Genomic DNA, 114,960 nt, shown 5'->3' with positions numbered 1-114,960 from the left:
TCTTGATTTAAGCAACAATCTCTTCTCCTCACTTCCCGAAGATATAAGCAGACTGACGAATCTGAAGATCGCTTTCTTCTCCAACAATCGCTTTACCACCGTCCCCTCGTTCAAAGGGTGCGAACACCTTTATATGGTAGGGTTTAAAAACAATCAGATCGAAACGTTTGACGAAGAGGTTCTCCCTGATACTATCAGCTGGCTCATCCTGACCGATAACAGACTCAAATCTCTCCCAAGCTCTATCGGCAAACTCCACAAACTGCAAAAATGCGCTTTGGCCGGAAACCGTCTCGAAACGCTTCCCGACGAGATGGCAATGTGCCGAAATCTCGAACTCCTCCGCCTCTCGGCAAACAATCTCCAAGCAATCCCCTCATGGCTGTGGAGTCTTCCGAAACTCTCTTGGCTCGCTTTTTCGGGGAATCCATGCAGTCCAAAGGCTCAGTTTGAGCTTCAAGAGATACCCTACGAATCGTTAGAGGTCAAAGAGAAATTGGGTTCAGGAGCTTCGGGGGATATTTACAAAGCCTATTCGAAATCTCACGAAGAGGAGGTGGCACTGAAACTTTTTAAAGGTGCCATCACGAGTGACGGATACGCACACGATGAGATGAACGCCACCATGAGTACGGGGGAACATCCTAACCTCATCAAAGTCCTCTCAAAATTAGCGGGTGACGAGCGTCTGGGGTTGGTACTCGAATACATCCCCGATATTTACCGCAATCTTGGGCTTCCTCCCGATTTTGAGACCTGTACGCGTGATACGTTCGAAGCAAAAGTAACCTTCACGCCTGAGAGCATCCTAGAAGTGGCAAAAGGGATCGCCTCTGCCGCTGCGCATCTGCACGCGCGAGGGCTAATGCACGGCGACCTCTACGCCCACAATATCCTCATCAACGACGATGACCACTGTTATCTGGGAGATTTCGGCGCGGCAAGTTTTTATGAACCCCACCGAAAAGAGTTCGAGAGGATCGAAGTGCGGGCGTTCGGATGTCTGCTGGAAGATATGCTCTCGCTCTGCCCTACCAAAGAGGGGACTGTCTATACTATGTTAGAAGAGCTAAAAGAGAAATGTATGAATGAAGCGGTGGAAGAGAGACCGCTGTTTAGTGAGATGGGGTTGTAATAAACACAACCTCAAATTCGAGATAGTTCAACGGATACATTTCCATCAACCGCTTCGTCTGAGAAAAATCGAGAACTCTTCGTCCACCGCTCACCCCGCTTCGTTTGATATAGCGAAACATCTCCCGTACCGAATCAAACTCTAATGTGGTATGAAGCACTTCAAACCGTGCATCCAAATGTTTCTCGGCGATAGCCATCACCTCATCACTGCTACGTAACAACGGTGTAACTCCCGCGCACTCATGCAAAGTTTTAAACGTCCCCGCGGTGAAGATCGCCAATGACATCGGGGTGTTGAGCGAGGCGAGAGACTCTATAACACTCTCCAAATCCTCCGCCCACTGCAACGCCGAAGCAGAGTAGATGCGATCAAATCGCTCCTTTTTCAAGCTCTCAAATAATAACGGATCGTTGAAATTTCCCCATACTAATTCGACATTGGAAGATTTGGGGTGGTGTTCCAACATTTGCTCTGAAAAATCGACACCGACGAAACGTTCAACCTCCCAATCGATCAACGAGAAAAGGGTTCCGTTTCCGCATCCCAAATCCACAATATGTTTCGGCTGATTAGGGGTAGAGGCAATCAGTTTTTGGGCAACGAGCCGCTGAATAACATTGCGACTGCCGTACTGTGCCGCATAGCGGGAAAACTCATGACACGCATTGCTCATCGGCGGTTAATGACCAATGCGATGATAAAGATAACCAACAGGCACAAGACGATCGCCGCACCGCTAGGGAGTGAAAAAAGATACGAAGCACTCAATCCGATCACCACCGAGATAAGGGCAATAGCGATAGAGAGGAGGGTTGTCGGATAAAAACCCATCCCGAATCGGATCGCGGCAACGGGAGGGATGACCATAAGGGCACCGATCAAGAGGGTTCCGACCACCCGAATGGAGAGGGCAATGATAACGGCGATAATGCTTACCAGCATAAAGTTGAGCATCGTTACACGAATACCCCCCGCTCGGGCAACATCCTCATCAAACGCGATAAAATAGAGCTCTTTGAAAAACGCGAGCAATAACGCCATCGCTAACGAGCCGAAAATTCCCATGACCCATAAATCCTGCGTGCTTACCGATAGGATCGAGCCAAAAAGATAGCTAAAGAGAGAGGCGTTAAACGATCCGGCCATAGAGACGATGACAATCGCCAGCGCGAGGGAGCCTGAGAGAAAAATGGCGAGTACCGAATCGGAATACATCCCGTGAACACTGCGCAAATACTCGATCATCCACGATGCGACTAAAGAGGCTAAGACCGCCATCCACAGAGGACTCATACCGAATAATAGTCCCACCGATACCCCGACAAGGGAGACATGCGCCAAAGTTTCACTCAGAAGTGAATAACGGCGAAGGACGATAAACGATCCGCTTAAAGAGGCTAAAATCGCAATCATTAACCCCGCGATAAAAGCGCGCTGCATAAAGGGATAATCAAGCATTTCCAGTAGCATCAACTATCCTTCTCAATGGTTATGGCTCACGACGTGCGCGGGTGTGCCGTAGAGTCGGCTCATCTCGTCACATCGGATCATCTCGGCAGGATTTTGGGAGACAAGGACTGTTTGGTTCACGAATAAAACACGGGTAATGTCCTCGGCAATGACCCCGATATCGTGGGTGATAAAGAGGATAGACATTTTTTTGGTCCGGTTGAGGGTTCGGAGGAGTTCATAAAAACGGTGTTGTGATTCGACATCAACCCCCGTGTTAGGTTCATCGACGATCAATACATCGGGGTTGGACGCCAATGCGCGAGCGATCATCACCCGTTGACGCTGACCGCCGGAGAGGTTTCCGATAAGACGATCCGATAAATCACTAACTCCCATCAGCTCCATCGCCTCCGAAATTGCCGTTTTATCTTCGGCTGATTCGAATCCAAGGATCCCCCGCACGGCATATCGTCCCATCCCGACCACTTCACGTACCGTAGCCGGAAACGTACTGTCCACAAGGGCGGAGCGTTGAGGAACATACCCGATACGGTTCCAATCTCGAAAGCGGTTTTGAGGGATGCCGAAGAGTTTGATATCACCTGAAGTCGGTTTTTCGAGTCCCAACAAGAGACGGATAAGGGTCGTTTTCCCCCCGCCGTTTGGACCGATGATGGCACAATATTCCCCCGCTAATATACGAAATGCAGCCCCTTTGAGGACAAGAGTACCTTGCCGCTCAAAATTGAGACCGTTAACTTCGAAAAGACTCGGGAAAAATTTCAACGGCACTCCATCGCTTCACGCAGTTTTTTCAGATTCTCACGCATTATAGTAAGATAGGTTTGATGTGATTTTAACTCATCTTGGCTAATATTTTCCAGCGGTTGAAGCGGTACCGCCTTGGCACCCGTCTCACGAGCAATGGTTTGGGAAACGTTATCGTTGATCATCTCTTCAAAAAAAATCGTTTTCACGCCGTGTTCTTTTACAACCGAAATAATATCGGCAATGTTTTTGGCACTTGGCTGCTCATCGCTTGAGAGACCGATCACCGAAACATTTTCAAGTTTATTCGAATGTGCCAAATATCCGAACGCGTCATGGTTGGAGACAAGTGTCCGATTTTTACACTCCGACAACCCCTTAGCATACTCTGCTTTGAGCTTTTGAAGTTCTCCGATGTAGGTAGCGGCATTGCCGTGAAATATCTCCGCTTTGCTCGGGAGACGTTTCGAGAACTCGCCGTCCAATGTTTGGGTCATTTTGATCATATTATCAATATCTAGCCAGTAATGAGGATCATAGGCACCATGTTGATGCTCTTCATTCTCATCGCTTTTTTGCATTGCAACATACTGACTCATATCAACAATTTGTGTCGTTTTAGGAAGGGTGTTTTTCAAACTTTCCGCCCAAGTCTCAAAACCTGCACCGTTAAAAATAAAAAATGCGCCGCTTGAAATTTCAGCGACCTGCGTAGGATTAGGGGAAAACATGTGGGCATCACTCCCCAGCGGAACGATAGAGCGAACATCCATCGCATCCCCCGCTACGGCAGTGGCAACTTCATAAAGGGAAAACGTACTCACGGAAACCACCGCTTTAGCCTCTGTCGTACCCTCTTTTTTTTGAGGTTTCGGCGAAAAAAAACTCATCCCTATAACGATTGCGACGATTACACCGCCAAAAACTATTAATCGTTTTGTATCCATCATTCACCCCTTTTTAAAGTACTGTAAATTCTTAATTAGTTTGTATTCCGAATCAAAACTCTATCACGAAAAAAGATAATAATAGGCGACCGATGAAACAACGATGGCAAAGATAAAAGCGACTTTTTTCTTTTGGGTACATTTTGAACACACATTCTCTCCCTTGTTTAAAAAGGGTATTTTAGTCCTACTCTTTTAAAAGGAAGCTTCATTCGAGACTTATGAACACTATGCTATAATCGCGAACTTTTTTAAAAATCAAGGATTAACATGACAGGTATACTGCTCATCGTGCAGATCGTTTTGGTCGTTATGATCACCATCGCGGTACTGCTCCAAAAAAGCTCAAGCATCGGTTTGGGAGCATACAGCGGTTCTAATGAATCGGTTTTCGGAGCTAAAGGACCGGGAAGCTTTTTGGCTAAAGTAACCTTTTTTCTCGGATTTGTTTTCGTAGTCAACACCATCGCATTGGGCTATTTTTACGCTCAACAAAAAAATGCTTCCGTTGTTGATTCTATGATCGATACTACAGAAGTTACGGCGCCGACGATCAATATCGTAAACGACACCAACACTACCAAATAAGACGAAGGGGAATTTCATGTTAAACGAAGTGTATCAATTTTGTGAAGAGAAGATGCAAGGGAGCTGTGAGCACTTGCTCAGCAACTTTCGCACACTCCGCACAGGTCGTGTCACCACTAAAATATTGGATAATGTTCGTGTCGATAACTACGGCTCACTCACTCCGATCGATCAAGCAGCGAGTGTTTTAGCCACCGACGCTACAACGATCACTATCTCTCCATGGGATAAATCAATGCTTAGCGTTATCGAAAAAGCGATTATGAAAGCCGATATCGGTGTTAATCCGAACAACAACGGAACCGAAATCAAACTTTTCTTCCCTGCAATGACGGTAGATCAGCGTCAAGAGACGGCAAAAAAAGCCAAAGGGATGGCGGAAGATGCAAAAGTAGCGGTACGCAATGACCGTAAAAAAGCAAACGACAAAATCAAAGTACTCGAAAAAGATAAACTCGTTACTGCTGATGAATCTAAATCAGGTCAAGATCAAGTTCAAAAAATCACCGATAAATTTATTGCCAAAATCGAAGAGTTGCTCAAAAGTAAAGAGCAAGATATCTTGACGGTATAACCATGGACGTTAAAGCTATTTATATGAACGCAAATGCCATGTTAGAAGGGCATTTTAAACTCAGTTCAGGCAACCATTCACAATACTATCTCCAATCGGCGAAAGTACTTGAAGAGCCTAAAACCGCGAAGCTCCTCGCCGATGCGTTGAGTGATACGATCAAAGCAAACGGAATCGAAATCGATACCGTATGTGCTCCTGCCCTCGGCGGCTTGATCGCAGGATTTGCCCTCGCGACAGCACTCGACAAACGCTCGATTTTTGCAGAGCGTGTCAACGGAGAAATGCAGATTCGTCGCGGCTTTGAGATCACTCCGGGCGAACGTGTCCTCATCTGTGAAGATATCATCACCACCGGCGGTTCAGCGATGGAAGCGGCAAAGGCGATCGAAGCCCTCGGCGGCGTAGTCGTCGGATTTGCCGCTCTTGCCAATCGCGGTTTTTGTAAACGCGACGGCAGTGCGTTGGAGCGTAAAGCTAATTGTGCACTTCCTAGCGACAAACCTCTTTTTGCTCTTGCTGATTTCGATTTCGAAATGTATGCACCCGATAAGTGTCCGTTGTGCGTAAACGGAAGCGAAGCAATTAAACCGGGTTCACGAGGAAACTGATGTCTGAGAATTTCAAACTCGATATGGCACACCTCCAAAGGGTCCAGCGTACCCTTCGCAAAGCGGGAAATATTTTCCCCAACGAAAAAGAGCTCGTCGCAACACTCGAAGATTTGATTATCAAAGCCCAAGACGATACGTCACTCAATACCTACTACCATATGGCACAGTATCTTAAACAGCGTCTTAAAGAGCTGAAAGCCAATCTTGATCAGCCGCTCGAAGCCGTTGATACCGCCATAGAAGATCTGGAGTGGTCAATCGGCTATCTTCAGTGGCTTGTAACCGAACAGCCTAAAAAATCATAATTCGCAGCTCAGCGCTTCGCTCACAAGGCGGGAAGCCACCTCTTTTTTCCCATCAATCGTAATCGTGATGGGAAGACCGCGTAACTCACGTTTCTCTTCCAAACTCACCACTTTGACAACCAATTTTACCTCCGGAGCATAGCGGATAATACTTTCGCAGATTAGCCGCTTTTTCTCAAGATTATCGAGGGTAATAATAACACTGACGGAATCTTTGGTGCAGAGTTTATCCAAAATAGCACTCTTTGACATATCCCCGAAATAGACCTCTTGATGGTCTCGAAGCGCCTCTTGGACGTGCTTATAGCTGTTATCGGCTACGACATAGTCGACTCCCGAAGCACGCAGCTCTTTTGCCACAAACTTTCCGACGATGCCGTATCCGCACACAATAATATGATTATGCCGCCCCGGAAGCATCGCAAAGGTTTCGGTTACGCTGACATCTTTGAAAAAATAGCCGCTGATAGTCGCTAGATAGGTCAGGATAAACGGGGTCAGGATAATCGAAAGAACCGCCACTAAAACCAAAAGCTGAGAGAGCTCCTCCGGAATCAATCTGTAATTTCCCGCCAACGCGAAAATAGCAAACGAAAATTCTCCCACTTGCGCGAGGGCAATAGCCGTTTTAAACGCTATTTTTGATTGTGAATGGATTCGAATCACACTGAAAATTACGACAGCTTTCACCGCTAAAACGGCACCGAGAATAGCCAATATTTCAAAAAAATGGCTCGTAAAGAGTGCCAAATCGATCTTCATCCCCACCGTGACAAAAAATGTCCCGAGGAGCAAATCTTTAAAGGGGGCAATGTCTGCTTCAACTTTATGATGGTAACGGGTTTCGGCAATGATCATCCCCGCGACAAATGCCCCCAGCGAATAGGTAAACCCTGCATAGGAAGCGAGCAGTGAGGACGCAACGACGATGACCAAAACAGAGCCCATAAACAACTCATCCACTTCACTGGAGGAGGAGAAATGGAGCAGCCATGACATGACCCGCTTACCGACGATAAAAAGCGATCCGACGATGACGACCGCACTGATTGCCGTTTGGAGTAAAACATCAGCGATGTCTTTACCATCTGAGCTCAAAAAACCAATCAAAATTAGGATCGGGATGACGGCAATATCTTGAAAAATCAAAATTCCTGTCGCTTTTTGACCGTAAGGTCGGGCAATCTCTTTGGTCGATTTTAGATAACTGAGGACGACCGCCGTTGATGAGAGTGAAAGAGCCATAGAGGTAATCAAAGCGCTCTCCAATGAAATACCAAAACCCCAGTAGGCAATCGCAAAAAAGATCACGGAGGAGAGAAGAACCTGCAGCGATCCGTTAAAAAAGACATCGGTTTTCATCGTGGAGAGGCGTTGGAGCGAAACTTCAAGCCCGATTGTAAACATCAGGAAAACAACACCGAATTCGGCGATCATCTCTAAGGTATGCGAATCACTCATATGGCGTAAATCGAAAGCATACGCTACCGTCACACCCGTTAGAATGTATCCGATAATTTGAGAAATCCCAAACCGTTTTAAAATAAGATTGACAATGATCGACATTCCCAACGCTATCGTGACGTAATATAAAGCCGATTCCATTAAATTCCATCTTTCAAACGTTTTTATAAGTCTTAAAAGTATATAATACGTTCCTTAAGAAGAGCGGCAATTTGTCGACGTTTTGGATCATCACGACCCATTTAACCCAATCGTAAAACGCTAAGAGCTAAGGAATGATTCAATGACCAAATATATTTTTGTAACCGGCGGAGTTCTGAGTTCACTCGGAAAAGGGATTACGGCAGCCAGCATCGGCGCACTCCTCAAACACTCCGGCAAACAAGTCGGTATGCTCAAAATCGATCCCTATATCAATGTCGATCCGGGAACTATGAGTCCACTGGAACACGGTGAAGTTTTCGTTACCAAAGACGGAGCGGAGACCGATCTCGACATCGGAAACTACGAGCGTTTTCTCGATGCCTCCTTTTTACGTACCAGTAACTTTACAACCGGTCAGGTTTACAGTTCGGTCATTGAACGTGAACGCAGCGGCGGATATTTAGGTCAAACGATTCAAGTCGTCCCTCATATCGTCGGAGAGATTGTCGATCGGATCAAAAAAGCGGGTGAGGGGCATGAGATTCTTGTCGTCGAGCTTGGCGGTACCGTCGGAGATATCGAAGGGCTTCCGTTTATGGAGGCAATTCGTACGATGAAACACGATGATGAGGTTGAGGGGACATTTTTCATCCACGTCACCCTCATCCCGTTCATCAAAGCAGCCGGTGAGCACAAAAGCAAACCGACCCAGCACTCGGTTCAGGAGCTTCGCCGTATCGGAATCACTCCGCAGATGATTATCGCCCGTAGTGAAGAAAAGCTCCCGAAAACCTTTAAAAAGAAACTCGCGTTAGCGTGTGATGTCAGTGGTGACAGTATCATCGAAGCGATGGATGAGCAAACCATTTACGCCGTGCCGCTCAGCTTTTTACAACAAAATATCCTTGCTCCGATCAGCAAAGAGTTGGGATTGGGCGAACTCAAACCCGATATGGAACAATGGGATTCATTGGTCAAAAAAATCGTCTCTCCAAAATACCATGTCACGATCGCTTTCGTCGGTAAATATTTGGAGCTCAAAGAGTCATACAAATCACTGATCGAAGCACTCATCCACTCGGGAGCGCATCTCGATACCCGCGTAGCAATCCACTGGGTTGACAGTGAAAAAATCGAAACACAGGGGGCCGAAGCTCTTTTACGTGATTGTGATTCGGTTCTCGTGGCGGGAGGATTCGGCAACCGAGGCGTCGAGGGAAAAATCGAAGCAATTCGTTATGCCCGTGAAAATAAAATCCCCTATTTGGGAATCTGTCTAGGGATGCAACTCTCGGTCGTCGAATATGCCCGTAACGTGTTAGGATATGAGGATGCCAACTCGATTGAGTTTAACCCAGCAACAACCCATCCGATGATCTACTTGATCGATAATTTCATCGACCAATCGGGCGAAACACAGCTCCGAACCCACCGCTCTCCGATGGGGGGGACGCTCCGTTTGGGTGAATATCCGTGTGAAACCAAAGAGGGTTCAAACCTCCGCGCCGCCTATAACAACGAAGCCCTTATCTATGAGCGTCATCGTCATCGATACGAAGCCAATCCAACCTATCGTGAGGCGCTTGAAGCCGCGGGAATGGTCGTAACCGGTGAGTCACACGGTCTTATCGAAGCGGTAGAGATTCCTGAGCATCCGTGGTTTTTAGGTGTACAGTTCCACCCTGAATTCACCTCACGTCTCCAAAGTCCGAATGCTTCGATCCTCGGATTTGTCAAGGCAACTTTCGCACATGCAAACCCTGCCTGAGGTTCCCCTACTCGATCATAGCGCTCTGGGGAGTTTTTTAGCGCGCCGATTTGAGGCGCAGAGTGAAAAACTCTCCGATATCCCCCACCCTAGCCTTCTCAAAGATGCCCAAAAAGGTGTCGAACGGCTCGCACGTGCTATCCGCAACGGTGAGCGTATCGCACTGGTGGGTGATTACGATGTCGACGGCGTCACCTCGACCGCGATCGTCAAACGTTTTTTCGACCTCATCCCCTACCCCCTCATTACCACGATACCCAACCGATTTACCGACGGATACGGTGTCTCTAAAAATGTACTGGAGCGACTCGATGCCGATGTCATTTTTACCGTCGATAACGGAATCAATGCCCTCGAAGCGGCAGAGGTGTGTAAAGCAAGAGGGATCGATCTGATCATCACCGATCACCACACCCCCGGAGACACGCTTCCCGATGCCTATGCCATCATCAACCCGAAACAGTATGATTGCCCCTATCCGTTCAAAGAGATATGCGGTGCACAGGTAGGATGGCTCCTGATGGGGCTTCTCAAACAAGAGCTGGGACTCACGAGCGATATGCGACAGTTTTTCCCTTTTCTCTCCCTCGCGATTATCGCCGATGTCATGCCCCTTGTGGGGATCAATCGTGCCATCGTCAAAACGGGTTTGGAGATGATGCAAACATCAACCCTCTCCCCTTTTGTGATGATCCGCGATTTTCTAAACCGTTCCGCCATCTCGGCGGAAGATATCGCTTTTCAAATCGCTCCGCGTATTAATTCGGCAGGAAGACTCGAAGATGCCTCCATCGCCCTCGATTTTCTGCTGGCCGATACCACCGAGAGGGCATACCATCAATTTGAGCTGCTCACCTCTCTCAATACACTGCGAAAAGAGACCGAAGCGCAAACGACATCACAGGCAATGATGCACGTTAGCCCCGATGATGCCATCCTTGTCGTTTCCGGAGAGCATTGGAACGAAGGGGTCGTCGGAATCGTCGCCTCGCGCCTCGTCAACCATTTTCAAAAGCCTGCCATTGTTCTGAGCCTCCATAACGGCATTGCAAAAGGGTCCGGTCGCAGTATCGGCAACGTCGATCTCTACACCCTTATCAAATCCCAAGAGCACCTCCTCGCCAAATTCGGCGGACACAAAATGGCGGCAGGACTATCCATGGAGGGTGACGCCGTAGAGTCGTTTCGACGCGGAATCAATGACGCGGCCAAACATGTTAATCCTGAAGACTTTATCCCCCATAACGATATTGTCGGGGAGTTGGAGCACGAGATGATCAATTTTCAACTCCTTGAACTTCTGGAGCGATTCGAGCCTTACGGTGAGGGGAACCCCCGCCCGCGATTTTTGATCCGTGAGGCCGATGTCGTTACGGTAAAACTCTTCGGAAGCGATCAGTCCCACAGCCGTGTTGAACTGCGTCCCTCACGGCTCAGCCCCAAGACACTTGAACTGATTGCGTTTCGGCGGACACTCGAATGCCCTGAGAGTAAAAAAATGTCGTGCAGTTATACGGTGAATAAAAACGAGTGGAACGGACGGGTCTCCCTTCAGCTTATGGTGGAGCGGATATTTTGATTCTCCGTATCCTCATCACCGCTCTCGTTCTTATCGGGTGCAGTACCCCAAGTGACACCCTCCCCTACCCGCTGCTCATCAGCGAAGAGGGGCTGGGTGCCATCCATCCCGATACCCCGTTTGAGCAAATTAGCACGTCACTAAGCGGCTTTGAATTTGAGAAATTAAGCCAAATCTCTCCGCAAGAGAGCGAAATACTATTTCAGATAAAACGGGGCAATACTGCAATGGCACACATCGCCTCCGATTCTTCCGGAAAAAAGATTGCCTCCATTCATATCCTCTCACCCCTCATTAAAAACAAGAATAACCAAGGGCTCGGAGATCTATTGCTGCAAACAAAAACCCTAAAGTGTAGTGATGATCTCTGTCACTACCCCGAGGAACCCTCTCTCCTCTATCGAATCGATTCAAAAAGCAGAACGATTCGCGAAATAACCTATCAAAAGCTATAATACGGGATGGACACATTTTTTATTGAATTTCGCGATCCCCTTTTCGGTATCGTCGTCTTTTTTATCCTCCTTTTCATCCTCTCCTTTCTAAGCTATTGGTGGGGGCGGTATAAAAGCGCGCGTGAGCACCATGACCTCGAATCGTTTTTAGGTAAATTCGAATCGATTGGCGAAGGGGAAAAACTTACCGAGCAGGTAGAGACCAACTCCCTCACCTCCGAATCGTGGCTGTTGTTGGCACAAAGTTTCGAGCATCAGGGAAATTATGAGAAAAGCGTGGAGATCTATCACGCCCTCCTCGCCAAGAATCGTGATCCCATTTTCCAAAAAGATGCCCTGTTACTGCTCGGGAAAAGTTTCTTTAAAGCGGGATTTTTAGAGCGTTCACGCCAAACGTTCTTGCAGATTCTTCATAATGCCCCACGAACCCCGCAGGCATTGCACTTTTTGGTACTCATTTATGAGCATCTCCAACAATACGACAAAGCCCTTGAAGTGATGGAATCGCTCCAAGAGCTCTCTCCCGATACCATTAATGAAAAACTTTATCTCGAATGTCGTATCCTCATAGGAGATCATAAAATCGACATGGATGAAAAAGCCGATAGATTAATAAAAATCTACCAAACCCATCGCCACCTTGGATATATGATTTATGAGTGGCTTTTTACCTATCGACCCCTACTGGCATGGGCGAATTATGACCAATCACTCAGCGTCCGCCTTAGTGATATTTTATGGCGACTCAGAGATGAAAATCTCGATTTGGATATAATTGCAAGCAACACCTATTTGCGTGAGCTCTTTAGTGCAAAAGGGTCGCTTGAGCTGGCAGAGGGGAGTTCGGTCTTCGAACTCGATACCCTTATCGCCCTGCGACGCTGCGGCGCGAATAAAGCCACATTACAATTTGAATACACGTGTGGTGAGTGTAATTCGATCTCATTTTTGCCGTTTCATCGCTGCCCTCAATGCCATGCGATTGATTCGGTTCACAGTATTATGAATCTTTCAAAGGAACGGTTTGAAGAAAATAACTCTCTTCAGTGACGGCTCGGCACTGGGAAATCCGGGACCGGGCGGATTTGGAGCCATTTTGCGTTACGGGGATAAAGAGCGGATTGTCCGTGGCGGTGAAGCACACACGACGAATAATCGGATGGAACTCCTCGGAGTCATCGAAGGACTTCGTGCGATCAAAGAACCGTGCGAAGTGACTGTCATTTCGGATTCGAGTTATGTCATCAAAGGGATCAATGAATGGCTCCAAGGGTGGATTAAACGTAACTTTGCCAAAGTCAAAAATCCCGATCTTTGGCAAGAGTACATCCGCGTCTCCGCGCAACACCGGATTGAAGGTGTATGGGTACGGGGGCATAACGGCCATATCGAAAACGAACAGTGCGACCAAATTGCCCGAGAAGAGGCAGAAAAATTTAAAAAAGGAATAACAGAGTAATGGATAACTTAACCACCCTGCAAGAACGTTTAGGGTACACCTTTAAAAACAAAGAGCTCCTTATTGAAGCGCTGACGCATAAAAGCTACAAACAGCCCTACAATAATGAGCGACTTGAGTTTTTGGGGGATGCGGTACTCGATTTGATCGTCGGTGAATACCTCTACAAAAAATTTCGCGCGTTCGATGAGGGAAAACTCTCCAAGATGCGCGCCTCTCTCGTTAACGAAGGGGGATTTACCTCTCTGGCTATCTATCTTAAATTGGGGGAGCATATTTTTCTCTCCAATGCCGAAGAGAACAACAGCGGACGAACCAAAAGTTCTCTCCTCTCCAATGCTTTTGAGGCACTTATGGGGGCTATCTACCTCGAAACGGGTCTCCAAAAAGTTCAAGAGATCACAATTGAGCTTCTTGAGCATGTCCATCCCGATATTTCACTCGACTCCCTCTTCAAAGATTATAAAACCTCTCTTCAAGAGCTAACCCAAGCTCATTTCGGCACAACACCCGAGTACCAGCTCATCGCCGCTCACGGCCCCGATCATAAAAAAGAGTTTGAAGTGGCCGTCATCATCGACGGCAAACGATACGCCTCCGCTCAGGGAAAAAGTAAAAAACAGGCGCAACAAGAAGCGGCACAAATCGCCCTTGAAATGCTGAGTAAGGAGCTCAAATGAACCGCTTTGGTGAGCGATTTACAATGACCACCTTCGGTGAGTCCCACGGAAAAGCGATAGGGTGTGTACTTGATGGTGTTCCTGCGGGATTAGCAATCGATGAAGCCTTTATCCAAAGCGAGTTAGACCGCCGCAAACCGGGACAAAACGAATTTGCCACCGCCCGCAAAGAGGAGGACAAAGTCGAAATCCTCAGCGGTATTTTCGAAGGGCTTAGCACCGGAACTCCGATTACGCTAGTCATTTACAACACCGATCAAAAAAGCGGTGATTACAGTAATGTCAAAGATATTTTCCGACCGGGTCACGCCGACTTTACCTATTTTCACAAATACGGCCTCCGTGACTATCGCGGCGGCGGACGCTCAAGTGCACGTGAAACAGCGGCACGCGTTGCAGGGGGTGCAGTGGCTAAATTAATGCTCAAATCTCTCGGGATAGAGTTTGCGAGCGGTATCAGTGCTATTCACGGTATCGAAGCTCAATCTCTCGATTTTAATTATCCGAAAAGTAGCCCCATCTATGCTCTCGATAAAAACGTTGAAGAGGCTCAAAAAGCGGCGATTTTAGACGCAAAAAACGCTCATGACTCTGTCGGCGGTGTGGCAACGATCAAAATTTCAAACCTCCCTATCGGATTGGGGCAAGGGCTTTATTACAAACTCGATGCCGTATTGGCAGAAGCGATGATGGGGATCAATGCCGTTAAAGCGGTGGAGATCGGGGAGGGGGTTCATAGCGGCTCACTTCTCGCCAGTCAGAATAATGACCCTATCACCCCTGAGGGATTTAAATCCAACCATGCAGGGGGGATTTTGGGCGGTATGAGTAACGGCGACGATGTAATCTTGCGTGTCCACTTCAAACCAACCCCCTCCATCTTTATCGATCAAGAGAGCACCAATACCTCCAATGAAAGCGTTAGTGTTTCCCTTAAAGGGAGACATGATCCCTGCGTCGCCGTGCGCGGTTCGGTTGTTGCCGAGTCAATGGCGGCACTCGTTGTTGCCGATATGATACTACTCAACATGGGGTCTACAATGAACGGCATCAAGAATTACTACGCTTAAGATTAATTTTGCTACCATAGAGAATTCCTATAAAAAGGGTTCTTTGTGATGAGTCCAACTCAAAACTGCTACCTCCTAGACACCTCCGTTATCTTAGATGATCCCACCAACATTTTACGAATCAGTGATGAAAATCACAACGGTATCGTTATTACTAACATTGTTTTGGCTGAACTCAACAGCAAAAAAGATGATATGCGCTCCGAAGCGGGGTTTCAGGCACGTGAGTTTTTCCGTCTTGCCGATGCGGCATGGGGAGAACCCATCAGCTTTATAGAGCTTCCCGAATGCGTCCGCAAGCACGTTGATATAGAAGAGTGTAAAAATGACCGCTATTATCGCTTAGCTCTCAATTATGATCGCTCACTGCACGGTGGAGAGGCGAATCTCATCGATCTCTTTATCGTCCACCGTGAACACTACCGTGTCGCTCACAACTTCTCCGAACCCAAAGGTATCAATGATGCCAAGATCGGTGAGATTGCCGACGATTATGATCTCACCCTCCTCAGCAATGACATGTCATTTCGTATTGCCGCCGAGATTCGCGGAATCCGTACCCAAAGTATCCGAAACAGCAGCGTAGAGGCACCGGAACAAATCGACTTTACCTACACCTACGAGTATGAAGAGACTCCCGCCCTCCCCGCAGATGCAGTACACCATAATTTTGACCAACTCACGTTTGTACAAAAAGCACGCAGTACGACGTCAGAGATGTACGAAACGGGGATTCAACGTCACGCTTTTAATTTCAACAACCAAATCGAATGGTGCGATTTTGACCGCCGCTTCGGAGAACATTTTAACGAAGAGCTTGTCCGCCCGCTCAATTTGGAGCAAAAATTCTACTATGCGATGATGACCCATCCGCAAAACTACGTTACCGTCGTTTCAGGTTCTACGGGTTCAGGAAAAACGCTTGTCGCCCTTCAAGCAGGGCTGGAACTGGTCGAAGAGGGGATTGTCGAGGGGATTGTTTATGCCCGTAACACCGTCACGTCAAACGATCAGCAAGCAGAACTCGGATTTCGAAAAGGGGATGAAGAACAAAAGCTCGGATACTTCATGTATCCTCTCTATGCGGCGGTCAATTTCACCATCGAGCACCAAAGCAAACGCTCGATCGATGCACGTGTCGAATATACGGGCACGACAAACTCCGTCAAACGGGAAAATGCAACCGAAGTGTTTATGAAAAAATACAACATCGAAGTGATGGACATCGCTCACTTGCGAGGGACGACAATATCACGTAAATTCGTCATCATCGATGAAGCCCAAAATATGACCAATGCGACCCTAAAACTCATCGGAACCCGTATGGGAGATGAGACACGCCTCGTTGTTATGGGTGACCCCGGACAGATCGATCATCCGTTCCTCTCCAAACGACGCAATGCCCTTGTCAGCTTGCTGAACAAAGCACAGCATAATAACTTTATTGCAGGGATTCAGTTGAGACATACGATTCGGTCTCAAGTAGCCGATTGGTTTGATAAGAATTTTTAACAAAGAGGTTCCCGCAGTAGCGGGAATGTAAAGAGAGTGTATTAAATCGGTAATACGCGGATTTTTTGTGAAAGTTTTTCTTTGAGTGTCGCTTCAATAGCGTACAATGTCCCCGTACTTGAACTTGCACAGCCGTTACATGCACCTAAATAGCGAATATAGACATCGATATAATCAGGAGAGTCCTTGATATCGATAACTTCCATATTTCCGCCGTCCATAATCAAAAACTGACGAATCGACTCATCCACAACACTGTCAATCGCTTTGATCTTTTGAACCAACGTCATCGCTTCGAAATCACCATGCGCTCCGGCATCGGCAGCATTACGCATTTTTTCCTGATCCATTTCAGCGCGTACATCGGCAAGGATATCCACAAGATAATACTCACGCGCTTCATGTCCGCCCGGTTTGATACACGATTTACAAAAACCGCCCGCTTTTGTATAATCGGTGATCTGCTCGATGGTTTTAAGGTCATTGAGCTTGATCACTTCACGAAGTGTCCCGAGGCTGACGCGGGCACATTCACAAACGATAATCTCATCTTCAAAGCTCGATTCGTCAACACCGAGGTATAACCCTGCCGCTTTTTTGATAACGTCATACGCCATAACGGAACAGTGCATTTTTTGCGGCGGAACGGCCGGCGTTTCCGGATTATCACGGAGTGACATTTCCACATCGATATTGGTGATTTTAACGGCTTCTTGTACCTTTTTACCGATACAAAGCTCCGCCATCATATCCGAACTTGCAATCGCCGTACCGCATCCGAAGCTTTTGAATTTTGAATTCACAATCGTGTCGGTTGCGGGATCCACTTCCCAATACAAACGGACTGCATCACCGCAACTCTCGGCTCCGAAATCGGCAACGATCAATTTATGTCCTGCCGCGTCACACTCCTCTTGAGTGATCTCCCCCTGATTGTTAGGGTTGTTCATCAATGTCGTTACTTTGTTGGAATACTGATCCCAAAGAGATCCGCCCAATAAATCATTTTTTGCCATAATAGAATCCTTTAGTGATGAATGTGACATTCTCCGGCTTCACCGCCGGGAGTGGGTTGTACAATTGCGTACGAACTTGAAATCGCGCGTAGACGTTTTACCGCCGTTGAAAACCGCTCAATCACGTAATCAATCTCCGCATCTGTCGTAAAGCGGCTCAAGCTCAAACGAATCCCCGTATGGGCTAACTCATTGTCGGCTCCGATCGCCAGCATAACGGTGTTAGCTTCAAGATCTTCCGAGGCGCAGGCCGAACCGGTAGAGGCACCGATGAGGGCATTGTTCAAATCCCACAACATCCCCTCACCCTCAACCCCGCGAATAGAGATCAAAATTGTATTCGGCGTACGGTTATCGCGGTTGCCGACGACCATGACGTCGCTAAGCTGTGAGAGAAGTGCATCTTCGAGACGATCCCGTTTGGTTCGGATTGAAGCCATTTTTTCGGCGATATTCTCCGTTGCTAACTCAATCGCTTTTCCCATCCCGACGATATAAGGGACATTGAGGGTGCCGGATCGGCGTCCCCCCATATGTTCTCCGCCGTGCAACAACGGTGTCAACGCTTCAGAATTACGAATATAAAGGGCACCGATCCCTTTGGGGCCGTGAAATTTATGGGCGGACATTGATAAAAAATCAACATGAACATCTTGCATATCAACCGGAATTTTACCGACCGCCTGAACCGCATCTGTATGGAAAAGAACCCCTTTCTCTTTACAGATGTCCCCCATCTCTTTGATCGGGAAAATCATCCCTGTTTCGTTGTTAGCCCACATGATGGATACAAGTGCCGTCTTATCGGTGATGAAACTGCGAAGCGTATGGGCTTCAACGATCCCTTGATCGTTTACCGGAAGATAGGTTACTTTGACCCCTTGTTCTTCGAGGAATCTACAGGTAGAGAGGACAGAGGGGTGTTCGATTTCACTGGTAACGATATGGTTTTTATCCCCGTTTACAATCTTATCAATCCAGACCGATTTGAGAACCCAGTTGTTTGATTCGGTAGCGCATGAGGTAAAAATAATATCATCTTTATCACTTGCATTAATCGCTTTATACATCTGATTAATCGCTTTTGTGATCGAAGGGTGCGAAGCGGTACCAAAACGGTGCAGTGAATTCGGATTACCGTAAATCTCACTAAAATAAGGGACCATCGCCTCCACGACGGTAGGATCGACCATCGTTGTCGCGTTGTTGTCCAAATAGACTTGCATTTAATGCTCCTATAATAGGGATTCTAATAAAAGACTAATTTAGTCTTCTTTAACTTTTGGGATAATAGTGCAAACGACGTTATAGTAACCTTAAGGGTTTTTTATATTTAGGAGTGTTTAAGGATTAGATCAATTACCCCATCAACTCGATCATCTGCTCGATCGACTCTTGATACCCTGAAATACTCATCGCCTCTTGCGAGAGAAAGGCTTCCATCTTCTCTTTTTTACTGATAGCCTCATCGAGTTCTTTGTCGGTCCCCCGAACATACGCACCGATTCGGATCAGCATCTCATTCTCTTTCAGCAGTGTATAAAGGCGACGAAATCGGCGCACAGCGGCAAGATGCTCAGGGGTGATGATATCGTTCATGACACGTGAAGCGGAGTTAAGAATATGGATAGGGGGATAAATCCCAAAATCGGTCAGCTCCCGTGATAGAACGATATGTCCGTCCAAAATCGAACGGGACTGATCGGCAATCGGATCGGACATATCATCCCCCTCCACAAGAACGGTAAAAAAGGCGGTAATCGAACCGTTCCCCTCCTCTTTCCCCGCACGCTCCATCAGCTGCGGCAACAGGGTCAACGAGGAGGGGGGATACCCTTTTGAGGTAGGAGGTTCACCCAGAGCCAACCCGATCTCCCTCTGAGCCATCGCAAAACGGGTCACGGAGTCCATCATAAACAAAACATCATGCCCTTGCGCTTTAAAATACTCCGCCACGCTCATCGCACTAAACGCACCGTATTTACGCATTAGAGGAGAATCATCACTGGTTGCCACGACCAATACAGTATTTTCGAGATTGCCTCCGAGTGATTTTTCGATAAATTCAGGAACCTCACGTCCCCGCTCACCGATAAGGGCGACCACTTTGATAGGGGCATCCGCACCTCGGACGATCATCCCCATCAGAGTCGACTTGCCGACACCGCTTCCTGCGAAAATTCCAAGTTTTTGCCCTTTACCGCACGTAAGTAATCCGTCAATCGTTTTCACCCCGACGCTAAAGGGTTCATCTATCATCCCCCGCTTCATCGCCGCAATAGGGGCTTTAATGATCGATTCGAGATGAGCGCCTGTGATCGGCCCTTTACCGTCGATAGGATTCATAAACGGATCAACGACCCGTCCGAGGAGTGCTTCACCCACTTCAATCATCATTCCGCTTTGATTCGGATAGACTTTATCTCCGGCACGAAACCCTTCCACAAAACGAAAAGGGGTGATAAAAAAACGGTTCCGTTCTACTTCGCTGACCATTCCCAATGCCTCTACACCGCTCATCTCCGAAACCATTAATACCGTATCACCGATACTGACATGCAGCCCCTCGGCGACAATGACGGTAGGACTGATTTTACTCACCGTGCCGAATACGGTGGTGAGCTTCTCAACCCCTAAACGGCTTCGCAATGCTTTGAGCGGCATCGGCTAGTAACGGTTACCGCTAGAGGAGTTGATAAGGCTGAAAAATTCCATACGGGTCTTCTCGTCACGTTTAAACAATCCGCGAAGGGCACTCGATGTTGTCGTTGAACTGATTTTTTGAACGCCTCGCATCTCCATACACATATGGCGTGCCTGAATCACCACGGCCACCCCTTTGGGGGAAACCGCTTCCATCAATGCATCGGCAATCTGTTCGGTAAGCTGCTCTTGGATTTGCATCCGACGGGCAAATACATCGACGACGCGGGGTATTTTAGAGAGGCCGACCACTTTGCCATCCGGAATATAGGCGACATGCGCCCGACCGATAATCGGGAGTAAATGATGCTCACAGGTAGAATAAAATTCGATATCTTTGATCAACACCATCTCATCGTTGCTGCTCGCAAACATTGCCGAATTTAGTATCTCCTGCGGGTCTTCCTGATACCCGCCGAACATAAATTCATACGCTTTTAAAACACGGCTTGGGGTCTTTTCAAGCCCTTCTCTGTTGACGTCTTCTCCGACATAGCGGATCATTGTTTTGACCGCTTCTTCAAAATTTTGCTGTTCTGTTGCTTTAGACATCGATTCTCTCATCAGGAATAATATTGTTGCCATGACTTTATCACGTCTTTGCTTTTATTTTAATTCAGCATAGCATTAACCCTTTTTGGATATTATTGCCACCATTTAGTCTAATAAGAGACGTTAACAAAGGGATTTAATGAAAATTACTACGAACAAAATTGACTCAGCCAACGCGAAAATCAATGCGGCTATCACACGCGGTACTATCGATGCCAACGTCGAAAAGATTGCCAATCAGCTCTCTAAAGAGGCAAAAATTGCCGGTTTCCGTAAAGGTAAAGTACCTCTCAGTGCCGTAAAAAAACAATACGGTGATCGTTTGGTTCAAGATGCGGAAGCGCAAGCGTTACGTGATCTTTTGAGCGCAGCTCTTAAAGAGATGGAAATCGCTGCCGATACACTGATCGGTGAACCTCAAATTGCTAAATTTGAGAAAAACGACAACGGTATTGACGTTGAAGTGATCATTGCTACCCGTCCTGCAATCGAACTCGGTGATTACGCGGCAATGGTTCCTGATGTTGTAAAACCTGCCATCGACGATGCGGCAGTCACTGCACGTATCGAAGAGCTTGCTTCAGCTCAAGCACCTTTAGTTAACGTTGAAGAAGACCGAGCATTAGTAAGCGGTGATTCAGCACTTCTCGATTTTGAAGGATTCGTAGACGGTGAAGCGTTTGAAGGTGGAAAAGCTGAAGGGTTCTCTCTTCGTCTCGGAAGCGGTCAATTTATCCCTGGATTTGAAGATCAAGTGATCGGAATGAAAAAAGGGGATGAAAAAACGATCAATGTTACGTTCCCTGAAAACTACGGCGGAGCAAAACTTGCCGGAAAACCTGCCGAATTCAAAGTAAAAATTCAAGCGATCCAAGCAAAAGAAGCGGTAACTATCGATGATGAACTTGCTAAAAAGATGCTTCCGGGATATGAAGACGCCAGTGTAGAAATGCTCAAAGAAAAAGTAAAAGAGCAACTTGAGAGCGAAGCAATGAGCGTTGCTTACAACGATGAACTTAAACCGAATCTTATGGAAACGTTTGTAAGTGCATTCACCATCGATCTCCCTGAGTTCATCGTGGAACAAGAGATGGATATGGCACTCAACAAAAAAGCACGCGACATGAGCGAAGCAGAACTCGAAGAGCTTAGAGGCGATGCTGAAAAAGTAAAAGCAATGCGCGAAACTTTCCGCGACGATGCATGCCGCGCCGTAAAAGCGACCTTTATTGTCGATGCGTTGGCAAAAGCGGAAAACATCATCGTTAACGAACAGGAGTTGATGCAAACCATCTACTACGAAGCGATGCAAATGGGTCAAGATCCTGCGGCAGTTTACAAACACTACCAAGAATCAGGATACCTTCCTGCGATCCAAATGGCGATGATCGAAGATCGCGTGTTAAGTAAATTACTTAACGATAAAATCAAGTAATCACGATGAGCTATATCCCTTACGTTATTGAAAAAACGGGGCGCGGAGAGAGATCGTATGATATCTATTCACGACTACTCAAAGATCGTATCATTATGCTTAGCGGCGAGGTAAACGATCCCGTTGCCTCTTCCATCGTAGCACAGCTCCTCTTTTTGGAAGCGGAAGATCCTGCGAAAGACATCTATTTCTACATTAACTCTCCCGGCGGTGTTATCACTTCGGGGATGGCGATTTACGATACGATGAACTATATCCGCCCCGATGTCTGCACGATCTGTATCGGTCAAGCGGCATCTATGGGTGCATTCTTGCTCAGTTCAGGGGCAAAAGGGAAACGTTACGCCCTTCCGCATGCACGTATCATGATCCATCAGCCTCTCGGTGGAGCGCAAGGCCAAGCAACCGATATCGAGATTCAGGCCAAAGAGATTTTGCGCATGAAAGCCGAGCTCAATGAGATTTTGGCAAAAAACTGCGGCCAAAGTGTCAAAAAACTCGAAAAAGATACGGATCGTGATAACTTTATGTCAGCCGCTGAAGCGGTAATTTATGGTATCATTGACGAAGTATTGGTTCAAAAAGAAAAAGAAGAGAAGTAAGGGGTAAACCATGGCGGCTCTCAGTGATCTAAAACGTGCCCAACGGCAAGCTACTCAAAAAGGTAGTGACGATAGTGCATTCATTACAGCGGGTTCACTCAGTGATCCCACTAGTGATCTTGAGATATTCGCCAAAGAGGTTCTTAATGCCCTTATTTCAGATAATCTTCCCCCTACCCCTAACAATTTTTCTCTTTACTTTGATCGCATTTTAGAAGACAAAAGTGAAAGTCTCCGACGTCAAATAGGTTCCATTTTAGAACTCGAAGAGGATAATCATGACGAATCAAGTATCGAGCTTGAAAAAACACTCAAACAAGGGTTCTCTTCGGTAAAAAGTATTTTGCAGCTAAGTGCGACTCTCTATAAAAATATCTCCTTGATGGAGAAAATTTTAGAAAAGCGCAAAGAAGAGATGAAAGAGATCCCTTCTTTAAACGGTGCAAATGAATTACTTGCCTCCCTCGGAAATGATGTCGGAAAACTCAGTTCCATCTTGAAAAAACAAGTCTCTCATATGAAAGTGATTTATGACGAGACCGCTACAATCGTCAAGCAAGTAGAAAATGAAACTATTTTTGACAATCAATACGGTGTCTATAACAAACGTTTCCTTATCAGTAAACTGGAACAAGAACATCATCTTATCGATGAGTTCAAACACAAAAGTTCCCTTATCACCGTTCGTCTCTCCAAATCTACCGGCGAAAGTATCCAAAGTGAAAAAGCGCAACAGCTCATGGTGCGTACAGTAGCTAGGCTTCTTCTCAAAACGTCCAGACGCAGTGACATCGTTGCCCATTACGGGGAAGGTGTTTTTGCCATGGTATTGAAACATACCGATATTGAAAGTGCTAAAAGAGCGTCTGAACGACTCTACGATCTGGTCTCTTCGAGCAATTTTTTCATTTCCGAAAAAGAGATTCAATTACGCATTGCTATCGGTGTTACCGAATTAAATCCGTCTCAAGGGGTTGAGCAAACCCTTCTTTGCACACTCAACGCTATGGATGCAGCCGACAATAATCCTAAGATTCGGTATATGGTCTGCAGCGAAAACGAATAAGGTTCTTATGCTTCTACCCATTATCACCTACCCCAATAAACAACTTAAAATGCGTTCTAAAGAGGTGGTCAATTTTGATGAATTACTCCATCGCTTTTTAGACGATATGTATGAAACGATGATAAGTTCCAATGGAATCGGTTTAGCCGCTATTCAAGTTGCGAATCCTATCCGTGCCCTTATTCTTTGTATTCCCGATGAGGAAGGAAATCAAAGTAAAGAGAGCACCTTAGAGATCATGAATCCAGTGATTCATGCACCTCAAGGTAATGTCCTCTATCAGGAAGGGTGCCTTAGCGTCCCCGGCTTTTATGAGGATGTCGAACGCTATGAAACACTCACCCTACAGTACCAAAACCGTCATGGAGACGTGTGTATGCTTCAGGCCAGTGAGCTACTTGCTATCGCTATCCAGCACGAAATCGATCATTTGGAAGGGAAACTCTTTATAGAGAAACTCACCTACAATCGTCGTAAAAAATTTGAAAAAGAGTACAAAAAAACACTCAAAGAGAAAAAATAACCCTCACTTATAATATTGCATTTTGCAATATTATTTCCATTATGCAACATTTAAGATACCATAACTGTTAAATAATATTCTGGATTACACCATGAAACAGTTACTTTGTGCTACTTTTGAGGGGATTGACGCTGCAGCGGTCGAAGTCCAATTCACCGCGACCAAAGGCCTACCTGCTTTTACTATCGTCGGAATGGCCAATACCGCCATAACTGAGTCAAAAGAGCGGGTAAAATCTGCCCTCTTGAGTAACGGATTTACCTTTCCCCCGAAACGGCTTACTATCAATCTTGCCCCCAGCGATTTACGCAAAGAGGGCTCCCATTTTGATCTCCCCATCGCCGCACTTATTGCATTGGGAAATTTTGAAGGTGATCTCACTTCATGGTACGTATTCGGAGAGCTTGGGCTCGATGGAAGTGTCACCGAAAATACCCTCCTCTACCCTATCATCCTCTCCTTGGCGAATCAAGGGATGATTGAGCGAGCCATTGTTCCACGTGTAAGCCTTTCAAAACTCTCTAAAATTCCCAATATAACCTTTTACGGTGTAGAGACTCTAACGGAGGCTCTCAATCTCTTACGTGCCGAAGTCCTCCCGGAGACGGAGTCTCACATCAGCACCTTTGATTTTAACCATTTGATTCATGAGGGGACAAACTACTACTTCCATGAACACTACCCCCTTGATTTTGTCGATATCAAAGGACAAGAGCACGCTAAACGTTCCGCTTTGATTGCGGCGGCTGGAATGCATAACTTACTCTTGGAAGGCTCCCCCGGTTCGGGTAAATCGATGATTGCTAAGCGACTGGTCCATATTATGCCGCCACTGCACAATCAAGAGATGCTGGAATGTGCCAAGCTGGAGATACTCGAGGGGAAAGAGCCGACCTTTTCTCCGTTACGCCCGTTTCGTTCCCCTCATCACTCCAGTACGGGGGCAAGTATCTTCGGAGGGGGAAGTCATAAAGCCCAAATCGGTGAAGTAGGATTGGCGCATGGGGGGATCTTATTTTTTGATGAACTGCCCCATTTTTCTAAAACGGTACTCGAAGCACTCCGAGAGCCGCTTGAGGATCGCCATATCCGTATCTCACGCGTTAATACCAAAGTAACCTATGATGCCAATTTCTTGTTTGTTGCGGCGATGAACCCATGCCCATGCGGAAATCTTTTCAGCACGACAACGGCGTGCCGATGCAGTGATTTAGAAATAAATCGCTATAAATCTCGTCTCTCCGATCCCTTTTTAGACCGTATCGATCTCTACGTTCAAATGCATGCGGTAAGTGCAGAAGATAAACCGAGCATCAGTTCCCATCAGCTTCATAAAAAAGTACGAGAGGCTTTCTTACGTCAAAAAGAGCGCGGACAAGAACGGCTCAACGGAGCGTTGAGTGATGCGGAGATTGCCCGATACTGTCCCTTGAACGATGAAACACAGCCGGTAATTGATCAAGCTATAGGGAGATTCGGGTTATCGTTTCGAGCGGTAAGCCGCGTCCTCAAAGTAGCTCGAACGATTGCCGATGTAGAAGGGAAAAAAGAGATAGGGAAAGCTCATCTCCTTGAGGCTTTGAGCTATCGGAAAAGATGACTTCTAAAACGTCGCAACAACCCACATCGTAATAAAATACCCACCGATTAGGAGCCATCCGAACATTACACCTGCCGTATAGAGCGGTGCCATTCCCAACCCTTTAAACTTGGCAAAGCGTGTTCCCATACCCAGAGCCGTCATAGCCATGGTAAGCAAGAAAGTATCAATGAGATTAATATTCTCAACAGCAGCGGCAATAAGTACGGAAATCGATTCACCCGCATGGGCAAGACTGTACTGCGTCAGCAATGAGTTAACCCCTGCCATACCGATAAAATAGACAGCAAACCAAGGAATAACAAGTTTTACCCCACCCCCTACGCTACCGCTTTTTTTAGCGGCATACGAGAGGTAGATTCCCAATAAAATGAGCATCGGTGCAATCATAATAACCCGCGTCATTTTGACGATCACCGCCGCATCCGCCGCCTCTTTACCGTACGCTCCGCCTACGGCAACTACTTGAGCCACTTCGTGAATGGTTCCGCCGACGAAAATACCGAATGTCTTATCATCCATTCCCGCAAACACTCCCGCACTGTAAAGGGCAGGATACAAAAACATAGCAATCGTACCGAACAATACAACCATCGACACGGCAATCGCCGCTTTATGCTCCTCAGATTTCAGAACCGGCTCGGTTGCCAAAACAGCGGCTGCACCGCATACCGATGCCCCTGATGCGGTTAGCATTGAGGTATCGCGATCCATTTTAAAGATTTTCTGTCCGATATAGGTTCCCAGAATAAAGGTCGTAGAGAGCATGATTAACGAGACCATAAATCCCTCCATCCCTACTTCGGCTATTTGTTGAAAGGTGATCCTAAACCCGTAAAATACGATCGCGAAACGGAGGATTTTCTTACCCGAAAATGTAATTCCCCCCTCCCATACGGATGGGATACGGTTATGGAGGGTATTGGCAAAAAATATCCCCAAAACAATCCCCACGACCAAGGGAGAGATTCCTAGATTTTTGACAACCGACAAATCGGCTATCATCGTTGCTGCAGCAGCGAAAATAGCGACAAAAAAGATACCGCTAAGGGTATCTTTGCGCTTTTCGGGTGAAAACGGCATAGATTCTCCTACATAAAATAATTATGACATTATAGGACGAATCACAAAAATCTCAAAATATCAGGGAAGGACAATCTCCATTCGTACCGGAACATCGCTCTCTTTGGACTCTTTGATCGCTTCAACCCCTTTTATCATTACCCTCTTCTCAAAGCCAGGAGTCTTTATAAGATAGTTTCGAATCACTTCGCTGCGTTGCTGTCCCAGAGCCTGAAGCTCTTGTGGGCTAAGAGGTTGAAGAGGGATCAACCGCTCAATGAGAGCCGCCGAGTAATGACGTACAAAAGCCGCCTCTTGCGGATATTGTTCCTCTAATTTATCTTTTAATGCTTTGAGTTCTTTTCTCTCTAACGCATCTTCCGCCATATCTTCCAGCATCTCCACACTCATCGCCTGAGGGGAATCAATTTTCAGATCTTTGTTCTGTTTTAGGGCAGCTTGAACCAGTTTACGACCTTTAAGGGCTCGAGTATCACTCACGTCATCCCATCCACCGTAAACACTCAATGCAAGCTTAGGACGCTTGGAGAGCATCATCGTGATTTGATCGAGTTTTTCAATCTGCGGCGGCAAAAGAACGGAGGAACCCCCCTCAAAATCGACGGATGAGAGTTTATCGCTCTCAATCCCCATCATCGAACCGAGCAATCTAAAAGGGGAAGTCACCGCTTTGGTGAAAAGATTACCTATCACCTGCCACACTACTTTCCCGTATTTAAAATCAGGCTTATTCACATCCCCCTCTATCGGAAGATCGATGTTGATCACCCCATCAGAGTCTTCGAGAAGCGCTACGACGAACCGCATCGGCCATGGCGATCCCCCCTCTTTTTCAGCACCCAACTCGATTTGTTTAATAACCACTTGATTGGTACTGTTAAGTTTACCGCCGTCAATCTTATATCCCAAATTCAAAAACAGCTTGCCTCCGTCAATCTTATACCCTAAAAATTGGAGAGAATAGGGGGTGTACTGTTTCAATTCAAGGTTATCGAATGCCACTTTCATGTCGGTGAATTTTTTAGGATCTTTCGTATTAAGCGATCCATCGATTTTTGCCAATCCGTACTGATCGACCCCACCCCGAAGTTTTACAAATGTCGTGACATCTTTCGTTGTGGAAATTCCTAATACCGACCCCTCTAAGTTATGGATGTAGCTCTTAAACGGTAACGGTAATGACAAATCGCTGAACGTAGCACTGCTATCGCGCAGCAGCAATTTAACGATATCCAGCCCGAAAGGGTTCCCGCTTGGTTTTGTCGTATTCGACTCTTTCGCCCCTTTTTTACTGAGGGTAGAGTAATTAAGCACCTTTTTTTCATTGATGAGCGTATTGGTATAAAACCCCTCAATAGAGAGTTGATTGATTTTGAGCCGGTTATCAGGGTAAGCATACACAAACGGCGTTGCTCCGATATTTTGCCATCCAAGTAATACCGAATCATCCCGCGTATCATTTACGACCCAGTCACTGAGGGCTACTTTTCCTTTGAGTGCTGTTTTGGCACCCTTATAATCATACTCTGCTGCAAGCGAAACATTTCCCCGACGGAGCGACGCATAGGTGCTTGGCTCGAGGTAAGGGTCCAACAAGGTAATATCCAACCCTTTGATATTTACCTCTCCTCTGCTACTTAGAGGAGAACGGATCAGATCGCTTTTAAGATCAACCGTACTCCTTTGATTGATCCGCGAGGAGAGACTAAGATAATTTTTAACGGATGGATTACTCTCAAACCCTTTTAGATTTACGTTGAGTTGATCGAGAGTTATACTCACTTTTTTCTTTGGCACCTCATCGACAAACCCGACCGATCCGTTGCTCAGATCGATCTCTTCGATACGATACCCCCATGGAGTTTCAGAGGAGGATGAAGATGCAGAATTTGAGTGATACGCATAGCGGGAGAGATCAATCGATCCGTTACTCAATCGTCTCAGCGCCGCTTGAGGCTGGATGAGTGAGAGCTTTTGAACCTCTGCGAATTTCCCGATGCGATCAACCCTCATCCCCTCAAGCGCAATCCCTTCCAATCCCAACGTCACCCCCTCATCGCGCACTCTTGTTATACGTAGAGCATCACTCCCCACAGAGAGATTGATAAGGGCTTTTTCATCACTCACAATAGAACCGCTCTGAAGACGAAGATTGTTCAGAGTCGCGCGGTAAGGTTCAGCAGGAGCGTCATCACGCCACTGTAACCCCACATTCTCGATACTAACACGTCCCAACGCAAAACTCCACGGCGTTTTCGTCTCATTGGTCTCCTCTTTCGGAAACGCTTTTTGGAACGCTTCGATATAGGTCAGCCAATCGATTTTTCCCTCACGAGAACGTTGCGCTGAAAGGTTGACGCCACTCACGGAAAACGATTCGGCAGTAAATACTTTCCGCATCGGTTGAACACTCCCCCCCTTAAGCTGAAGCGATGCGAGTGTAAAGAGATCACGTTCTTCTCTCTTAGGGATGATGCGGAGTTTATTGATGTTGAAATAGAGATGACTAAGCTCGGTGGCATTAAGATCATTGCTATCGAATCGATACTCAAACCCGAATCCCGCAGTACCGTCCGCCACTTCAATCGGCATCTTATCTTTAAAATAACTCCAAGGGGTATAGAGTTTTCCCGAATCAAAGGCGACCTTCCCGCCGACAACAAGAGGGGAAAGGGCATCTATTTTTCCGCTAAGATCAATAAAACCGCCATTGTTGATCGTTGCATAAAGACGCATTTTTCCCTCGCTGCTCGAGAGATCACGCAAGTCTATGTTGTCTAAATTAAATCCGACAGGACCCAAATCCAGCGTATAAGATTTGCCATCGGCATAGTCGCTGTAGTGCATCGTTCCGTTTTTTAGTGCAAAATGGCTGATAATGAGTTTTAAAGGCTCTGAGTCTTTCTCTTCTTGTGTATCCCCTCCGAGTTCAGTGAGCCATTTAAAGTTAAAATCCCCCTTCTCATCCCGTTTCAAAGTAAGTTTTGGCTCACTCAGCGTTATATCACGAATTACCAACCCCCCTTTCCACACATACGCAATCGGATCAATATTGATTGAAAAATTTTGGAGAAAAAGCAACTCGCTGTTTTGAGGTGTCTTGAAAGAGACTTTTTTTAGAGTTAGATGAAAAGTAAAAGGGTTAAATGCGGCCTTTTCTACCGAAAACTGCCCCCCTTTCGTAGCCTCGCTCACCTGTGCCGGAACCATATTCTTTAGAAAATAAGGGACTCCGAAAAAGCCCACTATGGCGTACGTCGTTACGGCTGCCGCTAATGATTTGATAACGAGCCCTCTATTCATGATTACCCCCCCATCAAAAACTCTTTTCATTTTATCATACTTAAATCTATATTTCGACATAATCAGATACTTTATCTGCACACTAGGGATAGCCGAAATGAAGCGCAAACAAATTTACAATCCTACTTCCACTGAACATGTAAACGACCGCCAGATTTTCGGCGGAAATCCTACCGGTATTTTCGAGTTGAATAACATCAAGTACCAATGGGCCTATAACCTCTGGGAGATGATGCTCAACAACACATGGTTCCCTAAAGAGGTAGATATGACCCGCGATGCGGTCGACTACAAATACCTCACCGAGATGGAAAAGACGGCGTATGACAAAGCCCTTTCCCAGCTTATTTTTATGGACTCTCTCCAAACCAATAACCTGATGGACAACGTCAATCCCTACGTTACCGCTCCCGAGGTCAACCTCATTTTAGTACGTCAAAGTTTCGAAGAGGCGCTCCATTCTCAAAGCTATGCCGTTATGGTTGACTCGATCAGCCAAAACTCCGAAGAGATTTACGATCTTTGGCGTCGCGACATGATGCTTAAAACCAAAAATGACTCAATTGCCGCTCGTTATAACGATCTCGCCAACGACCCTAGCGAGAGTGCCTTTGTCAAAGCGTGTTTTGCCAACCAAATTTTAGAGGGGATCTACTTTTACAGCGGATTTACCTACATCTACACCCTCGCCCGTTCAGGAAAAATGTTAGGGAGCGCTCAGATGATCCGCTTTATTCAGCGTGACGAAGTGACTCACCTCGTGTTATTCCAAAATATCATCAATACTCTTCGCCGCGAAAGAGCAGACCTCTTTACCGAAGAACTCCTCGAAGAGGTGTACGATATGTTCCGCAAAGCGGTAGAACTCGAAGTGGCATGGGGTCAATACATCACCCAAGGGCAAATTTTGGGACTTACGAATGACATTGTGGAACAATACATCCAACATCTCGCCGACAACCGTCTCACAGCTGTGGGAATGAAACCACTCTACAATGTCGCTAACCCGATCAAATGGGTCGATGATTTCTCTAAATTCAATGACCAAAAAACCAACTTTTTTGAGGGTACCGTCACCAACTATTCCAAAGGAAGCCTCAGTTTTGACGACTTCTAAAACCCGCTCCCTCGTCTCTTTGTGTTTTGAGACCGATTCTGATTTTACGACAAATCTTGCTCGTCTCATTGCACTCATCGATCAATCTCCCGAAGATGCTATCATCGTCGCCCCCGAAGTGTGTTTGAGCGGTTTTGCGTATGAGCGCTTTGAAGAAGCGGCGGCATTTACCGCTACGGCGCTTGAAACACTCGCCCGCCGTGTCGCTAATCGTCTCTTGATCTTCACGGCCATCACCAAAGAAAATAATGACTTTTACAACATCGCCTACGCACTGCACGAGAATACAATCCTCTACCGCCAACCCAAAGCGAAACTTTTTACCCTCGGAAACGAACATGAGTATTTTAGTGCGGGTGAAGAGAAACAGATCGCCCCTTTTCTCTTCAAGGGGGTCAAAATCGGGATTTTAATCTGCTTTGAACTGCGATTTAAAGCGCTTTGGCAACAGTTGGAGGGGTGTGACATCATTGCCGTTCCGGCACAATGGGGCAAACTCCGAAGCGACCACTTCGTCACCCTCACCACTGCGCTTGCGCTAATGAACCAATGCTATGTCGTAGCTTCCGATGCTGCCAACGCCGATACTTCGGCTATGAGCGGTATTATCACCCCTTTTGGCGGAGAGATCCGCAACAACGGCGAAGAGAGTATATCCTCACACTATGAAGAGCGCACGATCCTCTCCATGCGCCGATACCTCAACGTAGGAATAGAATGAGCATCGATAAAATCACCATTATTAAAACCACCCGTATGGCGGATGAAATTGCCAAGAAATTTCCCCTCCGTCCACTCGTTAAAAACGCGATTATCCATACCAATCGCGAAGCGTTTGTCCCCCTTGCCATGCGCCACAACGCGTACCGCCTCGACGCCCTCCCTATCGGGGCGCAGCAGTACATCTCCTCACCGCTTACGGTTGCTAAAATGACCCAGTATCTAAGCCCTGAGGGGTGTGACAGCGTCCTCGAGATCGGATGCGGCAGCGGTTATCAAGCGGCAGTATTGTCCAAAGTTTTCCGTCGGGTCTTTACGATAGAGCGTATCGAATCGCTTCTTTTGGAGGCAAAAGAGCGCTTTCGCCACCTCCATCTGGGAAATATTCATACCCGCACGGACGATGGTCAAAACGGCTGGGAACAGTATGCTCCGTTTGATCGGATTTTATTCTCCGCATCGGCACGCGCCATTCCAAAAAAACTCTTCGATCAGCTTCGCGAGGGGGGAATCTTGCTGGCTCCCGTAGAAAAAGGTCGAGAGCAGATCATTACCCGCTATACGAAGCAGGGAGGGGTGATCCACGAAGACGCCCTTGAAGTGTGCGACTTCGTCCCCGTCCTTGATGGAGTTGTTCGATGAGCCTTCCGGAGCTGTTTGTTGAGCGCTTAGAGAAAATTGTTCCACGTGAACAGCTCGAATCGATCCTCAAAACTTTTGACGCCCCTAAACAGGTCACGTTTCGTGTCAACACCCTCAAATCAACCCCCGCAGAGCTCGAAGCCGAACTCAAATCTGCCGACATAACGTTTGAGAGAGTAGAATGGATGGAGGGGGTCTATTGTATTTCCCCCGAAGATAAACTCCCCCTTACCCAGAGTGACCCGTTTTACGGCGGACGTCTCTACATCCAAAACCTCGCATCTATGGTCGCACCTATGCTCCTTGCACCGCAGCCTGATGAGACGGTGCTCGACCTTGCTGCCGCCCCCGGAGGGAAAACGCTGATGCTTGCAGGGATGATGCAAAACAGCGGATGGCTCTCTGCCGTGGAACCCTCACGAGAGCGTTTCTTCCGTCTCAAAGCCAATCTCGACGCTCAAGGGGTGACCAACGCCCACACCTATATGGCGGACGGTCGCAGTATCGGAAAAAAATGCCCTGAGATGTTCGATCGTATCTTGCTCGATGCCCCGTGCTCTTCTGAAGCACGATTTAAAACGCATGAACCCAAATCAATGTCGTTTTGGTCCATTCACAAAGTCAAAGAGACCTCCCGTCTCCAACGCCGTTTGCTCCTCTCCGCATTCGATGCCCTCAAACCGGGGGGAAAACTCCTCTATTGTACCTGTTCGTTTTCTCCCGAAGAGAATGAAATACCTCTCCAGCATCTCTTAGAACGCCATGGAGAGCATTTAAAGACCATTCCCCTCACATTGCCATTTGATAATGTCCAAAAGCCTCTGGAGCGCTGGGGAAAAGAGGTTTTTGATGAACGTATCCAAAACGGTGTACGTATTTTGCCGACCGATACCATTGACGGATTTTTCCTCTGTCTATTAGAAAAGAATAAATAGTAATTTCATTTCTCTATTTTTAACTTAAGCTATTATGGTAAAATAACACTATCCTTGATGAGGGAGCTTACTATGTCAAATTGTAAAATGGGTTTAGCATTTTTATCAATCCTCGTAAGTCTCTCATCCCTACACGCTTCATCCATCGAACAATTAGCCAAAGAAGGTGAAGCCGCTTTTTACCACGAAAACTACATTGAAGCACGCAAAGCCCTTATCCCTGCCTCACAGCAAGGGAGCGTTCAATCTCTCTATTATTTGGGGATCATGAATCTCCGAGGCTTTGGAACCCCCGCCAATTACAAAGAAGCACTCCGCATGTTTAAAATCGGTGCGCAAAAAAATCATCCCGATTCTCAAGTCGCACTGGGTGTTTTGATGATAGAGGGGATCGGCACCCCCCAAAATCATAAAGAGGCGTCCCGTTTATTTAAAATAGCGGCTAAAAATGGAAATTCGGACGCTCAGCTCATCCTCGGATGGCTCTACAAAAACGGAGTAGGGGTCAAAACGAACAATACCCTCGCCTATGCCCTATGGAATTACGTAGCGGCACAAGGGAGCGATTGGGCGCGTGTCAGTCGCGATGCGATGTACTACGAACTCAGTGAAGCAGAACTCTACCGTGGCCAAGAGCTCTCGTCCAATCTCCCGAAACTTTGGAAAACACTCGCAAGCGAAAACAGCCGTACAAACAAACCTCTTCTAAAACGACGAAGCTAACCTTTTATGAGATCCATCCTCTTTGTTTGCTTGGGCAATATCTGCCGCTCACCGATCGCCGAGGGGGTAGCACGTAGACTGATAGAGGAGGGGGGTCACACGATCGCCGTCGATTCGGCGGGGACGGGAAGCTGGCATGTGGGCGAAACACCGTGTAAACACTCCGTAACGGTAGCTAAAAATCACGCTGTCGATATCTCCCACCTTCGCGCCCGTCAGGTTAAAAAAGCCGATTTCAGCACCTTTGATATTATCGTCGCATTGGATGAAAGTAATTATCGCGATCTCAAAGCGTTAGGGTGTCAGAATTTGGTAAAATTAGGCGATTACGGACATGAGGGTGCAGATGTACCTGATCCCTACTTTTTCGATGGTTTTGAGGGATTTGAGCACGTCTATACGATGATAGAGTCGTGTGTCAAAGAGTTGCTTAAGCGCTAAAGGGGAGTTCTTCGTAACCGATCGAGGTGCCGAGGATATAAAACGGTGCCTCATTAGCACGACCACTGTAGCTCCCGATCGCTAACGCACAGCCGTTCGTATCCATCTCCACCGTTATCCCCTCGCTCATATCCAAACCACGTAGAACATTATCACTCACGAGTTTGGCATCACTCACCCCCTCGAGTCGAAACAGCACATCGATCCAATCATAACCGCGCGCGATATCCTGAACACTGAAACGTATTTCGATCGAAGTAGGGGAGAGGGGAGTTAGAGAGCGGATTTCACCGTGACGAGCTGCATCGATACGCTCCAATAGGTTTTTGAGCGTAGAGACGCTCAGGGGCTTTACTGGCACCCTTCACACTCCATCGAGCGATCCGCCGTATCTTGTTTTTGCTCCGGGGATTGAGAGCGGAGATAGTAGGTCGATTTGAGACCCAGTTTCCATGCGAGCATGTAGATATCGTTGAGATATTTCCCGCTGGCACGATCGAGGGTGATAAAGATATTGAGACTTTGCCCCTGATCGATCCATTTTTGTCGTATTGCCGCCGCTTTGACGAGGATCGTTTGATCCAAATCATAAGCCGGAGTATAGTACCCCCACGTTTCAGGGCTGAGTTTCGGAGCAACGACTGGGATCAATCCTGAGAGATTTTCCTCAAACCATTTGCGTTTGTAGATCGGCTCAATCGTTTGTGTCGTACCTGTGAGAATCGAAATCGAACTCGTCGGGGCGATTGCCATCAGATAGCCGTTACGCATCCCCTGCTTTTTAATCGTTTCACGAAGCTCATCCCACTCATAATTAGGTGCGAACAATCCGCCGCGATCAACGAGGTTCTGTACCTCTGCGGTTGCGTGATCCATCGGGAGGATTCCACGACTCCATTTAGAACCCTGATACTCAGCGTAAGACCCTTTTTCGACAGCGAGATTGCTTGATGCGAGAATCGCGTTATAACTTACCGCTTCCATCACTTCATCGACTTTATCGAAATGCTCTTGGCTTCCCCACACGATTTTATTCTCGGCGAGCATTTGCGCTTCACCCATCACACCCAAACCGATTGCACGGCTGCGAAGGTTGGTTCGTTTGACTTTTTCCAACGGATAGAAGTTCAGATCGATAACGTTATCGAGTGCGCGTATCGCAACAGGGACGATACGATCGATATCCTCTTTGGTGTGAACACGAGAGAGGTTGACGGAGGCTAGGTTACATACCGCCGTCGCACCGTCTACTTTCTCTTTTTCGACGATATAGATCGGGCGTCCGCCGAGGGAATCGAGGGCGGTAACTTTGTTCGCCGGTTTTTCGATTCCGCTGTCGACTTTAACGATCTCATCTTCTTCATACGTTACAAACGATCCGTCTTCGTATTTGATTTTGATGAGATAATGGTTCGGCTGGGTATTTTGAAAAATCTCGGTACACAGGTTTGAGCTGCGGATAATACCGAAATGGTCATTCGGATTGGCACGGTTGGCACTGTCTTTAAAGCACAAGAACGGGCTCCCCGTTTCAAAGTACGACGTCAAGATTTTTTTCCATAAATCTTTTGCTTTGGTGTGCTCTTTTACGATATCAGGATCTTGTTCGAGTTCAAGGTACCGTTTTTCAAACTCCGCACCGTAAAGCTCACTGAGTTCTTTCACATCAAACGGATCGAACATTGTCCAGATTCCGTCTTCGACGACACGCTTCATAAACATGTCATTGATCCACAGTGCCGGGAATAAATCGTGAGCACGTCGTCGCTCTTCCCCTGAGTTTTTCTTCACATCAAGGAAATCTTTAATATCCATGTGCCACGGCTCGAGATAGACGGCGATAGCCCCTTTACGGGTTCCGAGTTGATCAACAGCGATAGCGATGTCGTTGGTAATTTTCAAAAACGGTACGGTTCCCCCCGCGGCATTTTTATGTCCGTCAATAAAAGAACCCATTGCACGAACCTGCGTCCAATCCCAACCGATTCCTCCGCCGAATTTAGAGAGGAGGGCCATCTCTTTATAGGCGTCAAAAATCCCTTCGATATTATCAGGGGCAGAACCGATATAGCACGAGCTAAGCTGATGACGGTTTGTACGGGCGTTAGAGAGGGTAGGGGTCGCCATCATCACTTCGAACTTAGACATCATATCGTAGAACTTTTTCGCCCAACCCTGACGATCAGACTCGTTTTGTGCCAAGAACATCGCGACGGCCATAAACATATGCTGAGGGAGTTCAATCGGGTCACCTTGACGATCTTTGATCAAATAGCGGTCATAAAGTGTTTTAACGCCAAGGTAGTTAAACTCTAAATCACGCTCAGGGACGATGTAAGCATCTAAATCTGCTAAATTATATTTATCTCTTAAACCGAGAAGAATGCGCCCTTCGGCTTCACCACGTTCAAAGTAGCTCTCTAAGCTTCCGTATCCTGTAAAACCGTTTACACGATGGTATAAATCGTACAAGAAGAGACGAGACGCTACAAAGGTCCAGTTAGGAGAGTCGATATCGATCTTATCGACTGCTGTTTTAATAAGGGTATGCTGAATCTCATTGCTGTTAATCCCATCACGAAACTGGATTTGGGCATCCACTTCCAACTCGCTTTGCGAAACATTAATCAGTCCCTTTACGGCAGCAGACGTATATTTTTGAATCTTCGTAATATCTAACGGCTCACGACGTCCGTTACGTTTAACAATAGTTAACATTTTTCTCCCTCACACTCTCTAAAAGCTGTATTATAATCACTGAATATTGTATTGTTTCTTATGTCAAAAAAAACTATTTTTATGATAATTATTTAAACACCCGTGCAAAAATTTTATCCACATTTTTAGTATAGTAATCAAAGTTGAAACATTCACGAATTGCCTCTTCACTCAAAGAGTTACGTAACTCTTCATCCGCTAACAAATATTGAAGATAGAGGGATTCCCCTTTTTCATTCGTTGCACTTTTACCCTGCTGCAACCCTTCCCATACTTTCATCGCGTTACGCTGAACAATTCGGTATGCATCTTCACGGCTTACCCCTTTAAGAGGAAGTTCGAGTAAAACACGTTGAGAGAAAACCAAACCGCCGGTTAGGTTGAGATTGCGCATCATGTTCTCAGGATAAACGACGAGGTTAGCGATAACGCTGTTAAAACGGTGAAGCATGAAATCAGACGTTACAAAACTGTCCGGCAACCAGAAACGCTCGGTCGAGCTATGAGAGATATCACGTTCATGCCATAACGCTACGTTTTCCATAGCAGGAATAACATAGGCACGAACCATACGGGCTAACCCTGTTATGTTTTCGGTCAAGATCGGATTACGTTTGTGAGGCATAGCCGATGAGCCTTTTTGCCCTTTAGCAAAAAACTCTTCACACTCATACACTTCGGTGCGTTGCCAATGACGAACTTGTACCGCAAATTTCTCGATAGAGCTTGCCATCAAAGCGAGCGCCGAAGCGAGACGTGCATAACGATCACGTTGGATAACTTGGTTTGATGCAGGAGCTGATTTGAGTCCTAACGCTTCACACGTATACTCTTCGAGTTCTAACGGCGCGTGAGCAAAATTACCCATTGCACCTGAAACTTGACCGACACAAATCACTTCCATTGTTTGTTCCAAGTTTGTCAAATGACGTGCCATCTCATCGTACCAAACCGCTAACACCAAGCCAAACGTAATCGGCTCTCCGTGAATACCATGTGAGCGACCAACCATTAAAGTCATCTTGTGTTCTTCGGCTCTTGTTTTAATCGAGGCCATAACCATTTTGACATCTTCGATAATCAATTCCAATGAATCACGCATTTGTAATGCGACAGCCGTATCAACAGTATCAGAGGATGTCATACCGTAATGGAACCAGCGACTCTCTTCTCCGAGCGTTTCAGAAACCGATGTCGTGAACGCGATCAAATCATGACGAGTGATCGCTTCGATCTCATCAATACGCTCTACAGAGAATCCTGCGTTCTTAACGATTTTCTCTGCATCTTCATCGGGAATGAGACCCAATTTATTCCACGCAACGACAACCGCCTTTTCAACATCGAGCCATGCTTGATATTTTGCTTGGATACTCCATTTGGATTTCATCTCTTCTCTGGCGTAACGATCTACCATATCTGCTTCCTTACTATGCTAAAATGCGCTTTATATATCGCGCTTAAACTATATCTTTAGTCTATCTAACCCTCCCTAAAAAGGAATTAAATTGCCCTTCATTACCAAACAACTTCACTCTCCGACTCGTCAAAAAGCGTTTCGCTTTTTAATGCAGGAGTTAGGGATAACCCAAAGCGAAGCGCAACGTTTAATCGCAAAAGGGCGTCTTTCACAAGAGGGAGAAGTGATGGCGAACAATGCGGGGTTTATCGAAGGGACTTTTGATTTCATCTGTTTTGAACCTTTGACGTTAGGACTAGAGCCTACGTTTGTCGAAGAAGAATTTGCCGTCTATGATAAACCGAGCGGTCTTCTCGTCCATCCTCAAAACAGACACACTCCGTACTCTCTCAACGATGAGATCAAACACCGTTTCGGACATGACGCTAACATTACCCATCGGATTGATCAAGAGACAAGCGGTTTGGTTCTAGCCGCTCGAAATAAAGTATCCGAACGTTCTTTAAAGATGATGTTTGAAGAGCGCCAAATTACAAAAAAGTATTTAGCAATGGTTAGAGGACATTTGGCAGAGCCTCTCGATATAGAGGAGCCTCTACTACGTCGTGAAGATGCTAGTTCTATTATCCGTATGATTGTGCGCGTTCATCCTGAGGGAAAGTCCTCTCGTACCTTTATAAAGCCTCTGGAATATTTTCCGGATATCGATGCGACTCTTGTTGAAGCATCTCCGTTTACGGGACGTCAGCATCAGATACGGGTTCATTTGTTCCACGTGAAACATCCGATTGTCGGTGATCCGATTTATGGGCAAGACGAAAATGACGCTGTCCGCTTTTTAGATAGAGAGATGTCTAACGATGAACGCTTTATCAATACAGGTGCATCACGTCTCTTACTTCATGCCCATTCACTAGAATTTACCTACAATGAGATTCCTTACCATGTTGTCTCCAAAGAAGATTTTGTAGCTCAATGTTTTGATGCGATGAAAGCGAAATAGACCTATGCCGTTCATCACCAAAAAACTCCATTCTCCTGTACGTCAAATGGCACTCACATTTTTAATGGATGAATTAGGAATCACTCGAAGCGAAGGACAACGTCTAATCGCCAGAGGGAGATTAACGCAGAACGGTATCGTTATGGACGATCAATTTGGATTCGTTGAGGGCTCTTGTGAGTTCATTTGTTTTGAACCCGTTACCCGAGGATTCAAACCGATGTTTGTCGCTAACGACTTTGCGGTGTATGACAAACCGAGCGGTTTGAGTGTTCACCCCCATAGTCGACAATCTCCCTATACGTTGAATGATGAGATAAAACATCAATTCGGTGAGGATGCTAACGCAACCCATCGTATCGATCAAGAGACGAGCGGATTGGTTTTAATCTCTCGTCATAAAAACAGCGAATCTGTTTTAAAGAGGTTATTCTCAGAACGTGCTATTACCAAGAAATACCTTGCGATGGTAAGAGGGGAGGTAAAGGGGCAAATCGATATTCAAGAGCCCCTATATCGAAAGGATCATCCTAATCTTCTAATCAGTATGGTTGTTAAAGTTGATCCCAAAGGAAAACCTGCCCATACCATTATCAAACCTCTTCGTTATTTTCCACAGTACGATATGACACTCGTAGAAGCCTCACCGCTTACGGGACGTACCCATCAAATACGGGTTCATTTGTTCCACGTGAAACATCCTATTGTCGGTGACCCTGTCTACGGACCTGATGAAGAAGAGGTCACACGGTTTATAAAAAAAGAGTTGTCATCCGAGGATCGATTGAGAATAGGGGGATCAACTCGGTTGTTACTTCATGCCCTTTCACTTGAATTTACGTATGAAAATGAGCACATTTGCATTGTATCTGAGAAAGATTTTATACAAGAGTGCTTTGAGGCAATGGGTATTTCAAGAGGGTAATCAAGCTGCGTTATTAATATAGCGCTGTCGCTTCGCCTCTTTTATTTTACGGATATCGACAAGAATATAGCCGTCGATACAGTTGTTAAAATCGGTATCGATCCCAAAATCCATAAACTGAACTCCGCCCTCTTCACACAGTTCGCTGTATTGTTTATAGAGGGTAGGGACAGAGACATCTAACGCTTTGAGATAGTCTTTGAGCACTCTAAAATCCTCACTGTAGTTCTCGCCGCTGAAGAGTATTTTGAACTCTTCCTGAACATAATCGGATAAGCGAAAAGGGGATTTGGCTTTTACCATCGTATGATTTGCACCGAAATAAAGGGTATAAAAATAGACCAATGCCTCTTGAGCATGTTTAGGAAAACTCCCCGAAATACTCACGGGACCCATCATATATTTAACATGCGGATTATGGCTGAGATACGCACCGATCCCTTGCCACAAATAATCCAACGCTCTGCTCCCCCAATATTTCGGCTGTACAAAACTGCGTCCCAACTCAATTGCATCCTCTAATACCGTATCAAACTGCTCATTCATACTGCACAAATCAGACATATACAACCCCTCTTTTCCCAGCCAAGAAAGAATCCATTCGCATTCGCCAATACGATACGCTCCTGCAATCTCTAATGCTTCATCGTGCCATAATACCAAATGGTGATAATAACGGTCATACGCATCGATATCTCGCGCATGACCGCTCCCTTCCCCTACTTTTCGAAAAGAGTACTCTCTGAGTCGCCCAATCTCATTGAGTATGTTCGGGGCGTTTTCATGTTCGATAAGATAAATTTCTTTGTTATCGCTCGTCAACCCTAATAACTCCCCTTTACGAAGTTCAGCTCTAAGCTCCTGACGAGAAACCGGATGAGCAATCGAACACTCTGTCGGATAGATCCCTTTTTTCCCTTGAGCAATTCGGAGAAGATGTTTACGAAATAATTTAGCATGTCTTTTTTCCGTGAGATTAAAATCGCTAAGTGCTTTTTCACTCACCATCTCCCCGATGGTAAAATCAAATACTCGATTACGTGCGGCAAATATTTCATGACTCAATAACAATCCGCCAAGCGGTTTATAAATCCACGAGAGGAGATAAAACAACGGACTGTTTTTCCCTTTTATATAGATAGGGAGAATCGGTGTGGTGTTCCGCTTGGCAAATTTAATAAATCCCCCTTTCCAAGTACCTTCTTTAATACCGAACACTCCGGCACGGGAAACTTCACCTGAGGGGAAAAAGATAACGGCTTCCTCCGCTTGCAACGCCTTATCAATCTGTTGCAGGGAATATCTGGAAACTCTATCATTTATATTGTCCACACCGATCATATACTCTTTGAGTTGTGTAATTTCGCCTAACATACGATTGGCAACAATTTTCACTTTTTTGTCTTGACGAACTGAGCATATCATCTGAATCAAACAAAGGGCATCTAACGCCCCTAAAGGATGATTGGCAACGATTATTACTTTACCCATCGTAGGAATGTTTTCGATCTGTTTATGAACGGTTTTATACGAAACGTTTAAATGTTCCAAAACAGCATCGATAAATTCTAATCCACTCTTTTCCTGATGAATCTCCATAAAGCGGTTAATCGATTTTTCATGAAGAAGCAGACGGGTTAATCCAATAATCGTTTTTTTAATCACCGTTGGATATCGAAACAGTTTCGGATGTTCTTTGCGTAAAATATATTCTGCACTAACCATTGGATTTCCCTTTGTAAAAGAACATAGAAATTCTATGTACCTCTTTTTATGAAACGGTAAATCATGTTAATTTCAGAGTGATTACGTTTTGATTACGTAAAGATTACCTTCTAATAATGAAAAAAATTCTCATTTTATGTGAATAACTTTTTATAACAATGGCTTAATTGATTATTAAAGAGGTTAAATTCGTTGAAAGCCCTAAAAATAGGGGTTTTATACTACATAAAGGAAGAGTGATTCAGGGTATATTTAGATAAAGAATTTCTGAAGTGGAGAAGATTTTTTCATCATTTCCCGTAATAAAGGGGTTTAGTTATTCACAATCCTCTCACAGTGTGAATATTACACACTTAGGAAAAAAATGAACTATTTTTATTGAATTCAGAAATCTTTTAGGGGGTTAACAAAGAGTAACACTTAAGTCACTCATCAATCGAAAATTATTAAGGGAGTCTAAGACTCTTTCGATACACTTCTGACTTAGCGACTCTCCTGGTGTGTTGGTCGCTTATCTTTTTTTCTCATCCTATTTTAATACTGCTCTTTCGTGCTTCTTGCGCTTTTTTATTCAAATCGAGTTTTACCCTTTGTGCATGCGTTATTGCTACTGCCATAGCATCGGTGATATCCAGCGGCTTTATCTCTTTCGTAATCCCTAGAATCTGTTTTACCATAAATGCTACTTGCTCTTTTGCCGCTTTCGCTTTTCCCGTCAACGCTTTTTTAACCTGAAGCGGCGTATATTCGGCAAACATTCCATACTCCTGTAAAAGCTTTAACGTTATTGCTCCGCGAAATTGAGCGAGCTTTAGTACCGTTTTAGGATTGTGGGCATAAAAGATATCTTCCATGGCTACTTCATCGATTTTATGGGCAGCGAAAAGTTGTTCAATCGCTTCGGCAACTTGTGGAATCTGATATTGAAGCGCTTCGGCTTTTATTTTAATAAGCCCTGCTTCGATAAGTCGTATTTTTTGACCCTCAATGGCTACTATCGCATATCCGCAATTTCGAGTTCCCGGATCAATACCTAAAATATTCATTTTTTTCCTATTCACATGGGTGAATATCTTCTATTCACCATTTCTTTGATCCTAATTATAGGCAAATATCGGTATTATTCACATCACTATTCACATGAAGGGAAAAGATGAATTCGATCGGTAAACAGGTTTTAAATGCACTCAAAGGGGAGATCAATGAGATCGACTACCAACGCTATATTAAACAACTCACTTATGATGAAGCCGAATCAAAAAGCAATTTGGCCGTTTTTCGAGTTCCCAATGCTCTAATTGCCAATTGGGTTCGAACTAAATTTGCCGATAAAATAGCTCATCTGTTCGAAATTAAAACCAATATTAAACCTGCCGTATCAATTTTGATCCAATCTTCAACTATCCCAACATCCACCCAGAATGCATCTGTACCTGCTAATTTAGAGCGCTCCGGCGGGTCTTTACTAAATCCCTCTTATACTTTTCAAAACTTTGTTGTAGGAGATTCCAATAATTTTGCGTTCATCGCCGCCAAAAATGTGAGTGAAAAGCCGGGTGTTGTTTATAATCCCCTCTTTATTTACGGGGGGGTCGGTTTAGGAAAAACCCACCTGATGCAATCGGTCGGCAATGTGATGTTGGCGCAGGGAAAAACGGTTATTTATACCTCTGTAGAACAATTTTTAAATGATTTTACACGTCATCTCAGCAACCGCACTATGGATCGATTCAAAGACAAATACCGCAAATGTGATTTACTCTTGATCGACGATATTCAATTTCTCAGCAATAAAAATCAAATTCAAGAAGAGTTCTTTCACACCTTTGATGCGCTTCGTAATGAAAATAAGCAAATCATTATCACTTCCGATAAACCCCCTAAAAAAATAGGAGGGCTTGAAGAACGTCTCAAAAGCCGTTTTGAATCGGGGCTTGTTGCCGACATTCAACCCCCTGAACTTGAAACGAAGATTGAAATCATCAAGAAAAAATGTGAGATTAACCGCGTAAAACTCGACCGTGAAGTAATCAATTACGTTGCGACAATTATCGAAAATAATACACGAGAAATAGAAGGAATCCTCTCAAAACTCAATGCCTATTCCCAACTCATGGGAGTTGATATTACGATTGAATTCGCCCGAAACGTCCTCAAAGAACAAATGGCAGAAAAACGGAGCAATATTACCACCGACCTTATTATGGAAACCGTTGCCAAAGAGCTTAATATTAAACCAAGTGAAATCCGCTCAAAAAGCCGTAACAGCAACATCGTTTATGCACGCCGCATTGCTATTTATCTTTCACGTTCACTGACACCGAATTCAATGCCTCAATTGGCTCAGTACTTCGGAATGAAAGATCACACCGCAGTTAGTCATACTATGAAAAAAATTCAAGAATTGATGAAAAACGATGAAGATTTCCGAGTAAAAATAGAAGAACTCTCCAATAAAGTCTCAGTTGCAACACCTGAATAAATTATTTGGTTTGTAAAGCCCTTTTAAAAAAGCTATAATTCGTACATAAGTGAATAGATGTGAATGAAAGAGAATCGGTTCATCACATCACTAAAGCAGGAGAGATGGGAGTTAATGGCGTGTTTTCACCCATTCACACCCCCTTATTACTAACTATTACAATTAATGCTTATAAATAATAATAGGAGTCGTTTATGAAAATCACCGTTGATAAGTCGGTTTTGGAAAATATCCTTCTACACCTCCAACCTTTTTTAGAAAAAAAAGATACATCACAAATCACCTCTCATATACTGCTCTCTACCGATGGCAGAACTCTTACCGCTAAAGCTACTGATTATGAAATAGGTCTCTCTATTCAAACTAATTCACTTAGTGTGGAAGAACCTGGATCATTAACCGCTAACGGTAAAAAGCTTCTTGATATTATCCGTATCCTCAAAGATGAAGAAGTTGAACTTACTCTAGATAAAGATACACTGCTCATTCGACAAAAAAGATCGAATTTTAAACTCCCTACGTATAAAAGTTCAGAATTTCCGGCATTCCCTACAACCGACGGAAAACCGAATATTGCAATTAATTCTCACCTGTTAATTGAATCATTGAAAAAAATCACCCCTGCAACGGATACCAATAACCCGAAATTTGAGCTTAACGGTGCATTGATCGATATTAAAAGCAATCAGATCAATTTTGTTTCTACCGATACCAGACGTCTCGCTCTTGTTCACATAGATAGTCAAAATGATGCGGAACTTTCAATTATTGTCCCTAAAAAAGCAATTATCGAAATACAAAAACTTTTTAATGACAACATTGAAATTTATTATGACAATACCCATCTTATTATCAAATCCGAAGACTCATTGTTTTATACGAAACTCATTAACGGTAAATTCCCTGATTACAGCCGAATTATCCCTAAAGAGGCTCAACGTGTTCTAACTCTTCCAAAAAGCGTCATAGTGACCGCCATTAAGCAGATTACGACTATTTCCAATGATCTTAAACTCACTTTCCAAAATGATTCTATTTTATTTGAAAGTTTGAGTGATGACAATATCGAAGCAAAAACAACGGTAGAAATAGAAAACGGATTTGAAACACCGTTTATTCTCGCCATTAACAGCCGCTATATTTTAGATTTCTTATCTCAAGTCAATTCAACCGAATTCACCCTCGAAGCGAATGAATCCAATCAGCCGTTTGTTTTAAAAGATCAAAATTTTAAAACTATCGTAATGCCGATTGTAATTTAACTTACCCTTTTATCCACATTTTAACCCTCATTGAGGGTTATATTTCCACAAAACCTTTTTTTTAGTTTCACTACGGTAAAATAAAGCATTAAACACGCTTAAAAGCTGGAGCAACTATGGAAAATTACGGTGCTAGTAATATTAAAGTCCTCAAAGGTCTCGAAGCCGTTCGAAAACGACCCGGTATGTATATCGGTGATACCGGTCATCGCGGACTTCACCATCTAATCTACGAAGTCGTTGATAACTCGATCGATGAAGCGATGGCAGGACATTGTGATACGATCACGGTAACATTGACTAAAAACGGTACGGCAATGGTAAGCGATAACGGTCGGGGTATTCCGACGGATATGCATCCTACCGAGGGGATTTCTGCGGCTACGGTTGTTTTAACCGTATTGCATGCCGGAGGTAAGTTTGACAAAGACACCTACAAAGTCTCGGGCGGTTTGCACGGGGTTGGGGTATCGGTTGTTAATGCACTTTCATCTGATTTAAAAATGACCATTTTCCGTGAGGGACAATCGTTTGAACAAGATTTTAAATGCGGTATCCCGCAAGAGCCGTTAGCGGTAACGGGAACAACGCGTAAACGTGGAACAACGATCGAATTTTTTCCGGATCCTTCTATCTTTACCGAAACCATTATTTTCGATTACGACTATTTGGCAAAACGTTTCCGAGAACTTGCTTACCTCAATCCTCGTATTACGATTATTTTCAAAGATGACCGTAACGGTGCGAGTAATACGTATCACTTCGAGGGCGGTATCAGTCAATTCGTAACCGATGTGAATAAAAAAGTAGTAGTAGCCGCTCCGTTTGCATTCAGTGAAAAAATCGAAGATATCGAGATGGATATTGCCGTAATGTACAACGACAGTTACGACGAAAAAATGTTCACGTTTGTCAATAACATCAATACTCCTAACGGCGGTACTCACGAAGCGGGTTTCCGTGCGGGACTCACTCGTGTTATCTCCAACTATAACAAGCAAAACGGTAATGCGAAAGAAAAAGATATCCCATTATCGGGTGAAGATGTCTCTGAGGGACTTATTTGTGTTGTCTCCGTTCGTGTACCGGAACCTCAGTTTGAGGGTCAAACCAAAGGGAAACTGGGAAATACCTATGTTCGACCGTTGGTTCAAAAAGTCACCTATGAAAAACTGACCAAGTATTTCGAAGAGAATCCGATCCAAGCGAAAGCTATCATCCAAAAAGCTCTTATGGCGGCACGCGGACGCGAAGCGGCGAAAAAAGCACGCGAACTAACACGTCGTAAAGATGCCATGACGGTCGGTACATTACCGGGTAAATTGGCAGACTGTCAAAGCAAAGACCCTGCAATCAGCGAACTTTATCTGGTGGAAGGGGACTCTGCGGGCGGTTCGGCTAAACAGGGACGTGACCGTGTTTTCCAAGCGATTTTGCCACTCAAAGGTAAAATTCTCAATGTTGAAAAAGCACGTCTCGATAAAATTCTAAAATCCGAAGAGATTACCAACATGATCACCGCACTCGGTTGCGGAATCGGTGAAGAGTTTAACGAAGACAAACTTCGCTACCACAAGATCATCATCATGACCGATGCCGACGTCGACGGTAGCCATATTCAAACATTGTTATTGACGTTCTTCTTCCGTTATTTGCCGAAAATCGTGGAAAACGGCTACCTTTATTTGGCGCAACCGCCGTTGTACCGCTATAAAAAAGGGAAAAAAGAGATTTATTTTAAAGATGATCGCGTTATGAATGCCTTTTTGATCGAAAACGGTATCGAGGCGTTAGAATCAGAAGAGTTAAATGTCGGTGTTAATGATCTTGTCTCGTTCTTTAAGATGGTTGACCATTACCGCAGTACACTTGATGCGTTAGAGCGTCGTTATGCCCTCGTAGAACTGATCCGTTATTTCATCGAAAATCCTGATTTGATTGCATTGCCGCTTAAAGAGATGTACACTAAAGTTGAAGCATTCCTAACGGCTCAGGGGAATAACATCCTCAGTAAAAGTGTTAGTGATGAGGATATGCACCTCTTTGTTCAGACAAAAGAGGGATTGGAAGAGTTGCACATCAATGATGAGCTTTTTGCATCACCGCATTTTGCCGAAGCAAATTTCATTTTCCGAAAAATTCAAGATTGGAATTTGCCGTTGAAAGGTGATTTACTTGAGTTGCTTACACAAATCACCGATTTTGCGAAGAAAGGATCTTATATCCAACGCTATAAAGGTCTCGGGGAGATGAATCCTGAACAGCTTTGGGAAACAACGATGACACCGGAAAACCGTGTATTGCTCCGAATTACCATTGACGATTTTGAATCCGCGGGTGATTCGTTTAATCTCTTTATGGGTGACGATGTCGAACCGCGCCGTAACTACATCGAAACACATGCCAAAGACGTTAAGCATCTGGACATATAATCCTTTATGACTTATACCGAACAAAAAGAGAGAGAACACCGCTTTGCTTTAGCATTGCGGATGGGATTGCCCATCTTCTTTCTTAGCGCGGTTACCCTCTTTGCCCTCCTTACACAAAAATATACGACGTTTGCCTCCTTACTGATATTATCAATAGCGCTTTTGGGGATAATGGTCTATTTTATTTTTTACCTTATTTACCAAAGTACCCGTGAAAATATTACCGATTCAATAACCCATACTTTTACGACAGACTATTTTTTTAAGTTAGCGTCAAAAGCACTCAAAAAAAATACTCAGACGATTATGATGATCAGTGTTGAAAATTTATGGTCTATCAATGAACGTTACGGAATTAAAAACGGAGATCGTGCACTAAAGAGTACGGTACTAAAACTGGATCAATTTTTTCGTGACAAAGGGGTTGTTAAACTCCCTATCGGACGGTATAAAGGGGGAGATTTTTTACTTTTATTAGCGGGAGAAAAAGAGCAATATCGCCCTCTCCTTGAACTTTTTTTGAGTAAATATCAAAATTATGTTGATAATGAGATTGAAATACGACTTGAAGCGGTTATGATCGATTCGCGCCTCTCAGATAGTATAGAGCTTCTGACGAGTCGTTTGTATGAGTTGCATAATGATCGAATCGGAGCGGAAAAAGAGGAATATTATTCGATAAATGAGCTCGAACAAGAGATACTTGAAGCGTTAGACGAAAAACGGTTTTCAATCGGATTTTGGCCAATTTGTTGTGATGAATACATGCTTTTTGATACCACCGTCAAACTGATTGATTCACAAAATAGGTTTATACATCAGAGTCGCTATATCCCTGTTTTGAACCGATTGAATAAAATGCGTATTTTAGAGAGTGATGTACTTGAAAAATTAGGGGAGTTGTGTGAGAGTCAAAATCACAACTTTATATTGACGGTCTCTTCGGTTACGTTGCGAAATCCCCATTTTTTCGAACATGCACTTACGTTATTTGAACGTTATCCCCTTGCGCGCTATAAGATCACTTTTCTTTTTGAAGAGAAAGAATATTGTCATCAGCTGGAGCGTTTTGCCCATCAAATTGCCCACTATCGAAAAGCGGGATACAAAATTGGACTGGATCGTTTGGGCGGCTATCATACGACGCTACTTTATCTCAAAGAACTAGAGGTGGATATAGTCCGTTTTGACCCTCTTTACAGTCGCAACATCAAAAAAGCAGGGTATCAAAATATACTTCAGGGGCTTAATCTAAGCGCACATCTGTGCGGAGCGAAAACATGGATTTCGATGATTGAAGATTCCTATACCGATCAGCTTTGCCAGTCCCTTAAAATTAATTATCGGCAGGGAAATTATCTGGGTAAAATTTTAACAGTAGAAGAGATTAAAGGAGAGTTATGAAATACGGAGAACAAATCGTAGAGAATTTTGATATTGAAAAAGATTTTGAGATTTGGCCTAATCAGCACGAACGCGATTATGTGATTAAAGTAACGTTGCCGGAATTTACCTGCCTTTGCCCTCGAAGCGGATATCCTGATTTTGCGACCATCTACGTTGAATATACGCCGGATAAATGGGTAGCTGAACTCAAAGCTATCAAACTGTACATTAATTCGTTCAGAAACCGCCATATTTCGCACGAAAACAGTGCAAACGAGATCTACAGCACTTTCGAGACAAAAATCGCTCCTAAGCGCTTAAAAGTCGTTGCAGACTATTATCCGCGTGGAAATGTCCATACGGTTGTTGAGATTGACAGTGAAAAAATGGTGAGAGAGAAATAATCGGGAAATTTTTGGAGGGGAAAATTCCCTGTCCTAAAGTTAAAATTTGTAGGTGTAGGTAAGGTTGGCGCTACGACCCCAATGTGCCGGAATCGTGTTGGTTCCATTTGTATAATTTAGATTTGGTGAATAAATATCTTCATTCAAAATATTATCCAGATAAAGGGATAATAAAGAGCGACCGATTTGACCAATATTCCACATTTTTGCCGTATCGACGGAGATGTTAGCGGTTAAAAGATGGTAAGGGTCTGCGCTCGGGTTAAGGGCTACCCCTGCTACACTCAAATCGTGAGATTTTCCGATATAGCTGTCAAAAACAGCGATGTTCATCCCGTGGATTCCTCCATAGGAACCGCCGAATTTAGCCATCGTATTGGGGGCAAAGGTGGTGTCTTCAGTACCGCTGTTTGTTTTGTTAATCTGATAGCTGAAATTCCCAAGAACACTGAAATCCTCATTTAGTTCCACCCGTCCTTCAACCTCTATCCCCTGAAAATGGACGTATCCCCGATTAGTAAAGGTTGTTTTAGCAGGTTGGGGTACATAGGGCGTTCTTACAATCAAATTCTCAAGCATCGTATCATAGAGGGCAATTGCATAGTATTGATTTGACGTTTGGTAAATAAGCTGTGCGTCATAAGTTGCTACTTTTTCAGGATTTAGTAGAGGATTCCCTATTAATGTCGTGGCTGTGATTTTTGCTTCCTGAAGATTAGGTGAGCGGTACGCTTCGCTGTAGAGGAGTTTCAACCACCAATTATCTCCAAAACCTTGAATAAATCCAGCTCGTTTGGAGAGGTCTGTTTGGGAATCTTCGGGTTTGTTGAGCTGAACTCCGAGAATGAATTTTTGTTTCGGAGAGAGCATATAGTCGAGCTGCATATAGGCACTTTTATTGTTCATCTCGGAATAAGGGAATGTCCCCGTGTTTCTAAACTCTGTTTCATAATTGGAAGAGTTGGCGCCGAAGAGGAGATTAAGGTCGGTGGCAACATTGCCGCGCACGATCACCTCTGTCATATCGTAGCGATCTTTGTAATGGTTTCTGGCACCTGCACCGCTGATCTGCCAATCAAATTCACTCAAATTTACCGTATAGTTGAGAGATACGTCCCATCCGCTTGTAATATCGAAAAGATACCCGACATCCAGAAACTCTCTTTTTTTATTCATCGGTGAGGAGGGGAGGTCAAAGGTAGAGCCACCGCTGTCTTCGTTGTTATTCATGACCATAGCGTTTAGGGTGAACCCTTTGTATTTTCCGTTGACAACGAGGTTATCGCTGTTTTCAGCCGTACCGTAGGTTCCTCTTGTGTTACTTTTGTCAAAAACTCCGTTTACACTGTCACCGTCGGCTTGAATGGCGTTAAGACCGATATTCAAGCTGTAGTCATTCCCCCCGATCAGTGTTGAGACTTCAATCTGTCGGCGATCAAAGCTTCCGGCACTGATATCGACACGGGTTTCATTGATCGATTTTTGGGCATCTTTGGTGACGATGTTGATGACCCCTGCCATCGCATTGGTACCGTAAATAACGGATCCTGGCCCTCGTATCACTTCGATATGGTCGATCATATCCAGCGGAAAACCGAGATAAATATCGAAGTTAAATCCTCCGTCCGTCCCCTCATGGATTGGACGACCGTTTAGGAGAACTACTTCCCACCCTTCTTGATGGGCTCCGTTCATCGCCCTGATGGAGGTTTTGTTGTGGGGGCGCTGGTGAGAACCGAGTACCTGCATCCCGACAAGACGGTCGATGACATCGCGTAAATGGCGTGCCCCGTATTGCTGAATCTCTTGTGAGGATACGACGGTAACAACACCGGGTGCCAAATGCTGGCTTTCATCACGGCGTGATGTACTGGTTACTTGTATATTAAGGAGATCCTCGAGCGAAAGGGGAGATAAATCGGAGGAGTCATCAGCCTGAAGAAGGGAACATGAAATGGCTGCTACTAAAAAAACATTTTTCATGGACAACCTCACGTATAGAATACGATAATAATAACACTCTTTACTTAAAGATATTTAAGAAATAAAATTTTTGCTTGAACCTAGGAGTTCAATGGGAAGGGTGAGCGTAAATTTTACCCCCGTTTGACGTTCGGTATCGATTGTAATTTCACCTAAGAGTTTTTGGGTGATAAGATTATAGACGATATTGAGCCCTAATCCGGTTCCTCCGGCATTGCGCTTGGTGGTAGTAAACGGTTCAAAGGCAATTTTTTTAATTTTTTCATCCATACCGATCCCGTTATCGGCATACGTTAAAACAAGATGCTGTTCATTCACTTCGAAATGGATAGTGATAGTCGCATTGTGTACGGATTCGTTAAAGCCGTGGAGCAAAGAGTTCTGGATAAAGTTGCTGATAATTTGAGCGTATACGCCCGGGTAGGATTTAATTATAAGAGCGTGATCCCCTTCTAAATTTACAGTTACCGGTATTTTTTTTAGTTTGTTATGGAATGTGAGGAGGATCTCATCGAGATATTCATAGAGGTTGAACTCCTGCTTATCTTCCACGCTTTGATCAACGGAAATACGTTTAAAACTGCGAATGAGATTCGCAGCATGATTAATGCTTTTAAGAAGTAAGTGGGAGGTTTCATTCAATATCGTAAGCTTTTGCTCCATAAATGATTTTTTGAGCGTCCCCTCTTCCATTTGTCGAAGGAGCTGTTGCGTTTCTCTGACAATAATGGAGCCGCCCGTAATCGCATTGCCAAGAGGTGTATTGACTTCATGGGCTACACCGCTGACAAGGTTTCCAAGTGCCGCCATTTTTTCAGATTCCACCAGTTGAAGTTGTGCTTTTTTTAGTGTTTCGAGAGAGTCTTGAAGCTCTTGAGTACGCGATGCAACGCGTGATTCCAAATGGGAAGTGAGTGACTCGGTTTCGCTTAACAGATGGTTAAACGCATTGTACAAATAAGCGATTTCATCTTGATTGTTATGGGTAACGCGAAGCGAATAGTTGTTGTTTTCCGCTACCTCTTTGGCCGTTTCGGTCAACGTGAGTATCGGTTGAAGAATCTTTTTGCTTAGTATACGTGACAGTATGTAGACAAAGAGGATTAAGCCGATTGAAAAAACAGTGACTGCGGTTAATAGTTCCACAATAAACGAGGTAATACGATCCGTTTCTCTCTCGATATAGAGGTAACCCAAAAGTTGATCATTTTGTTTGATTTCTAGGGTGGTCTTCAAGTTTCCCAGCATCCACGGAAACGAACTTGGGTTTTCAAATCGTGTTCCCAAAGGGAAGATATCACTCGGAAGCGGTCGGTTTTCGGGATTAAACGAAATCAAAGATGTGCGATCAGGGCTGTAGACAACCGATAGAAGAACATCATTGTTTTTATGCAGGCGGTGCATATTGGCATTGATTCCCTGAAGATCAAAAAATGCTAAAGGGGCGGTAATCAAATCCGCGATTAAAGTGGCCTCCAATTGGCTCTCATGGATATAGGTACGCTTTTCGTGATTGATGCTGTACCAAAGCTGAAATAACGTTCCGAAAATAATGATAAAAAGACTGGTAATAATCAGTAAAAAAACCATTTGTGAGGTGATGGAATGGTTATTTAGTCTCATTTTGATCCCCCCGTCGGTTCAATAACCGTAGCAAAATTAAGTAGCTTGTAGCTTACGGTTAAATTGGCATTTTCGAGATTACGCTGATTAATAACAAACCGAAACATGTTGTTATCCAGATAAAATCCGATCATGGCTCCCCGTCTAGCATCGTCATCATCGTCACTGATCAATAAAACATTATTTTTGCGTAAATTACTTAATAAGTTTTCGTTTTGGTGGGGTTTTGAACCTCGAAAATAGAGGATATGGCACTTCATCATCTCTTCCGACGGATCTCCGGCATTGAGGGTGATGACTTTTAGCGGATGGTTATTGAAGAGGCGGGATGAATAGCTTTTTTGGAGTGCTTTTGCAAAGGTACTGTCATCGTAGATACAGACGTTATAACTATCAACCGGTTTTGGCCATTGGATAAACATCGTAAAACGTTCTAGATAGGCTGCTTTTATGCTCTCTTCTGAAACGGCTAGTAAAGAGGCGGTATAAAAAAGAGAATAAAAAGCAGCTGCACAAATCTTTCTCATTGTGATTAAATCAGATCAGGCTTGGGTTCACCTAAAAAGTACCCTTGAGCATAATCGATACCCATCGTCTTGACTATGTCGTAAACCTGAGCGCTGTGGACAAATTCCGCAACGGTTTTTACCCCTATTTTATGGGTAAAAAAGAGGATTGATTCGGTTACGATTCGAGATTTTTTATTCACATCGATATCTTTAATATAGATACCGTCAATTTTAACGATATCGAGATCAAGATTTCCGAGTTGGGCAAAATTCGAGCATTGAACGCCAAAATCGTCCAAACACAGGCGGTAGCCCAATGCTATGAGGTCATTGAGATGTTTTTCGGCAATCGGATTGGTCAAAATACTGCTGTCTTCGAGAATTTCAAAATAGATCCTGCCGCTTTCAATCCCGTAATGTTTCCGTGTCTGTTCTATAAATTCTATAAAACCGTGTTCGATGAGATCTTGGTCGGTAATATTGACCGAAAAATCGAGGCTATTGGTACTGAAGCGTGCGCAGGCTTGTTCAAATACCCGCTGCGTTATTTGGTACAGAAGCCCGGCATATCTGGCAGTGCTTAGAAAATGAAAAGGGGAATAGATTATTCCGTCGTGTTCAAGCCGCACAAGGGCTTCATATTTCACAATTTCACCGCTTCCGCAATCAACGATCGGTTGGTAATAGGCAATTAACTTGTTATTATCAAGGGCATCTTTAAGCCATTTCGTCCATTTCGTATTTTCTTTGATCTGTTTGATGACAGCTAGATTATCTGAATAGACCTGTACGCGGTTTCGGCTCATTTTTCGGGCTTCGCGAAGTGCAATTTCGGCTTTTTGGATCATATTTCCGATTTCGTGCTCGACAACCCCCATGGTAACATTGATTCGGTGCTCGATACCGTTAATGAGGAATAAATGTTTGGTGATCGTATTTTGAACTCGAAGAACCTCTTTTTGGATGTCCTGTAACTCTTTTTGAGACGTTAGTATGGCAAAAATATCGGCTTCAAGACGGTAAATAGTACATGCGGGGCAGGAGGACTCCCGTAAGATTTTGCCAAACTGCAATAGCATCTGATCCCCGACTTCAAATCCGTACACGTCATTAATCATGCTGAATGCATCAATATTCAATAAAACAAGGGACATCGGCATTTCGGTATCAAGATCATAATTGAGCTTGACACGATTACCCAGACCGGTCAATGTGTCGGTGATCAAGGTAGCATAAATTTCGTTTTTTTTATTGAGAAGTTCAACAATCTGTTTGTATTGTGAGAGGGCGCTTCGGATGGTGGTATAGAGCCTATCGGTAGTGAGTTCGGTTTTCTCTTTGTAGTCATTGATGTCATAATGGTCGATGACGTATCGCTCCGGTGCAATTCCGGGCTGTCCTGTTCGGATTATGATCCGTACAGTGGTATTATCGAGGTGATAGCGGATGGTTTCAACAAGATCCAGTCCGGCTGTTTCACTCTCCATGACAACATCGAGTAAAATGATAGCGACATCATCATGCTCTTTAAGAATTTCGGTTGCTTCGGCAGCACTGTAGGCGGAGATAAAGTGAATAGGTTTGCGTTCAAAGGTAAAGTCGTGAAGCGCCAGCCTTGTAAAGGAGTGAACTTCTTTGTCGTCATCGACGATCATTACTTTCCAGGGCGCCTCGGATAATTGGTCTTCTTCTTCAGGAGCGAATAGAAGCTCATCAGTACCCATTTTTTTACCCTCTTCTTTATAAGAATATTGTTTACATTATTTTCAATAATAGCACAAAATGCTATAGAAAGAAAGAGGGCGTTTAAACGTAATGCAGTATCAACCGAATTTACCGGTGATATACTCTTGTGTGAGTTTTTCTTTCGGGGTAACGAAGAGTTCTTCGGTGTGCCCTAGCTCAATTAAATCTCCCAAATACATAAATCCTGTGTAATCGCTGACACGTGCTGCTTGCTGCATATTATGGGTGACGATAATGATACTGACGCGCTCTTTGAGCTCGATGACCAATTTTTCAATCCCCTGCGTCGAGATTGGGTCAAGTGCGGATGTCGGTTCATCAAAAAGCAATACTTCCGGTTCTACCGCAATCGCTCTTGCGATACACAAACGTTGTTGCTGACCCCCTGAGAGCCCGTTTGCATCATTTTTAAGACGATCGCTTACCTCTTTCCAGAGTGCGGCGTCTTGAAGCGCTTTTTCAACACGATCGTTTAGCTCCGTTTTGTTTTTGATCCCTTGAAGACGCATACCGTAGGCGACGTTATCGAAAATAGACATAGGAAACGCCGTCGGTTTTTGAAAAATCATTCCGATTTTTGTCCGTAGGTGAATCAAATCTTCTTTAGGATCGAGGATATTACGCCCTTCAAATTCAATTTCACCTTCGTACTTATTCCCGGGGTAAAGATCGTGCATTCGGTTAAAAGAGCGTAAAAGGGTAGTCTTACCGCATCCTGATGGCCCGATAAGTGCAGTAACGGAATTTTTTGCAATCGGCATGGTTACTTTTTTCAGGCTTGGTGCGGGAGCACCTTTGTAGGTAAAGTCAAAGTTTCGGACTTGAAGTGCACACTCTTCTTTGATATCGATAATACTTGCCATAATGTTATTTCCTTTTTCCGGCTAATAAAATAAGTCGTCCCACAATATTGAGACCTAAAATAAACATAGAGAGGATAAAGGCCGCCGCCCATCCAAGCTGTTGCCAATCATCGTAGGGGCTGATGGCATAGTTAAACATCGTCACCGTAAGCGAAGGCATTGCTTCATTTAGATCGGTTGTAAAAAAATTATCGTTAAATGAGGTAAAGAGTAGCGGTGCCGTCTCTCCGCCTACACGGGCGATTCCAAGAAGAACCCCTGTTAAGATTCCCGCTTTTGCTCCACGATAAACGATATCGATGATAACTTTATACTTCGGTGCACCCAGAGCGAATGCCGCTTCACGAAGGGTTCCGGGAACCAGCTGAAGCATATCGTCCGTGGTACGTAAAATAACCGGAATCATAATGATTGCCAACGCGATTGCCCCTGCCCAAGCACTGAAATGTCCCATCGGCATAACGATAACGGCATAGACAAATGCCCCGATAACGATAGAGGGTGCCGACATCATAATATCTGAAATATCGCGGATGGTATGGGCGAGTTTAGAGTTCTTCCCATATTCGCTCAAATAGGTTCCTGCCATAATCCCCAGAGGAACACCGATTAAGGTCGCCAGTCCTACAAGGATCAATTGACCGACAAGGGCATGTTTAAGACCGCTTTCGGCATATCCCGGAGGGGAACCTTCGAAGATAAAGATATTCCAGCTTAGAGCGTCGACCCCTTTCATCACTAAAACACCGAGAATCCAGAACAAAAAAGCGAGGGCGATCACGGCACTTAATGTTGAAAACGCGAGTGCTAACTTATTGATGATGATCCGTTTTTGAGTTGCGGTCATTGTCCTTTCCTCACTTTACGTAAAAAGTAAAACTTTGCAACGGCGATAACGACAAAGCTCATGATGAGCAATGTTAGCGCCAACCCGAACAGACTGGAGAAGTAAAGGGAACTGTCGGCCTCGGTAAACTCGTTGGCCAAGGTAACCGGAATCGAAGTGGTTGGGTCCATGATTGAGTTTGGAGTATGGTGGACATTCCCCATAACGAAGGTGACGGCCATCGTTTCACCGATTGCACGTCCGAGTGCCAAAATGAGTGAGCCGATAATCCCGGCTTTTGCGTAAGGGATGATGACATCTTTGATAACGTCCCATTGCGTCCCCCCCAATGCGTAAGCAGATTCTTTGAGAATATCGGGGGTAGTATTCATGGCATCGCGGGTAACGGCTGCCATAAAAGGGAGAATCATGATGGCTAAAACGATCCCTGCCGCGAGGAGACCGATCCCCATTCCGCCGAAGATATCACGCAAAATAGGGACGAAGAAAAATAGCCCCCACATACCGTAAATGACCGAGGGGATAGCTGCGAGGAGTTCAACGCTGACACCGAAGAACCCTTTGATTTTGTCATGGGCAATTTCGCTGAGGAAGATGGCAACCCCGATGGCAATAGGAATCGCTAAGAGCATCGCCAAAAAGGTAGATGCGACCGAGCCGAAAATCGCTGCATAGGCACCGAATTTATCGAGATTCGGTGCCCACTCATCTTTGGTAATGAAATCCAGTCCAAACGTCTGCATCGCTTCTGTCGACTGATTAAAGAGAACCACAAATATCCATGCAACGATGAAAAGAATCAACAGAGCACTGGTGCGGGTCATGTTTAAGAAGATTTTATCAATCATGCCAAGCCTTGCCTAAAATATAAGGGCAATTTTATTACACGATGATTACAGATGAGTTACGAGCCACTTTAGCGCTTCTTCACGGCTAAAAAAGAGTTGATCCAACTGGGCATTATAGGCACGTTCCAATATAGATTTAAAGCGTTCCGAGGGACTCAATCCTAGAGCAATCAAATCACGTCCCATAATCATCGGGGGAGGAGGTGCAAACAATACACCCAATGCGGAGGCGCGTTTGTACAGCCATTCTCCCGCTTCGAAAGATTTTGGTGTATGACCATTAAAGGCGCGTCCAAAAAAATCGGCTTTTGCAACGGCTATAAGATCATTGATACATACGTGCGTGCTTAAGTGCAAAATTTCACTTTCGCTTGCGGAAGAACGGTAGAGTTTTCGAGGCCATCCGTGATATCGAATAAGGGGAAGTATGCGGCTGATGAGGGTTTTGTCTTCCGTTATTTGATCCAGCCAGATGCGGGCGATTTCAACACCGACTTCGGCATGTTTCGGAGCATTGAGTATTCCCTCAGACGTAACGGTGGTGTCAGGTTTTCCGATATCGTGTAATAACATAGCTAACATCAACACGATGTCATCTCTCCATCGACCGCTTCGCATCGATGCCATCGTATCGAGCGCCATCATGGTATGAACCCAAACAGAGCCTTCGGGATGGGAATCTTGTTCTTGGGGGGTAGTTTCGAGCTTGTCAAGAGGGGTAAAAAATGACAACCCCCCCATTTTACGTAGCAAGTTCATCCCGATTGAGGGGCGATGACTTTGGAGAAGGAGTTTTTTTAGCTCTTCAAAAATTCGTTCTTTGGGGAGTTCCCTGAGCGCATCTTCTGCGATCATTTTCTGACATAGTTCCAATAGCTGTTTATCACATATTAGCTCAAAACGGGCGGCAAACTGTATTGCACGCAATACCCGCAGCGGATCATCGATAAAAGTTTTGGGATCGACACAACGAAGCTGTTTGTTTTTCAAATCGTCAACTCCGCCAAACGGGTCGAGTAAGGTTTGGGTGAGAGGATCGTAACCGATGGCGTTAATCGTAAAGTCGCGACGGCGGGCGGCAGTAGCAAAATCGAGATCACTAAACCACTCCGTCTCAAACCCTTTGTGTCCGAATCCTGACTTGGATTCAGTGCGGGGAGGAGAAAAATCAATAGCATATCCGGCGTAGGAAAGTTTGAGGACGCCGAAACTTTTTCCGTAAAGACCCATTTTCCCGAAAGGCTTAAGGAGGGATTCGAGAACTTCGAGCGAGGTTACACCGTAGAGTTCAATATCTAAATCGTGAGTAGGATGTCCTGTAAAATGATCACGGACAAATCCTCCCACAAAAATAGCCTTTATTCCATTGCGGGAGAGATGTTCTACCAGCCGCATTAAGGATAAAGGGATAGGTATCATTTTTTTGGAGTAGACTTTTTTTGAATTAGATTCTCAAGAGAGAAGCTGAACGTTGAACCGACCCCTAGTATACTTTCTATCCGAAGTTCGGAATCGTGTAGTTTGAGGATGTAGCTGACGATGGAGAGCCCTAGACCCATGGAGTTGTCCCAGCGGTTTTTTTGGACACGATAAAATTTAGAGGTGATTTTGTCGAGTTCGTTCGGGGCGATACCGATCCCTTTGTCCATAATACTGATCCTATTGTCGGTAAGGGTGAGTGTTACATCTTCTTCAGAATATTTAAGGGCGTTATCGACGAGATTGGTGACGATAAGCTCGATCATCGTTTTATCGGCATATATCGTTTTTGAGAGGCCGTTGTAATGGATGGTACGAGTAGGATATTTGGCTTGCAGGATAGAAATAGAGTCCGTGCAAACGTCCGAAATATCAAACGATGTAGGTTTGATGGAGAGATCGTTGTTTTCCAGTTTCACCGAGAGAGCAAGACGGTCCAACATCATAGTAACGCGATGGGTGTTGGAGAGAATTTTATCTAAGAACTTTTCTCGGATTTTAGGATCGATATTCAGATCATCGTGGAGTGTTTCGGCATAACCCATGATAGCGGCGATCGGATTTTTAAACTCATGGCTGATGGCGGAGAGGATATCGTTTTGCTGTTTGTTGATGAGACGAAGCTTGGCGGTGTGTTTGCGTTTTTGTTTGTCACGGTTATGAAGTTTTTTAACGAGATTCTTGAGCATAATGGATATCTGTAAAAACTCACGGAAGTATTCAGGTTTGAGAACGGCACGGTAATTTTTAGCAGAGACTTCATCTAAATAGCGGGTTATTTGAATAATATCGTGACGCGCTTTTTTAGAGATTTTATACGCAATAGCCAGAGCTATAGCGACTAAGGCTCCAAATGCGATAATAAGTTTGATCCACAATGCGTAAAAATGTTCCATTACCCCTTTTAGACTCATAGAAAGACGAAAATAGAGTATCCCATGTTGTGTGGAGACTTTTTTCGCAACATACACAAAATCGGTTTTGAGGGTTTTAGAATAACGGGTTGTTACTCCGTATGGCTCGTTCATCGCCTGCATAATTTCGATTCGATTCGAATGGTTTTCCATGGTATTTTTGTCAGTTTCGCTTTCGGCAATGACGTTGCCGCTATCACTAACAACGGTTACTCTCAAGTGAGATTTATGTGCGATTAAGTGGGCAAGAGAATCAAGATCGCTTGTGGTAGCGATCTGCGGTTCAAGAAGTTCAATGCTTTGTATAAGCCGATTCTCACCTTCTTCAATAATCATGGTTTTAAGGGTAATAAAACTGATGAGGGAGGCAACAAAAAGTGCTGCAATAAACAATCCTAAAACATTTAAGAAAAAAAACTGATGGATTCTTAGCACAGCGTGTAACCGACTCCCCGTACGGTTTTAATATACTCTTTGGACTTATCGGGGTCAATTTTCTCTTTGAGGCGATTGATTGCGACGTTGACGGTTCGGTCTTGATAAACTTCATCACTTCCCCAAACGTGTTCAAGGAGATAATCGCGCTCTAAAACGACATTTTCGTTGACAATGAGGGCATGAAGAAGATCAAACTCAAGTTTGGTTAGATCGACAGGAGTCCCTTCAATAAACACAGTACGTGCCGCGAGGTTCAGGGTAATGTCGCGATGGGTGATATTCCCTTCGGAGGAGAGTTTTTTCGTGCGGCGCAATACTGCCTTGACCCGTAAAATTAACTCTTTCATACTGAAGGGCTTGGTAATATAATCATCGCCTCCGCGCTCAAATCCCTGCTCGATCTCTTCATCTTTGTGTTTTGCACTTACAAAAATAACAGGTGTTTGAATGCCGCGTTTGCGTAGGGACTCGACGAATTCGCTCCCTTCCGCTCCGGGAAGATTTCGATCCATTAAAATGAGGTCTACTTTCTCTTCTTCGAGAGCATCAACGACGTGCTTGGTATTAAGAAAGCCGATAGTCTCAAATCCTTCACGTCCCAGATGATATTCCATAAGCTCTAGAATATCTTGTTCATCTTCAACAATCAGTATCAACGTGTTCACGATTGATTCCTTTTTCCGTAGGTCTAAGTACGTTCTTCGCACTAATTGTGTAATTTTAATTCGCCACCTTTTTGTGCATAGAGCATCAACGAGGCAATATTGACCGTACGGTCACCGATACGCTCTAACTTACGCAATGTGCCTAACACGCGAACGTATTCCACAGCAAGTTCGTTCGCATCTATGATCAATGTCAGAAGCTCTTTTTCCATAATAGAAAAAAGATCGTCATTTTTGGACTCTTCTACCATTACTTTGCGGTAAACATCATCCGCGTCACACGCTTCAATAGCATTCAAACATCCAATGATGTATTGTAACGCATTGATCGTTGTTTTGTGAAGTTGAATAATTGCATTGCTTAGGACGCTCATATCACATCCGCCTTGACAATGGTCATGCAGACGTTTACTGTATTTTTTGAGACCGTCACCGATGCGGTCGATCTCATTGGTCATTTTCAGATACGCCACTAACAACCGTAACTCATCCGCTTCCGGACCAAAGAGGGCAAACGTTTTGATAATTTCGTTATCGATCTTATTCGCATCCACTTGGATATTTTTGATATAGGTGCGTGATGTTTCGTAGAGTTCCTCATTGTCGGTTTCAAACGCTTTGAGCGTCTCTTCGCTGGATTGGATGATTTGAGAAAGCATAAGCGAAATCATTCCGCGAATTTCGTTGAGTTTATTTTCATAGCGTGGTAGCATGGATGTGCCTTTGATTAAATGATGATGCGCGATTATACCAATGGTTTATAACCGTGAGATTACAAAGAGTCATTGTTGTTTGTAATCATTTCGTTACCCGAGGCTTCTACAATACCGTCATCAAAAATTCCAAAAGGATTCCATAATGCTAAAGAATGCTACAAAAGGTTTAGTAATCGCGGCAATCGCGGCAACGTCTATGATCGCTGCGGATAAAATTAACGGTGCGGGTGCAACTTTCCCTGCCCCTGTCTATTATGACTGGGCGTATAACTACCAAAAAGCGACACAAACACGTGTTAATTATCAAGCTATCGGATCAGGCGGCGGTATTAAACAAATTTCAGAGCGTATCGTACACTTCGGTGCGACGGATGCTCCGATGACTCCAAAAGAGCTTGCCGCGGCAAAATTAACACAATTCCCTGCAGTTATCGGTTCTATCGTTGTAGCACATAACCTTCCGGGTGTTGCGGATGAAAAACTAAAACTCAAAAACAGCGTTGTCGCTGATATTTTTGCAGGTAAGATTACCATGTGGAATGATTCTGCTATCGCAGCGGACAATGCAGGGATTAAACTTCCGGCTGAGAAAATCATTGTTGCTCACCGTTCAGACGGATCGGGAACTACCTATGTATTTACAGACTTTTTAAGTGATTCATCACAAATGTGGAAAAGTAAATTCGGTATCGGTAAAGCGATCGGTTGGGCAACAGGTGTCGGTGGAAAAGGGAATGAGGGGGTAACAAACCTTATCAAACAAACTCCTTACTCAATCGGATATATTGAAAATGCCTACAAAGAGAAAAACAACCTCTCAGCCGCTACATTGCAAACGGCAAGCGGTAAATGGGTAACGGCGAACAAAGCAAACTTTATGGCAGCCGTTAAACAAGCATCATGGAAAAAATCAGAGCACTTCTACGGTTCATTGGTATCTCAAAAAGGGGATACTGCATACCCGATCGTAGCGGCAACTTATATTCTTATGCCAAAAGAGACGGCTGAAACGAATGCACAAGTTATCAAATTCTTTGACTATGCATTCAAAAACGGTGATAAAGCGGCTGAAAAACTTGGCTACATCCCTCTTCCGGTAGAAACAACAAACCTTGTTCGTGAATACTGGGCAGAGACCAAATAATTTTTCTATCCATCCTCTCCGGATGGGTACCTTTAAGCGTATACGGTACGTTTAAAGGTGCCCTCGTGGCACGTTTCTTTCTCCTTCTTCAATCCCTTAAGTTTTTGCTTGTCTTTCCTTGCGTATGCGTTGAGACAAGCGTTTTTCATCCGTTTTCCTTATCGTAATCATTCTGCAATGTAACATTAGCGTAATCTGTTTTTTCTACAATGACATCATTAAAAAACAGGAGTGATTCTTATGAAAAAAGTTGCATTATCTGCCCTTGCTGCGGCGATGATCAGTGGCGTTGCATCAGCAGATGCATTGACTCTCTACAGTGATCCTAAAACAGGACAAGTTTATACAACTCCGGGCGAAGGCCGTGTGGAGATGGGTGACTTCGTAAGTGCGAAAGAAGTTGATATGCAACTTCGTGATTTGGAATCAAAAGGTTCTGAATATCAGGACAAAATGTCTAAATACGTAAACGTTAAATCAAAAGCGAAAACACTTGAATTTAGCGGTACCCACTATCTTGGGTTTACAAGTGCTAACCCAAGCACAAGAGTTACTAATGCCGGTGCCGGTGAAACTTCAATATATGCTGGACGTTCATCCGGTTTTGAAATGCGCCGTAACTACGTGCAGGTAAAAGCATATTTCAATGATAAAGACTATGCACGTGTAACCTTAGATTCTACCAAAGAACTTGCCTCTTCTGTTGGAACGACTCAAGATGGAAGTGATTTGAAAACGTCTCAAGGTGGCGGTTATGCGGATGTATTTGTTAAATATGCTTACCTCTATTTGGATAAAGTGCTTCCGTATACCGGTGTAGAAGCGGGTATCGTTCACCGTCCATGGATCGATTATGAAGAGCACAATGCGTGGCATTACCGCTCGTTTAACAAAGTTTTTCTTGAAGAGAAAGGGACGGCTACGGAAGCTGGTGTTGACCTTGTAAACTCAGCCGATTTTGGGGTAAATTTCCAAACCAAAACGGATATGTTCAGTTCTGAAATCGGTATTTTCAACGGCGAAGGATATCACGCTGACAAAGTTGCGGGTAACCAACAAAATTCAAGTCAACTCTCTGTTGAGTGGCGTTTGACGGGTCACATCCTTGGAGATGGTACAAAAGTAGGTAAAAATGACCGTACGAAAGATACCTATGCAAATATTTCAACATATGGTTTGATTTCTAATAATCATAAAGATGATGATGCGGATCTCGGTGGTACGTTAGACGCTAATGAATACGATCGCTCTTTCTACGGTATCCATGCGGTTTATAACCAACCGGAATTCTTGATTGCGGCACAATATTTTACTGCAAAAGATGATAAACGTACTCAAAATATTGCTACGACATTTGATTCTAAAGATTATACTGGTTGGTCAATCAATGCTGAATATCGTCCAATACAAGACTGGACTGTTATTGGACGTTATGATGATTATAAAATCGAAAGTGAGTTGAATGGTGTTGTTACATCTAATATCGAAGGTGATAAAATCATCGCTGGTTTAGCGTATAAATACAATAAAAATGTCAGCTTTATCGGTTCAGCAAAATTTATTAATGAAAAAGATTCAAAAGTAGCTGCTAAAGCAAGTGATACTGGTGAATCTAAAGACGTTTACATGATGACTACCGAATTGAAATGGTAATCGTTTAACGTTTCATTCTCTCCTTCATCTCCCGCATTTGCGGGAGATATTCTCCTTCATCCCTTTTTCGCTACAATACTTTTTATACCAACCAAAGAGAATCCTATTATGATCACAGCAAATTTAATACTTACGATAGCGGGTTTATTGCTTATCCTCATCGTCTTGGTGGCACTTTATGTCTGGAGTAACAAGAGTAAAACCGTTTTTGAAACGGCTCCGACGACTATCGAAACCTTTGAATCTTTGAGTGCTATCATTAAGAATAAATCCTCAAGTGCTAGAGAGTTAAATCATGCTGTTGAGATAATTTTAAGCCATTTCGGAACGATGACATCGCATACGGTTGGCAAATACAAACTTTTGCTCGAAGAGTTGTGTACCCATCCGCGAACCGATTCTAAACTTATCCTCCGATTTGAGAAGACCCTTCGGATGAATAACCCAACATACGCCCATGATATTGAAAAATCTCTTGCCCTCGGACTTGCTCAGCGGGGGTAATATTAACGGAGTTTGTAGGCGATCGGGACGCTAATGCGCACCGATTTTGCAGGTTTCGGAAACAAACTAGCAGAATTCTCTATGAGGCCCTTTGCCGCATCATCAAGAAGTTCGAATCCTGAACTTTGCGTAATGGTAATTTGACTCACATCACGATTCGTATCCAATGTAAATGTTATCGTTGTCTCCCCCTGCTGTTTCAAGCGTAAGGCATTTTTAGGGTATTTTAGCCGTTCAGCTAAAATAGTGCGGATACGTCCCAAATTCTCTTCCGCATAATTTTCTTCTACTTTCGGTGGCGGAGCCTTCGGTGTTACTTGACCTGTAATTTCAGGAGTTTTGGTTGCGGGTGTAATGGTCGGAGTTGTTTGCGGAGCGACTACCGTCGGTTTACTTTGGACTAACACCGGTGTTTTAAGCGGTGTTAGTGTTTGAGGTTGCTTCGGTTTAAGAAGAGGGATAGGCTCTTCTTTATGTTGTATCGGTTCAGAGGGTTTGATGGCAGGGACGCTTAGTACGGATTCAGGGGTGTGAAGCAAAATTTTAAGGGTGGTTTTCTCGGGTACTACGGGGAGAATTTTATGTACAGCACTGGCAGCTCCGATAATGAGAGCCGCGAGAGTGAGGTGGATACCTACCGAGAGGATAAAAGGATGGGGAGTGCGTACGTGTTCCAAGTTAAATTTAGAGCTTGATTTCTACTTTTGCACCTGCACGGAGCGCATCCGTTGTTTTATTCATATGTTCTTTAAACTTTTCCAGTTTTAAAAATTGAGTAATCTCTTTTTTTACTTGTTCATACGGAACTTTTTTATCCCCTTGTTTCATCTTATCGCCGTTAGCATCATAAAAGGCTTTGGTCTCTTTGTCGGTGACGGTGATTTTATTCATTTGCTGTTTCATCCACATATCGACTGCCAAATCATTTTTGATCGCAGCATATTGGGCTTTGAAGGCAGGGGTGCTTTGAATACCGCTTTTGATAACTTGATCTTTTACAAGCGTTTGGTTTACAAGTTGATCGACCACTTGGCGTTTCATTTTCGGATCAAGTTTATTAAAACTCATTCCCGGTGCAGCTTTGGACAAAAATGCGTTTGCATCATTCGTAGTAATCGCTTTGCCGTTGACGGTTGCGAGGGCGGCGGGAGCGGCAAATACAAAAGTAGAGGTTAGTACAAATGAGGCAAGTGCAAGGGAAAGTTTCATAAAGGTTCCTTTTGGAAAAGTGTTAGGGCTATTATAGTATGTGTTTAATACGAAAAGGTTAAGTGGGAGAAATGTCTTGCATTAATCTGATATTGCCATAAAAATTTTGAGTTTAATGGATTCATTATTCATGTCATCATTGATAACGGCTGTGATGATTTCATGAAGTAAGGATTTTTCAATTTTACCTGCGGCTACGTGGTAACTGATATTTTCCATTTCATGAATAAAGCGTTTGGCTACAAACACATATCCATTAAGTAGCAAGAATTGAGCACCTACGGAAATAGCAATACGTTTATTGCCATCTTCAAAACAGTGAAATTTATTAGCGCAAAAAAATATGTGGGTTAATTTATCTTCAAATGTAGGATAATAGACATCATTTCGGATATGATCCAAGCAACTACCAAGTTGCTCAATATCTAAATGCCCCATTGCTCCGCCACCACTTACTTCTACCGTTTTGGCATGAGTTGCTATAGCCTGTTCCAATGTCAGGTATATTAATGCCATTATTTGCGTTCCTTAAGGCGTTTAAAGACATCTTTTGCCTCTTCGAGTCTCTCGGCAAGCTCTTTACTTTTTTCTCCAAGAAAACGCTCAAAATCCATTTTCTGCACAGGTGTAATATACTCTTCAAGTTGTTGATGCAATGCATCTCTAAACGCTAAATCTCGACTTGCCATTTTGTTACGGGCGCGTTCAATCAATGGTTTCCAGTGAGCTTGCGATTCAAACTCTTTGTACAAATGATCTGTTTCATATGAGGTTAATTGGGATCCCTTTCGCTTGGCTGATTCTTCGATAAGTTTTGCAAACCCAAATTCAAATGATGCGATAAGATCCAAAATTTCTGAATAAAAAGTATCTCGAACATTATCTTTTTCGTGAAGTTTTAAGATTTTACGGTATTCCTTAGCATTTTCTCGAAAGATCGATAGGTAAATTTTATCTGTATAGAGAGGATATTTAAATGTTCCCATATCAACATGATCTCTTAGCGCGTTGGTAAACTCTTTTCGATAATTTTCTTCTGCGAAAGAGGCTTGGATAAAATCTTCATCACGTTGATTAATATATTTAGTCCCGCCGCCTGTACGTTGGTTAATGGTGTCGATCACAACATCCAAAATGGTTTGTCGTAATACACGGGCCGTCTCACTCTCAGTGAGCAACATGGAAATATTTAAGAGCGAGCGAAAGTCGAATATACCGAGATTCCGTACTTTGCTACCGACATCAATGTCGGTCACAAACTGTGCACTGATCGCTTCACGAAATGCTTGTAGTTTTCCCCCTTTTAGAACTTCATATCCGTTGTGTTCTAACTCATCCCCATGCGCTTCTAAATAGCGCTCAACGGTTCGAATATCAATACCGAAAAAATCAGCTACTTGTTCTTTTACGAAACGCACACCATCTTCAAAACGTACTCCCTGAAGATTGGTTGCTTTTTCGATTTCTTGTACAGCATAAGGATTATTGAGGATATTTTGTCGTTCCAAACTGGAGTTGGTTAAATCTTTAGCCATACGAATATTTCCTTTATTGATTTGAGATTTTTAAACTCTTTCCATTCGCACGCTTCGTTTTCTTTTGGATAGTGGGCTTTAAGATGATTTTGGAGTTCTAAAGCTGTCATTCTCTTTTCCAATCATATATGCAGAATTTTTTTCATTTTATATAGCATATAGTCTATTTGTGATCTAAATAAATTCAATAGAGTCAAATACTTACAATGTATTCTTTTTCTTAGAGATATGTTATCTTTAGCCTTATTTTCAGCAAAATATTTTTTCTTGATATCACTATGAACAATGTCGGCATCGATAACTTGAAGAAAGTTATATTTTATATTTCCTAGTTGCTTTTGTTGCTCAAAAAAGATTTCTAAATTATCACGACTTGTCAATGAATGAGATGTCAAATCAAAATTATTAAATATTTGAAGTTGTTCATCGCCTTTATGTAAAAATATAACCTCATCATCCATGTCAATAATATAGCTTACATCTTCTCCAATAACTTTGCTTTTATACACGGATCGACATGGATGCACAAGCGTCGTACAACTGTTCAAACTTAATTCTTGTAAAGGATGATGGAAGTTAACAGTTTCTTTAACTTCATATCTTCCGTGATTTGTAGAAAGAATAAAAATCTTTTTTACATCTTGATCAATAAGTAATTCTTGTATGTCCAACTTTATCATATTGGATATATAGCAATAGACGGTTTCATATTTTTTTTGGTAAATTTCAAATGGCTTTATAATCAATGGCTCATCTTTGAAATCTTCTAGCAGTAAAATATAATTGTCACCAATTTTCATAGAAATATTAAAAATAATAATGGCTTTATCTTTTATATTTTCAAGGGTGATCTGATTTATAAATGCTTGATGACTATCAGAATTAAAAAATGTAATTCCATACATACCTCTAAGATAAATACCTGATTTAAGCATATAAGTTTCAATAGTATAAATTAAAGCGATCAATGAAATTACAAGTGCAATTAAAGAAACTACAAATGTAGGGAAATCCTCAATTTTGAATTCATTAATATAAATTACAAACAGGTAAGAAACAATGAAGATAGATAAAGTTTTAATAGTATTCATTTATACTTTATGTAACTGTAGTATTTGATTTGAAGAATGCCAATTTATTTGCCTCAATGTTAAAGTGAGGATATTATAGCGCAAGAGAAAATAGATGATAATTTTTTGGCTTTTACGATGAGTGCAGGTGATTGTTAGATGAAGTGGTGTTGGTGGACCCTAGCGGGATCGAACCGCTGACCTCGTCGCTGCCAGCGACGCGCTCTCCCAGCTGAGCTAAGGGCCCAAAGATATTGGAGCGCCATTATACGATAGAGGGCTCTTAAAAGTCAATGCGCAACAAAAAAGAGGGCAACGGTAAAGTTTTACTCTTATCGTGTCGATATAGGGGTATGAAAAATTTAGCCCTAATTATAATGTTCAGTGTAACGAGTGTAGTGTTGAGTGCGGAGGAATATACGATTCAGACGATCAGTGCCCAAAAAGAGGCTTCGATTACTCCCGCTTTTGAAAAGAAAGTACATAAAAGTGTTCTCCCATCAACGAAGAAAAAAGAGGGAAAGTGCAATATTGTAACGGTAGGTAAATACCCATCAGCTGCGTCGGCATATCATGATCTAAAAAAAGCGAAAGCTATTAGCAAAGATGCTTTTGTCCGTCCGATCAACAGAACAACACCGAAGGCATGTGAGAGTGCTACTGCTGAGAAAAAAGCTGCAGATGCGCACACTCCGGTTGCTTCGGTTAAAAAAGAAGTATCGATTTCTACAGCACATGAAACGGCTTCATCCCCTTCAGCGAGCAGTGCTGTTGTAACACGAGTGGCTGTCGCACCAAATGTACAAGAGGCGAAAGCGGAACCGTGCAAAGTACAGCCATGTGAAAAAGTTACTAATACGGTTTATGTATATGATCGAAATATTGGACGTAAAAGTGATATACACGATGCAATAGAGTATTACAAAAACTCACCGTATCATACATTTAAACCGATGGTAACTCAGCGCTAAATATTTTTACGGCTCCCGATTCGCCGCACTGTAGAGGCAGTCGAGATCGATCTTGTGAATCTTTTTGACTTCGGCATGGAGAGACTCCAGTAATTCAGCAGAGTTTTCTCCGTCGGATGGATAACAAATCGCGGCAGTTTGGATAGGTTTGCCAAAGATATCTTGAACCATTTTTTTAACAAACCCGCATCCGTATCGGTCGGTATAGGGCATGACGAAAAAGTAGTAATCTTCATAATGGACAATGGAGTCGGACGTGCGTAGCAAGGTTTGAATGTTTGATTCAACTAACGCATGTGAAATATTTGAAAAATCGCAAAATAAAATTGTAAAACTTTCCGAACGGTTTTCATCCAATCGATCCGATATTCCGATATTGAGATCGATCAACGATGCAAAGTCATAAAATGAAAATATTACCCCTGCCATTTTAACTCCTCAAAAAAATATTTGATTAGTATAGCGTTAATTATCTCAAACTAATAATGCTTTAAAATGAGTCGGAGTACACTCCCGTTTAGATGAAAATTGAGAGGAATGATACTATATGCTTGAAGAGATAAAAAGCCTCCCCCCTTTACCCATTTCTGTAGTACGGATACAAGAGCTGTGTATGAGTCACGATACTGATATTGATGAACTTTCACGCGTTATCGAACATGATCCGATGCTCAGTGCTAACATTTTAAAATCGGTTAATTCACCGCTCTATGGGATGAGTAAAGAAATATCCTCCATTTCGAAAGCGGTAATGCTATTTGGAATATCTATGATTCGGGGATTTGCGGCGGCGAGTGCGATTAAAAAGTCGGTTGTGATTGACTTAAGCCCTTACTCAGCGAGTATTGATGATTTAACAACGGTATCGACACTGCAAATGTCTTTGGCGCGAGAGTGGTATCGAAATGTCGATAAGAGTATGTTGCCACTACTCCAAAGCAGTGCTTTTTTGATGGAACTTGGAAAGCTTGTCGCCTCACTCAAAGTAATTTCGACAGGAAATTTAGAGCATTTTTTACAAGATATTGCCCAAGGCGGGTCTTTAGAAGAGGTTGAGCGAAAGTATCTTGAGATAAGCAGTTATGAAATTGCGGCAGCTATGTTTGAACATTGGAATTTTGAGACGGCACTTATTGAGACATTACGAGAAATATCAAACCCATCAACCCAGAATCCTCACGCACAGGTGTTAAGAGTTATTACACAAGCGGTTAATTTACGAGATACGTTTAGCGAAGAGGGGATACGCACCGCACTCGAAATGATAGAGGGATTCGGATTAAATAAAAGTGCCTTTGAAGAAGCTATTCAGTCGGTCAAATCTACTCAAAAACAAGTGTAAAGCCTATCTTCTAAATCGGCAAATCAAAAAAGTAAGCTAACCCGTAATAAACGCTGTAAAGACCGTAAATCAAGATTGCTAACGCAGCAATTCGATTCATTGTCTGGCGAAATGCGATCTCTTTGAAGAAAGAGACCGATTGTCCCAGTGCGAGCAATGCCGGAATGGTAGCAAGACCAAATACCGCCATAATAAGCCCGCCGTCGATGATTGATGCGGATGATGCAGCTTTTGCCGCAAAGAAAAAGACAAATCCACACGGGAAAAAGCCGTTCATCACCCCTAATGCAAAAAAACTTCCGATACTTTTACTTTTGATTAAGCGTGAAAAGAGGGTTTTAAAAAGAGCGTTGCTAGAAAATCCCCGTTCGAGTATATGAATCAGTTTTGAGAGGCCGAACATTCCCAGCGCGGTGATTATCATAATGATTCCGGCAAAGATAAACAAGGCGCCGTGCATCTCCATACTAAGAGCAAATAGCGCTCCGATGGCACCGAATACCATTCCCAGTAAGATATAAGAACTAACACGCCCTATATTGTAGGCACTGTGACGGACGAACTGCGCGCTACGACTCATCGAAGCATCGATTTTGGTCGAACTGTAGGCGACGATAAAGCCGCCACACATCCCGATACAATGACCGAAACTTCCCGCAAATGCAATCGAAATTATGAGCCACCATTCGATACCGTACATAATTAAACCTTTTAGTGAATATCAATAGTTTAAATAATTTTTGTTACAACAGTGTTAAGACTTAACACAAATTTAACAGTTCTGTGAAACAATAGCACGAAATTATTTAAAGGATTCGCGAATGAAAAAAGTTCTCCTCTCTTTAGTTGCTTTAGTTGCGATTACAAGTGCCGATCAGCTCGTAAAACTCAATGTGAGCGGTATGACCTGCCCTGCGTGTGTGAAAAATGTAAAAGGAACTCTGAACGAAGTAAATGGGGTCAAAGAATCAACTGTTTATCTCAAAGAGGGCAAAGCGGAAGTAAAAGCTTCAGACGGCACAAAAGCCGAAGCGATGTGCGATGCCGTTAAAAAAGCAGGTTATGGCTGCACAGTAGCTAAATAAAATACCTTTGTGCATCGTGGCGGCTCATGTCGCTCACGGTTGTGAGTGCATCTTCTCCAAACATCAATGTTTGCTCCCCTTCAAAATCCGGTTTACAATACGCTAACATCAATTTTGCCGCTAACACACGGTCGTTATCGCTCGCATTGTGTGAGATAAGTGAATGGGGACCGAAGAGTTCCGTATCGATGTGAATGTATTTGGGATTCTCAATGGCTTCTAGTATGGCATTATCTTCGGCATTGCGCCCGATAATGAGCTTTGCCCCCTCCGGAAGACGAAGCTGGCGGCCGTATTTGAGTGTCGGGATATCTTCAATAGTAAAGGTATCATGAGCGATAAAATCACGGATTTTATTAGAGAACTTCTCATCGGTGAGGAGACAACCGCCACCCGGTGCTTCGTAATCCTTGAGTCCGAATGATTTGGCTAACTCTATTTGTCGTTCACGGTTACGTCCGACAATATTTTCGAGTTTGTCACGATCGACCCATCCGTTGATTTCGGCAAGGGTCGGCTCCAACGATTGTGCACACAATGGGCGTAAAAGCAATCCATCGCAGTTGCTAAGATTGAGGACTTTATCAAGTGATTCACGATTTTGGCTCATCGGACGTTGCCCGAGCACTTCGCCGCTGATGAGAAAACTTGCCCCCCACTCATTCATAAGCCGCTTGGCCACTTCAAACATTTTCGCATGACAATCGATGCAGGGATTAAAGTTTTTACCGTAGCCGTATTTTGGGGTAAAGAGGACTTCGCGGATATATTCATCACGGATATCTATACTTCTAAATTCGGCACCCACTTGCTCGCACATGTTTTTCATATGGGTGAGGCGATCTTTGGTCGAACCGAATCCTGTATTGATATTGCAGGCAATCACTTCGATCCCTTGATCAAGGATGAGTTTCATTGCTAATGTTGAGTCTAGTCCACCGCTGAATAGGGCTATGGCTTTCATATAATTCCTTCGTTTTAGCCTAACGGTACTAATTCACCACGCTTTAGGCGTTCGATTTTGTCCCGAAATTGACGTATTAAATACGATTTTTGATCGAATGATATCGTATTTTGAGTTGTCACTTTTTTGAGTTCACGATTATAATGAGCACTCAAGAAAGTAATAAGTTCCGCTCTCATCCCCTCATCTCCCTCAAACGTACGTATTCGATCATCTATCATCAATGCGCTGAGTCTTGGATCGTCTGAGCGTCCTTGAAGGGCGGCTTCGAACTCACTCGCATGGTATTGCAAGAGGCTCCCGTCTATAAAATCTAGCAAGGTGTCTGTGATATGAGGACGCTCCAAAAGTGTTTTGATAAAACTCAGTTCCCAAATATCGTGATGGGAAAAATTGATGGGTTGCACGGTAGCGGTTTTATTGGGGCGTCCCACTTGGATCAATGAAGGAGAAATCCCCAGTTTTGAGGCAATATAGGGGCGATACTCTTCTTGAAGCAGCGGAGAGAGGGTTTTGAGAAAAGCGATGTTTTCATGCAGTGCCGTCTCTTTGGCTTTGGGATCTTGGAGATCATAGGCGCTAATCATCTCTGAGATAACAAACTCGATAAAAGGGATCGGACGGTGCAAAAGGGCATTAAGCTGCTCGATTTGGCCGTTTTTGATCATATCGGCGGGGTCAAGTCCCCCTTCGAACAAAACAACGCCACCATCAAACCCTGACATGCTCAAAAGCTTGGAGGCTTTGTACGCGGCGGCACGTCCCGCTTTGTCGCCGTCATAGGCCAAGAATATTTTCGGCTCACCCTTGCGTAACAGCGGAAGATGCTCTGCTGTGAGAGCTGTTCCCAGTGTCGCGACGGCATGGGTAAATCCTGCCTGATGGAGCATCACGACGTCCAAATACCCCTCGGTTACGATGATCTCTCGGCGGCGATAGATCGCTTCACGGGCGAGGTGATAGGCATAGAGGAGGCGCGATTTGTTGAAAATGGCACTTTGGGAAGAGTTGACGTATTTGGCTTGATGTCCGGTGATGGTACGTCCGCCGAATCCGACGATAGCACCGCTGGTGGAGTGGATCGGAAACGTGATCCGCTCGATAAAACGGGCGAAGAGTCTCCCCTCTTCCCCTCGCCCGATAGCCCCTTGTTCGATCGCATCTGGGGTAGGAAGTTTTCGTTGTTCTAAAAAACGGAGCGTTTCAGGTGAGGTCGGGGCGTATCCGATACCGAACCGCTCGATACTGGAGGCGTAAATTCCCCGCTCATGGAGGTAATCCATTGCCGTTTTATTTTGCTCTAAAAGCTTTTGGTACCACTCGTTCAGTGTCTCGAGTAGGTTAGAGCGTTTTTTTTGTTTCGTGTCGTCGGTGTAATGAAGGGAAAAGTTACTCGAAGCGGCCAGTTTTTCGATTGCTTCGGGGTAGTTGAGTTTCTCGTACTCCATAACGAATTTGATGCTATCGCCGTGTGCGCCGCATCCGAAACAGTGGTAGCTTTGGCGTGAGGGGTTGACGACGAAGCTCGGGGACTTCTCATCGTGAAACGGACAAGGAGCTTTAAAACTGCTTCCTGCACGCTTGAGCTCGACATAGGTGCCGACGATATCGACAATATCAAGCCGGGCTTTGAGAGCCTCAATGGAGTCTTGGGTAATCATAAAGTTATTTTAACTCAAGACGCCTAAAGTTATGGTACAATTCGCACTCAAAATTTTAAATAGAAAGTAGGTGATGTGAATGCCTGGTATCGTTCTTAGACAAGATGATAACTTTGATGCTGCTTACCGCCGTTTCAAGAAACAAACAGATCGTAATCTGATTGTTACTGAAGCTCGTGCTCGCCGTAACCATGTTACAGAGACTGAAAAACGTAAACAGTTCAAAATCAGCGCTCGCAAAAAGATGTTAAAACGTTTGTATATGATGCGACGTTACGAATCTCGCCTGTAATCTCTTGCGCTTCGGCGCTTGGGTTACAACCCTCTTCCCCTCAACTTTTCCCTTTGTAACAAAACCTTTACTAACCCTATGATAAACTTCGTGTAACAATTTTTGCACAAGGCTACATTATGCTCTTTAGCGCACCCCTTAAAACCAATTCCAAAAAAATCATGCTCTTAGGCTCCGGCGAGCTCGGCAAAGAAGTGGCCATCGAGGCACAGCGTCTCGGGATCGAAGTGATCGCGGTAGACCGTTATAAAAATGCCCCCGCACACCTCGTAGCAAACCGATCTCATGTGATCAATATGCAAGATCAGGAAGCGGTATTAAAGATTATCCGTAAAGAGAAACCCGATTATATTCTCCCTGAAATCGAAGCGATCAGTATCGATGCGCTATTTGCGGCTGAAGCGGAGGGGTTTTGCGTTATCCCCAATGCCGAAGCGGTCAACAAAACAATGAACCGTAAAAATATCCGCCGTTTCGCGAGCGAAGAGTTGGGTCTTAAAACAAGTCGTTATCATTTTGTGAGCACCTATGAGGATATGTGCAGTGCGGCTGAGGATGTCGGATTCCCGTGTGTTATCAAGCCTGTGATGAGTTCTTCAGGACATGGGCAAAGTATCGCGCAGAGTCCGTTTGATTTGGAAAACTCGTGGGAGATTGCCAAAGAGGCACGCGGTGACGCAAGCGAGCTGATTGTCGAGGAGTTTATCCGTTTTGATTACGAAATCACATTGCTCACTGCCCGTAATGGCGTAGAGACGGTTTTCTGTGAGCCGATCGGCCATATTCAAAAAGACGGTGACTATATCTACAGCTGGCAGCCGATGGAGATGTCGAAAAAAGCACTCAAACGCTCTCAAAAGATCGCAAAAGCGATTACTGACGGTTTGGGCGGTAAAGGGCTGTTCGGTGTTGAACTGTTTGTGGCGGGGGACGATGTCTATTTCAGTGAAGTGAGCCCGCGCCCGCATGATACGGGGATGGTAACGCTCATCACCCAAAGTCAAAGCGAATTTGCCCTCCATGTGCGTGCGGTGCTTGGATTGCCGTTAGGCTTTACGTTCTACGGTGACGGTGCGAGTGCCGCGTTTAAATCCACGGTTGAATCGCATGAACCGGTGATCGATGTCGCTGATGAGTTATTCGATGATAACAGCTTTGTCCGTGTGTTCGGTAAGCCTGAAGCGCACGTCGGACGACGTATGGCGGTAGTATTGGTATTTGATAAAGTGAACAAAGCGCTCAAAAAAGCGAAAAAATTGATCAAAAAGATTCAAGACGCATGAAAATAGTCATACTCGATGCACTAACCTACGGGGATACCTCGTTAGTAGGGTTTGATACTTTAGGTGATGTGACTATCTATCAGACAACCTGCGTGGATGAGACGATAGAACGTATTCGTGATGCGGAAGTGATCGTTACCAACAAAGTGGTGATTAGCAATGCCGAAATGGAAGCCGCACCGAAACTCAAACTTATCTGTGTTGCGGCGACGGGGATGAATAATATCGACCATGAGGCGGCGGCACGTCGTGGAATCCGTGTCAAAAACGTGGCGGGGTACTCGACCGATGCGGTGGTACAACACACGTTTTCGATGTTGTTTTACCTGATGGGGCATAGTCGTTATTACGATGAGTACGTTAAAAGCGGAGCATGGCAGAAGGAATCGGTATTTGCCCATATCGGCCCTTCGTTCAGCGAACTGCGCGGAAAAACGTGGGGGATTATCGGACTGGGCGAGATCGGCCGCTCTGTTGCAAACATTGCCCGGGCATTCGGTGCTAACGTTTGTTATTATTCAACCTCAGGGAAAAATGAGAACGACGATTTTGAGAAAACGACGTTGAGCCGTTTGATCGAGAACAGCGATATCCTCTCTATTCATGCACCCCTTAACAAATCGACCGAAAATTTGATCTCCCACTCTGAACTGTTGCAGATGAAAGACGGTGCGGTACTTTTAAATCTTGGTCGCGGCGGAATTGTGGACGAAGATGCTCTTTCTGTGATCATTGACGTCAAGCCGATTTATGTCGGTTTGGATGTATTGATGAGTGAACCGATGAAAACACCGCATCCTCTTTTGGCGGTAAAACATCCTGAACGCCTCTATATCACTCCCCATATAGCATGGACATCCCGTGAAGCGCGTGAGCGGCTTATCGCCGCTACCATTGATAACATCTGCAGTATTTAACTCGAAATACTGCAATCTTTTCTCTCTTGCTTTTCCATTTTAGGATTTTTTTAACAATAGAGTGCTATTACTATAATAAGTAGTTATAACAATAGAAGAGGCAGTGTGAAAAAAAACAAGAGAAGCGATATTAAGCGGTTTGGCTCATTTGTTAAACAAGTAGTGGTAGTTTCAGCAGTATTTGGAATAACACTATTTGTTATCTATTGGCTTCTTGTCAGTCAAAGTAATCGCAACCCGCTCAAAGAGCAAAGCAAACAGACCGGACGGATGATTTTTTCGATGTTTTATACTGCGATGCAAAACGGGTGGGGGCAAAAGGAGATTGATGCGATGACGTATCGTATCAATCAGGATAATAAAAATCTTCAAGTTAAACTTTATCGAGGACCGCTCGTCGACGCAGTGTATGGTAAACGACAAGAGCAAGGCTCTTTTACGATGATCGATAGAGATGAAATGGAACTGGTTGATAACGGAACGCTACGGTATCATTACGCGATTAAATTTGAGCAAGCGTGTTTACGATGTCATGCCAATGCAAATATCGGTGATGATGCTGGGATGTTGGAACTCACCTTCCCTATGGGGGAGTTTTGGGTCAGCAGTACCTATGTCTTTAAAATCATCGGTGCCATATTTATTGTGACACTTTTTTCCATATCATTTGTCCTTTACGTCATGTTGAAGAGAGAATTTATTACTCCGCTTGATGATTTTGTGGTTCAGGTTGATAGGATTATGTCACACCAAGATTTACGAAAAGAGATTAGTGTAAAAACATCGATAGCAGAACTAAACCATTTGAAAAATGCATTTAATAAAATTCGAGCTCAATTGGCAGATTCATTTGATTCGATCAAGCTATCGGCAGAGGTGGATGAATTGACAGGGGTCTTTAATCGATTGAAACTCAATCAGATATTAGCTCAGTATGGGCATAGCCGGTTGGAATGTTCGATTATATTATTTGATTTGGATAAATTCAAGCCGATTAATGATACTTATGGACATGATATCGGGGATGAAGTACTCAAACGATTTGCATCGGTCATACGTGAAAATCTCAAAGGACGCGATTATGTTTTTCGTCTTGGAGGAGATGAATTTTTGGCACTTTTACCCCATACATCGGCACATGATGCGGAAATGATTGCGGTGCAGATTGAATGGGAGTTGAGTACTACACCTTTGGTTGTAGAAAGTGGTATGATAACAATAGCGTGTAGTTACGGAGTTGCATACAGTGAAGACGTAACGCATATGTTTGATGAGTTGTTTCGCAGTGCTGATCAATCAATGTTTGCCAATAAAAAAGCCAAAGATGTCGCGCGTTAAAACAAGTGCAAAAGGGTAGGAAGTACCAGCGCGATCCCTAAAAAAACGATGGATGTCGTAAATACCTGCACCGTAACGGTGCGGGGGGCACAGTGATAGAGCGAGGCGAGATTAACATTCGCTACCGCTAACGGAACTAACAGCTCCAAAAATAAAATCCCCTTCACGACCCTATCCATCTCCACCATCCCTAATACGACAAACGCGATTACGGGTATCAAAATAAATTTTGTTCCGTTGACCCATGCGCTAAGTCGTAGATTAATCTCACCGAGTTTAATGCCGTAAAGATAAATCCCAAACAACACGAGTTGCATTGTCATAGAAGCATACGCCCCCATCATCAGCGTTTTATCGACAGCGGGGCTTGGGACATAGCCGATGAGATTCAGCGCGATAGCGACCATTGCCGCCCAAAGGACGGGAAGTTTGAGGATATTGAGGAGTGAACCCTTTACACTGAACTCTCCGCGTGAATAGTAAAACACCCCTATCGTATAGACGACGAAAACATTGACGAGGTTGATGAGGGTAAGATAGGGGACGCTCATTTCTCCGAACAATGCAATTCCCAGAGGAATACCAAGATTTCCCGTATTGCCGATTAATGCCGCAACGGTGGCGATGGAGCGCTCTTTAGGTTCAGAAAAAAGCATTCGGGCTAATGGAATCATTAGGAGCAAAGAGACCAATGTAATCCCAAGATAGAGGGCAGGTGCAAAGAGAAGTTCCGTATCGATGGGACGTTTGAGCAATCCCCAAAAAGTGAGAAAGATTTGTAAAAAATAGACACTGAGCAGAGTAATAGTACGATCATCGATTTTCTCTTTAAATGTCCATTTGGCACCGAAACCGACAGCGATAAAAAGGTAAATACCCATAATAGAGAATAATGTTTGCATAGTCTTTTTTTGATAGGTATTGTAGCGAAAAAAACAGTACGCTTTTTTTTGAGTTATTAAGATTTTTTTATAGTTATCGTCGTTACAATGTAGTGAATTTTATGAGTGGAAGGGGTGGCATGAAAAAATTTGTATGGGTATTGTTTTTGGTCGGTTGTGTTGGAGCATCCGCAAATGATGCATTAAAAGCAGAAGTTACTACGTGGCTTCAAGGGCTAGATGGCGGTGCTCAAAAGGCTAAATATGATTCTCTTGGAGCAGAGAAACAGTCTGCATTGGATAAGTTCTTTGAAGAGTGTAGAGCTGACGTGGCCAGCGGAAAATTACCAAAAGGGACGTGTAAACCGCTTTTCTTAGAAAAGCTAAAAGCACTTTAAGGTTCGGCATTTGCCGAACTGTGAAGAAAAAAAGTATTCCTATCTTTCCCTTAAATTTTTATCTCCTTTGCTTTCATTGATAAACCCCTAAAATCCCTTTCGCTACAATCCCTTTACGAATGAAGATTGCATCTAAACGATAGTATGATGAAAAAGGTTTTGAATGGCTAAAGTATTGATTATCGGTAGTGGCGGGGCAGGACTGGTGAGTGCATTATCAGCATCTGAGGCGGGTGCCGAGGTGATTGTCGCCTCCAAAACACTGGCTACACGCTCACAAACCTCAATGGCGCAAGGGGGAATGAATGCGGTTTTAGGTTCCGATGATGCAATCGAAAACCATATAGAAGATACACTCCGATCTTCTGCCGGATTAGGCGATGAATCACAAATCACTTTTATGTGTGAGAGGGCTCCTGAAGCATTACGGTGGTGTAATTCAATCGGCTTGCCGTTTAGCCGAGATGAATCGGGTGAGATTGCCAGACGGAGACTCGGAGGAGCATCAGCTCCGCGTGCGTGTTATGCGCAAGATTATACAGGGCTCAAGCTCCTCCATACGTTATATGATCAATGCCTTAAAGCAGGGGTAGAGTTCAAAAATGACCGTTTTTTACTGAATCTTAGTGTTGATGAAAGTACTAACCGTGTGTTAGGGGCATCCTTTTTGCATGTTGAAACCGGAGAAGTGGAAGAGATTCGTGCCGACGCTGTAATCCTTGCAACGGGCGGATACGGTGCACTTTATGGCAAACACTCCACTAACTCGGTTCAAGCGAGCGGTGACGGGTTAGCGGCGGCAGTACGTGCGGGGGCGCGCTTAGCGGATATGGAATTTATTCAATTTCATCCGACGGCGCTGAAGGGCTCCTCTATCTTGATTAGTGAGAGTGCCAGAGGAGCGGGGGGATATCTCCTTAATGCTGAGAATGAGCGATTTACCGACGAACTTGCCTCTCGTGATGTCGTCGCTCGTGCAATTCATGATGAGATAAATAGAGGTGGCTCGGTCTATCTTGATATCCGCCATTTGGGAGAAGCATTTATCAACCATGAACTTCCTCAGGAGAGAAAATTGGCACAGCTTTATGAGGGGATTGATCCGGTTCGTGAGCGGATACCGATCAAGCCTGCCGCCCATTACAGTATGGGGGGGATTGAGGTTAATGATGATTGCATGAGCAGTGTGAGCGGTTTGTTTGCCGTCGGTGAATGTGCGAACCATAAAACACACGGAGCAAACCGCTTAGGGGGGAACTCACTTCTTGAGTTAGTCGTTTTCGGCCGTCACTGCGGAGCTAAAGCGGCTGAATACGGAACTAAAAATCCCGCTTCCTTATCGGATAACCCACAGTTAGCGAAAGATACAAACTTCGTTCGCGGAGTGATGTATTTCACTAACCAGATAGACTTTTACCAAAAACAAGAGATGCTCGCAAATATCTTCTATAACAATGTCGGGTTAGTACGTGATGATATGGGGCTTAAAGCGGTGCTCGGCGCGATCCGTCAGATGCAGAAAGAGTTACCGTTTATGGGACCGCGTGACAAATCCAAAGTGTGTAACAGCAATTTGGTCGAATTTATTGAGTTTGGTAATAAAGTCGAATTAGCCGAGATCATTGTCGTGAGTGCAATCAGCCGTGTTGAGAGTCGCGGGGCACATTATCGACTCGATGCACCGATCCGAAACGACAGGATGTTCGGAGCCCACACAATCACATGGAAAGAGGATGGAGTACTATGCGCCGATTTTATACAATGAACGAAGATATAGAGGATGATTTTGACGATGAAGAGAATGAACGGGAGTGGTGTGACTGATGGAAATATCTATTTTACGCGGTGAAGAATCACAAGCCTATAACGTTGAGTTAGAAAATATTACCCTCCTGAGTGTTTTAAATCACATTAAAACAAAAATTGATCCGACGTTAACCTTTTCCCACGGGTGCCGTAGCGGGGTATGCGGCAGCTGTGCCGTCCGAGTGAATGGACGTGAGCAGTTGATGTGTGAATACAAACCTTGTGATGGCGATGTGATTGAACCGATCCGAAATGCTCGCGTAATTCGAGATTTAGTGGTGGATACATCCTCTATCGAGCGTTTTATCTCATGTGCAAACGCTTGGAGTGAAGGTTCGCGTGAGGGATGTGTTAGTGAAGAGGAGGCGAGCCGTATCGAGACACAAACGGATTGTATCCTCTGCGGGTCGTGTTACAGTGCGTGCCCTGTCTATGCAGTGAACCCTGACTTCATCGGTCCCTTTGCACTGACGCGCGTGTGGCGCTATGTGAATGACGTGCGTGAAGAAAGGAGTGATGGGAAAATGGCGGCAGTCCAAACCAATGGAATATGGGATTGTACACTGTGTGGCGAATGTGTCCCCGTGTGTCCCCAACAGATCGCTCCGGTACAAGATATACGCATGTTACGAAACAAAAGCGGCATGATGGGATACTCTGATCCTACTATGAGTTATGGTGGTGGATTAGATTTTGGAGGAGTGACATTTTAAAATATTAAGGTTTTAGTGTGTTATACTAATGTTATAAAACAGTTAGGACTTTCATATGGCATCTGAACACTCTCTCGATATCTCCGCAAAAATTGATCTTCAAGCATTTAAAGACGCGATTGCTCAATCTGAAAAAGAGGCAATCGGCCGTTATGATTTTAAAGGGATCACCTACGAAATCAACTACCGTGAAAAAGAGAAACAGCTTATCCTTCTTGCTTCCAGTGATAATAAGCTCGACGCCCTCAAAGATATTGTTATAGCACGGCTTATCAAGCGGGGACTCTCTTCGAAAGCACTTGAAGAGTTGAAAACCGAGGATGCAAGCGGAGGGGCGCGAAAAGCGACCTATAAAATCGTGGACAGCATCGAATCCAAAGAAGCTAAAAAAATTATGGCAGAGATTAAAAATCTTAAAACAAAAGCAAGCGCTGCCATTGAGGGTGATTATATCCGTGTGAAATCCAAACAGATTGATGAACTTCAAAAGATAATGGCACATATCAAATCCCTTGAGTGGGATGCGCCATTGGTATTCGAAAACTTTCGATAAGAGTTTGTGATGAAGCAAAAAAAGTACAAACGAATTGATAAACGGCTCATTACCGAAGGGTCACAAATCGATTTCAATCTTTTTTTGACGAATGAGACTAAAAATGCAATGACCATTTTTTTACAAAGTGACAGTGCTGTAAATGGGGATACTAAAGTAAAACTTCGTGAAGTTGAAATGCTTTATATTAGTGAAGACGAGGAAGAGCAATATCAATCTTATGTCAATAAACACCTCCAAAGTATTGCAAGAAACTCTGATATCCCAACAGAGCAAAAGGCACGTTTAATCTATGAAAAAGCGTCTGAAACGATTGATGCTATGTTTAGCAACCCCGAATCGCTTAAAAACGTTGAAAATACTCAGCCGGTTGTCAACAGTTTCATCGACATTATTCTGAACGACACGAGTGCTGTCGAATCGTTAATGAAGATTACGGCACACGACTACTATACCCATACCCACTCGATTAATGTCAGTATCTACACGCTTAGTTTAGGCTCCTTTTTAGGAATCACGGGGAAAGACCTGGAAGTACTCGGGATGGCGGCTATTTTACATGATCTTGGGAAAAGTAAGATCGATTACGAGATCATCAATAAAAATGGTAAACTGACCGAGGATGAATTCATGCAGATGAAAAACCATCCTGCACTAGGACATGAGATTGCTCTGAATCTAGGTATTAGCGATGAGCGAATTTTGAGTGGGATTCGTCACCATCATGAAAAGATTAGGGGGGGAGGATATCCCGACAATCTGAACGGGGAGCATATTAGTCAGTTTGCCCGTATCATCGGCGTATGTGATGTCTTTGATGCCCTCTCAACAAAACGTTCCTATAAAGACCCCATGAGTTCTTTTGAATCTCTTAAGCTGATGAAAGAGCAGATGGAGGGGCATTTGGATATGAAGATTGTGAATTCGTTTATTAAAATGTTACATACACAAGGAAAATCATGAAGAAAATGACCATCGCCGATGCGGCGGAGTATTTTAATGTTTCCAAAGAGGCGATTCATAATCGGATACGGCGCGGTAGTTTGGATTGTATCGTCGATAACGGAGTGAAATATGTCGCTGTTGAATCGGCAAAAAACAATGCTTCATCGACTGTCGTGAGTGATAACCGTTATACGCACTATATTGAGCAGGAAAATGAGCGGCTGCGAGAAAAAGTAGATGTTCTTGAAAAAGAGACGAGTCGGTTGCGTGATCAACGAGAACAAATGTTAATCGATGAACGGGTCAAAGTAGAGCAAATATACAAAGAGCGCGATGCACAACTGCGCAGTGTACTCCATGTGGTAGCAACCAAATTTCTCTCGCATGCTTCCGTGGAGGATGTGATGGAAGAGGCAAATGCGGTAGAGGCCATTAATGTCGATGTGGTTGATACTGAAATCGAGGAGTGGGTTTCATTAAAATCCTTTTTGAAACTCAAACGTTATAACGACAAAGAGAAAAAAAAGATCAAAAATCGCTTTGAAGCAGTGATGGGGGATGATGTGAGACTTAGTCTTCGCAACGGAAAGGTATTTCTGAATCCTTCTGAATATGATTACTCGGATTTGTTGCGTTAGGCAACGGTTGAAGTGAGACAAATACGCATTTTTCGGCGATACGATGAAAGCCATCAACCATCGTTTGTAGAAATTGAAAAATGGCTTTTAGACGTCAATGACGTTCTCGAGTTTGACCTTTTTCGCAGTGAAGGGAAATTTTCGGAAAAAATACTTTTTTGGTCAAAAAATACGATTATCGATACGGAAATAAAAACCGAAATAGATCAAATACACTCTCTCTACATACGTCAAAGCGATCTTCCTCTATACAATCTGTTTGTAGATAAGATTGTTCAGGCGGTGGCTCGAAACGAGCATATACCGATAGTCAAAAAAGCGGCAGTCATCTATCGGCAAGCCTCGGTTATTCTCGATGAGATGTTTGAAAATCCCGAAGAGCTTGAAAATGTTCCGAAATCAAAAAAAGTGGTCAATACATTCGTCGATACGATTTTCAGTGATTCCTATGCGATAGAGTCAATGATCAAAATTACCGCCTATGACTATTACACCCATACCCATTCGATCAATGTGTGTATTTATTCTCTAAGTCTGGGATCATATTTAGAACTTAACGCGATAACTCTTCAAGAACTCGGGATGTCGGCATTGCTTCATGATTTGGGGAAAAGTAGAGTCGATTCAAAAATAACCAATAAAAAAGGGCATTTAACCGATAGCGAATTTGAGGAGATGAAGCACCATCCTCTCTATGGGCATACGATCGCCTTGAAGATAGGAATTCGTGATAACCGTATTCTCGATGGGATACGTCATCATCACGAAAAACTTGACGGTAGCGGCTATCCTGATGGGCTTATGGGAAAAAATATTACACTCTTTGCCCGTATTATCGGCGTGTGTGATGTCTTTGATGCCATCTCAACCAAACGCTCTTACAAAGAGAGTATGAGTTCCTACGATACCTTGATGCTGATGAAAAAAACGATGCAGCATCATCTCGATATGGAGATAGTTGATGCTTTTATTCGAATGCAGCAGCATGGGGATATTTTATCGGCGGTTTGAAGGGAAACGTTTTCTCACTTCGGCAGAATTTTGCTGTCCTTTAGCTCGGTTGAGATTATTAAAACAGCTTTGGCAAATTGCAAATTCGCTATTTGGGGCTAACGGTTTTCCGCATGTTTTACAACGTGGGACAAAATGGCTTTGCTGGAGTGAGTTTTCGATAAAGCGGTTCAGCTCCCCTCTAAATGTTCGTGCTTTTTCGGCATCGACAAAAAATTCTCCCAACCGATATGACAGCCACAAATAAAGACTGATCTCTTTGATCCGATCTTCCGCCTCTTGAAGCTCTTCCATAGAGAGGGCATAATGACCCAAACGTTGCGGGGGAATATAGGCGATCGGTTTTTTCTGCTCCAAAGCTCTTACATAGCGCTCGAATGACGCCATAACAAGTGGTGATGAGGTCGAAAGGGGTGCGGTAGCAAGAGTATATTTGGTTCGCATATCCAAATCATAGCGATCGACGATAGCGGAGGCTTCCTGCATCGATTCGAGGTTGGCGGCACGGAATGGCCCTTCAAATTTCATATTTTCGACAAAAAAGTCAACGATATTGGAGAGTGATTTCTCCTCCAAAATATTTGAGACGAGCATAATGTGATCAAAATTTGCCATCACATTGAAGGGGAGTGTTATCGGATCGATCGCTTTAGTAAAGAGTGTGGTGATGGTTTTGAGGACATCACCGGTAAGCGCACCGACATACCCTTTTTCACTCAATCCATAGCGTCCCGCCCGTCCGGAGATTTGCCGTACCTCAGTAGCGGTGAGGTTGCGCTGGTTTTGGCCGTCAAATTTGTCGGCTTTGGAGAAGAGAAGTGTTTTAATGGGAAGATTTAATCCCATACTGATCGCATCCGTCGCGACGAGAATGTCCGTCTCCCCTTCGCGGAAACGTCGTGCCTCTTCGCGGCGTACTTCGGGACTTAGATTTCCGTAGATAACGCTGGTTTTGTATGTTTTAGAGAGTTGCTGTTTCAATCGCAGAGCATTGGAACGGGTAAAGGCTATCACGGCGGTTTTTGGCTCAATAGCATCAATCGGTGTGACTGATTTTAGAAGTTCGAGGGGATTTTTACGCTCAAATTCGACAATTTCCAACGGTTCACCCAAATATTCGGCTAACGCGATGACGGCCTCTTTGGCGTTTGGGGATCCTGTCATAATAACCGTTTTCGCAGGTGAGCCGATGATGGCATTCGCCCACGCCCATCCCCGATCGCGGTCATCGATCATTTGTACCTCATCAATAACACAGCAATCGACCTCTGTTTCGAAACTGAGCATCTCGATGGTGGAGCTGATATGGGTCGCATCTTCATCGAGGAGCTGCTCTTCTCCGGTGATAAGTGATGCGTTGACTCCATTCTCACGAAGTGTCTCGTACCCTTCTAACGCTAACAAACGCAACGGTGCAAGATAATATCCCGTTCCCGCCTTTTTGAGCTGTTGAAACGCCGTATAGGTTTTACCGCTGTTAGTAGGCCCCGTATGAAAAATAAGACGGCGTCGCAGTGAACGTGCTAGTGGGAAGAGATTTTTAAAATCGCGTACGGTACGGGCAAGGAGTGCTTGACGCTGACGTTTGAGCAGTTCGTTGGCATTGCGCTGGTCAAAAGCAAAAAGTACCCGTCGAGTCGTTTTGGAACTGATGTGGGGGGTGTGGGTGAGATAGGGGATGAGGAGTTCATAAACAACCCCATAAAGATCCTCATCGCTCATCTCCAAGAGTTTAGACCTTGTACGACACTCTTCGATGAGATGATGCAATTCATCGAGAAATGCTCTCTCCTCTTGAACACTTTGTTTCTCGACCATCGTTGTGATAGTAAGCTCTTCTTCATTCCATATTTGGCGGCTTAACTCATGTGCATCCAGATGAAGGGAGAGGGTATATTCAAGCGGCTCTTCACGATACGGAAGGATAAGCTGTTTCTCAATTTCGATGATTAAATCGTCGCTTCCGATCGATGTCAGCGGGGTGTGCAAATGGTGTGCCAATACATCCCGTAAAATCTCATTGTTGAGCGCTCCATAGGTTTGGATAGAGGGGGGCGCGCTTTTAAGAGAAGCAATAATCTGCTCTTTCGTGAGATAACGGTGAGAAGCAAGATTGAGAGAAGATAAAAACTGATTTGTTTGTTCTTGTTTTTGTGCCGTCAGAGCAGATTTTAGTTCCGTTATTTCTGGAACCAATATCTCCAGAGACTCTTCATGTAACCGTTTTTCATTCAGCGGTGGTGTCTTCAGGACATGAATTTTAGTAAAGCTTTCTGTATCTATATGGTAGAGTATAGGAGCATAGTACTCTAACGTATCGTCAAAGTTGAATTTCCCTTCCAACGCTTTTTCGAGAGCTTCTCGCTTGAGGGTATATCGGATATGTTCCAGTTTTCCTGCAATTTTTTCAGGTGTGATTTTTCGGGTACGAATATCGATAAATGAAGAATGCAGTGTGCGCCGCTCATCAGGAGTAATATCAAAAGCCTCTAACAACTCATCGATTTTCTCTTCCCGCTCATGCGGTTTCTCTTTGGGCTTTGGATTGGGATAGATCTTCCCCTCATTTTTGAAAAATGCGACAATCATCTCACGACTGTCGCTCTCCCCCTCCGACCACAAACGGCGAAAGGTTTTAATGAGAGTTGTTTTGTCGGTTGTACCGGTAAATATCCCTAGTGTGTGAGAGAGGGCAATGAGGGATTCGGTCGGAACCCGCTCTATCCCCTCATCAAATCCTTCATTGCCGAAAAAATGGCGAATGGATTGGTTGAGTTTGATCATTTTTTTCTTTTTCTTAGCCATAGTGTAAGTGTAGCCTAAAATCCTAAGGCTAAAGCATTTCTTGTTTTGATAAACTTTCGCAAAATGATCTGTAAAGGGGCGGATATGGTCGATCTAAATGTCGATGAATGGACGCAAGAAGAGTTTTTACGTAACAAAAAAGAGCTTGAAGCCAATGGCGTTAAAGTACTGCTAATTGATACAATCCTAAATCCTATTGACGGTGCCGAGACGACTCTTTACACTCCGCCGATTCTTAAAAACGAGCCAGAGGGAAGTGTGTTTGTTTTTTACTGCGACAGCGGGAAATCCTCCAAAGAGCGACTAAAAGAGTTTCGAGGTAAGTTTCCGAAACACGTCTGTATCAGTTTACGGGGAGGAAGAGGGTATTGGCGCAAAAACTTGAGGGTATAACAGAAGCATTAGAGGCGTTTGTTCGCTCACTCGAAGAGGGTCGTTATTACGATGCCCATGAGGATGTGGAGGCTATTTGGTATCCGCGTCGTTTTGAAGCAAATGATGAAGTGCTTCTTTGGAAAGGGTTTATCAATGCTGCTGTGAGTTTTGAGCTGATAAATCGAGGAAAGGCAAAGCCCGCACAAATTGCTTGGCAAACCTATCTCAAATATCGGATACTTTTAGAGAATCTTATTACTCCCCATAAAGAACTCTACGTTAAAATAGAAGCACTTATTCACACTAGGAGATTAGAATGTCAGAATTTTTAAAAGCGATGGCGTTTCGTCATGCGTGTAAAGTGTTTGATAGCGAAAAACAGATTCCTGCTGAGGAATTTGAATCACTGCTGGACGTGGCTCGCACGTCCCCTTCATCGTTTGGGATGGAGCCATGGAGAATGATCGTTATTCGAAAGCCGAATCTCCGAAAGGCACTTAAAAGTGCGTGTTGGAATCAAAACCAGATTACCGAGTGTTCCGAATTGGTGATTTTTACCACCGATAACGACACGGTACGCAGCGGTACACCGTATGTACGTAAAATGTTTGAGCGTCGCGGTCTTAGTGCTGAATCGGTCGATACCTATATGGGGGTCTATAAAAATTACCTTGAACCGATTGAATGTGATGAGGTATTGCTGGAGAACTGGACGGCAAAGCAGTGTTATATTGCCTTAGCGAACATGATGACCTATGCGGCGACATTAGAGATCGACAGCTGCCCGATAGAGGGGTTCGATAAAGAGCAAGTTGAAGCAATCTTGGATATTGAATACGGTCACAGTGTCGCTGTGATCTGCGCATTTGGATACAGAGTAAATCCGCAGAGTCCTCAAGTGCGTCTTGATTTGAAACAGATCGTTGAATACCGCTAAGAGGAGAAAAGGATGATCCGTAAAATTGAACATGTCGAAGACAAAGTTGCACAGTACACCGACATCATAATGGGGTATGCTACCGAATACGGACTCAAAATTCTAGGAGCGGTTACCATCTTCTTTATCGGAAAATGGATCGTTCACAAACTCATAACCTTGATGCGTAAAGGGATGGTAAGGTCCCATGTAGATGAAACACTCATATCTTTTGCGGGCAATGCTATTTATGTTGCGTTGATGATTGCGGTACTCGTTGCGGCTGCGAGCAATCTGGGAATTAATACCACCTCATTTGTTGCGGTTTTCGGTGCAGTGGGCTTAGCAATCGGCTTGGCACTCAAAGATACCCTTGCCAATGTCGGGGCTGCGGTGCTGATTATCTTCTTCCGTCCGTTTAAAGTGGGTGATTTTATCGAAGTATCGGGAGTGATGGGGACGGTCAAAATAATTAACCTGTTTTCGACAACACTAACGACGGCGGATAACCGTTCGATTATTATCCCCAACGGTGCATTGATCGCCGGAAACATTATCAACTATACGGGGAATGAAACACGACGGATCGATATGACGTTTGATATCGATTACAAAGATGATCTCAAACTTGCCAAAACGATTGTATCAGACATATTGGACGCTCACCCTAAAGTACTGCAAACACCTGAGTCACTTGTCGCGGTTGGGGCATTGACCCAAAATTCCGTCCAACTGATTGCCCGTCCATGGGTAAAGGTTGAAGATTATTGGGATGTGATGTTTGAGATAACCGAATTGACCAAATTGGCGTTTGATCAGCATCATATTACCGTTCCGCTTCCTCAGGTTGTAACCCACGTCAAGCACGAAGATTAGCGGTTATTCATCAAAAAAGCGAGCGTCGCGCCCAGTGCGGCAATCGCTCCGGCGATAAAGAGATACGCAGGAGCGTATTGATAGACGACTCCCGCCCCCAATGCCCCCACAAACCCCCCCAGACCATACGAAATCCCAAAGAAAAATTGCTGTGATAGACGTCGTGCTTTATAAAGAGAAAACAGCACACTGATTGCGGCAGTATGAAAGAGGGCAAAACTAAAAGCATGAAGGCTCTGGGACGCAAACAAAACGACCAAAGAGTTAGGAAAGAGGGCAACCAAAAACCATCGTAGGGTCGTAATGAATGCGGTAATCCATAGTAGAGCATGGAGGTTGCGTCGGAGCAGCTTGCCTTGAAAATAGAACATTATGATTTCGGCAATAACCCCAAAACTCCACAGCCATACGGTAGTATCCAAAGAGACTCCGTGATCGGTCGTATAGATGGTAAAAAAGTTATAAAAGGGACCGAAGCTTACCTGCATCAGAAAAAAACCGATCCAGAGAGGAATATGGTTTCGGATTGAAAAACGGCACTCCTCGTGTGATGCACCGCACTCATCGCTCGGACTATGGCGTTCTCTCCATCCGATCAGTGCTCCAAAAAACATTGTTATCAAGGCCATAACGATTAAAAATGCAATCCCGACATACGGTGTACTGAGATATTTAACCAAAACCAAAGCGATGGCGATAAACCCGAAGGAGCCGAAAAGACGGATCTTTCCATAGCGCTCTTTGCCTATCTGTTCCAGCGCGATTACTTCGATGTAGGGGAGAATGAGGGCAAGTCCGATTCCAAAGAGGATATTGGCCATCAGTAGAGGCCAAAAATGCTCCAATGCGGGATAAAATCCTGCTGCACCTAATCCCATAAGAATGAGGGCGGAAAAAAATGTTTTTTGACTTAGTTTGAACCCTCTGAGAAAGAGAAACGGTATCGCAAACCGCACCAGCGGAGCGGAGGCAAAAATAACACCGATCGCTGCCGGAGCATATCCTACCATGGAAAGAATTTTAGGGACAAAAATAACATGTACCCCAATCAAGGCAAAATAGAAAAAATAGAAAGAGGCGATTAAAACGCTCATGTTAGGGGACGCGGATAACGGCAGTGCCGCTGAGGAGGTCGTGCAACGCCCGTTTGTCTTTTCGAAACAGCCCGATAAAAAATCCGATCAGTGTTATAAAAGAGAGAAAATAACCGATAAAACGGAGGGTTAGTTTCCAATAAGGGGCATTTTGGAGGGTTAGGGCATCTACGACACGCGTACGAGCCAGCTTTTTCCCCGGTGTTTGACCGCTTTTGTGCCATAACCAAACGTATGTTATAAGAAAGAGCGCTATTTGGGTAATCGAAGCTATCGGATTAGGGGGGTTGCTCTGGGCTTTAGGGTCATGGACTAAGACATCCAAGCCGCCTGCCGTATTCATTTGATCATAGCCGAAGACAATCATCATGAGGAGGGATATGGGGAGCCCTATCATGAAAATATCGGTTACAAATCCTGCGGCACGAGGCCAAAAAGGGGCAAACAGTGCTTTGGGTTTTGTGGTGTGTGAATATTTTTTTGTTTTTAGGGTTCGCCATCTCATAAGTGAAAGTATAACGATATTACTATTCGTTTACCAAGTTGATTCATAATATCGTTATCCCAAATGACAGCAGCAAGTCAGCGGGTAACGTTTTCTCATTCATCACTCACTCCTTAAGTTTCAAAGTTCAAAGTTCCGGCGTTCATCCTTCTCGCCGGAAAATTATCCTACTAAAATATATTATTGTCAAAAAGAATTGGTCGCTAACGCATAAGTGCGTTAACGTTTGAGTCCGATGAGGGTTTCGAGAAGTGTATCAGAAGTGGTAATTGTTTTACCGTTGGCTTGATATCCGCGCTGGATAATGATCAATTGTGTCAGTGATTTAGACAAATCGACGTTGGAAGCTTCAAGCGCAGAGGATTGCATAAAGCCGCGCCCTGCCGTTGCCGCCGTACCGATGATCGGATCGCCTGAGTTGGCCGATTGGAGATAAACATTTCCGCCATCGCTCACTAACCCCTCGTTATTCGAAAATTTTGCCATCCCGATTTGTGCCAAACCGAAAGAACGCCCGTTAGAGAAAGATCCTACTAACGTACCGCTTTGGTCGATTCGGATACCGACGAGATCCCCTCCGGGATAACCGTCTTGGCTGATACCGCTGGTTCCTGATGGATTATCAAAACTGGTCATACCGTCAAATGAGTTGATCGTACCGAAATTCAAATCGATGGTTTGATTCGGAGCCGAACCGTTATTGGCGGTATAGGTGAGACTTGGAATCGTTGCGAGGGCTAGTGCTCCGGTATTGGTAAAACTGATACGTCCGGCATCTAGATTCGTGAGTTCATTTTTATTGATTGTTCCGCCGATATCACCGGGTGATGGGACACTAACTTCATAAACCCACTCGGTTCCTCCGCTGGAGTTGAGAGCCGTTTTACGGAAATCGAGGCGAAGGGTGTGTTTGGTTCCAAGGGAGTCGAACACATCAATACTCGCCGAGTGAGTAGCGGCATTAAACGATTGGCTCAATCGTGAGATGCTTGAACCGGTGGTCAATGTCCCTGAGAGTGTTTGAAAGTTTTGGGTAAATCGAGTGTTTTCAGTGACCCCTGCTGAGGTTAATCCGGTCACGGCGAGACGAAGATCGTATTCATCGACTCCGGCACTACCGGGATTTTTGATCTCGAATTGCCCTTTTGCATTAATTTCGACAGTAATAGCAGATTCTGTTAAGACGTTATCATTATCTCCGTGATCATCTCCTATAAGACGGGCATCATGCTGCATTTGAGCCCGTAAATCTTCCGTTGATGTGAATTGACGTATAGCGCCGGTTGCAGTGGTTTCACCTATAGGGGTGGCTCCTGCACTAACAAAAGAATATTGAAATGCGGTGATATCGCTTCCACTGGTAAAACCAGTCGCTGCTACATCCGAAGTTACAACCAAGCTAATGTTTTTACTGGCGGAGGTTGTCCCACGTGTATTATCATTAGTAAGGATCAAAATAGCCGGATTTGAAGGATCTGGTGCCGCACTCACACCGGTCGTTGCAGTATTGGCATTGATTTTGGCGGCTATCATACTGGTCGCTTGAGATGCCGTTTCTGTCCCGGCGAATACCAATGACATGGAAACCCCGTTCACGTCAAATGCTAAAGCACCGGCAGCAGGTGCGGCGATTGTATCGCTGTAGGTTGAGGGCTGATAGCTCGTCCACATCCCTTGACCGGTTTGGAGATTCAACGCATTTCCGCTGGCATCAAATAAAACGTTAAAAAATTCAGGGCGATCATCATCCGCAGTGTTGGCTAAGCCATCGACACCGGTTGTGTTAAGACTATTAGTATCAAGATTATAGATTGGTTTGAATTGTTCTACTTGATCCCCTGAACTGAGGTTTGCTTTGATCACTACTTCCGTAGTTGATTGTGCCGGAGTCGTTAACCCCGGCGGGATTTGGATATTAGCGATCGGTGCGGTAGCATCAACAAGACCGGTAGTCTCATCGCGTACCCATCCTTGCACGATAAATCCGTTGTTATCGACAAAATTTCCTGCCGCGTCAAATTTAAAATCCCCCGAACGGCTATACTTATAGGTATTTCCCCCATCGGAACTGACGATGAAAAAACCATCACCCTGAATCGCGACGTCGGTATTTTTATCGGTATTTTGGATTGACCCTTGAGAGTGGATACGGGTAACCGAGCTGACGGTTGTTCCAAGACCGATTTGAACGGCATTTTTACCCCCGATTTGCCCCTGTGGAGCAGTCGCGATCTGGTTGGTTTGGGCTAACAAATCAGAGAAGTTTGCACGCGAATATTTATATCCGATCGTGTTTACGTTAGCAATATTGTTAGATTCAACGTCCATTGCAACCTGATGCGATTGCAAACCGGTAACCCCTGCGAAAAGTGATCGTAACATAATATGTCCTTTATGACAAAGTAAAATTTAAAAGCAAAAATTATTCCAAAAATGACTATCGGCCATGCATTTGCAACGCTTTTTGGATTAATTCATCTCCGGTAGTGATACACTTGGCATTGGCCTGATACGCACGCTGCATAATGATCATATCGGTAAGCCCTACGTCGAGTCTTACATTGGAATTTTCGAGTTTTCCGCTGTACACTAACGACCCAGTGACCGCTTCCCCGTTTTGATTGGTCCAAAAAATAGGCTCGCCACTATCAGCAGAAGATTCAAATGTATTGTCTCCACTGCGGTTAAGTCCTTGATCGTTTTGAAAGTGGTAAACAGCAATTCTCCCGATAGCACTTTGGCGTCCATTGGAAAAATCGGCAACGATAACGCCGTTGGAATTAATACCATACTTGGTTAATGTTCCCCCGGATACCCCGTTAGATCGAGATGTTCCGGTGATAGTAGTGCCGTCGATAGAGATAACGCCGTCAAAACCGCTGCCCAAATCAAGAGCAACAGGGGTGCCGTCATTGTCCATAGAGGCAATATTAAAACTGCTCAGCCCCCCTGTTCCGTTGAAAATGGCTTGACCGTTTTTCGTATCGTAAACGGTGCTTCCGTCATTTGAGGTAACGGTAGCGACGACATCCCATGCCACTTGATCTAAGGGCTGAACGGCACTTAGAGTAAAGGAGAGGCTTAAGCGGTTCCGCTCATTATTGGCACTGACAACGTCAGCACTAATCGTACGCGTAGCGTTATCGGTTCCGAGGTTACCGAAAAACTGCGCTTGTGTTGTCGGCTCAACGGGATAAGCAATACGGGTTGGGAATTCCAGTATCCCTTGGGAATCTACCGATCCAAGAGCTACATCATCGGTTGGATCATTCACGACATAAGCGCCGGTTACTCCGTTTAAATCGAAATCGCCGTAATCAAAAGATCCGTTGTAGGCAAAATTGCTCAGCATTGTCCCCGTTACGTATTTACCATCGGTAGTGGTGAGTCGTGCAACCGATGAATTGGGATCACCGGCTGTCTTTTGATACTCATCAAAGACAAAATTTCCGGCACGTGTATAGTAAGAGTTGTTTCCCGATACGACACCGAACCAGCCGTTTCCGCTGATTGCAAGGTCATTAAAACGATCGCTTGAGAGGAGTGTTCCGTTTTGCATCTGCGTTGTTGTCGATTGAAGACGGGAACCGATACCGATATCATTGGTTGTCGGGGTAGAAGCACCCGCACTTACCAGCATATTGGAAAAAAGATCGGTAAATTCAGCGGTTGAGCCTTTGAATCCGACGGTATTGACATTGGCAAGGTTATCGGCGACGACATCCAATCCGTATTGATGGGTCATAACACCCGATATTCCCGAAAAATAGGCCTGATTCACGATAGTTTCCTTATTTGCCTGTCACTTCTTTGATCGTACTGAAGTCAACATAGTTTGATCCGAGTTTGGCATAGGTGGTTCCGCTGTCAAATTTGATCGCTTCGATCGGATAGAGTCCGACACGTGTGGTTGCAGTAGTATTGTCGGCTTTCGTATACGTTGCTTCAATATAATAGATTCCTGCATCAACACTCTCCCCTCCGGAATTCGTTCCATCCCATGTATATTTTGATACACCCGATTCAGTAGCACCAACATTCATGGTTTTTAATGTTTTCCCGTCCTTATCTAAAATATTGATCTTCCCGGTGGTTACATTGTCCGGAAAGTAGAGTTCAAAGTCAACATCTTCACCCTTTTCTCGAACAATGCCGTTACTTCCCGTATCGGCAATTTTACCGATGGCAGAAATTCCGGTATATTGTAAGGAGGCGTTGAGGGATGTTGCCAACGTTTCAAGTGCTTTATTGGTATTTTCATTTGCCTCTAATGTCGCAAGCTGTGACGTTTGTGTTAAAATTTTCTCACTGTCCATCGGAGCGGTCGGGTCTTGGTATTTGAGTTCCAAGAGCAACAATTTAAGGAAGTCGTCTTTTCCTAAAACACTTTTATCTACGTTCGTCGCAGCCGTAGTTGCACCTGTGTAAGCGGCATCTGCTGTGTAAGCGCCATAAGCATTAATAGCCATAATATCCTCCTTGGATTACGCGTAATTCGGGATTACGATTTCAAGAGCTGAAATCTGCTCTTCATTTAGTTCGAGTTCTTCGAACGACTCATAGGCACGGAAACGGTTTTGTTGATGTTCTTGTTGCTGTTGAAACCCTTGTTGGCCATTTTGTCCTTCGCCTCCGGACATAAAGTTCATCGTAGCATTGGTGATCCCCTGAGAGGCGAGCTGTGCTTTGAGCTCAGTGGCATTGTGTGCTAAAAAGGCGATACTGTTTGTACTCGATTGAATATTGACGTGGACATTGTTGCCGCGCTGTATAAGTGTCACTTCAACTTCACCGAGCTTTTCGGGATTGAGTTTCATAGTGAGACGTGTGAAAGGGGGCTTGTACTCTTGTACCGCCTCTTTGAGATCACTAGCAAAAAGGCGCATACTTTGTGAGGCCTCTTTCGATTTTACTTCTAGGGAATCGGCTTTGAGCGTGTGGGAAGCTTTAGCCCCTTCTCCCTCGATTTTAAGAGAGGTTGATGATTCTTTATCACCCTCCTTGGTCTCATTACCTCCGTGTAAAAGGGTTGTCAGTGCGTCGGACTTCATCCCTGTCGACGCCGTTACGGTAGATGTTTTATCTGAATGGAGTGCATCAGACGAGGTAGTAACCGACGTCTCACGTTTATCGAGATTTTGCAGGAGCGCTTTTAGGGGCTGCTCTTGTGATTTCTCAGAAACCGAATTGGTAGAAAGCTCTGAAGAGGCTGTGGTAGAGTTTTTTTGCTCTTTCCCTTTTAGGTCACTTAAGAGCTGAGTAATGGCCTCAAAAGGTGACTCTTCCCGAATCGTTGCGGGAAGAGCGGCAAGCGCTTTGGTATCCAACAGCGGTTTTGTGAGTAATTCGGTGGGAAACGAAGCTTTCTCCTCTGTATCGTTCACTAAGGTAGAAAGGGTGATCGATTGAGGGTCAAGATCCATTTTTTCAGCCAATTTTACGAGTCCGGCCAATGTTTTCGGCAACGACTTCGGATCGACCTGATATTCAGGGTTTTTAGCCGTAATCTCATTTTTAAGATACTCTTTTGCCCGATTGATGAGAGAACGAACCTGATCGTTGGATAAATTATTGAGTAACTCATTAGAGACAAGTGACGATGCTTTCTCGTCACCGCCTGTTAATAGGGATTGGAGCTCTTTGAGCTGAGATGCCTTACTGTCACCATTTTTGACGGAGTTGTTTTTAGGATCGATTATCGCTTTGAAATCATTCGATTTTACAATCTTCCCCTCATCCCCCTTGGTCTGCATCCCGAATGAGCTCAAAAGCTTGGAAAACATGTCATTCGATTTCGAGGATGAAGAATTTTTTGAATTCCCCCCTAATAAATCGGCGAGCGACGTTTTCGTCTGGGTCTCTTTATTCTGAATGATCATAGGCGATCCTTGTGCGAGCGTACACTATATCCGCTCTTTTGTTAAAGTAGTTAAGTAAAGCAAAAAATATTCCACTTAAAAAAAGTAATCAAACGGTAACACTCTTTAAACTGCTTAACATTTCCTTAACCTTACTTGCGATATAATCCGCGAAAATCTTTGCCCTATCAAAGGACAGCAATGCAAAAAATTCGTAACATCGCCGTAATCGCACACGTTGACCACGGTAAAACGACTTTAGTTGACGGGTTGCTTAAGCAATCTGGTACATATGGAAGCCACGAGCAAGTGAATGAAAGAGCTATGGACTCTAACGCCCTTGAAAAAGAGCGCGGGATTACCATTCTTTCTAAAAATACAGCGATTCGCTTTGGCGATCATAAAATTAACGTTATCGACACTCCGGGCCACGCCGATTTCGGTGGAGAAGTTGAGCGTGTATTGAAAATGGTTGACGGGGCTTTGATCCTTGTTGATGCATATGAGGGTGTTATGCCTCAAACTAAATTTGTTGTTAAAAAAATGTTGGCTCTTGGACTCAAGCCAATCGTTGTTATCAACAAAATCGATAAACCATCCGCTGATCCTGAGCGCGTAGTCGACGAAGTATTTGACCTTTTCGTAGCAATGGACGCGACGGAAGATCAACTCGATTTCCCAATCATCTATGCAGCAGCTCGTGATGGTATGGCGAAACTCAATATGTCTGACCCTGATGGTGACTTCACTTGCTTGTTCAACACTATCCTAGAAAAAGTGCCTGAGCCTACTGGTGATCCTGAGAACCCAACACAATTACAAGTTTTCACATTGGACTACGATAATTATGTTGGTAAAATCGGTATCGCCCGTATCTTCAACGGTAAAATTGCAAAAGGGGATAACATTCTCCTTGCAAAAGCCGATGGCGAAATGGTCAAAGGGAAAATTTCTAAACTTATCGGATTCATGGGTCTTAACCGTATGGAGATCCAAGAAGCAGAAGCGGGTGATATCGTTGCTGTTGCCGGTATCGAAACGGTAGATGTTGGGGATACTATCTGTGATCCACAAAATCCTATGCCACTTGATCCGATGCACATCGAAGAGCCTACCTTGACCGTTGTTTTCTCGGTTAATGACTCTCCCCTTGCAGGTCAAGAGGGTAAACACGTTACGGCGAACAAAATCCGTGAGCGTCTTGATTCTGAAATGAACACCAACGTAGCAATGCGTTACGAAACCGTCGGAGAAGGTAAATTTATCGTTTCCGGTCGTGGTGAGCTTCAAATCACGATTCTTGCAGAAAACATGCGTCGTGAAGGTTTCGAGTTCGGTATCGGACGTCCTGAAGTTATCGTAAAAGAGATCGAAGGGGTCAAATGTGAACCGTTCGAGCATCTTGTTGTTGACCTTCCGGCAGACAATGCAGGTACGATCATCGAGCGTCTCGGTCGTCGTAAAGCGGAAATGAAAGCAATGGTACCGATGGGTGAGGGCTTTACTCGCGTAGAGTTCGAAATCCCTGCACGTGGTTTGATCGGTTTCCGTGGTCAGTTCTTGACCGATACCAAAGGTGAGGGTGTAATGAATCACTCATTCTTGGAATTCCGTCCTTACACAGGAAATGTTGAGAGCCGTCAATACGGAGCGTTGATCTCTATGGAAGACGGTGTTGCGTTAGCGTACTCATTGTTCAACCTCCAAGATCGCGGTGTCCTTTTCACAGCGCCTCAAACGAAAGTGTACAAAGGTATGATCATCGGTGAGCACAGTCGTTCAAACGACCTTGACGTTAACCCGATCAAAGGTAAAGCACAATCGAACGTCCGTTCTTCTGGAGCAGACGAAGCGATTAAACTCGTTCCACCACGTGATATGAACCTTGAGCGTGCATTAGAGTGGATCGAAGACGATGAACTTCTCGAAGTTACACCGGTTAGTATCCGTATCCGTAAACGTTGGTTAGATCCAAGTGATCGTAAACGTTACGGCGCTAAAAAGTAAGTAGCGCTTGCGCGCTTACTTCCCCATCTCTTTCCCTGCAATCATACCGCTGGCCCACGCAAAGTTAAAATTATATCCCCCTCGGCGTCCTACTATATCCAAAACTTCTCCTGCAAAATAAAGCCCTTCGACCAACTTTGATTCCATTGTTTTGCTATTCACTTGTGCCGTAGAGACACCGCCTCCGCTAACTTCGGCATGTTTGAAACCATGGGTATCGGTCACCTCAAACTTCCATTCACCGATCAAGTGGGCGATTTTTTTGATCTCTTTGGGATTTAGGGAGGATACGGTTGTGGAGAGTACTATGGCGGCATCTTCGAGGAGGTAGGTGATGATTTTAGCGGGGAGTAGGCCACAAAGAGCGGTATGGACGTCGTGTTTTGGCACGGAAGCGAACAATTTTTCAATCACATTTGCAAGGGTGGCTCTATCATAGCGCGGGAGGAGATTGAGCGCTACACTAACGCGTTGTTTGTTATGGAGGGCATAGGAAGCCTTCTGGCTGATATCGAGGATAGCCAGACCTGAAATACCGTACGCGGCAAACAAAATATCCCCTTGGACTTTTTCTTTTGGTTTGCCGTCAATAATGAGGGTTACTTCGGCTGTCGTTTTAACCCCCGCCATTTTAGGGTGGTTTCTGGAGTTTAGATGGAGCTGTACAAGGCTCGGATAGGTGGGGAGTACCTCATGTCCGAATGCACGGGCGAAGCTGTAGCCATCTGCCGTTGCACCGAGTTGCGGAGCCGCTTGTGAGCCCGTAGCGATTAAAACGTTGTTATAGCTTTGTTTGTCTTGATCGGTTTGGACGTTGAAAAGGGAATCGTTTTTAGTAATCGCGGTTACTTTGGACTCGGTGATGATTTTAACTCCTGCTTCGCTGATGGCACTTTTGAGGGCGATCAATACAGATTTTGCTTCATTGGAGAGGGGATAACATCGCCCATCCTCTTTGATATCCAATAGGAGTCCGATGGAGTGGCAGAATTTTTCGAAATAGGCAAAATTGAGCTGTTTAAGGGCGTAAGTGACGAATTGAGGATCATTCCCAGCGTAATCCTCAGACGAGGCGGTGGTGTTGATGATATTGCACCGCCCATTGCCCGATGCTAATATCTTTTTGCCCACGCTACTGTTATGTTCATAAATAGTGACATTTGCTCCAGAGCGTGCCGCAAATAGGGCTGCCATTAAACCGCTTGCACCGCCGCCGATAATTGCTATTTTTTTCATTGAAGGTATTGTACTATAAAAGAAGAATGAGGCAGAGAAAGAGGGGGTAATTCCCCTCTTGAAGGAGAATTATTTAAGCATATCCGAACGAGGGAAAGTAAAGGTGGATTGACGGGTTACCGCCACTTTATCTTTTGCATCTACGGCATACGCATTGATGGTAATCGGGATAACGGTATCTTTACGATCATCATTCACCAACATCTCATCGGTATAAAGAACAACGACTTTTTTCTTGACAACACCCGGTTTTACTTTGAACGGTTTTTCAGGCTGATCAATTTTGATTTTACCTTCCATTCCTGCAGGGGCAACAATGTCGAAATAATACTCATGGTCTTCGTTCAGGGTATTTTGTAACAAGAACGTATAGGCATTTTCAACTTGTACTTTTCCCTCATCATTCTCATGAATTGAGTATAAACGGTTCTCTTTATTGATGTTAAGGAGCATATACTCTTTTTTGCTTCCCATCATACCTAAAATGACACTGACGATGATCAAGATCGCTATGTAGCCCAAAATTTTTGGACGGAGATAGTGTGTTTTACCTTTCATGTAAAGGGTCTCTTTTTCACTTGACCATTCAACAAGACTCGGCTTGCCAAGTTTACCCATAACCTCGGTACACGCATCGACACATTCTAGACAGTTGATACACTCTAGCTGAAGTCCTTTACGAATATCGATATGGGTCGGACATACCGTGACACAGCTCTCACAGGTCGTACACTCTGCTTTAGGATTAACTGAAAGAAGATCATTTTGTTTGATAAACATTTTCTCTTTATGCTCGTTATAGATATCTCCGCCGCGATTCGGGTTATAAATCGCCATAACGGTATCATCGTCATACAAAACAGATTGGATACGTGAATACGGGCAGACGTAGACACAGAAATTCTCTTGCAAGAAAATAACGTCATAGACCAAAAAGAGAACAATCCCGATAACCGTCCCCATCAATACCGTATGTTCCATCGGATTTTGAATATAGGCAAAGAAATCTTCCGGCGGTACGAAATACCACATCAAATCCGCAGCTGCAATAAACGCTAAACCGGTCCACAGTAAAATTCCTACCAGACGTTTGAGCTTGTTTTCAAACTTAGAGTAATCGGGCTCTTGCTGTTTATTTTTGATCCGTTTGCGAAGTCCCAAAAGTTTTGTTTCGATCAAATCACGATAGACGACGCGGAAAATAGTCTGAGGGCACATCCATCCGCAGAAAACCCGCCCGCCCAATACGGTGATTCCGAAGACACCGATGAATAGAATCATCAGTAAGAACGGCATCAAATAAAGTTCTTGCATATCGAATTGGATAAACATCAAATGGAGCTTCAGTTTATCAAAACTAAGCAAGAAAAGGTGATTTCCTTCTATAGTAATCCATGGCACGGCTAATGCAAAAAGGGTTACCAACCCATAAAACCAATACCGCTTAATACGCCAAGGAGTCCACCCCGACAAATACTCTTTCCCGCTCGGGGTTGATTCATTACTCATACATTCTCCCTCATACTTGATTCATCGACCGGACATCGAATGGTGCCGATCACCGTTGCTTCCGCATCGGCATCATCTCCGATGCCGATTATACCACTCACCACTTCTTTGAGTTCGCGTGATTCTATATAGTCTTTCAGGGAGCTTCGGCTCACCCCTAAAACACGAGCAATCTCGCTTACGCTTTTTCTTTTCTTCAATAAGTCAATAATTTTTTCCAAGTGAATATCAAATTTAGAGGATGATTTGGAGCCTCGTGGACGTCCAATCCCTTTTTTTGCATCATCTTGTAATACTTGACGGAGCTGATCAATAAGACCTAGAACGACCATTGTATCACTTTTCCGGTCAATTATAACGCCCGGTTTAACAAAATGGATTGTATTATTATTTTTAAGAAGGCAGCTGAACATTTGGACTACATCTTCAATACAGCTACTCAATGTCCATGTGTCGTAAACGATCAAGGTGTCACCATCTAGGGAACGAAAAAATCGTACTACTTCGTGACGGTCAATAAGCCGTTTGTTTTGAGAGGTTTGATCCACCATCTCTTCATGGATGGTAATCTCTTTTTGATCGGCATAACCGTTGATCAATTTAAGCTGCTCATAGACACCGTCAAAGTCTTTGTCGGGACGGATATAACTAACAGTCATGTATGATTAAATCCTTTTCATTATTTAGTTTCATCGTCATTTTATCGAATTGTGACGACTAAAGTCAATGCAAATGATTATTTTGTCGTCATAATGTTTTGATCAATAAGGACAATCTCACAGTGTAATTCTATATTGAATTCATTTTTTACTCGTGTCTGGGCTTCATTTATAAGGTTTAACGCATCGGCATAGGTTCCGCCACCCGTATTAACAAGAAAATTGGCATGGACGTCACTAAAGGTCATCGCTCCGATACGCTTACCTTTTAAGCCAACCGCTTCAATGAGACGCCCTGCATAATCACCCGGAGGATTTTTAAAACAGCTTCCGGCACTCGGATCATGGGGTTGATTGGAACGCATCTGATTAAACATATCGTACCGTTCTAGCGAGTACCCTTTTTCTGCTTCAAATACGGCTTCAAAAACTACTTCATCAATCGACGTTTTTCGGTAGCCGTACTCAATCTCGTTTTTTTGTTTCCAGCCGCTCATCGTTCGGATGGCAATGAGGTGGTTAAAAATCTCAAACTCTTTGAGCCCCGCATTCATCTTCAGCATCCCACCGAGGGTGCCGGGAAGTTTCGAGAGATATTCGAAATGGGCGATATCATTCTTTTTGCAAAAGGAGACTACACGTCCCCCCGGCGTGGCGGCACCGATATGGAGGCCGTCTTCTTCGAGACGGATAAAGTCATACTCTTTGGAGAGGATCATGAGCGGCGGCGGTGCAGGGGAGATTAGGACATTGTTGGCGGCACCGACGATAAAACATCCCTCAGGGACAACGTCATTTTCGATTAAAGCGACCTCTACTACAGGACCGATGCGGATAGAACTGAATTTTGAAAAATCAATGCGCTTAACGTTCATACTATTACTGCATAAAAGTAGGGATCAAGTTAAACATTCGGATCGTAAAATCCTGCATCTCATTCATCATCCACGGCATGGTGAGGATAATGACGATGACAATTCCGATGATTTTCGGAATAAAGCTGAGGGTCATCTCGTTGATTTGGGTTGTCGCTTGAAAGATACTGACTGCAAGCCCCAGAAACATTCCTACTAGAAGTGCGGGCAATGATAGAATAAGAGCAATTTTAAATGTCTCGATCCCTAGTCCGATCAATTCAGACTGCATCATTTATGAGTACCTCAATTCAGTGTATTCGAGAGGAATCATAAACTCTCTCGGGTCGATGGCCGCGTCAAAAAAGCCGTGTTTGTAACCAAGATCAAATAAAAGTTCAATCGCTTTGTATTGCGTTTCATTCAAAGTAATCGATTCATCGTTCGCGTAAAGTTCGAGATATTTCTCCAATGTCTCACCGTCGATGCGGACAAGATTACGCTCCATTAACATTTTGGAGAGGTTCTCTTTATGATCCCGCGCTATCTGAACCGCTTTAGTTAAAAGGTTTTCATATTCGATCGCCGAAGTAAGTGGGAGTGAGCGGCGAATCGCCATACCGCCCAGCGGCAAAGGGAGATCTCCTCCGCTTAGCTCACACCAAATATCCCACATCTCACGCTCAACCTCTAAAGAATCGTTATACCCTAAGATAGATTCATGGATCAAAACACCCGCATCAACGGTACCGTCTAAAACGGCTTGTTCTATCTCTAAAAAATTCATATAAACGATTTTGGCATCGGGATAGGCGATACGAAAGAGGAGCGCATTGGTCGTATATTTCCCGCTGAGAGCTACTTTGAACCTTTTTTTAAGAACGGTCTCTTTTTTGCGGATCAACTTTGGGCCGTATCCTTGTCCAAAACTTACCGCTGTACGCAAAAGGGCATAATCTGCTCTAATGTGGGGGTAAAGACCGAAACTGATCGCGGTAATGTCATAGGTTCCTTTGAGGGCTTCGGTGTTGAGGGTCTCTATGTCGAGGGCTATATTGTCGAACTGGATATTCTCTTTTCCAACCCAACCGAATTTAATGGCATAGTACATAAAAATATCATCGGCATCGGGGGAGTGGGCTATCACCATTTTTTTCACTTAAAATCCTGTTCAGAACTGCATATCAATTAAATTTTAACCAAATAACGCTAAAATATCTCTATTCCAGAATGCGAATTATTAATATTGCAATTTGCCATATTTTAAAAATATATTTCAAATTGTCATATTATGACGTAATTTTAAAACATATTAGTCTCAGGAGAGCACAGCATGATGGATCCAAATAAACTTAAATCGCTTGAACTTGCGATGAAGCAAATCGATAAAACGTTCGGAAAAGGGACGTTGATGCGTCTTGGGGACAAAGAGATTGAACCTATTAATTCCATCAGTACAGGTTCTATTGGTCTGGACTTAGCCCTTGGAATAGGAGGAATACCCGAAGGTCGCGTTATCGAAATCTATGGGCCTGAGAGTTCGGGGAAAACAACCCTCAGTCTTCAAATTACTGCTGAATGTCAAAAAAACGGCGGTATTTGTGCGTTTATCGATGCGGAACACGCCCTTGATATCGGATACGCTAAAAATCTCGGTGTCGATGTCGAGAATCTTTTGGTTTCGCAACCCGATTACGGTGAGCAAGCACTCGACATCGTTGAAACGATCGTCCGAAGCGGAGCGGTAGATTTGATCGTTATCGACTCGGTTGCGGCATTGACTCCGAAAGTAGAGATCGAGGGGGAGATGAACGATCAGCAAGTAGGCGTTCAAGCACGCTTGATGTCAAAAGCACTTCGTAAACTCACCGGTATCATGCATAAAATGAACTGTACGATTATCTTTATCAACCAAATCCGTATGAAAATCGGAACGATGGGATATGGTTCACCGGAGACGACTACCGGCGGAAATGCGCTAAAATTCTACGCATCGGTTCGTATCGATGTCCGTAAAATTGCTACCCTCAAACAAGGGGAGAGCCAAATCGGTAATCGCGTAAAAGCCAAAGTTATTAAAAATAAGGTAGCACCGCCGTTTCGTCAAGCAGAATTTGATATTATGTTCGGTGAGGGTATCTCGAAAGAGGGTGAACTCGTCGATTATGGTGTGAAACTTGATATCATCGATAAAAGTGGGGCATGGTTCAGTTTCGAGGATACAAAACTCGGGCAAGGACGTGAAAACGTTAAACAAAAATTTAAAGAAGAGCCGGAATTGGCTCGTAAAGTCGAAGAAAAAATTAAAGCGGCTATGGGTGTTTCGGGCATTATAGCTATGGATGAATCTGATATAAGCGAGGTAGATGAATGATTTTTATTGATGAAGTAAGTGCAATTGAAGTAATGGATTCCCGTGGAAATCCAACCGTAAAAGCAACAGTGCAGTTGAGTGATGGAACCCGTGAAAGTGCTATCGTACCAAGCGGAGCAAGTACCGGTAAGCGCGAGGCCCTCGAATTACGAGATGGTGATGCCCGTTATATGGGCAAAGGGGTTCTCAAAGCGGTTGAGAATGTTAACAGCCAAATTGCTGATGCCGTGATGGGTCTCAGTCCGTTTAACCAAGCAATGGTTGATGCGGTGATGAAAGAACTTGACGGAACTGAAAACTACGGTAACCTTGGCGCTAATGCGGTTCTCGGTGTTTCTATGGCGGTTGCACGTGCAGCGGCTACGAGTCTAGGAATTCCTCTTTATCGTTACCTCGGCGGTGCCAATGCGATGGTTCTTCCCGTCCCGATGCTTAATATCATTAACGGCGGAAGCCATGCGGATAACAGCGTTGATTTCCAAGAGTACATGATTATGCCGATCGGATTTACCGATTTCAGCGAAGGGCTTCGTGCATCGGCTGAAGTGTATCACAACCTCAAAAAAATCCTTAAAGATCGAGGGGCTAATACAGCACTCGGCGATGAGGGCGGTTTCGCACCGGATTTGAGCTCTAACGAAGAACCGATCCAAGTAATTATGGAAGCGATTGCGGCAGCCGGATACAAAGCGGGTGAACAAATTGCTATTGCTCTAGACGTTGCAGCATCTGAACTGGTCACTGAGGGAGGGTATCGCCTTGACTCTGAGAACCGAACCGTTAGTTCTGAGCAATTGGTTGATTATTATGCCGATCTTTGTGCAAAATACCCTATTGTTTCTATCGAAGACGGACTAAGTGAAGATGATTGGGCCGGATGGAAAGTTCTTACAGAACGTTTAGGTTCAAAAGTTCAGCTTGTTGGGGACGATTTATTCGTAACAAACGCCAATATTTTGGCTGAGGGAATTGAAAAAGGGATCGCTAATGCGATTTTGATCAAACCGAACCAAATCGGTTCAGTTTCTGAAACGATGCTTACCGTTCGTCTTGCTCAACGCAATGGGTACAAATGTGTTATGAGCCACCGTTCAGGTGAGAGTGAGGATGCGTTTATTGCTGACTTCGCCGTTGCATTAAATTGCGGTGAGATCAAAACCGGTTCGACTGCACGGGGTGAGCGTACCGCCAAATACAACCGTCTTCTTGAAATTGAAACGGAAGTAATGTACGGCGAGTATTTGGGGAGCGCGCTCTTTAACTAATGCATCACGACGATCAACACCTGATAGAGCACGAGGAGGGAGAGAGCCTAAGCGAACGCTATTTCGGCTTATCGACCCAGAAGTTTTTACTCGCTGCAAGCGTTGTTTTGAGTGTTGGTGTGTATATGGGCTTTATTTTCTTTGGGGACAATTCGTTGAGTGTTCTTCTTGAACTTGAAGAACATCAAGATTATCTGAGTGAAGACATTGAACGGCTCAAAGCCGAAAATGCCTCTTTGCAAAAACAGTATTTTGAGCTCAAAGAGCTTGATGCTGATTCACAATAGTGACGGGAGATTTATGAAATACTCGATTTGCCTCTCGTTTTTACTCCTCTCTCCCCTTTTCGCGCGAGAAAATCCATTTTTCCCCCTCGATGAATCCAAAAAACAAAAAGTGACCTCAAATATTCCGGATGCACGTCCGCAAATGGGAACAATTAGCTACACTTTTCCTGATCAATCTCGAGTATTAAAAGAGGTCACGCTAAGTGTTCAAAATCTTGATGGAAGTATCGAAGAGAGAAAAATACAGGTGGATCAAACTATCGATTGGCACCGTCCTCTTGTCCTTTCACAAGGGGGGAAATCTGCACACACGGTTGCTGCAAAAAATTCTTCTGTAGCCAATTTCGGATTTGTACAATTTTATTCAAAAGGGAAGAGTCTGAGTGTAAAAGCACCTGATGCTCTGGTTCGTCATTTTGTCTTAAGTGATCCTAATCGGATTGTTCTCGATTTTAAGCATGCCGCTTCTTTTAAATCCGAGAAAAAGGCCCTGAATGCTGCTCCGTACCTTGATGTGACTTTGGGAAATCATGGACAATTTGCTCGTGCTACCATTACCCTTGATGGACATTACAGTTATACATTGAATAAAGCGGGCGGGTTGATCACGATAACGTGCAAGTAAAATAAAAGTGCGTTGATTAGTAGGGAGAGATTTCTCTCCCGTGGGAGAGAAGGGGAGATTACGCTACGGCAGCTAAAGCAGCGTCGTAGTTCGGCTCTTCTGTGATTTCAGGAACGATCTCTTTGTACGTTACGATTCCTTCTTCGTTTACTGCGAAGATTGCGCGGCATGTTACACCTGCAAGAACTGAACCTCCAAGCAATACACCGTATGCGTTTGCGAAATCTTTGTTACGGAAATCTGAACATACTGTCAAATTATCGATGCCCTCAGCTTGGCAAAAACGGCCTGCTGCGAACGGAAGATCAAGTGATACGATAGTAGTGATAACGTCTTTAAGACCAGCAGCTTTTGCATTGAAGTTACGTGTTTCAGTTGCACATACACCTGTGTCAAGTGAAGGAACAACGATAATGAGTTGTTTTTTACCTTGTGCTCCGCCTACTTTTACATCGCCAAGACCTGCTGAGTTAACAACTGTAATTTCAGGTGCTTTGTCACCTACATTTACACTGTTTCCTAAAAGCTCTACATCTGTACCTTTGAATTTAGTCGTTGCCATTTAAAGCTCCTGTTTTTTTGTTTGGTACGGAAATTGTACTTAAATCGGATAATTTATCTCTGAATTATAGAAGAGATGTTTTGGTTTAAGGTTTGTTACAGTTTACAGCGGGGGTTTATCGGAATATCAGAGTAAGATCGTCCCTCGTCTAAGGAGTACGCTTCGATCGCTGCTCGTCCGATCATAGCGGCATTATCGGAACAGTATTGCATCTCTGAAAGCAAAAGAGCGGCTTTATACGGCTGTAATAGCTCACTGACACGTTCTCGAAGATAGAGGTTGGCACTCGCCCCGCCGACGATAGCGAAACGCTTAGGCGGATTGGATTTAAAATATTTTTTGAGCTTTTGAATCAAATGTTCGGTTGCCGTTTTCTGAAATGCGCTAGCGATATCGGGGTAGGTTGAGGGATCATTCGCCTCTACGGCCAGACGTACCTGATTTTTTAATCCTGAATAGCTAAACGCAATCAACGGAGACTGCCATAGAGGAACGGTGAAGGTAAATCGAGCCATATCACCGGTTTCGGCGAGTTTTTCGATCAGAGGCCCTCCAGGGTATCCTAGTGCCATCATTTTCGCTACCTTATCAAAACTCTCTCCGTAACTGTCATCCATTGTCGTCGCTATTGTTTCCATCTGAGAATATGAATCCACTTCAATGAGTTGGGTATGTCCTCCTGAAACCAGTAAGACGGTAATAGGGAGGAGGGCCTCTTTTTCGATAAAGAGAGAATAGATGTGCCCCTTTAGATGATTGATAGGCAAGATGGGGAGAGAGAGGGAAATGCTCAGTGCTTTTGCCATCGTTACCCCTTCGATAAGCGTGACACCTAATCCAGGTTCATTGGTTACGGCTATTGCTTTTAGTTGGTCGAACCACGGCGCACACTCGCTTAAAATAGCAGGAAGAGCTTGTGCGTGCAAACGGCTGGCGAGTTCTGGAACCACACCGCCGTATTTGGAGTGCTCTAGTTCTTGGGAAATCTTTTTATGATAGATGAGTTTTTTGGTAGCAATCTCTGTGATAGCGATTGAGCTGTCATCGCATGAGCTTTCGATACTGAGGATCATTGAACTAACCACTCTTTGACCCACGGCCATTCTCCGAAACCAGACGCAGTATTAATATGTCCGCCATCCTCAATCACTTTCATCTCTACTCCGAGCGCTTTTTGAAGATCAGATGCCTCTTCCATACTCATATAGGGATCATTGGTTGATGTGACCAACAATACCTCGTCGGCAAAAAGATTTTTAGGTGCTTCGAGAGGGAAAAAAGTTTTAAGGGTTTCGATTTCACAGGTTAAATGAGGAGGCGCGACTAAAAGTAACCGTTTTATAGAGGCAATTTCACCCTCATTACATAAATGAAACCAGAGTATATTGGCAAGCGAATGGCAGATAACGATATCGGGTTGAAAATCGCTCAAGAGGGCTTTGACCTGTTTCATCCAACGGTTTTTACTCGGGAAATGGGGATTATCTAAAAGGGGAAAACTAACGGTACCATAGTTTTTGACGATTTCACCGGAAAGCCATGCTTGCCAGTGGGGATCGTCGCTTCCGCCCCAGCCGTGTAGCATCAAAACTTTTAGCATGAGAGCCCTCGAACAAAGGTACGTACCTCTTTGTCAAGTGCAAAAATGGCCTCAACCGACTCAGGGGCTTGGGTAAAACAGTCATACGAACGTAAAATCATCGTAGAGATATCAATAAATCGGATCTCTCCGGCAATAAAGCGTTCAATGGCCGCTTCGTTAGCCGCATTAACAATAACACCTTTTTGGGGGTTGCGAAGGAGATCGTTTTTGATCTCCCAGATCGGATAACGCTCTTTTTCGATAGAGCGAAATTCGAGGGCACCTACACGAGTCAAATCGATTCGATCGACAATCGGGGTATCCACTTTTCCCATGAGAGCATAGGCGATTGGGAGACGCATATCGGCGTGGGCAAAATGGGCGGTTGTTGAGCCGTCTTTGTAATCAATTAGGGCATGAATCAGCGATTTGGTTTCGATAAGGGCATCGTATTCTCCCTCACCGAAAAGCCATCGCGCTTCGAGGAGTTCAAAGAGTTTATTAACCATAGAGGCACTGTCTATGGTTATCTTTTGTCCCATCGACCAGTTGGGGTGCTTTAGGGCATCTTGAAGGGTGGCGGAAGCGAGTCGCTCCAGAGCCCAATCCCGAAATGCACCGCCGCTGGCGGTAATGACCATACGGCTGAGAGGGCGCGGTGTTTGATTGAGGTACCACAGTCCGAAATGTTCCGAATCGATGGGGATAATAGTGGAGGTATCGACAAACGCACCGCCGACAACCAAAGATTCTTTGTTGGCGAGGGCTAGTTTTTTACCGCATTCGAGTGCTTTGAGAGTGGGGCGAAACCCTGCGAATCCGACCAAAGCGTTGACGACATGCTGCGAGGATGACTCTTCAATCGCATCAAGAATCGCCGCTTCACCGGAGCGGACATGGGGATGATTAACACGGGAACAATCTTCTTCGTCCATGACGACAATACGTTTAGGAGAGTGTTTGAGGATTTGTTGGTTGAGAAGATCGATATTGCGTCCTGCAACGAGAGTATCGACGCTCAGGTGAAACTGTTCGGCGATATTGAGGGCGTTGACTCCGATGGAGCCTGTGGAGCCCAGTAGGATCAAACAAGACCTCGAAGGAGTACGAGCATAATGACTGCGGCAAACAAATAGCCGTCAATTCGATCTAATACTCCGCCATGCCCGGGAAGGATGGAGCCGCTGTCTTTGACGCCTGCTTGGCGCTTGAGATAACTCTCAAACAAATCGCCGAATACCGCACCGATAGCCGCAGCCATAGAGATAATAACCGCTTGGGTGATATCAACGATGCTGATTCCGATAAAAAAGCCGGCAACTGTTGCCACCGCGATACCGCCATAGACACCTTCGCGAGTTTTGCTCGGACTCGAGACGCTGAAAGGGGTTTTTCCGATACTGCGCCCTACCACATAGGCACCGACATCAGCTGATGCGACGACAACAAGGAGCCATAACATAGCTCCCATCCCGTACTCTTGGTACATGCTGAGCATAAAAAGCATTCCCGCCGTCGGATAGATGAAAGGGAGAAAATTCTTAGGAGAGATATTCTGGGTATAGGCAACGGCTGCGGCGAAAATCAATCCGGCAATCACAAACAGATCTTCACCGTAGGGATAAAGGGCTGCCGCTAGCCAAAGAATAGCCGCATAGGCATACAAAGAGTTATTGTTGATACCGAACAAACGGGTCGCTTCGTGAAATGCGAGGAGATAAATGACCCCCATCACACTCCACATAAGCCAAAAGTTGTTGATAAGTCCGACGATCAAAACGCCGATGACAAGAAAGACGGCAGTAACAATGCGCTCTTGGATTGAATTTTTTGCAGTTTGCATAGTATGATTAACCAATGGTTTTAAAATTTCGAAATTATACCATTTATTTTATTATACGAGAGATGTTAAATCACCCTAGAGCCGCATATCAGACTAAACTTTAATATCAAGGAGATGGAGCGGCTTTTCGGGATTTCCGGACTCCTCTTTTTTCTCTTTGTGAGGAAAACGCCTCTCCTCTTGTTCAGCTTGTTCTTTGGTATGCTCACGGTCAGGATCAACGCCTTGATTCTCTTCGGTGGGACGTACCTCTTCGATCTCTTGTTTCTCTTGTTGTGACGCAGTAGCCGCAGCAAGTGCTTGTAATTCAAATCGGTTTAAAATGGCATTCTTTTCGCTTGCTACCGTTGCCATTTGTTGATTAACATAGATAGCATTGCCGATAGGACCGATCGCCATAGATTTACCCTTTTTGGATTGATAAAGTCTTGTAGTTGGTATAAAGGACG

Annotated in this window: 115 protein-coding genes and 1 tRNA gene (2 of these 116 running past the window's edge); 57 read left to right on the top strand and 59 right to left on the bottom strand. The window is 44.3% G+C overall.

What is annotated here, in order from left to right; all coding sequences use genetic code 11:
* Positions 1 to 1,135 carry the 3' portion of a protein kinase gene (locus Q8O20_RS03650; protein ID WP_305530018.1) on the top strand. 119 nt of this gene lie to the left of the window's left edge, so only the last 1,135 of its 1,254 coding nucleotides appear in the window; the start codon falls outside the window, past its left edge; it ends in the stop codon at positions 1,133 to 1,135.
* Here Q8O20_RS03650 and Q8O20_RS03645 read toward each other — a convergent pair.
* The 4 genes from Q8O20_RS03645 to Q8O20_RS03630 are packed head-to-tail and all read right to left on the bottom strand — an operon-like array spanning position 1,116 to position 4,308.
* Positions 1,116 to 1,811 carry a methyltransferase domain-containing protein gene (locus Q8O20_RS03645; RefSeq protein WP_305530017.1) on the bottom strand — a complete coding sequence of 232 codons (696 nt, stop codon included), beginning with the start codon at positions 1,809 to 1,811 and terminating at the stop codon, positions 1,116 to 1,118. The genes Q8O20_RS03650 and Q8O20_RS03645 overlap by 20 nt on opposite strands.
* Positions 1,808 to 2,608 carry a metal ABC transporter permease gene (locus Q8O20_RS03640; RefSeq protein WP_305530016.1) on the bottom strand — a complete coding sequence of 267 codons (801 nt, stop codon included), beginning with the start codon at positions 2,606 to 2,608 and terminating at the stop codon, positions 1,808 to 1,810. The genes Q8O20_RS03645 and Q8O20_RS03640 overlap by 4 nt, the downstream gene beginning before the upstream one ends.
* 12 nt (positions 2,609 to 2,620) lie before the next feature.
* Entirely contained in the window at positions 2,621 to 3,382 is a 762-nt protein-coding gene (locus tag Q8O20_RS03635) for a metal ABC transporter ATP-binding protein (protein ID WP_305530015.1), read from the bottom strand.
* Entirely contained in the window at positions 3,373 to 4,308 is a 936-nt protein-coding gene (locus Q8O20_RS03630) for a metal ABC transporter solute-binding protein, Zn/Mn family (protein WP_305530014.1), read from the bottom strand. The genes Q8O20_RS03635 and Q8O20_RS03630 overlap by 10 nt, the downstream gene beginning before the upstream one ends.
* Positions 4,309 to 4,575: 267 nt before the next feature.
* Between Q8O20_RS03630 and secG the strand changes: the two genes are divergently transcribed.
* From secG to Q8O20_RS03610, 4 genes are read left to right on the top strand one after another with little or no spacing between them, the layout of a single operon-like run.
* Entirely contained in the window at positions 4,576 to 4,893 is a 318-nt protein-coding gene (gene secG / locus Q8O20_RS03625; protein ID WP_294894440.1) for a preprotein translocase subunit SecG, read from the top strand.
* 16 nt (positions 4,894 to 4,909) lie between these two features.
* Positions 4,910 to 5,467 carry a ribosome recycling factor gene (gene frr / locus Q8O20_RS03620; RefSeq protein ID WP_304740184.1) on the top strand — a complete coding sequence of 186 codons (558 nt, stop codon included), beginning with the start codon at positions 4,910 to 4,912 and terminating at the stop codon, positions 5,465 to 5,467.
* A gap of 2 nt (positions 5,468 to 5,469) precedes the next feature.
* A complete protein-coding gene (gene pyrE, locus Q8O20_RS03615; RefSeq protein ID WP_305530013.1) occupies positions 5,470 to 6,078 on the top strand; it encodes an orotate phosphoribosyltransferase in 609 nt (202 codons plus the stop codon).
* Complete coding sequence (locus Q8O20_RS03610; RefSeq protein WP_294894436.1) at positions 6,078 to 6,386, top strand: hypothetical protein; 309 nt, start codon at positions 6,078 to 6,080, stop codon at positions 6,384 to 6,386. The genes pyrE and Q8O20_RS03610 overlap by 1 nt, the downstream gene beginning before the upstream one ends.
* Here Q8O20_RS03610 and Q8O20_RS03605 read toward each other — a convergent pair.
* Positions 6,381 to 7,991 (bottom strand): cation:proton antiporter, encoded by a 1,611-nt coding sequence (locus Q8O20_RS03605; protein ID WP_305530012.1) that lies wholly within the window; start codon positions 7,989 to 7,991, stop codon positions 6,381 to 6,383. The genes Q8O20_RS03610 and Q8O20_RS03605 overlap by 6 nt on opposite strands.
* 142 nt (positions 7,992 to 8,133) lie before the next feature.
* Here Q8O20_RS03605 and Q8O20_RS03600 point away from each other — a divergent pair, with 142 nt between their 5' ends.
* Genes Q8O20_RS03600 through Q8O20_RS03565 form a run of 8 tightly spaced genes read left to right on the top strand, consistent with a single transcriptional unit; the run spans position 8,134 to position 16,517 of the window.
* Positions 8,134 to 9,762: a CTP synthase gene (locus Q8O20_RS03600; RefSeq protein WP_305530011.1), complete on the top strand. Its 1,629-nt coding sequence runs from the start codon at positions 8,134 to 8,136 to the stop codon at positions 9,760 to 9,762.
* Positions 9,746 to 11,341: a single-stranded-DNA-specific exonuclease RecJ gene (recJ, locus tag Q8O20_RS03595; RefSeq protein ID WP_305530010.1), complete on the top strand. Its 1,596-nt coding sequence runs from the start codon at positions 9,746 to 9,748 to the stop codon at positions 11,339 to 11,341. The genes Q8O20_RS03600 and recJ overlap by 17 nt, the downstream gene beginning before the upstream one ends.
* Positions 11,293 to 11,796, top strand: coding sequence for a hypothetical protein (locus Q8O20_RS03590; protein WP_305530009.1), 504 nt, complete (start codon positions 11,293 to 11,295; stop codon positions 11,794 to 11,796). The genes recJ and Q8O20_RS03590 overlap by 49 nt, the downstream gene beginning before the upstream one ends.
* 6 nt (positions 11,797 to 11,802) lie before the next feature.
* Complete coding sequence (locus Q8O20_RS03585; protein WP_305530008.1) at positions 11,803 to 12,846, top strand: tetratricopeptide repeat protein; 1,044 nt, start codon at positions 11,803 to 11,805, stop codon at positions 12,844 to 12,846.
* On the top strand, positions 12,821 to 13,255 hold the full coding sequence (gene rnhA, locus Q8O20_RS03580) for a ribonuclease HI (protein ID WP_305530007.1): 435 nt from the start codon (positions 12,821 to 12,823) through the stop codon (positions 13,253 to 13,255). Before Q8O20_RS03585 ends, rnhA begins: the two co-directional genes overlap by 26 nt.
* Positions 13,255 to 13,935, top strand: coding sequence for a ribonuclease III (gene rnc / locus Q8O20_RS03575; RefSeq protein WP_305530006.1), 681 nt, complete (start codon positions 13,255 to 13,257; stop codon positions 13,933 to 13,935). Before rnhA ends, rnc begins: the two co-directional genes overlap by 1 nt.
* The gene (gene aroC / locus Q8O20_RS03570; protein WP_305530005.1) at positions 13,932 to 15,005 is read left to right on the top strand and encodes a chorismate synthase; all 1,074 of its coding nucleotides are present in this window, start codon (positions 13,932 to 13,934) and stop codon (positions 15,003 to 15,005) included. Before rnc ends, aroC begins: the two co-directional genes overlap by 4 nt.
* A 48-nt stretch (positions 15,006 to 15,053) precedes the next feature.
* On the top strand, positions 15,054 to 16,517 hold the full coding sequence (locus tag Q8O20_RS03565) for a PhoH family protein (RefSeq protein WP_305530004.1): 1,464 nt from the start codon (positions 15,054 to 15,056) through the stop codon (positions 16,515 to 16,517).
* Positions 16,518 to 16,558: 41 nt separating this feature from the next.
* On the opposite strand, the gene Q8O20_RS03560 is transcribed toward Q8O20_RS03565, so the two are convergent.
* The 4 genes from Q8O20_RS03560 to folE form a co-directional block, all read right to left on the bottom strand.
* Entirely contained in the window at positions 16,559 to 17,533 is a 975-nt protein-coding gene (locus Q8O20_RS03560) for an iron-sulfur cluster assembly scaffold protein (RefSeq protein WP_304738890.1), read from the bottom strand.
* Positions 17,534 to 17,544: 11 nt separating this feature from the next.
* Positions 17,545 to 18,759, bottom strand: a complete 1,215-nt coding sequence (locus Q8O20_RS03555) for a NifS family cysteine desulfurase (RefSeq protein ID WP_305530003.1) — start codon at positions 18,757 to 18,759, stop codon at positions 17,545 to 17,547.
* A 133-nt stretch (positions 18,760 to 18,892) separates the two neighbouring features.
* On the bottom strand, positions 18,893 to 20,197 hold the full coding sequence (fliI, locus tag Q8O20_RS03550; RefSeq protein ID WP_305530002.1) for a flagellar protein export ATPase FliI: 1,305 nt from the start codon (positions 20,195 to 20,197) through the stop codon (positions 18,893 to 18,895).
* A gap of 3 nt (positions 20,198 to 20,200) precedes the next feature.
* On the bottom strand, positions 20,201 to 20,800 hold the full coding sequence (folE, locus tag Q8O20_RS03545; protein WP_305530030.1) for a GTP cyclohydrolase I FolE: 600 nt from the start codon (positions 20,798 to 20,800) through the stop codon (positions 20,201 to 20,203).
* Between the two features lie 127 nt (positions 20,801 to 20,927).
* Here folE and tig point away from each other — a divergent pair, with 127 nt between their 5' ends.
* The 5 genes from tig to Q8O20_RS03520 all read left to right on the top strand — a co-directional run bounded on the left by tig (position 20,928) and on the right by Q8O20_RS03520 (position 26,014).
* Positions 20,928 to 22,223: a trigger factor gene (gene tig / locus Q8O20_RS03540; protein ID WP_304738881.1), complete on the top strand. Its 1,296-nt coding sequence runs from the start codon at positions 20,928 to 20,930 to the stop codon at positions 22,221 to 22,223.
* A 5-nt stretch (positions 22,224 to 22,228) separates the two neighbouring features.
* Positions 22,229 to 22,825, top strand: a complete 597-nt coding sequence (gene clpP, locus Q8O20_RS03535; RefSeq protein ID WP_304738878.1) for an ATP-dependent Clp endopeptidase proteolytic subunit ClpP — start codon at positions 22,229 to 22,231, stop codon at positions 22,823 to 22,825.
* A gap of 10 nt (positions 22,826 to 22,835) precedes the next feature.
* Positions 22,836 to 23,891, top strand: a complete 1,056-nt coding sequence (locus tag Q8O20_RS03530; RefSeq protein WP_304738874.1) for a diguanylate cyclase — start codon at positions 22,836 to 22,838, stop codon at positions 23,889 to 23,891.
* A 7-nt stretch (positions 23,892 to 23,898) separates the two neighbouring features.
* The gene (gene def / locus Q8O20_RS03525; RefSeq protein ID WP_305530001.1) at positions 23,899 to 24,414 is read left to right on the top strand and encodes a peptide deformylase; all 516 of its coding nucleotides are present in this window, start codon (positions 23,899 to 23,901) and stop codon (positions 24,412 to 24,414) included.
* 91 nt (positions 24,415 to 24,505) lie between these two features.
* Complete coding sequence (locus Q8O20_RS03520) at positions 24,506 to 26,014, top strand: YifB family Mg chelatase-like AAA ATPase (protein WP_305530000.1); 1,509 nt, start codon at positions 24,506 to 24,508, stop codon at positions 26,012 to 26,014.
* Between the two features lie 3 nt (positions 26,015 to 26,017).
* On the opposite strand, the gene Q8O20_RS03515 is transcribed toward Q8O20_RS03520, so the two are convergent.
* On the bottom strand, positions 26,018 to 27,097 hold the full coding sequence (locus Q8O20_RS03515; RefSeq protein WP_305529999.1) for a YeiH family protein: 1,080 nt from the start codon (positions 27,095 to 27,097) through the stop codon (positions 26,018 to 26,020).
* Positions 27,098 to 27,157: 60 nt separating this feature from the next.
* On the bottom strand, positions 27,158 to 30,400 hold the full coding sequence (locus tag Q8O20_RS03510) for a DUF748 domain-containing protein (protein WP_305529998.1): 3,243 nt from the start codon (positions 30,398 to 30,400) through the stop codon (positions 27,158 to 27,160).
* Positions 30,401 to 30,497: 97 nt separating this feature from the next.
* On the opposite strand from Q8O20_RS03510, the gene Q8O20_RS03505 reads away from it, so the two are divergent.
* The 6 genes from Q8O20_RS03505 (at position 30,498) to Q8O20_RS03480 (ending at position 34,978) form a co-directional block, all read left to right on the top strand.
* On the top strand, positions 30,498 to 31,517 hold the full coding sequence (locus tag Q8O20_RS03505) for a ribonucleotide-diphosphate reductase subunit beta (protein ID WP_294894063.1): 1,020 nt from the start codon (positions 30,498 to 30,500) through the stop codon (positions 31,515 to 31,517).
* Entirely contained in the window at positions 31,504 to 32,238 is a 735-nt protein-coding gene (locus tag Q8O20_RS03500) for a carbon-nitrogen hydrolase family protein (protein ID WP_305529997.1), read from the top strand. Before Q8O20_RS03505 ends, Q8O20_RS03500 begins: the two co-directional genes overlap by 14 nt.
* On the top strand, positions 32,235 to 32,879 hold the full coding sequence (locus Q8O20_RS03495) for a protein-L-isoaspartate(D-aspartate) O-methyltransferase (protein ID WP_304739430.1): 645 nt from the start codon (positions 32,235 to 32,237) through the stop codon (positions 32,877 to 32,879). The genes Q8O20_RS03500 and Q8O20_RS03495 overlap by 4 nt, the downstream gene beginning before the upstream one ends.
* Complete coding sequence (locus Q8O20_RS03490) at positions 32,876 to 33,814, top strand: RsmB/NOP family class I SAM-dependent RNA methyltransferase (protein WP_305529996.1); 939 nt, start codon at positions 32,876 to 32,878, stop codon at positions 33,812 to 33,814. Before Q8O20_RS03495 ends, Q8O20_RS03490 begins: the two co-directional genes overlap by 4 nt.
* Positions 33,815 to 33,886: 72 nt before the next feature.
* On the top strand, positions 33,887 to 34,537 hold the full coding sequence (locus tag Q8O20_RS03485; RefSeq protein WP_305529995.1) for a tetratricopeptide repeat protein: 651 nt from the start codon (positions 33,887 to 33,889) through the stop codon (positions 34,535 to 34,537).
* Between the two features lie 6 nt (positions 34,538 to 34,543).
* Positions 34,544 to 34,978 (top strand): low molecular weight protein-tyrosine-phosphatase, encoded by a 435-nt coding sequence (locus Q8O20_RS03480; protein ID WP_305529994.1) that lies wholly within the window; start codon positions 34,544 to 34,546, stop codon positions 34,976 to 34,978.
* Here Q8O20_RS03480 and Q8O20_RS03475 read toward each other — a convergent pair.
* From Q8O20_RS03475 to purB, 3 genes are all read right to left on the bottom strand, one after another.
* A complete protein-coding gene (locus Q8O20_RS03475; RefSeq protein ID WP_305529993.1) occupies positions 34,968 to 35,339 on the bottom strand; it encodes a hypothetical protein in 372 nt (123 codons plus the stop codon). The genes Q8O20_RS03480 and Q8O20_RS03475 overlap by 11 nt on opposite strands.
* On the bottom strand, positions 35,330 to 37,696 hold the full coding sequence (locus Q8O20_RS03470; protein ID WP_305529992.1) for a ribonucleoside-diphosphate reductase subunit alpha: 2,367 nt from the start codon (positions 37,694 to 37,696) through the stop codon (positions 35,330 to 35,332). The genes Q8O20_RS03475 and Q8O20_RS03470 overlap by 10 nt, the downstream gene beginning before the upstream one ends.
* Before the next feature lie 88 nt (positions 37,697 to 37,784).
* Entirely contained in the window at positions 37,785 to 39,113 is a 1,329-nt protein-coding gene (purB, locus tag Q8O20_RS03465; protein WP_304739416.1) for an adenylosuccinate lyase, read from the bottom strand.
* Positions 39,114 to 39,204: 91 nt separating this feature from the next.
* On the opposite strand from purB, the gene Q8O20_RS03460 reads away from it, so the two are divergent.
* Together Q8O20_RS03460 and Q8O20_RS03455 are read left to right on the top strand one after the other, a co-directional pair.
* Complete coding sequence (locus Q8O20_RS03460) at positions 39,205 to 40,119, top strand: RluA family pseudouridine synthase (protein ID WP_305529991.1); 915 nt, start codon at positions 39,205 to 39,207, stop codon at positions 40,117 to 40,119.
* Positions 40,120 to 40,123: 4 nt separating this feature from the next.
* Positions 40,124 to 41,044, top strand: coding sequence for an RluA family pseudouridine synthase (locus Q8O20_RS03455; protein ID WP_305529990.1), 921 nt, complete (start codon positions 40,124 to 40,126; stop codon positions 41,042 to 41,044).
* Here the strand turns inward: Q8O20_RS03455 and Q8O20_RS03450 are convergent, their stop codons facing one another.
* Together Q8O20_RS03450 and ruvC are read right to left on the bottom strand one after the other, a co-directional pair.
* Positions 41,045 to 42,769 carry a lysophospholipid acyltransferase family protein gene (locus tag Q8O20_RS03450; protein ID WP_305529989.1) on the bottom strand — a complete coding sequence of 575 codons (1,725 nt, stop codon included), beginning with the start codon at positions 42,767 to 42,769 and terminating at the stop codon, positions 41,045 to 41,047. It abuts the gene before it with no gap.
* A gap of 524 nt (positions 42,770 to 43,293) precedes the next feature.
* Entirely contained in the window at positions 43,294 to 43,815 is a 522-nt protein-coding gene (gene ruvC / locus Q8O20_RS03445) for a crossover junction endodeoxyribonuclease RuvC (protein ID WP_304741344.1), read from the bottom strand.
* A gap of 107 nt (positions 43,816 to 43,922) precedes the next feature.
* On the opposite strand from ruvC, the gene dnaA reads away from it, so the two are divergent.
* The 5 genes from dnaA (at position 43,923) to queF (ending at position 50,735) form a co-directional block, all read left to right on the top strand.
* The gene (gene dnaA / locus Q8O20_RS03440) at positions 43,923 to 45,251 is read left to right on the top strand and encodes a chromosomal replication initiator protein DnaA (RefSeq protein WP_304741342.1); all 1,329 of its coding nucleotides are present in this window, start codon (positions 43,923 to 43,925) and stop codon (positions 45,249 to 45,251) included.
* Between the two features lie 194 nt (positions 45,252 to 45,445).
* Positions 45,446 to 46,513, top strand: coding sequence for a DNA polymerase III subunit beta (dnaN, locus tag Q8O20_RS03435; RefSeq protein ID WP_304741340.1), 1,068 nt, complete (start codon positions 45,446 to 45,448; stop codon positions 46,511 to 46,513).
* Positions 46,514 to 46,629: 116 nt separating this feature from the next.
* Positions 46,630 to 48,945, top strand: a complete 2,316-nt coding sequence (gene gyrB, locus Q8O20_RS03430) for a DNA topoisomerase (ATP-hydrolyzing) subunit B (RefSeq protein WP_304741338.1) — start codon at positions 46,630 to 46,632, stop codon at positions 48,943 to 48,945.
* Between the two features lie 6 nt (positions 48,946 to 48,951).
* A complete protein-coding gene (locus Q8O20_RS03425; RefSeq protein WP_305529988.1) occupies positions 48,952 to 50,349 on the top strand; it encodes an EAL domain-containing protein in 1,398 nt (465 codons plus the stop codon).
* Positions 50,346 to 50,735 carry a preQ(1) synthase gene (gene queF, locus Q8O20_RS03420; RefSeq protein ID WP_305529987.1) on the top strand — a complete coding sequence of 130 codons (390 nt, stop codon included), beginning with the start codon at positions 50,346 to 50,348 and terminating at the stop codon, positions 50,733 to 50,735. The genes Q8O20_RS03425 and queF overlap by 4 nt, the downstream gene beginning before the upstream one ends.
* 39 nt (positions 50,736 to 50,774) lie before the next feature.
* Here queF and Q8O20_RS03415 read toward each other — a convergent pair whose 3' ends face one another.
* From Q8O20_RS03415 to Q8O20_RS03365, 11 genes are all read right to left on the bottom strand, one after another.
* Positions 50,775 to 52,718 (bottom strand): TonB-dependent siderophore receptor, encoded by a 1,944-nt coding sequence (locus Q8O20_RS03415; RefSeq protein WP_305529986.1) that lies wholly within the window; start codon positions 52,716 to 52,718, stop codon positions 50,775 to 50,777.
* 54 nt (positions 52,719 to 52,772) lie between these two features.
* Entirely contained in the window at positions 52,773 to 54,341 is a 1,569-nt protein-coding gene (locus Q8O20_RS03410; protein ID WP_305529985.1) for a sensor histidine kinase, read from the bottom strand.
* Entirely contained in the window at positions 54,338 to 54,868 is a 531-nt protein-coding gene (locus Q8O20_RS03405; RefSeq protein WP_305529984.1) for a YfiR family protein, read from the bottom strand. Before Q8O20_RS03405 ends, Q8O20_RS03410 begins: the two co-directional genes overlap by 4 nt.
* A 5-nt stretch (positions 54,869 to 54,873) precedes the next feature.
* The gene (locus Q8O20_RS03400; protein WP_304741325.1) at positions 54,874 to 56,574 is read right to left on the bottom strand and encodes a GGDEF and EAL domain-containing protein; all 1,701 of its coding nucleotides are present in this window, start codon (positions 56,572 to 56,574) and stop codon (positions 54,874 to 54,876) included.
* A 99-nt stretch (positions 56,575 to 56,673) separates the two neighbouring features.
* Positions 56,674 to 57,459, bottom strand: a complete 786-nt coding sequence (gene pstB, locus Q8O20_RS03395) for a phosphate ABC transporter ATP-binding protein PstB (protein ID WP_305529983.1) — start codon at positions 57,457 to 57,459, stop codon at positions 56,674 to 56,676.
* A 4-nt stretch (positions 57,460 to 57,463) separates the two neighbouring features.
* A complete protein-coding gene (pstA, locus tag Q8O20_RS03390) occupies positions 57,464 to 58,306 on the bottom strand; it encodes a phosphate ABC transporter permease PstA (protein WP_304741321.1) in 843 nt (280 codons plus the stop codon).
* Complete coding sequence (pstC, locus tag Q8O20_RS03385) at positions 58,303 to 59,154, bottom strand: phosphate ABC transporter permease subunit PstC (protein WP_304741319.1); 852 nt, start codon at positions 59,152 to 59,154, stop codon at positions 58,303 to 58,305. Before pstC ends, pstA begins: the two co-directional genes overlap by 4 nt.
* A gap of 45 nt (positions 59,155 to 59,199) precedes the next feature.
* The gene (locus Q8O20_RS03380) at positions 59,200 to 60,573 is read right to left on the bottom strand and encodes a CCA tRNA nucleotidyltransferase (RefSeq protein ID WP_305529982.1); all 1,374 of its coding nucleotides are present in this window, start codon (positions 60,571 to 60,573) and stop codon (positions 59,200 to 59,202) included.
* Entirely contained in the window at positions 60,570 to 61,982 is a 1,413-nt protein-coding gene (locus Q8O20_RS03375) for a sensor histidine kinase KdpD (RefSeq protein ID WP_305529981.1), read from the bottom strand. The genes Q8O20_RS03380 and Q8O20_RS03375 overlap by 4 nt, the downstream gene beginning before the upstream one ends.
* A complete protein-coding gene (locus Q8O20_RS03370; RefSeq protein WP_305529980.1) occupies positions 61,976 to 62,650 on the bottom strand; it encodes a response regulator transcription factor in 675 nt (224 codons plus the stop codon). The genes Q8O20_RS03375 and Q8O20_RS03370 overlap by 7 nt, the downstream gene beginning before the upstream one ends.
* 41 nt (positions 62,651 to 62,691) lie before the next feature.
* On the bottom strand, positions 62,692 to 63,363 hold the full coding sequence (locus tag Q8O20_RS03365; protein WP_305529979.1) for a PhoU domain-containing protein: 672 nt from the start codon (positions 63,361 to 63,363) through the stop codon (positions 62,692 to 62,694).
* A gap of 145 nt (positions 63,364 to 63,508) precedes the next feature.
* Here Q8O20_RS03365 and pstS point away from each other — a divergent pair, with 145 nt between their 5' ends.
* The 3 genes from pstS (at position 63,509) to Q8O20_RS03350 (ending at position 66,667) form a co-directional block, all read left to right on the top strand.
* Entirely contained in the window at positions 63,509 to 64,510 is a 1,002-nt protein-coding gene (pstS, locus tag Q8O20_RS03360) for a phosphate ABC transporter substrate-binding protein PstS (protein WP_305529978.1), read from the top strand.
* 240 nt (positions 64,511 to 64,750) lie between these two features.
* Entirely contained in the window at positions 64,751 to 66,163 is a 1,413-nt protein-coding gene (locus Q8O20_RS03355; protein ID WP_305529977.1) for a hypothetical protein, read from the top strand.
* Positions 66,164 to 66,271: 108 nt separating this feature from the next.
* Positions 66,272 to 66,667 (top strand): hypothetical protein, encoded by a 396-nt coding sequence (locus tag Q8O20_RS03350; RefSeq protein ID WP_305529976.1) that lies wholly within the window; start codon positions 66,272 to 66,274, stop codon positions 66,665 to 66,667.
* 2 nt (positions 66,668 to 66,669) lie between these two features.
* On the opposite strand, the gene Q8O20_RS03345 is transcribed toward Q8O20_RS03350, so the two are convergent.
* The 7 genes from Q8O20_RS03345 to Q8O20_RS03315 all read right to left on the bottom strand — a co-directional run bounded on the left by Q8O20_RS03345 (position 66,670) and on the right by Q8O20_RS03315 (position 70,728).
* Positions 66,670 to 67,344: an energy transducer TonB gene (locus tag Q8O20_RS03345; RefSeq protein ID WP_305529975.1), complete on the bottom strand. Its 675-nt coding sequence runs from the start codon at positions 67,342 to 67,344 to the stop codon at positions 66,670 to 66,672.
* 7 nt (positions 67,345 to 67,351) lie between these two features.
* The gene (locus Q8O20_RS03340) at positions 67,352 to 67,876 is read right to left on the bottom strand and encodes a SurA N-terminal domain-containing protein (protein WP_305529974.1); all 525 of its coding nucleotides are present in this window, start codon (positions 67,874 to 67,876) and stop codon (positions 67,352 to 67,354) included.
* A gap of 81 nt (positions 67,877 to 67,957) precedes the next feature.
* Positions 67,958 to 68,392: a Fic family protein gene (locus Q8O20_RS03335; protein WP_305529973.1), complete on the bottom strand. Its 435-nt coding sequence runs from the start codon at positions 68,390 to 68,392 to the stop codon at positions 67,958 to 67,960.
* Positions 68,392 to 69,411 (bottom strand): DNA-binding protein, encoded by a 1,020-nt coding sequence (locus tag Q8O20_RS03330; RefSeq protein ID WP_305529972.1) that lies wholly within the window; start codon positions 69,409 to 69,411, stop codon positions 68,392 to 68,394. The genes Q8O20_RS03335 and Q8O20_RS03330 overlap by 1 nt, the downstream gene beginning before the upstream one ends.
* Positions 69,396 to 69,521, bottom strand: coding sequence for a hypothetical protein (locus Q8O20_RS03325; RefSeq protein WP_305529971.1), 126 nt, complete (start codon positions 69,519 to 69,521; stop codon positions 69,396 to 69,398). The genes Q8O20_RS03330 and Q8O20_RS03325 overlap by 16 nt, the downstream gene beginning before the upstream one ends.
* 12 nt (positions 69,522 to 69,533) lie before the next feature.
* Positions 69,534 to 70,502 carry a hypothetical protein gene (locus tag Q8O20_RS03320; RefSeq protein ID WP_305529970.1) on the bottom strand — a complete coding sequence of 323 codons (969 nt, stop codon included), beginning with the start codon at positions 70,500 to 70,502 and terminating at the stop codon, positions 69,534 to 69,536.
* Between the two features lie 150 nt (positions 70,503 to 70,652).
* Positions 70,653 to 70,728, bottom strand: a tRNA-Ala gene (locus Q8O20_RS03315).
* A gap of 106 nt (positions 70,729 to 70,834) precedes the next feature.
* Here Q8O20_RS03315 and Q8O20_RS03310 point away from each other — a divergent pair.
* Positions 70,835 to 71,452 carry a hypothetical protein gene (locus Q8O20_RS03310; RefSeq protein WP_305529969.1) on the top strand — a complete coding sequence of 206 codons (618 nt, stop codon included), beginning with the start codon at positions 70,835 to 70,837 and terminating at the stop codon, positions 71,450 to 71,452.
* Positions 71,453 to 71,458: 6 nt separating this feature from the next.
* Here the strand turns inward: Q8O20_RS03310 and Q8O20_RS03305 are convergent, their stop codons facing one another.
* Positions 71,459 to 71,881 carry a hypothetical protein gene (locus tag Q8O20_RS03305; RefSeq protein ID WP_305529968.1) on the bottom strand — a complete coding sequence of 141 codons (423 nt, stop codon included), beginning with the start codon at positions 71,879 to 71,881 and terminating at the stop codon, positions 71,459 to 71,461.
* Positions 71,882 to 71,999: 118 nt separating this feature from the next.
* Here Q8O20_RS03305 and Q8O20_RS03300 point away from each other — a divergent pair, with 118 nt between their 5' ends.
* Complete coding sequence (locus tag Q8O20_RS03300; RefSeq protein WP_305529967.1) at positions 72,000 to 72,794, top strand: HDOD domain-containing protein; 795 nt, start codon at positions 72,000 to 72,002, stop codon at positions 72,792 to 72,794.
* 10 nt (positions 72,795 to 72,804) lie between these two features.
* On the opposite strand, the gene Q8O20_RS03295 is transcribed toward Q8O20_RS03300, so the two are convergent.
* Positions 72,805 to 73,494 carry a sulfite exporter TauE/SafE family protein gene (locus tag Q8O20_RS03295; RefSeq protein WP_305529966.1) on the bottom strand — a complete coding sequence of 230 codons (690 nt, stop codon included), beginning with the start codon at positions 73,492 to 73,494 and terminating at the stop codon, positions 72,805 to 72,807.
* A 121-nt stretch (positions 73,495 to 73,615) separates the two neighbouring features.
* On the opposite strand from Q8O20_RS03295, the gene Q8O20_RS03290 reads away from it, so the two are divergent.
* Positions 73,616 to 73,879, top strand: coding sequence for a cation transporter (locus Q8O20_RS03290; protein ID WP_305529965.1), 264 nt, complete (start codon positions 73,616 to 73,618; stop codon positions 73,877 to 73,879).
* Here the strand turns inward: Q8O20_RS03290 and Q8O20_RS03285 are convergent.
* Both Q8O20_RS03285 and dnaG read right to left on the bottom strand, forming a co-directional pair.
* Positions 73,872 to 74,843, bottom strand: a complete 972-nt coding sequence (locus Q8O20_RS03285; RefSeq protein ID WP_305529964.1) for an argininosuccinate synthase domain-containing protein — start codon at positions 74,841 to 74,843, stop codon at positions 73,872 to 73,874. The two genes, Q8O20_RS03290 and Q8O20_RS03285, sit on opposite strands and share 8 nt — an antisense overlap.
* 14 nt (positions 74,844 to 74,857) lie before the next feature.
* A complete protein-coding gene (gene dnaG / locus Q8O20_RS03280; protein ID WP_304741281.1) occupies positions 74,858 to 76,504 on the bottom strand; it encodes a DNA primase in 1,647 nt (548 codons plus the stop codon).
* 79 nt (positions 76,505 to 76,583) lie between these two features.
* On the opposite strand from dnaG, the gene rpsU reads away from it, so the two are divergent.
* The 4 genes from rpsU (at position 76,584) to Q8O20_RS03260 (ending at position 80,334) form a co-directional block, all read left to right on the top strand.
* Positions 76,584 to 76,796 carry a 30S ribosomal protein S21 gene (gene rpsU / locus Q8O20_RS03275; RefSeq protein ID WP_015652475.1) on the top strand — a complete coding sequence of 71 codons (213 nt, stop codon included), beginning with the start codon at positions 76,584 to 76,586 and terminating at the stop codon, positions 76,794 to 76,796.
* 119 nt (positions 76,797 to 76,915) lie between these two features.
* On the top strand, positions 76,916 to 78,079 hold the full coding sequence (gene purT / locus Q8O20_RS03270) for a formate-dependent phosphoribosylglycinamide formyltransferase (protein WP_305529963.1): 1,164 nt from the start codon (positions 76,916 to 76,918) through the stop codon (positions 78,077 to 78,079).
* Positions 78,076 to 78,996, top strand: a complete 921-nt coding sequence (locus tag Q8O20_RS03265) for a D-2-hydroxyacid dehydrogenase (protein ID WP_305529962.1) — start codon at positions 78,076 to 78,078, stop codon at positions 78,994 to 78,996. The genes purT and Q8O20_RS03265 overlap by 4 nt, the downstream gene beginning before the upstream one ends.
* A 105-nt stretch (positions 78,997 to 79,101) precedes the next feature.
* Positions 79,102 to 80,334, top strand: a complete 1,233-nt coding sequence (locus Q8O20_RS03260) for a GGDEF domain-containing protein (protein WP_305529961.1) — start codon at positions 79,102 to 79,104, stop codon at positions 80,332 to 80,334.
* Here Q8O20_RS03260 and Q8O20_RS03255 read toward each other — a convergent pair.
* Positions 80,331 to 81,236 carry an AEC family transporter gene (locus Q8O20_RS03255; protein WP_305529960.1) on the bottom strand — a complete coding sequence of 302 codons (906 nt, stop codon included), beginning with the start codon at positions 81,234 to 81,236 and terminating at the stop codon, positions 80,331 to 80,333. The genes Q8O20_RS03260 and Q8O20_RS03255 overlap by 4 nt on opposite strands.
* A gap of 119 nt (positions 81,237 to 81,355) precedes the next feature.
* Between Q8O20_RS03255 and Q8O20_RS03250 the strand changes: the two genes are divergently transcribed.
* The 7 genes from Q8O20_RS03250 (at position 81,356) to Q8O20_RS03220 (ending at position 87,279) form a co-directional block, all read left to right on the top strand.
* Positions 81,356 to 81,613 carry a hypothetical protein gene (locus Q8O20_RS03250; protein WP_305529959.1) on the top strand — a complete coding sequence of 86 codons (258 nt, stop codon included), beginning with the start codon at positions 81,356 to 81,358 and terminating at the stop codon, positions 81,611 to 81,613.
* Positions 81,614 to 81,776: 163 nt separating this feature from the next.
* A complete protein-coding gene (locus Q8O20_RS03245; RefSeq protein ID WP_305529958.1) occupies positions 81,777 to 83,378 on the top strand; it encodes an FAD-dependent oxidoreductase in 1,602 nt (533 codons plus the stop codon).
* A gap of 58 nt (positions 83,379 to 83,436) precedes the next feature.
* Positions 83,437 to 84,132 (top strand): succinate dehydrogenase/fumarate reductase iron-sulfur subunit, encoded by a 696-nt coding sequence (locus tag Q8O20_RS03240; protein WP_305529957.1) that lies wholly within the window; start codon positions 83,437 to 83,439, stop codon positions 84,130 to 84,132.
* Positions 84,133 to 84,187: 55 nt separating this feature from the next.
* Entirely contained in the window at positions 84,188 to 84,685 is a 498-nt protein-coding gene (locus Q8O20_RS03235) for a YajQ family cyclic di-GMP-binding protein (protein WP_305529956.1), read from the top strand.
* A 9-nt stretch (positions 84,686 to 84,694) separates the two neighbouring features.
* The gene (locus Q8O20_RS03230; RefSeq protein ID WP_305529955.1) at positions 84,695 to 85,648 is read left to right on the top strand and encodes an HD-GYP domain-containing protein; all 954 of its coding nucleotides are present in this window, start codon (positions 84,695 to 84,697) and stop codon (positions 85,646 to 85,648) included.
* Positions 85,645 to 86,268, top strand: a complete 624-nt coding sequence (locus tag Q8O20_RS03225; RefSeq protein WP_305529954.1) for a DNA-binding protein — start codon at positions 85,645 to 85,647, stop codon at positions 86,266 to 86,268. The genes Q8O20_RS03230 and Q8O20_RS03225 overlap by 4 nt, the downstream gene beginning before the upstream one ends.
* Positions 86,269 to 86,280: 12 nt before the next feature.
* Positions 86,281 to 87,279, top strand: a complete 999-nt coding sequence (locus Q8O20_RS03220) for an HD-GYP domain-containing protein (RefSeq protein WP_305529953.1) — start codon at positions 86,281 to 86,283, stop codon at positions 87,277 to 87,279.
* On the opposite strand, the gene Q8O20_RS03215 is transcribed toward Q8O20_RS03220, so the two are convergent.
* Complete coding sequence (locus Q8O20_RS03215) at positions 87,265 to 90,084, bottom strand: helicase-related protein (RefSeq protein ID WP_305529952.1); 2,820 nt, start codon at positions 90,082 to 90,084, stop codon at positions 87,265 to 87,267. The genes Q8O20_RS03220 and Q8O20_RS03215 overlap by 15 nt on opposite strands.
* Before the next feature lie 84 nt (positions 90,085 to 90,168).
* Here Q8O20_RS03215 and Q8O20_RS03210 point away from each other — a divergent pair, with 84 nt between their 5' ends.
* The 4 genes from Q8O20_RS03210 to Q8O20_RS03195 are packed head-to-tail and all read left to right on the top strand — an operon-like array spanning position 90,169 to position 92,251.
* Complete coding sequence (locus Q8O20_RS03210; RefSeq protein WP_305529951.1) at positions 90,169 to 90,477, top strand: hypothetical protein; 309 nt, start codon at positions 90,169 to 90,171, stop codon at positions 90,475 to 90,477.
* On the top strand, positions 90,453 to 90,791 hold the full coding sequence (locus Q8O20_RS03205; protein ID WP_305529950.1) for a DUF309 domain-containing protein: 339 nt from the start codon (positions 90,453 to 90,455) through the stop codon (positions 90,789 to 90,791). Before Q8O20_RS03210 ends, Q8O20_RS03205 begins: the two co-directional genes overlap by 25 nt.
* Positions 90,776 to 91,396 carry an NAD(P)H-dependent oxidoreductase gene (locus tag Q8O20_RS03200; protein WP_305529949.1) on the top strand — a complete coding sequence of 207 codons (621 nt, stop codon included), beginning with the start codon at positions 90,776 to 90,778 and terminating at the stop codon, positions 91,394 to 91,396. Before Q8O20_RS03205 ends, Q8O20_RS03200 begins: the two co-directional genes overlap by 16 nt.
* Positions 91,397 to 91,408: 12 nt before the next feature.
* Positions 91,409 to 92,251: a mechanosensitive ion channel family protein gene (locus tag Q8O20_RS03195; RefSeq protein WP_305529948.1), complete on the top strand. Its 843-nt coding sequence runs from the start codon at positions 91,409 to 91,411 to the stop codon at positions 92,249 to 92,251.
* On the opposite strand, the gene Q8O20_RS03190 is transcribed toward Q8O20_RS03195, so the two are convergent.
* The 6 genes from Q8O20_RS03190 to Q8O20_RS03165 form a co-directional block, all read right to left on the bottom strand.
* Positions 92,248 to 93,345 (bottom strand): MFS transporter, encoded by a 1,098-nt coding sequence (locus Q8O20_RS03190; protein ID WP_305529947.1) that lies wholly within the window; start codon positions 93,343 to 93,345, stop codon positions 92,248 to 92,250. The genes Q8O20_RS03195 and Q8O20_RS03190 overlap by 4 nt on opposite strands.
* A gap of 1 nt (position 93,346) precedes the next feature.
* Entirely contained in the window at positions 93,347 to 93,850 is a 504-nt protein-coding gene (locus Q8O20_RS03185) for an RDD family protein (protein ID WP_305529946.1), read from the bottom strand.
* A gap of 219 nt (positions 93,851 to 94,069) precedes the next feature.
* On the bottom strand, positions 94,070 to 96,232 hold the full coding sequence (gene flgE / locus Q8O20_RS03180) for a flagellar hook protein FlgE (RefSeq protein ID WP_305529945.1): 2,163 nt from the start codon (positions 96,230 to 96,232) through the stop codon (positions 94,070 to 94,072).
* 55 nt (positions 96,233 to 96,287) lie between these two features.
* Complete coding sequence (locus Q8O20_RS03175) at positions 96,288 to 97,631, bottom strand: flagellar hook-basal body complex protein (protein WP_305529944.1); 1,344 nt, start codon at positions 97,629 to 97,631, stop codon at positions 96,288 to 96,290.
* A 10-nt stretch (positions 97,632 to 97,641) separates the two neighbouring features.
* Positions 97,642 to 98,319, bottom strand: coding sequence for a flagellar hook capping FlgD N-terminal domain-containing protein (locus Q8O20_RS03170; protein ID WP_304740130.1), 678 nt, complete (start codon positions 98,317 to 98,319; stop codon positions 97,642 to 97,644).
* Between the two features lie 15 nt (positions 98,320 to 98,334).
* The gene (locus Q8O20_RS03165) at positions 98,335 to 99,729 is read right to left on the bottom strand and encodes a flagellar hook-length control protein FliK (RefSeq protein WP_305529943.1); all 1,395 of its coding nucleotides are present in this window, start codon (positions 99,727 to 99,729) and stop codon (positions 98,335 to 98,337) included.
* A 180-nt stretch (positions 99,730 to 99,909) separates the two neighbouring features.
* Between Q8O20_RS03165 and typA the strand changes: the two genes are divergently transcribed.
* Entirely contained in the window at positions 99,910 to 101,715 is a 1,806-nt protein-coding gene (gene typA, locus Q8O20_RS03160) for a translational GTPase TypA (protein WP_305529942.1), read from the top strand.
* 15 nt (positions 101,716 to 101,730) lie between these two features.
* On the opposite strand, the gene Q8O20_RS03155 is transcribed toward typA, so the two are convergent.
* The 6 genes from Q8O20_RS03155 to Q8O20_RS03130 all read right to left on the bottom strand — a co-directional run bounded on the left by Q8O20_RS03155 (position 101,731) and on the right by Q8O20_RS03130 (position 107,123).
* Entirely contained in the window at positions 101,731 to 102,960 is a 1,230-nt protein-coding gene (locus Q8O20_RS03155; RefSeq protein ID WP_305530029.1) for an NAD(P)/FAD-dependent oxidoreductase, read from the bottom strand.
* A gap of 60 nt (positions 102,961 to 103,020) precedes the next feature.
* Positions 103,021 to 104,460 carry a cytochrome c oxidase accessory protein CcoG gene (ccoG, locus tag Q8O20_RS03150; RefSeq protein ID WP_305529941.1) on the bottom strand — a complete coding sequence of 480 codons (1,440 nt, stop codon included), beginning with the start codon at positions 104,458 to 104,460 and terminating at the stop codon, positions 103,021 to 103,023.
* Complete coding sequence (locus Q8O20_RS03145) at positions 104,457 to 105,119, bottom strand: hypothetical protein (RefSeq protein ID WP_304740140.1); 663 nt, start codon at positions 105,117 to 105,119, stop codon at positions 104,457 to 104,459. The genes ccoG and Q8O20_RS03145 overlap by 4 nt, the downstream gene beginning before the upstream one ends.
* A gap of 77 nt (positions 105,120 to 105,196) precedes the next feature.
* Positions 105,197 to 105,994 (bottom strand): UDP-N-acetylmuramate dehydrogenase, encoded by a 798-nt coding sequence (locus Q8O20_RS03140; RefSeq protein WP_305529940.1) that lies wholly within the window; start codon positions 105,992 to 105,994, stop codon positions 105,197 to 105,199.
* Positions 105,995 to 105,998: 4 nt separating this feature from the next.
* On the bottom strand, positions 105,999 to 106,265 hold the full coding sequence (gene fliQ / locus Q8O20_RS03135; protein ID WP_295011030.1) for a flagellar biosynthesis protein FliQ: 267 nt from the start codon (positions 106,263 to 106,265) through the stop codon (positions 105,999 to 106,001).
* 3 nt (positions 106,266 to 106,268) lie between these two features.
* A complete protein-coding gene (locus Q8O20_RS03130) occupies positions 106,269 to 107,123 on the bottom strand; it encodes a menaquinone biosynthesis family protein (protein ID WP_371131545.1) in 855 nt (284 codons plus the stop codon).
* Between the two features lie 186 nt (positions 107,124 to 107,309).
* On the opposite strand from Q8O20_RS03130, the gene recA reads away from it, so the two are divergent.
* Genes recA through Q8O20_RS03110 form a run of 4 tightly spaced genes read left to right on the top strand, consistent with a single transcriptional unit; the run spans position 107,310 to position 110,524 of the window.
* On the top strand, positions 107,310 to 108,347 hold the full coding sequence (recA, locus tag Q8O20_RS03125; protein WP_304742500.1) for a recombinase RecA: 1,038 nt from the start codon (positions 107,310 to 107,312) through the stop codon (positions 108,345 to 108,347).
* The gene (gene eno / locus Q8O20_RS03120; RefSeq protein ID WP_304742426.1) at positions 108,344 to 109,612 is read left to right on the top strand and encodes a phosphopyruvate hydratase; all 1,269 of its coding nucleotides are present in this window, start codon (positions 108,344 to 108,346) and stop codon (positions 109,610 to 109,612) included. Before recA ends, eno begins: the two co-directional genes overlap by 4 nt.
* The gene (locus Q8O20_RS03115) at positions 109,612 to 109,899 is read left to right on the top strand and encodes a hypothetical protein (protein ID WP_304742428.1); all 288 of its coding nucleotides are present in this window, start codon (positions 109,612 to 109,614) and stop codon (positions 109,897 to 109,899) included. The genes eno and Q8O20_RS03115 overlap by 1 nt, the downstream gene beginning before the upstream one ends.
* A 13-nt stretch (positions 109,900 to 109,912) precedes the next feature.
* Positions 109,913 to 110,524, top strand: coding sequence for an AMIN domain-containing protein (locus Q8O20_RS03110; protein WP_305529938.1), 612 nt, complete (start codon positions 109,913 to 109,915; stop codon positions 110,522 to 110,524).
* 58 nt (positions 110,525 to 110,582) lie between these two features.
* On the opposite strand, the gene tpx is transcribed toward Q8O20_RS03110, so the two are convergent.
* From tpx to Q8O20_RS03075, 7 genes are all read right to left on the bottom strand, one after another.
* Complete coding sequence (tpx, locus tag Q8O20_RS03105; protein ID WP_305529937.1) at positions 110,583 to 111,086, bottom strand: thiol peroxidase; 504 nt, start codon at positions 111,084 to 111,086, stop codon at positions 110,583 to 110,585.
* A gap of 95 nt (positions 111,087 to 111,181) precedes the next feature.
* Positions 111,182 to 112,159 (bottom strand): tRNA (adenosine(37)-N6)-threonylcarbamoyltransferase complex transferase subunit TsaD, encoded by a 978-nt coding sequence (tsaD, locus tag Q8O20_RS03100; protein ID WP_305529936.1) that lies wholly within the window; start codon positions 112,157 to 112,159, stop codon positions 111,182 to 111,184.
* A complete protein-coding gene (locus tag Q8O20_RS03095; protein ID WP_305529935.1) occupies positions 112,156 to 112,686 on the bottom strand; it encodes an alpha/beta hydrolase in 531 nt (176 codons plus the stop codon). Before Q8O20_RS03095 ends, tsaD begins: the two co-directional genes overlap by 4 nt.
* Complete coding sequence (dxr, locus tag Q8O20_RS03090; RefSeq protein ID WP_305529934.1) at positions 112,680 to 113,756, bottom strand: 1-deoxy-D-xylulose-5-phosphate reductoisomerase; 1,077 nt, start codon at positions 113,754 to 113,756, stop codon at positions 112,680 to 112,682. The genes Q8O20_RS03095 and dxr overlap by 7 nt, the downstream gene beginning before the upstream one ends.
* On the bottom strand, positions 113,753 to 114,511 hold the full coding sequence (locus Q8O20_RS03085) for a phosphatidate cytidylyltransferase (protein ID WP_305529933.1): 759 nt from the start codon (positions 114,509 to 114,511) through the stop codon (positions 113,753 to 113,755). The genes dxr and Q8O20_RS03085 overlap by 4 nt, the downstream gene beginning before the upstream one ends.
* Before the next feature lie 93 nt (positions 114,512 to 114,604).
* On the bottom strand, positions 114,605 to 114,910 hold the full coding sequence (locus Q8O20_RS03080) for a hypothetical protein (RefSeq protein WP_305529932.1): 306 nt from the start codon (positions 114,908 to 114,910) through the stop codon (positions 114,605 to 114,607).
* A gap of 4 nt (positions 114,911 to 114,914) precedes the next feature.
* Positions 114,915 to 114,960, bottom strand: partial view of an NFACT family protein gene (locus tag Q8O20_RS03075; RefSeq protein WP_305529931.1) — the 3' portion only. 1,280 nt of this gene lie beyond the right edge of the window; the window shows 46 of its 1,326 coding nt (coding positions 1,281-1,326); its start codon lies beyond the right edge, outside the window — the gene reads right to left on this strand; it ends in the stop codon at positions 114,915 to 114,917.

It is taken from the genome of Sulfuricurvum sp., assembly GCF_030691015.1.
Classification (GTDB): Bacteria; Campylobacterota; Campylobacteria; order Campylobacterales; family Sulfurimonadaceae; genus Sulfuricurvum.
The sequence above is the reverse complement of the archived record's forward strand: the minus strand, read 5'-3'. Positions and strand labels throughout refer to the sequence as shown.

What these genes read in the sequence shown, in the direction of transcription:
- Q8O20_RS03340 (WP_305529974.1), bottom strand. Translation starts at nt 67,876, where the DNA reads ATGAAACTTTCCCTTGCACTTGCCTCATTTGTACTAACCTCTACTTTT.
- fliQ (WP_295011030.1), bottom strand. Translation starts at nt 106,265, where the DNA reads ATGCAGTCTGAATTGATCGGACTAGGGATCGAGACATTTAAAATTGCT.
- Q8O20_RS03095 (WP_305529935.1), bottom strand. Translation starts at nt 112,686, where the DNA reads ATGCTAAAAGTTTTGATGCTACACGGCTGGGGCGGAAGCGACGATCCC.
- tsaD (WP_305529936.1), bottom strand. Translation starts at nt 112,159, where the DNA reads ATGATCCTCAGTATCGAAAGCTCATGCGATGACAGCTCAATCGCTATC.
- Q8O20_RS03265 (WP_305529962.1), top strand. Translation starts at nt 78,076, where the DNA reads ATGAAAATAGTCATACTCGATGCACTAACCTACGGGGATACCTCGTTA.
- Q8O20_RS03485 (WP_305529995.1), top strand. Translation starts at nt 33,887, where the DNA reads ATGTCAAATTGTAAAATGGGTTTAGCATTTTTATCAATCCTCGTAAGT.
- Q8O20_RS03640 (WP_305530016.1), bottom strand. Translation starts at nt 2,608, where the DNA reads ATGCTACTGGAAATGCTTGATTATCCCTTTATGCAGCGCGCTTTTATC.
- Q8O20_RS03515 (WP_305529999.1), bottom strand. Translation starts at nt 27,097, where the DNA reads ATGCCGTTTTCACCCGAAAAGCGCAAAGATACCCTTAGCGGTATCTTT.
- clpP (WP_304738878.1), top strand. Translation starts at nt 22,229, where the DNA reads ATGAGCTATATCCCTTACGTTATTGAAAAAACGGGGCGCGGAGAGAGA.
- rnc (WP_305530006.1), top strand. Translation starts at nt 13,255, where the DNA reads ATGGATAACTTAACCACCCTGCAAGAACGTTTAGGGTACACCTTTAAA.
- pyrE (WP_305530013.1), top strand. Translation starts at nt 5,470, where the DNA reads ATGGACGTTAAAGCTATTTATATGAACGCAAATGCCATGTTAGAAGGG.
- Q8O20_RS03495 (WP_304739430.1), top strand. Translation starts at nt 32,235, where the DNA reads ATGAGCATCGATAAAATCACCATTATTAAAACCACCCGTATGGCGGAT.
- Q8O20_RS03455 (WP_305529990.1), top strand. Translation starts at nt 40,124, where the DNA reads ATGCCGTTCATCACCAAAAAACTCCATTCTCCTGTACGTCAAATGGCA.
- Q8O20_RS03240 (WP_305529957.1), top strand. Translation starts at nt 83,437, where the DNA reads ATGGAAATATCTATTTTACGCGGTGAAGAATCACAAGCCTATAACGTT.
- Q8O20_RS03330 (WP_305529972.1), bottom strand. Translation starts at nt 69,411, where the DNA reads ATGGCTAAAGATTTAACCAACTCCAGTTTGGAACGACAAAATATCCTC.
- recJ (WP_305530010.1), top strand. Translation starts at nt 9,746, where the DNA reads ATGCAAACCCTGCCTGAGGTTCCCCTACTCGATCATAGCGCTCTGGGG.
- Q8O20_RS03400 (WP_304741325.1), bottom strand. Translation starts at nt 56,574, where the DNA reads ATGGGTACTGATGAGCTTCTATTCGCTCCTGAAGAAGAAGACCAATTA.
- Q8O20_RS03350 (WP_305529976.1), top strand. Translation starts at nt 66,272, where the DNA reads ATGATCACAGCAAATTTAATACTTACGATAGCGGGTTTATTGCTTATC.
- Q8O20_RS03355 (WP_305529977.1), top strand. Translation starts at nt 64,751, where the DNA reads ATGAAAAAAGTTGCATTATCTGCCCTTGCTGCGGCGATGATCAGTGGC.
- Q8O20_RS03250 (WP_305529959.1), top strand. Translation starts at nt 81,356, where the DNA reads ATGAAAAAATTTGTATGGGTATTGTTTTTGGTCGGTTGTGTTGGAGCA.
- Q8O20_RS03165 (WP_305529943.1), bottom strand. Translation starts at nt 99,729, where the DNA reads ATGATCATTCAGAATAAAGAGACCCAGACGAAAACGTCGCTCGCCGAT.
- Q8O20_RS03170 (WP_304740130.1), bottom strand. Translation starts at nt 98,319, where the DNA reads ATGGCTATTAATGCTTATGGCGCTTACACAGCAGATGCCGCTTACACA.
- dnaN (WP_304741340.1), top strand. Translation starts at nt 45,446, where the DNA reads ATGAAAATCACCGTTGATAAGTCGGTTTTGGAAAATATCCTTCTACAC.
- Q8O20_RS03600 (WP_305530011.1), top strand. Translation starts at nt 8,134, where the DNA reads ATGACCAAATATATTTTTGTAACCGGCGGAGTTCTGAGTTCACTCGGA.
- Q8O20_RS03225 (WP_305529954.1), top strand. Translation starts at nt 85,645, where the DNA reads ATGAAGAAAATGACCATCGCCGATGCGGCGGAGTATTTTAATGTTTCC.
- Q8O20_RS03520 (WP_305530000.1), top strand. Translation starts at nt 24,506, where the DNA reads ATGAAACAGTTACTTTGTGCTACTTTTGAGGGGATTGACGCTGCAGCG.
- Q8O20_RS03245 (WP_305529958.1), top strand. Translation starts at nt 81,777, where the DNA reads ATGGCTAAAGTATTGATTATCGGTAGTGGCGGGGCAGGACTGGTGAGT.
- Q8O20_RS03300 (WP_305529967.1), top strand. Translation starts at nt 72,000, where the DNA reads ATGCTTGAAGAGATAAAAAGCCTCCCCCCTTTACCCATTTCTGTAGTA.
- rpsU (WP_015652475.1), top strand. Translation starts at nt 76,584, where the DNA reads ATGCCTGGTATCGTTCTTAGACAAGATGATAACTTTGATGCTGCTTAC.
- pstA (WP_304741321.1), bottom strand. Translation starts at nt 58,306, where the DNA reads ATGACCGCAACTCAAAAACGGATCATCATCAATAAGTTAGCACTCGCG.
- aroC (WP_305530005.1), top strand. Translation starts at nt 13,932, where the DNA reads ATGAACCGCTTTGGTGAGCGATTTACAATGACCACCTTCGGTGAGTCC.
- purB (WP_304739416.1), bottom strand. Translation starts at nt 39,113, where the DNA reads ATGGTAGATCGTTACGCCAGAGAAGAGATGAAATCCAAATGGAGTATC.
- Q8O20_RS03335 (WP_305529973.1), bottom strand. Translation starts at nt 68,392, where the DNA reads ATGGCATTAATATACCTGACATTGGAACAGGCTATAGCAACTCATGCC.
- Q8O20_RS03470 (WP_305529992.1), bottom strand. Translation starts at nt 37,696, where the DNA reads ATGTTAACTATTGTTAAACGTAACGGACGTCGTGAGCCGTTAGATATT.
- tpx (WP_305529937.1), bottom strand. Translation starts at nt 111,086, where the DNA reads ATGGCAACGACTAAATTCAAAGGTACAGATGTAGAGCTTTTAGGAAAC.
- fliI (WP_305530002.1), bottom strand. Translation starts at nt 20,197, where the DNA reads ATGCCGCTCAAAGCATTGCGAAGCCGTTTAGGGGTTGAGAAGCTCACC.
- Q8O20_RS03530 (WP_304738874.1), top strand. Translation starts at nt 22,836, where the DNA reads ATGGCGGCTCTCAGTGATCTAAAACGTGCCCAACGGCAAGCTACTCAA.
- ccoG (WP_305529941.1), bottom strand. Translation starts at nt 104,460, where the DNA reads ATGAGTAATGAATCAACCCCGAGCGGGAAAGAGTATTTGTCGGGGTGG.
- purT (WP_305529963.1), top strand. Translation starts at nt 76,916, where the DNA reads ATGCTCTTTAGCGCACCCCTTAAAACCAATTCCAAAAAAATCATGCTC.
- typA (WP_305529942.1), top strand. Translation starts at nt 99,910, where the DNA reads ATGCAAAAAATTCGTAACATCGCCGTAATCGCACACGTTGACCACGGT.
- Q8O20_RS03305 (WP_305529968.1), bottom strand. Translation starts at nt 71,881, where the DNA reads ATGGCAGGGGTAATATTTTCATTTTATGACTTTGCATCGTTGATCGAT.
- Q8O20_RS03295 (WP_305529966.1), bottom strand. Translation starts at nt 73,494, where the DNA reads ATGTACGGTATCGAATGGTGGCTCATAATTTCGATTGCATTTGCGGGA.
- folE (WP_305530030.1), bottom strand. Translation starts at nt 20,800, where the DNA reads ATGAGAGAATCGATGTCTAAAGCAACAGAACAGCAAAATTTTGAAGAA.
- Q8O20_RS03230 (WP_305529955.1), top strand. Translation starts at nt 84,695, where the DNA reads ATGAAGCAAAAAAAGTACAAACGAATTGATAAACGGCTCATTACCGAA.
- Q8O20_RS03450 (WP_305529989.1), bottom strand. Translation starts at nt 42,769, where the DNA reads ATGGTTAGTGCAGAATATATTTTACGCAAAGAACATCCGAAACTGTTT.
- eno (WP_304742426.1), top strand. Translation starts at nt 108,344, where the DNA reads ATGATTTTTATTGATGAAGTAAGTGCAATTGAAGTAATGGATTCCCGT.
- Q8O20_RS03505 (WP_294894063.1), top strand. Translation starts at nt 30,498, where the DNA reads ATGAAGCGCAAACAAATTTACAATCCTACTTCCACTGAACATGTAAAC.
- Q8O20_RS03405 (WP_305529984.1), bottom strand. Translation starts at nt 54,868, where the DNA reads ATGAGAAAGATTTGTGCAGCTGCTTTTTATTCTCTTTTTTATACCGCC.
- Q8O20_RS03195 (WP_305529948.1), top strand. Translation starts at nt 91,409, where the DNA reads ATGATCCGTAAAATTGAACATGTCGAAGACAAAGTTGCACAGTACACC.
- secG (WP_294894440.1), top strand. Translation starts at nt 4,576, where the DNA reads ATGACAGGTATACTGCTCATCGTGCAGATCGTTTTGGTCGTTATGATC.
- ruvC (WP_304741344.1), bottom strand. Translation starts at nt 43,815, where the DNA reads ATGAATATTTTAGGTATTGATCCGGGAACTCGAAATTGCGGATATGCG.
- Q8O20_RS03285 (WP_305529964.1), bottom strand. Translation starts at nt 74,843, where the DNA reads ATGAAAGCCATAGCCCTATTCAGCGGTGGACTAGACTCAACATTAGCA.
- tig (WP_304738881.1), top strand. Translation starts at nt 20,928, where the DNA reads ATGAAAATTACTACGAACAAAATTGACTCAGCCAACGCGAAAATCAAT.
- dnaA (WP_304741342.1), top strand. Translation starts at nt 43,923, where the DNA reads ATGAATTCGATCGGTAAACAGGTTTTAAATGCACTCAAAGGGGAGATC.
- Q8O20_RS03235 (WP_305529956.1), top strand. Translation starts at nt 84,188, where the DNA reads ATGGCATCTGAACACTCTCTCGATATCTCCGCAAAAATTGATCTTCAA.
- Q8O20_RS03325 (WP_305529971.1), bottom strand. Translation starts at nt 69,521, where the DNA reads ATGACAGCTTTAGAACTCCAAAATCATCTTAAAGCCCACTATCCAAAA.
- def (WP_305530001.1), top strand. Translation starts at nt 23,899, where the DNA reads ATGCTTCTACCCATTATCACCTACCCCAATAAACAACTTAAAATGCGT.
- Q8O20_RS03480 (WP_305529994.1), top strand. Translation starts at nt 34,544, where the DNA reads ATGAGATCCATCCTCTTTGTTTGCTTGGGCAATATCTGCCGCTCACCG.
- Q8O20_RS03380 (WP_305529982.1), bottom strand. Translation starts at nt 60,573, where the DNA reads ATGATACCTATCCCTTTATCCTTAATGCGGCTGGTAGAACATCTCTCC.
- Q8O20_RS03140 (WP_305529940.1), bottom strand. Translation starts at nt 105,994, where the DNA reads ATGAACGTTAAGCGCATTGATTTTTCAAAATTCAGTTCTATCCGCATC.
- Q8O20_RS03210 (WP_305529951.1), top strand. Translation starts at nt 90,169, where the DNA reads ATGGTCGATCTAAATGTCGATGAATGGACGCAAGAAGAGTTTTTACGT.
- Q8O20_RS03560 (WP_304738890.1), bottom strand. Translation starts at nt 17,533, where the DNA reads ATGGCAAAAAATGATTTATTGGGCGGATCTCTTTGGGATCAGTATTCC.
- Q8O20_RS03190 (WP_305529947.1), bottom strand. Translation starts at nt 93,345, where the DNA reads ATGAGCGTTTTAATCGCCTCTTTCTATTTTTTCTATTTTGCCTTGATT.
- Q8O20_RS03555 (WP_305530003.1), bottom strand. Translation starts at nt 18,759, where the DNA reads ATGCAAGTCTATTTGGACAACAACGCGACAACGATGGTCGATCCTACC.
- Q8O20_RS03200 (WP_305529949.1), top strand. Translation starts at nt 90,776, where the DNA reads ATGTCAGAATTTTTAAAAGCGATGGCGTTTCGTCATGCGTGTAAAGTG.
- pstS (WP_305529978.1), top strand. Translation starts at nt 63,509, where the DNA reads ATGCTAAAGAATGCTACAAAAGGTTTAGTAATCGCGGCAATCGCGGCA.
- Q8O20_RS03115 (WP_304742428.1), top strand. Translation starts at nt 109,612, where the DNA reads ATGCATCACGACGATCAACACCTGATAGAGCACGAGGAGGGAGAGAGC.
- Q8O20_RS03255 (WP_305529960.1), bottom strand. Translation starts at nt 81,236, where the DNA reads ATGCAAACATTATTCTCTATTATGGGTATTTACCTTTTTATCGCTGTC.
- Q8O20_RS03410 (WP_305529985.1), bottom strand. Translation starts at nt 54,341, where the DNA reads ATGAGACTAAATAACCATTCCATCACCTCACAAATGGTTTTTTTACTG.
- Q8O20_RS03185 (WP_305529946.1), bottom strand. Translation starts at nt 93,850, where the DNA reads ATGAGATGGCGAACCCTAAAAACAAAAAAATATTCACACACCACAAAA.
- Q8O20_RS03610 (WP_294894436.1), top strand. Translation starts at nt 6,078, where the DNA reads ATGTCTGAGAATTTCAAACTCGATATGGCACACCTCCAAAGGGTCCAG.
- Q8O20_RS03145 (WP_304740140.1), bottom strand. Translation starts at nt 105,119, where the DNA reads ATGACTGTTAGTTATATCCGTCCCGACAAAGACTTTGACGGTGTCTAT.
- recA (WP_304742500.1), top strand. Translation starts at nt 107,310, where the DNA reads ATGGATCCAAATAAACTTAAATCGCTTGAACTTGCGATGAAGCAAATC.
- pstB (WP_305529983.1), bottom strand. Translation starts at nt 57,459, where the DNA reads ATGGCAAGTATTATCGATATCAAAGAAGAGTGTGCACTTCAAGTCCGA.
- Q8O20_RS03080 (WP_305529932.1), bottom strand. Translation starts at nt 114,910, where the DNA reads ATGGCGATCGGTCCTATCGGCAATGCTATCTATGTTAATCAACAAATG.
- Q8O20_RS03310 (WP_305529969.1), top strand. Translation starts at nt 70,835, where the DNA reads ATGAAAAATTTAGCCCTAATTATAATGTTCAGTGTAACGAGTGTAGTG.
- Q8O20_RS03215 (WP_305529952.1), bottom strand. Translation starts at nt 90,084, where the DNA reads ATGGCTAAGAAAAAGAAAAAAATGATCAAACTCAACCAATCCATTCGC.
- Q8O20_RS03110 (WP_305529938.1), top strand. Translation starts at nt 109,913, where the DNA reads ATGAAATACTCGATTTGCCTCTCGTTTTTACTCCTCTCTCCCCTTTTC.
- gyrB (WP_304741338.1), top strand. Translation starts at nt 46,630, where the DNA reads ATGGAAAATTACGGTGCTAGTAATATTAAAGTCCTCAAAGGTCTCGAA.
- Q8O20_RS03510 (WP_305529998.1), bottom strand. Translation starts at nt 30,400, where the DNA reads ATGAATAGAGGGCTCGTTATCAAATCATTAGCGGCAGCCGTAACGACG.
- Q8O20_RS03565 (WP_305530004.1), top strand. Translation starts at nt 15,054, where the DNA reads ATGAGTCCAACTCAAAACTGCTACCTCCTAGACACCTCCGTTATCTTA.
- Q8O20_RS03130 (WP_371131545.1), bottom strand. Translation starts at nt 107,123, where the DNA reads ATGGTGATAGCCCACTCCCCCGATGCCGATGATATTTTTATGTACTAT.
- Q8O20_RS03490 (WP_305529996.1), top strand. Translation starts at nt 32,876, where the DNA reads ATGAGCCTTCCGGAGCTGTTTGTTGAGCGCTTAGAGAAAATTGTTCCA.
- Q8O20_RS03290 (WP_305529965.1), top strand. Translation starts at nt 73,616, where the DNA reads ATGAAAAAAGTTCTCCTCTCTTTAGTTGCTTTAGTTGCGATTACAAGT.
- Q8O20_RS03365 (WP_305529979.1), bottom strand. Translation starts at nt 63,363, where the DNA reads ATGCTACCACGCTATGAAAATAAACTCAACGAAATTCGCGGAATGATT.
- Q8O20_RS03585 (WP_305530008.1), top strand. Translation starts at nt 11,803, where the DNA reads ATGGACACATTTTTTATTGAATTTCGCGATCCCCTTTTCGGTATCGTC.
- Q8O20_RS03605 (WP_305530012.1), bottom strand. Translation starts at nt 7,991, where the DNA reads ATGGAATCGGCTTTATATTACGTCACGATAGCGTTGGGAATGTCGATC.
- Q8O20_RS03415 (WP_305529986.1), bottom strand. Translation starts at nt 52,718, where the DNA reads ATGAAAAATGTTTTTTTAGTAGCAGCCATTTCATGTTCCCTTCTTCAG.
- Q8O20_RS03425 (WP_305529988.1), top strand. Translation starts at nt 48,952, where the DNA reads ATGACTTATACCGAACAAAAAGAGAGAGAACACCGCTTTGCTTTAGCA.
- pstC (WP_304741319.1), bottom strand. Translation starts at nt 59,154, where the DNA reads ATGATTGATAAAATCTTCTTAAACATGACCCGCACCAGTGCTCTGTTG.
- Q8O20_RS03320 (WP_305529970.1), bottom strand. Translation starts at nt 70,502, where the DNA reads ATGAATACTATTAAAACTTTATCTATCTTCATTGTTTCTTACCTGTTT.
- Q8O20_RS03645 (WP_305530017.1), bottom strand. Translation starts at nt 1,811, where the DNA reads ATGAGCAATGCGTGTCATGAGTTTTCCCGCTATGCGGCACAGTACGGC.
- dnaG (WP_304741281.1), bottom strand. Translation starts at nt 76,504, where the DNA reads ATGATTACCCAAGACTCCATTGAGGCTCTCAAAGCCCGGCTTGATATT.
- Q8O20_RS03630 (WP_305530014.1), bottom strand. Translation starts at nt 4,308, where the DNA reads ATGATGGATACAAAACGATTAATAGTTTTTGGCGGTGTAATCGTCGCA.
- frr (WP_304740184.1), top strand. Translation starts at nt 4,910, where the DNA reads ATGTTAAACGAAGTGTATCAATTTTGTGAAGAGAAGATGCAAGGGAGC.
- flgE (WP_305529945.1), bottom strand. Translation starts at nt 96,232, where the DNA reads ATGTTACGATCACTTTTCGCAGGGGTTACCGGTTTGCAATCGCATCAG.
- queF (WP_305529987.1), top strand. Translation starts at nt 50,346, where the DNA reads ATGAAATACGGAGAACAAATCGTAGAGAATTTTGATATTGAAAAAGAT.
- Q8O20_RS03085 (WP_305529933.1), bottom strand. Translation starts at nt 114,511, where the DNA reads ATGCAAACTGCAAAAAATTCAATCCAAGAGCGCATTGTTACTGCCGTC.